Raw genomic sequence first — 91,130 nt, 5'->3', positions numbered from 1 at the left:
CCTTGTCCGCGGGCCTGCGTGCGACCGGGAGCCGGTTTTTCGTGTGTGCCAGCGCGCTGTTTGTCTGTTGGGCGCTGGCTGCCAGCATCCTGGCGATCGGCCCCAACGTGGCGGAAACGCTGTTGGGCATGCAAAACCGCAGCAGTTTCGGCTATGTGATTGCGGTCTACCTGCTGATTGCCGGGGTCAGCCAGATCCTGAGCCGCCAAATTAATGCGCGGCATTCGCTAATGTTTGGCTGCCTGGCACAGGCGTTAGCGGTGGTGGTATTTGCCGAAGCCATTCAGATCCATTCGCTGGGGCTGGCCGCTGCGGGGATGGTCATTGCCGGTTATGCTTACGGAGCCATCTTTGTCGGCAGTGCGACACTGGTTAACCTGATTTCACCCAAAGCCAGCCATGCACGCCTGATCTCACTGTTCTATGTGATTGCTTATGTTGCCAACTGGGTGCCCATTTTGCTTGGCAGTATCATCGACCATGCCAGTCTGCAACTGGCGGTTAACCTGCTATTCCTGCTCAGCGCCATGGTGTGTGTGGGGTTGGGGATATGGGTTACGCGAGTGGGCTTCCCGCGCCGATCCTGATTATTTTTTAACGTTGTTGGCCGGTGGTCGCTCGGTATTACCGCGTTAACTCAGTAATGAGGCTACAGGTATTCACGCATTGCATGATGAAAAAACACGCTATTTTTGTGATTAAAATCTCATTTTTGTGATTTTTATATATCAAATTACATTTTATTTGTGATTTTTATCACATATAGCGGTCTGGTTTCGCGTAAACTAAGCGGATTAATTTTAGCGGATCAGGATTATGAACGTCATTTTTGCCATTGCGGTAACTACCGGTATTCTCTCCGGCGTATGGGGCTGGGTTGCCATCAGCCTTGGGCTAATCAGTTGGGCGGGCTTTCTTGGCTGCACGGCCTATTTTGCCTGTCCGCAAGGTGGCCTCAAGGGCCTGGCAATCAGCACACTGACCTGTTTGAGCGGCGTGTTCTGGGCGATGGTCATTATTCACGGTAGCGCATTGGAGCCTGCCTGGAGCATTCTGGGCTACCTGCTGACCGGCGTTGTCGCTTTCCTGATGTGCATTCAGGCTAAACAGCAATGGCTTGGTTTTGTTCCCGGGACTTTTATCGGTGCCTGCGCCACCTTCGCCGGTGACGGTAACTGGCCATTGATTACAGCCTCACTGTTGGTCGGGTTACTGTTTGGCTACGCGATGAAAAACAGTGGCTTGTGGCTGGCCGCACGCCGTAAATCCCCCTCGGTAGCGCTGGCCGAACAGGCCTCCACCGACGCCTGAAAGGGCGTCCGTTTCTTGTCATGCCTCTTTTTTCATCAACATTCCGATGGCGTGTATCCAGGTCGTGTCCTACCATGGGACTACGACCAAGGGTTGTTGATGGCTAAGCAACGTTGAATTGACTACTAACGGAGAGCTTAAAGATGGCGAAAAACCGAGACGAGAACCAAACGACGCTGGATGACGATCTGAGAATGCTGAGTGACACGCTGCAAGACGTGTTGGATTACTCTGGCGATCGAGCCGATCAGGCCTATACGGATATCAAATCCCATGCCGAGCGGGCGCTAAAAGACATCAAGTCGCGTCTGGCAAATAGCTCAGAATGTTATTACGTGCGGGCGAAAGAGGTGGCATGTCGCGCCGATGACTATGTCCGTGACAAGCCTTGGCACAGTGTCGGCATTGGTGCCACGGTAGGTTTGGTGCTTGGGCTATTGCTGGCCCGTAAGTAAAACTAGTAAGGCAGTGGAAGCTGCCGAATAGTGTCACAGGAAGGAGTCATGCAGAACACCGACACGCCGTAAACCCGTCCTTGGGGCTTGCAATCGCGCATCCATGCGCTCAACGGTCGGCTAACCTGCAATGACTCCCTCCTGTCACAAACTTTGGGAGTTGCGGTAGTAAACGCAGTTACTTGGCTACCGCGCCTCTTAAGGTTAACGCCCCAGTATCACCTCCACCTGATAGATTTTGGCCTCATCAGCCAAGCTAATCACCGCTTCCTGTTGCAATACACCATCAATAATCACCTGCGTTTCCCCTTCCCCTTGGCGTAGGGTGAAGTGATATTCGCTTTCCCCTTCACGGTAGGTTAGGGTGACCGGCGGCCAATCTGCCGGTAAGCGGGTGTGGATGGAAAGCGTATTGCCGTGGCGTTTTAGCCCCAGCAACGACTCGACGATCAACCGATACATCCAGCCCGCCGAGCCGGTATACCAGCTCCATCCCCCACGCCCAACGTGTGGGGCGACCGCGTAAATATCTGCCGTGGCGACATAAGGTTCGACCTTGTAGCGCTCCGCTGCGGTACTATCCAGGCTGTGGTTGATGGGGTTAATCAGCGCCATCAGTTCCCAGGCGCGCTCGATATTGCCCATCTCGGCGAACGCCATCACCGCCCATACCGCCCCGTGAGTGTATTGACCGCCGTTTTCCCGCACGCCGGGCAGGTAACCCCGGATGTAGCCAGGATTCGGGCCGTTACCGTCAAAGGGCGGGGTCAGCAGTTTGATGATGCCGGCCTGGTCGTCCACCAGGTGCTTATCCAGAGATTGCATTGCCTGCGCGCTGCGGTCTTTGTCACCCGCACCGGAAAGGATCGACCAACTCTGGGCTATGGCATCAATGCGGCATTCTGCCGCTTGGTGTGAACCCAGGGGCTCTCCGCTATCGAAGTAACCACGGCGATACCATTCGCCATCCCAGGCGTTGTTGTGCAGGTTGGCGCGCAGTTTTTCTGCTTCCTCGCGGCACAGTTCTGCCAGCTCAAGATCGCCGCGATGGGTGGCCAGTTTGCCGTAACGTTGCAGAATATAGAACAGGAAGAAGCCCAGCCAAACGCTCTCACCCCGGCCTTCCAATCCCACCATGTTCATGCCGTCGTTCCAGTCACCGGCCCCCATTAGCGGCAAGCCATGCTCGCCAAAGGTCAGGCCATGCTTCAGCGCTCTGGCCCCGTGGAGATACAGGCTTTCCTGTTTCGGGCTGATGCCAGGCTGTTCATAGGAAGACTCCTCACCCGGTGCCAGTATACGGGCCTCCAGATAACCCACCTGTTCTTCGAGGATTGATGAGTCGACGGTCGTGTCGAGGTAGTGGCAAATCGCCAGCGGCAACCACAGGTAATCATCGGAGCAGCGGGTGCGCACCCCGTTGCCCTGTGGTGGATGCCACCAGTGCTGAACGTCGCCTTCAACAAACTGGCGCGAAGCACACAGCAGGATCTGCTCACGCATCCGCTCAGGCAAGGCATGCGTCAGGGCCAAGGTATCCTGGAGCTGATCGCGGAAGCCAAATGCGCCGCCGGACTGGTAATAACCGCTGCGTGCGTGAATGCGGCAGGAGAGGGTTTGATACAGTAACCAGCCGTTAGCCAGCAGGTTAACCGCTGGATGAGGCGTACCGATCTGCACCTTGTTGAGGATCTTGTCCCAATGAGCATCGACCTGCTGCAATTCGTGTTGCAAAGCCTCCTCGTTGAGGTACTGGCGCAGCAGGGATTCGGCTTCGTCGCCATCCTGTCCCAGGCCAAGCGCAAACACAAAGCTGCGCTGATCGCCATCGATCATGCTGATGGCCGATTGCACCGCGCCACAGGGATCTAACCCGGCACCGGTCTTGCCGGATAACCGCCGCAGCTTAAGCACGGCAGGAGCGGCCAACGAACCGTTACGGCCAATGAATTCCCGCCTATCGCCAGTGACCGAACAATGGACTCCGGTAACGCCGAAGAACGCAGTACGTGGCGATCCGCTGCTGGTGTAATGGTTGGTGGCGAGGATGCCACAGCCGCCAGGCGGTGTGGCCACACGGGTGACTACGTGCATCGCCGATTTCTGGCGCAAATCACCGAGGATTAGCTCGGCATAGCCGGTGGTCGAGAGCTTACGCGTCCGGCCAGAAGTGTTGGTGAGCGTCAACAGGAACAGTTTCACCGGGGCGTCTTTGGCAACCAGCATCGTCAACTGGCTATCGATACCGCCTTCCCGGTGTTCAAATACGCTGTAACCAAAGCCATGACGCGTCAGGTAATGACCGCGCCCACGGGCGGGCAGCGGCGTTGGTGACCAGATGTGACCACTCTCTTCATCGCGCAGATAGAAAGCCTCGCCGCTGCGATCGCTGACCGGATCGTTATCCCAAGGCGTCAGGCGGTATTCATGCGCATTCTCATACCAGGTGTAGGCTTGGCCGCTTTCAGAGATCACCGAACCGAACATCGGGTTGGCGATAACGTTTGACCACGGAGCCGGCGTCACCTTGCTTTCGTTCATGGCGATCACATATTCGCTGCCATCTTCCGAGAATCCGCCAAACCCGTTGTAGAACTGGAGCTTGTCGATGATCGGCAACTGCGGTGAATGCAGATTACGCGGCAAATTGGCCATGGTAGCCAGTTTGGAGGAGGCGGTCGGTGGCCCCAATGGCTGTTGCAGCGTTTGCGGCAGTTGCAACCTTTGGTTGAGTTGCTCCGTCAGGCCACCGCGGCGGTCATCCAGATAGATCCGCGCTACGCTCAGCAGCAAGGTGTGATCCTCCGGTGACATATGTTCACTGGAGCGTACGAAGATCCCTCCGGGTTTGTCCGTCAGGGAAGACTCCATCCCGGCGGCGATCAGCCCCATGATGCGATTTTGCAGATCTTGCCGGTAACCACCGGAATCCTCATTGAGGATCACCAGGTCGACCAATAATCCTTTCAGCCGCCAGTAGTTGTGTGCCTGAATGAGCTGTTGCACCAGCCCGATATTCTCAATGTCAGTGACGGACAGCAGCACGATCGGCAGATCGCCGGAAATCGAATAGCCCCACAGGCCGGACTGCCCGCGGCGGTTATTGATGATTTCATTGCTGGCGGCACGCATTTCCTGCGCCGGGAACACCACCGCGCTGGCCAGGCGGTTAAACAGATTGGCGTCTTCTTCGTTGGCGTTCAACTGGCGCAACACCACCTGGCTGTGCGACCAGGCGAGTTCGAAAATACGATCGGCCATATGGCGGTCGCGGTACTTCTCCAACATCGCCAGGCTGGTGGCTCGGTCTTCACACACGCCGTAGAAGATATCCAGCGTCAGCGGCACGTTGGGTTCCAGCCGGATCCGCTGACGGATGGCGATGATCGGATCGATCACCGGCCCGGCGCTATTGGTCAGGGGTTGATTCTGATATAGCGCCTGCGGGTTGGCTGCCGTGCGGCCACGGCCGATAAACTTGGCCCGGTCGGTTTCAAAGGACGTTTTGCTGCTGGAACCTTGGACCGACATCATATGCAGCAACCACGGCGATTTTTCTTTCGGCTCACGCGGACGGCGATGGCACAGAATGGCATCCTGTTCCTGCAACAGCTCGGTTTGTACAAACAGATTGCTGAACGCCGGGTGGGCCAAATCGTTGCTGGCCGGGGCCAGCACCACTTCGGCATAGCTGGTGATCTCAATGGTCCGCGGCTGTTTGCCCCGGTTCACCAAGGTTAAGCGCCGCAGTTCGATGTCGTCCTCAGGGGAAATCACTACCTGGGTTTTCACCGACAGCAGCCCCTGCTTGCGTTGGAATTCCGCCCCGGCATCGTTGAAGACGGCGCGATAGCCGCCTTTTTCGGTATCGCCGGTAGGGTGCCAGGTATTGCTCCACACCTCGCCGGTTTGCGGATCGCGCAGGTAGCAGAATGCGCCCCAATTATCGCAGGTGGCATCCTCACGCCAACGGGTCAGCGCCAGATTCTGCCAGCGGCTGTAGCTGCCGCCGGTTTGGGTGATCATCAGGTGGTAGTTGGCATTCGACAGCAACTGGACTTCCGGGATCGGTGTATCCACACGGGTGAACTCACGCGCGGCGAAGCTGGCCGGTGTAATCGCGCCTTCATGGGTTTCGAAGTGGCGGCGGGTGCTGTACAGCTCAACCGCATCAGGCACACGTTCCTGCAACAGCAAACGGGTTGACTGGAAGGCAGGGTAACTGGCAAAGCGTTTCACCATCGGCGCATCCAACAGCAGGTGTGACAGCGCCAGGAAACTCATACCCTGGTGGTGAGCCATATAGGAGCGAACAATGACATACAGTTGCCCCCGGCTGAGGCGCGACGTGGTGTAATCCAGCGCTTCATAGAAGCCATAACGACCCTTGGCACCGTTTTTTTCCAGTTCCACCAGGTTGCTACAGGCACTGTCCGGATCGACAATCAGCGCCATCATGGTGGCGTAAGGGGCGATCACCATGTCGTCACCCAGCCCACGCCGCAGCCCTAACCCCGGTACACCAAAGGCGTGATACTGGTAGTTTTGCAAAGCGTCAAAACCGAAGTAGCCGGACTCGGAAATCCCCCACGGTACACCGCGCTCCTTGCCCCAGGCAATTTGCCGCTCGACTGCAGAGCGGCACATTTGCACCAGTAACGTATCGGGATAGGCAGGCATCACCAGTTGCGGCATCAGGTATTCAAACATTGAGCCGCTCCAGGACATCAGCGCTGGCTCCTTGTCGATCACCGTAAACAGCCTGCCTAACGCAAACCAGCTACGCTGTGGAATTTGGTTGGTGGCAATCGCTACATAGTTGGTCAGGCGGATCTCCGAGGCCAGCAGATCGTATTTACCACTGTCGGCACGGTTTTGATCGCAGTTGAAACCGACGGTCAGTAAATGGGTGGCTTCGTCATACAGGAAGCTGAAGTCCATTTGCGCCATTGCTGTCAGGCGCCGTGCCAACTGCGCTAACTGTTCGAGGCGTTCTGCTGCCAGTTGTTGCACGGCATCCAACTGTGTTTGCTGTTCAGTCGACAGCGTCAACTGTTTAGGTGGGTTGGCCAGCCAATGCACGCTAGGGATTTGTTCCAGCTCCGGCATGCTGTCGCTCAGCCAGCTAAACCATAATGCCCATTCGGCACACAGATCGTTGAGCTGCTGGTGTAGGTTGCCTGCCCAGCGTTTGACCTCGTCACCCTGTTGCAGAGCGGGTTCCTGTAATCCATTACAGTGGTTACGCATTTCATTGAGTTCAGCCTGTAGTGCCGCCGGATGGGCGTTCTGCGCCTGTTCCCAGTGTTTGCGCAGTTTGGTTAATCCTTTCGGTGCGGCGTTACCCCAGTGCTGCTCCAGTATCAGCAACGTATCTTCCACTCCGGCCAGAATGCGGGCTGGCTCGATAACTGGCTGCATAGCCAACGCTGGCAGGCCTGAGCTCAGGGTCAGCATGTGGCCCGCGAAATTACCGCTGTCCACGCTAGAAACATAACGCGGATTCAAAGGCTCCAGGGTGCGCGTGTCGTACCAGTTGTACAGGTGACCGCGATAATGCTCCATGCGATCGAGCGTATTCAACGTCAGGGTAATACGCTGCAAGGCTGCACTGAGGGTGATATAGCCGAAATCATAGGCGGTGAGGTCGGCCAACAGCGCCAGCCCGATATTGGTGGGTGACGTGCGGTGCGCCACTACCGGCTCTGGAATTTCCTGGTAGTTATCCGGCGGTAGCCAGTTTTCCTGCTGGGTGACAAAGGTAGCGAAAAACTCCCAGGTTTCGCGGCTGCTCTGGCGTAGGAAACGGCGCTGACGATCGTCGATGGCCGTTTTGCTGCGCTGTGGCTCCAGGCTGAGCGAATAGAGCAGGTACGGTGACAGGATCCACAAGGCGGCTAGCGGGATCGCGGCTAACAGCGCTATCGGGCTGGAAAAGGCAGCCAATAGCAACAATGAAACGCCAGCAAACGGGTTGATCCACAGGTTGCGGTAAAAATTCGCCAGCGTGACGGTCAGATGGTGTTTGGATTGGTCGAAGCTGGTCCACTCTTGCAGATTACGTTTGCTGAACAGCAAACGCCACAGGGTGATGCCAATGGCCTTCAGGCTGTACCAGGCTTCATGAGGTAGCTCGGCCAGACGCAGACCAATCTGACACAGCCGGTGCAGTGAGCCCTTCAGCGCCAGCTGCAAGTGCTGAATAACAGGCCGACGCGGGGGCTTGCGCACCACATCCTGCAACAGCGCCAACAGCGTGGGCAGCAGCAGAATAATGGCGAACACCGCCAACCAGTATGGGATATCCGGTAGCCAGGTTAAGCCAAAGAACAGCAGCAACAGGAAGCAGGGGGCTACCAGGCTGCGGCGTAGGTTATCGAACAGTTTCCAGCGCGACAGGGTACTTAATGGGTTAGCTGCCCGTGAACCGTCTTCGGTGGTGACCCGGGGCAACAGCCAGTTCAATAGCTGCCAATCGCCGCGGATCCAGCGGGTGCGGCGGGCAACATCGACCAGATAGTTGCTTGGATACTGCTCATAGAGCAAGACGTCGCTCAATAAACCGGAACGGGCATAGCAACCTTCCAGCAGATCGTGGCTTAGCACCAGATTTTCCGGGCAGGTGCCCTTCAGGCTGTGGGAGAAGACGTCTACATCATAAATCCCTTTGCCGATAAACGAGCCTTCGCCAAACAGATCCTGATAGATATCTGACGCCATCTGGGTATAAGGATCGTTGCCCGGTGTGCTGCTGCACAAGGCAGCATAACGGCTCTGGCCATAAGCGGGGATCTCTTCGGCCATGCGGGGTTGCAGGATGGCATAACCCTCCACCACCCTCTGCAGTTTGGCATCATACTGGGGTTGATTCAGGGGATGGGCCATGGCGGCGATCAGCCGGTGTGCGGTTTCACGCGGTAGCACGGTATCGCTGTCCAGGGTGATCACGTATTTGACGTTTTTCAGCACCTCCAGCCCATGGCCAATCTGGGTGGTAAACGCATTGCCACGGTTGCGCAGCCAATCGTTCAGCGCGTTCAACTTGCCACGTTTACGCTCCAGCCCCATCCAGCTCTGCTGTTTTTCATTCCACTGGCGATCGCGATGGAACAGGAAAAAGTGGCTTGGCCCTTCGCAGGCATACTGTGCATTAAGCTCAGTTATCTTCTGGCTGGCATAGGCCAGCAGTTCGGCATCGTCTGGCTGCTGTTGCCGAGGTGAGTCATTAAAGTCGGTGAGCAGGGCAAAATGCAGGTGCTTAATGGCGTTGCCCAGATAACAAACTTCCAGCGTGTTGATCAACTGGTCAATGCCGGGCTTGCTGCTTATCAGCGTGGGAATGGCAACCAGCGAGCGGAACTCTGCCGGGATACCACAGGAAAAATCCAGCCTTGGCAGCGGCTGCGGAGAACGGCTGCGGGTGGTGATCTCACTGAGCAGGCTAATAACGAACTGAGCGAGCACCATCCCCAAGGGGAATAGCAAGATCAATAATCCCCAGGTGAGTCCGGTTTGGTGGGCATGGCGTAACAGCAAGGCCCAGCAGGCCGTCGTGAGCAGGCTGATGCTGCCCAGCCAGGAAAGCAGCGGGGATTGGCTGAGTGCCTGACGGATGTGCGTAATACGGCTAAGTCGGACGTCGAGCTGTTGCTCTAACTGCGTGCGGCCATGGTCAATCAGGTAATAGCCGATATGATGAGTGCGTGGATCGTTGCGGGGATCTTCAGCAGCGATCCTTGCCATATTCAGAGCGTGTTGTGCTACCTCTACCTCGTTGTGAGAACAGTGGCGAGCCAGTCGCTCGATCACATGACGATAGTTGTCACGGGTATCGAAATGCATTAGTGGATAAACCCCGGTAGGGTCTTCGCGCAGCGTCTGATCGACCTTGCTCATGGTCTCAACAAATTCCGCCCAATCCATTTCACTCAGTTGTCGCAGGCCAGCGATACTGTTGCTGACGGAAAGTTGGCTCACGGCCAGTTGTTGGTTGAAACGATGGATAAGCTCATCGGAGGTCAGGCTGACTTCGGCCAGGCGTTGTTCAACCCAGGTCAGCGGTAGCGCCAGCATGGTGCCGTGCCCCTGTAGACGACGCACCAGTTCCGCCACGAAGGCGCTGGTGCGGGGCGGGTTGGAGCGTGCCATATCGGCAATCACAATGATCAGGTTGGCCGGATCGTTTTCCGCCGACTCCAGCATTTTGGTCACCCAACTATCGGCCAGGCTGCGTTCTTCCTGTGCCTGGGCCACTTCTACCGCAACGCGGCGCAGGTTTTCAATGAGCGCCAGCCTCAGCATGCCTGGCAGTGCCCAAAGCTCGCCCAGGGTCAGATTGGCCTCTTTTTGGTAGGCAGCAATATAGCGCGTCAGGCTCTCGGCATCCCATCGCCCGTCGCCGTGAGCAATAGCTTCGGTGGCGATATCGAAAATTCGTGGGCAATTGTGCGGGGCGGCTAACTGTGGCAGCCCACGCCCGAAGGTTTTCGGCAGATGGTGCCTAACGACGCGGATCTGCTCCTCGATAAGATAAAAATTATCCAGCAGCCAGTCGCCCGCCGGGGTCATAGTGTTTTTCTTATCGTTGCTCAACCTGCGGCAACTGTCCGTCAATACCCGCTCGTTGTAATCGAGACGTTTGAGCAAATAGTAGGGCGTTTTATGGGTTGCCAGCTTATGGGAGCGTGCCAGGCGCTGGCCGTAGCGTTCCATTTGATCGACCGAAAACAGCTCTGCCTTGATGTTGCTGGCGGGAGGGGCTTCTGCAGTAGCCTGATTATGCCGTAAGGGCAACCGGGCCACTTTGGGACGGCGACGCTGCTTCTTTAACCAATTGATAAGTATTTCTTTCACGCAAAAAGCTCCTTACATCTGACCCAAAGGACAGCGGGTTAATACCGTTGGGAGGCTGTGAACATCTTGATTTAACTATCGATTTGATATGACAAGATTTCACTGCGGCAGGAACATGACTTCTAAGTATAGTTCCGTCGCGCGCGTGTGGTCGTTTTTTAATCTTAAACTTCAATTTTAATAAATAATTAGCGGCGGAAGGTATGGGTTAATAAGCGCTATTTTTCCGCCCGTGAGGGTTGATTTACCGTATAATTCCCCACATAGCGTTTGGTTAATGAGGTGGTAGTGGAACAACTTTCGGGATTGCTGCGGCGGCTACGTCAGCAGCTTGGGCACGGCTTTCCCCGTGAAGCCGGATTTCGGCAGCTAACGCTGGTGGTTCCCGGCCATCTGAGCGATTTGCTGCTGGAGTGGCTGGCGGCGCAGGTGCTGTTCCCTCAATTCTACTGGCGTCATCGCGAAGGGCGGCAGGAGGCGGCGGTGTGCGGCGCTTTGCGGCAGTTTCCAAACCCTTCAATGGCGCAGGCATTCGTGAATGCCTATCCTGCGGCCCGTTTATGGGGGCTTACTGCCTTTGACGGTGACGCCCAGCTGTTTTTGCCGCGCCTGGAAATTCTCAGCCGCCAAGGCAAGTGTGAACTGACGCTAAACCTGTTTTCTGAAGAGGCATTGAGTGATGACGCCCAAGCGGCGCTTGCCTGGCTTGAAAATCTGCTGGTGATCAAACCGATCGAGAATTTACAGGTGAAAGTGCTGTCGGTGCAGCATCAGCCGGAACGTTCCGGGTGGGAAATCATGCTGCGCGATGCGCTGAAGGCGATAAATCGGCAGCAGATGGATAAGGTGGTCTTGGCGCGCAGCTCAGTGTTGACGCTGGAGAGTCCGTTGTTTGCCCCTGCGATGATGGCCGCCAGCCGCAGGGTGAATCACCAATGCTACCACTTTATGCTGCGCTTTGATGCACATTCCGCATTTCTTGGCTCCAGCCCGGAAAGATTGTACCTGCGTGAAGGAAAACATTTGCTGACCGAAGCGTTGGCGGGCACGGTTGCCAACCATCCCGATGAGCGGCAAGCCCAGGCACTGGCTCAATGGTTGCTGCAAGACGGCAAGAACCAACAGGAAAACCTGCTGGTGGTTGATGATATCTGCCAGCGTTTGCAAGGCGGTGCCAGAGCGGTCGATGTGTTGCCACCAGAAGTGGTACGGTTGCGCAAGGTACAGCATCTGCGGCGGCGTATTGAAGGGCAACTGAACCAGTGTGATGATGCCGATTGCCTGCAACGATTGCAGCCGACGGCTGCGGTGGCCGGGTTGCCGCGCCAGGCCTCGCGTGAGTTTATCCGCCAGCATGAGCCTTTTTCCCGCGGTTGGTATGCTGGCTCTGCGGGTTATCTTTCTGCGGCACAGGCTGAGTTCTGTGTTGCGCTGCGTTCCTGCCAGATCGAGGATGCTCGGGTTGAACTGTATGCCGGGGCGGGGATTGTGGCCGGTTCCGATCCGGCGCAGGAGTGGCAAGAGATCGAAAACAAGGCAGCGGGATTACGCACTCTGTTGCAGTCAGAACATTCTGGGCAGGCGCATTGAGCAGGCCGATCTTCGTGTGTAAACTTGTTGTGTTTTATATGTTTCTTTTTTGTTCTCTTTCGGGGCGCTATTTGGCATGGGTGGGTCGAAATTGATTTATTGCAGGCCACCTGCCACAGGGAAATACGGCGTTTTTGCGCCAGCGCAAAAGCCGTAAAGATAATTACTTATATAATTCAGAGTTATGATCCCCGGTTCGCTACCTCCTTTGGGTAGGCTTCGGCGCGTAACCTCTGTTTACTACTGATGAGCGAAATATGTCGACAAGTGTTTTTAATCGCCGGTGGGCGGCGTTGCTGCTGGAAACGCTGGTCCGCCATGGAGTGCGGCATGTCTGTATCGCTCCGGGATCGCGCTCCACGCCTCTTACGTTGGCCGCTGCCGCGAACCGCGCTTTTGTCTGTCATACTCATTTCGATGAGCGGGGCCTGGGCCATTTAGCGCTCGGCCTGGCAAAGGCCACGCGTGAGCCAGTGGCGGTGATCGTCACCTCGGGTACCGCGGCAGCAAATCTTTATCCTGCCCTGATCGAAGCTGGGCTAACCGGGGAGCGGCTGGTGTTTCTCACCGCCGATCGTCCGCCGGAGTTGATTAACTGCGGAGCCAATCAGGCGATCCGCCAAAACGGCCTCTACTCGAGCCACCCCACCTTGAACATCGATTTGCCACGCCCAAGCCCGGATATTCCGGCTCGCTGGCTGGTATCTACCCTGGACAGTGCGATGGCGCGCCTACGGCAGGGTGCCCTGCATATCAACTGCCCGTTTGCGGAGCCGTTATATGGCGGAGATGAACAGCTGTATGAGCAGTGGTCGGCAGAGTTAGGGGACTGGTGGCAGGATACTCACCCTTGGCTGCGTGAAATGGATCCCCATCAGGTTATTAAGCAGCCGGACTGGTTTTTCTGGCGGCAGAAGCGCGGCGTGATTATCGCTGGCAGGATGGGGGCGGAAGAGGGCGTGCAACTGGCTGAATGGGCGGGCATGCTCGGTTGGCCGCTGATCGGCGATGCCCTTTCGCAAACGGGGCAACCGTTGCCCTGTGCCGACTTATGGCTGGCTAACCCCCAGGCTCGCGATCTGTTGGCAAGTGCGCAGTTGGTGGTGCAGTTTGGCAGCAGCCTGACGGGCAAACGCCTGCTGCAGTGGCAGGAGCGCTGCCAGCCGGAGGAGTTCTGGCTGATCGACGATCTGCCTGGGCGGCTCGATCCTGCGCATCATCGTGGCCGCCGTATTCGTTCTGCCGTTGGCGAGTGGCTCGATCTGCATCCGGCGCAACCTCGCTCACCTTGGGCTGGCGATCTGTCCGCGTTGGCGGATGATGCCCTCGATGCGACGTCGCAATACCTGGTTAACCGGTTTGGTGAGGCCCAACTGGCCCATCGCCTGCCTGAGCTGTTGCCAGAGAACGGCCAACTGTTTCTCGGTAACAGCCTGATTGTGCGCCTGATCGATGCCTTAACCCAGTTGCCTGCCGGTTATCCGGTGTTCAGCAACCGCGGGGCCAGCGGTATCGACGGCCTAATTTCCACCGCGGCTGGGGTCCAGCGCGCTACAGCCAAGCCGACGTTGGCTGTGGTAGGCGATCTCTCCGCGCTATACGATTTGAACGCCCTGGCACTGTTGCGCCAGTGTTCGGCACCCACGGTGCTGATCGTGGTGAATAACAATGGCGGGCAGATTTTCTCGCTGTTGCCAACGCCGGAACCTGAGCGCCAGCGGTTTTACTGTATGCCGCAGGATGTGGAGTTCAGCCAGGCGGCAGCCATGTTCCAGCTTGATTATGCCTGCCCGGAAAACTGGGGGCAGTTGCAGCAGGCAGTGGAAAAAGCCTGGCGTCACAGCGGAGCCACGCTGATTGAGTTGCAGGTGCCGCCGAGCGATGGCGCAGAAACCTTGCAACATCTGGTACAAAAAATGGGGGCAAACTGATGCTGGCTTCCCGCGTGTTACAACAGGGTGAAAGCCAACGCCCATGGTTGATCTGGCTGCATGGTCTGCTAGGGAACAACAATGAGTGGCGGGTGATCGCCTCACGTTGTGAACAGTGGCCCTCGCTGGCGATTGATTTACCCGGCCATGGCGACTCTGCCGATCAATCCTGCCTGGACTTTGCCGATGTCAGCAGGCAAATCACCGCCACGCTGCAGCAGCATAATATCGAGCGTTACTGGCTGGTGGGCTATTCACTCGGTGGGCGCATTGCCATGTACCATGCTTGCTGCGGAGAAGCGCAAGGGCTACAAGGTATTGTGATCGAAGGCGGTAATCCAGGGTTGGAGAACGAGGATTTACGTGCCCAGCGGCGTGCCCATGATGCCGCCTGGGCGAAGCGTTTTCGCACCGAACGGATCAAAACGGTATTGGCCGACTGGTATCTCCAACCGGTCTTTGCCAACCTCAGCCCGGTACACCGCGAGGCGTTGATCGCCGCCCGTGCCGACAACCACGGCCCTGCCATTGCCGATATGCTGGAGGCGACGTCTCTTGGGCGGCAACCTTGGCTGGTGCCACAATTACAACAGTTGGCACTGCCAGTGATGGTGTTATGCGGTGCTGACGATCACAAGTTTCAGGCGTTGGCGCGTGATGCCGGTTTGCCATTGCAAACCGTGCCAGAAGCGGGCCATAACGCTCATCTGGCCAATCCGGCAGATTTTGCCGCCGCGCTCGATGCATTTCTTGCAAAAAAAGGAACCAAACATGCTGTATCCCAATGAAGAACAACTGTACGCCGCGATCGACTGGCAGGACTGCTCGGGTGATTTCGAAGACATCCTGTATCACAAGTCCAGCGATGGCATTGCCAAAATCACTATCAATCGCCCGCAGGTGCGTAACGCCTTCCGCCCGCACACGGTGAAGGAAATGATCGAGGCGATGTCGAACGCGCGCTATGACGACGGCATCGGCACCATCATTCTTACCGGTGCCGGGGATAAAGCCTTTTGTTCCGGTGGCGATCAGAAAGTGCGCGGTGACTACGGCGGCTATCGTGATGACAGCGGCGTACACCACCTGAACGTGCTGGATTTCCAACGCCAGATCCGCACCTGCCCTAAACCGGTGGTGGCGATGGTGGCCGGATATTCTATCGGCGGCGGTCACGTGCTGCATATGATGTGCGATCTGACCATTGCGGCCGATAACGCTATCTTTGGCCAGACCGGGCCGAAAGTCGGTTCCTTTGACGGCGGCTGGGGCGCTTCCTACATGGCGCGTATCGTCGGCCAGAAGAAGGCCCGTGAGATCTGGTTCCTGTGCCGCCAATACGACGCTGCTGCGGCGCTGGATATGGGCTTGGTCAACACCGTGGTGCCGTTGGCCGATCTGGAAAAAGAGACCGTGCGCTGGTGCCGTGAAATGTTGCAGAACAGCCCTATGGCCCTACGCTGCCTGAAAGCCGCACTGAACGCCGACTGCGATGGTCAGGCCGGGCTGCAAGAGCTGGCGGGCAACGCCACCATGTTGTTCTATATGACCGATGAAGGTCAGGAAGGGCGCAACGCATTTATCGAAAAACGCCAGCCTGACTTCAGCAAATTCAAGCGTAACCCGTAATGACGGCACTAACCCGTGTTGCTGCGATCTATCGCTATAGCCTGCCGATGGAGGCGGGCGTAGTGCTGCGCAACCAGCGGCTGAAAACCCGAGATGGTTTGCTGATCCACCTGCAACAGGATGGGCAGCAAGGGTGGGGGGAAATAGCTCCCTTACCGGAGTTCAGCCAGGAGACACTCGACCAGGCGCAGCAGGCTACCTTGGCCTGGGTGCAGGCTTGGATTGCGGGTGAACTGCCTGCGCAGAGCGAATGGCCATCGGTGGCCTTCGGCACCAGCTGTGCCCTGGCGGAAATGGCCGGGGAATTGCCAACGCAGGCCGACTACCGCAAGGCACCTCTATGCACTGGCGATCCGGACGAGCTGTTCGATCTGTTGGCGGCACTGCCGGGGGAGAAAGTGGCCAAGGTCAAAGTGGGGCTGTATGAGGCGGTACGCGATGGCATGGTCGTCAACGTATTGCTGGAAGCCTTGCCCGATCTCAAGCTACGGCTCGATGCCAACCGCAGTTGGAGCCGGGCCAAAGCGGACGGTTTTGCCAAATACGTCAACCCGGCGTGGCGCGATCGCATTGCGTTTCTGGAAGAGCCCTGCAAAACCCGTGACGAATCCCGTGAGTTTGCCCAGGCAACCGGGATTGCCATCGCTTGGGATGAAAGCGTGCGTGAAGCCGATTTTGTCGTGCAGGCCGAGCCGGGCGTGGCAGCGATTGTGATCAAGCCGACCTTGGTGGGAAGCCTGGTCCGCTGCCGTGAACTGGTCATGCAGGCGCATCAGGCCGGATTGGTGGCAGTGATCAGTTCCAGTATTGAGTCCAGTCTGGGGTTGACGCAACTGGCGCGCATCGCGCATTGGCTGACGCCGCAAACGGTGCCAGGTTTGGATACGTTGAACCTGATGCAGGCCCAGTTGATACGCAGCTGGCCAGAGAGCACCTTGCCCTTATTGGGCATTGATTCCTTGGAGTGTGTATGGCGCAGTTGAGTGATTGGCCGTGGCGGCATTGGGCCAAACAGCGCCCGCAGGCGACCGCGGTGATCTTCGAACAACAGCCGGTCAGTTGGCTGATGTTACAGCGGCAGGTAGAAGTGCTGGCTGCCGACTTTCAGCGCCAGGGCGTGTTACCCGGTAGCGGTGTGCTGCTGTGTGGGAAAAACAGCTATCCACTGCTGCTGGCTTATCTGGCGCTCTTGCAGTGTGGTGCGCGGCTGCTGCCGCTCAATCCGACGCTGCCTGCGCCGATGCTGGCGGCCTTGCTGCCGGATCTGGATATCGACTTTGCTTTCAGCCCGGATGGCTTGCCTGAGTTGCCCCCTGGCGCGATCGTCTTGTCGCCGCCGGGCGTTGATGAGTGCCACTTGCAGTTGTTGCCATGGGATGAACAAAGACTGGCGACGTTGACGCTGACTTCCGGCTCCAGCGGCTTGCCAAAAGCCGCCGCCCATAGCTATGCCGGCCACCTTGCCAGTGCAGAGGGCGTGTTGCAACTGCTGGAATTTCAGCCGCAAGACAGCTGGCTGCTCTCGCTGCCACTGTTTCACGTGTCTGGTCAGGGCATTATCTGGCGCTGGCTGGCGGTGGGGGCACAGCTTGTGGTGCGTGAAATGCAACCCTTGGCCGATGCGTTGGCGGGATGTACCCATGCTTCGCTGGTGCCAACTCAACTTTGGCGCTTGCTGTCTGAACCGATGGCCAAGCATGCGCTAAAAGAAGTGCTGCTCGGCGGGGCGATGATCCCGGTGTCACTCACCCAGCAGGCCGAGGCGGTAGGGATCCACTGCTGGTGCGGCTATGGTTTGACGGAGCTGGCTTCAACGGTTTGCGCCAAGCGTGCCGACGAACTGCCCGGCGTTGGGGCACCTTTACCAGGCCGTGAAATACGCCTGGTGGATCAGGAGGTCTGGATCCGCTCCACCAGCCTGGCGCTGGGTTATTGGTTGCGGGGCGAGCTAGTGCCCATTACCGACGAGCAAGGATGGTTCCATACCCGCGATCGTGGCGCGATGGAGCAGGGTGAACTGCGTATTATTGGCCGGCTGGATAACCTGTTCTTCAGCGGCGGGGAAGGCGTTCAGCCGGAAGATGTGGAACGTGTGTTTGCCGCGCATCCACAGGTGTTGCAGGTGTTTATCGTGCCGATTGACGATGCAGAGTTTGGCCAACGGCCGGTAGCGGTGGTCGATCTGGAAGGCGAGTTGACGCTGGAGGGGTTAATGCTTTGGGCGCAGGACCGGCTGGCGAACTTCCAGCGGCCGATTGCCGCATTGGCGTTGCCCGACGAGCTAAAAAACGGCGGCATCAAGATTTCGCGCCGTCGTCTACAACAGTGGGCGAGTAGCCAACTGCAGGCATAATCTGTAGCGTTGCAAAAAAGGCCGCCCGAGGGCGGCCTTGCTATTGGTGTAACCGATTATTTCAGGCCCAGGGCCTTGGCAACACCGCTGCCGTAATCAGGATGTACCCTGGTGAACAGCTCAACCTGACGGCGTTGGATCTGTTCTGGCACCTGCGACAGCTCACCGGCGATACGGGTGAACATACGTTGGTGCTCCTCGGCACTCAGCAGATTGAACAGCGCGCGCGGTTGGCTGTAGTAATCGTCGTCTTCACGATGATTCCAGTGATCGGCGGCACCTTCGATGCTCAATGGCGGTTCGCTGAAATCTGGTTGCTCCTGGAACACCCCAAAGCTGTTTGGCTCATAGGTTGCGCCGTTGCCGCTGTTACCATCCACCCGCATCGCCCCGTCGCGGTGATAGTTATGGAACGGGCATTTGGCACCGTTGACCGGGATTTGGTGATGGTTGACGCCCAGGCGGTAGCGGTGCGCATCGCCATAGGAGAACAGACGGCCCTGCAACATTTTATCCGGTGAGAAGCTGACGCCAGGCACCACGTTAGCCGGGTTCATGGCCACTTGTTCTACTTCGGAGAAGTAGTTATCCGGGTTGCGGTTCAGCTCGAAGAAGCCGACATCGATCAGCGGGTAGTCGCCGTGCGGCCAGACTTTGGTCAGGTCAAACGGGTTATACGGGGTTTGTGACGCTTCATGTTCTGGCATGATCTGGATTTGCAGTTTCCAGCGTGGGAAGTCACCGTTCTTGATGGAGTCGAACAGATCGCGCTGCGAACTTTCACGATCTTTGGCGATGATGGCTTCTGCTTCATCGTCCATCAGGTTTTCGATGCCTTGCTCACAGCGGAAGTGGAACTTGACCCAGAAACGCTCGTTATTGGCATTGATAAAGCTGAAGGTGTGGCTGCCGAAACCGTGCATATGACGGTAGGATTTAGGCAGGCCACGGTCGCTGAAGTCGATGGTCAACTGGTGCAGTGATTCAGGCAGATGGGAGAAGAAGTCCCATTTATACACCGGATTGCGCAGGTTGGTGTGCGGATCGCGTTTTACCACGTGGTTCAGGTCAGGGAATTTCAGTGGATCGCGCAGGTAGAACACCGGGGTATCGTTACCGACCAGATCCCAGTTACCTTCTTCGGTATAGAACTTCATGGCAAAGCCGCGGATATCACGTTCGGCGTCGGCAGCCCCGCGCTCACCGGCAACGGTAGAGAAGCGGACGAACATCTCGGTTTGCTTACCAATCTCAGAGAAGATTTTTGCGCGGGTGTACTTGGTTATATCGTGGGTGACGGTAAAGGTGCCGTAAGCTCCTGACCCCTTGGCGTGCATACGACGCTCTGGGATCACTTCGCGGTCAAAGTGGGCCAGTTTTTCCAGGAACCAAACGTCTTGAAGTAGCATCGGGCCGCGCTTACCGGCGGTGATCACGTTATTATTATCAACAACGGGCGCGCCAGCCGCGGTAGTTAATCCTTTCTTGCTCATCAATTGCTCCTTACTGTGTTGCAGTTAAGTTGGTAGCTCAGTTTCGGGTGCTGCAGATCTTCATCATATTAACTAATGAAAAGGCCAGCCCTGCTGACCTTCATCAAAGGCACTTCTAGTTGTAGACTTATTCTCAGTCCTCGGCAAATAGGCAGCGCTTATCGTTGTAATTTTGGGGTAACTGATTGGCATTTGTTTACAGTTTATTGAAAAATTAACGGCTTATTGCTTTAAATTAGCCGGGGATTGATGACAATTCAGTTACACTTACCCGCGTATTTTTTCCGGTGCCAGACATCATCACTCCCTGATGATGAAGAATGAAAAGGATCAATAATGAACAAAACTTTAGTCGCGTGCGCAGCAGGTTTGCTGTTTGTGGCTGGCTCTGCCAATGCAATCAGCGTGAGCGGTGAGGCAGGGGAACATTACACCAACCTTGGTGTAGGCTTGGGGGGAACAACGGCGGGCTTAGGGATCAGCGGCAACTGGATCCGTAGCGATCATGATGGTGACATCGGGAGTCTGGGGTTGAGCTTCGGCCTGCCGGTTGGGCCTTTGACGGCCACCGTGGGCGGCAAGGCCATTTATCTTAGCCCGAGAGATGGCAAAGATGGTGGGGCATTGGCATTAGGGGGCGGTCTGCAATGGGATCTCAACCGCTATCTCAGCCTGTATGGCGAAGGCTATTTTGCGCCGGAGTCTTTGACCAGCGGGGCAAAAGCCTACAACGAAGCTAATGGCGGGCTGCGCTTAAACGTGCGTCCGTTCAATGTGGATGTCGGTTATCGTTACATCAACATCGAAGGTAAAGACGGTAACCGCGACAACGCGATCGCCGATGGCCCTTATATTGGTGTGGGCGTGGGCTTCTGATCCTGCCTGCTATTAAAGGGGCGCCATGCGGCGCCCCAATGTTTTCCGCTTTAGCCGATAGCCGGTAACAGGCCGCTCGCGATGCTGAGCTGAATGGCAATCACCGCCACCCCACAGACAAACACCAACGCCAACGCTGGCGTCCCGCCCCAGACTCGATAGCTGGCCTGATGCCGACGACGAGTTTTCCAGACCAGCAATGAAGGCAGCAACAAGGCGAGTACCGACAGCGCAATTGCCGCGAACCCGAGTGCCAGCACAAAACCGCGTGGATAGAACAGTGCGAATGCCAATGGCGGCAGGAAGGTGATGGCACCGGTCTGCAAGCGGCCTCGCACATTATCCCGGCGTTTGAACAGATCGGCCAGGAAGTCGAACAACCCGAGCGAAACCCCCAGGAACGAGGTTGCCAGTGCCAAATCGGCAAACAGGTGCACCGCCAGCTCGACATGAGGCGACGCGACCACGTCACGCACCGCTTGCAGTAAACCGTTCAGCCCGGCCTGTTGTGCCAGAATGCCGACAAAGGTGGTGGAACTGATGCTGCCCAGCGTCGCTAACTGCCAGAAGATATAAGCCACTAACGGGATGGCACTGCCGATGATAAAGATCCAACGCAGCTTGCGGATGTTACCGCCCATATAGTTGACGATGCTGGGTACGCTGCCGTGGAAACCAAACGAAGTGAAGATCACCGGGATGGCCGAGAGCGCCAGCCCTTGTTCCAGCGGGAGCGTCAGCAGGTTGGTTTGCTGGATGTGCGGCATCATCAGGCCAAGCATGACGATCAGGAAAATCGACTTGGCGGTAAACAGAATACGGTTGAACAGGTCCACCGAATGGGTGCCGATGCAGACGATCCCCCCGGCGACCAGGGTGAACAGCAGCACGCCGAGGTAAGTCGGGAAGTCCTGAGAAGTCCACTGGCTGATGCTGACAGCCAGCAGTTCGCCAGCGCCGCTGATATAGGCTGCGGTCAGCGCATACATCAAGAACATCATGCTGAAGCTGGTAAGCCACTGACCACCGCCGCCCAGATAACGTTTGGCCAGCGTTCCCAGGCCGGTGTCCGCCTGCTCATGCTGATAAACTTCGACCAGCAACAGCGCGGTATAGCACATCAATAACCACAGCCCCACCAGCAGTGCGAGCGTTACGCCAAAACCTACGCCCGCTGCCGCCAGGGGCATAGCCAGCATCCCTGCACCAATGGTGGTGCCTGCCACGATAAAAACACTGCCCAGCGTGCGATTCTTCACGTTTTTCTCTGCTATTGGATAATTTAGGGGCGTTTTCGGGGCCCTATTTTTAGTGCGGCAGAATAGTTGATTGCCGATTTTGTGTCAAACCGGCGTTACGTATGGTGTACATCTAAATTTACGGATATTGATCGGGTTGCGTCGGTAATAAAAAATGCCTTTAGACAGCAATATCGTTGGCTGTGTAGTGAAAAGTTGTTTACAGGCTTCTATAGTGGAGGGATCTGAACATAAAGGGAGAGGTCAATGTTAAGGGTGGAGATGCTCAGCACTGGTGATGAAGTGCTGCATGGGCAAATTATTGATACCAACGCTGCCTGGCTGGCAGATTACCTGTTCCAGCAAGGCTTACCGATGAGCGGACGCGAAACGGTGGGGGATAGCCTTTCTTCGCTGATCGAAATCCTGCAGGAGCGCAGCCATATTGCCGACGTGCTGATCGTCAACGGCGGTCTGGGGCCAACCAGCGACGATCTCAGTGCGTTGGCAGCGGCCAAGGCTTGTGATACCGAATTGGTCGAACATCCTGAATGGATCGCCCGTATGGAAGCCTATTTTGCGGAACGTGGCCGCCCAATGGCAGCTTCAAACCGTAAACAGGCGCAGATCCCGGCTAATGCGGAAATGCTGGATAACCGTGTAGGTACCGCTTGCGGCTTTGCCTTAACGCTGAATAAATGCCGGATGTTCTTTACGCCGGGCGTGCCTTCCGAATTTAAAGTGATGGTAGCAGAGCAGATCCTGCCACGTCTGCGCCAAGGCTTTACTCTGCCTGAGCCGCCGTTGTGTCTTCGCCTTACCACCTTTGGGACTTCGGAAAGCGACTTGGCTGCTGAACTGGACGGCATGCCTTTGCCGCCGGGTGTCGTACTGGGCTATCGCTCTTCCAGTCCAATTATTGAATTGAAGTTGACTGGCCCACAGGCTCAGCGTGCCGCGATGGAACAAGCCTGGCAGCGAGTGCGGCAGGTTGCGGGTGACAATACGATATTTGAAGGTACGGCTGGGCTACCGGCAGAGCTGACACAACGCTTACAGCAGCAGAACTTGACGCTGGCGCTGAGCGAGCAATTTACCGCCGGCCTGATCAACCTGCAGTTGCAGAGCGAAGCTGCCCCGCTAGCCGGTGGCGAACTGTTACCGGCGCATTGCTGCGAAACGTTGGCAACGGTGCTGGCGCGAGCCCAGTCTTTGGCGCAGCTCACCGGCGCACAGCTGGCGTTGGCGGTTAGCGCCATGGCAGGAGATCGTGTCAGCGTTGCCCTGCATACGCCCAAAGGCGGTATTGGCCAGACGGTAAGCTATCGCGCATCACGCCATGGCCTGCGTTTACGTCAGGAGTCGGTCGCGATGCTGGCGCTGGATATGCTGCGTCGTTGGCTGAATGGCGGCCAGGTTTGCGGCAAAAACGGCTGGCTGGAAATTGTGGAAATTATCGAGTAGAAACTCGTTCATGGCGGTGAGATATCCCTTATGGATCATAACAATATAAGGGGTATTCACTGTGGGATTGAGTTGTTACACGCTTTGCGGGTGTTTGAGACTCTTCGTCTTGGGCATTGATACCCGTCGCCTTTCAAGCTGCAGCGTTGTTGGCTGCAACTTGAATTTCTTAGGGTATTCAGTGTTCGATGATTATTTTATTGAGTTAGATTTCCAGCTCGATATCCATGGCGGGCATGCAGCAGCAGGGCAGGATCTCGCCATGATTGATAAATGCCAACGGCTGCTGGTGGTAAGCGACCTCACCCTTCAGTAATTTCACTCGGCAGGCACCGCAATAGCCGGAGCGGCATTGGTATTCCACCTCCACCTTATGCAGTTCCAGCACGTCGAGCAGGCATTTCTCACCTTCGGGGCAGGAGAGCTGCGTACCGGTGGCACGCAGCGTGATGGTTGGTGCAGCCACTTACAGCTCGAAATCACTCAGGTCGTCGGCGTTGACTTCAGAGTCAATCTGGCCGACCAGGTAAGAGCTGACTTCCACTTCCTGCGGAGCCACCTGCACGTTATCCGACACCAGCCAGGCGTTGATCCACGGGATTGGGTTGGAGCGGGTAGGGAACGGTGAGCCCAGGCCGACGGCCTGCATGCGGATATTGGTAATGTATTCCACATACTGGCACAGGATGTCTTTGTTCAAGCCAATCATGGAGCCGTCGCGGAACAGATATTCGGCCCACTCTTTCTCTTGCTGTGCCGCCAGGACGAACAGGTCATAGCACTGTTGCTGGCATTCCACGGCGATTTCGGCCATCTCTGGGTCATCGGCGCCTGAGCGCATCAGGTTCAGGATATGTTGCGTACCGGTCAGGTGCAGGGCTTCGTCGCGGGCGATCAGCTTGATGATTTTGGCGTTGCCTTCCATCAGCTCACGCTCGGCGAAAGCAAACGAACAGGCGAAGCTAACGTAGAAACGAATGGCCTCCAGCGCGTTGACGCTCATCAGGCACAGATACAGCTGCTTTTTGATGGCGCGCAGGTTAACGGTCACCGTTTTACCATTGACCTGATGCGTGCCTTCACCCAGCAGATGATAGTAGCTGGTCATTTCGATCAGATCGTCGTAGTAGCCGGAGATATCTTTTGCCCGCTTGAGGATCTCCTCGTTGGTGACGATATCGTCGAACACCACCGACGGATCGTTAACGATATTACGAATGATATGGGTGTAGGAACGCGAGTGAATGGTCTCTGAGAATGACCAGGTTTCGATCCAGGTTTCCAGCTCCGGAATGGAGATCAGCGGCAGAAATGCCACGTTAGGGCTACGGCCCTGAATGGAGTCCAGCAGCGTCTGATACTTCAGGTTGCTGATGAAGATGTGCTTCTCATGTTCCGGCAGCGCTTGATAGTCGATACGATCGCGCGCGACGTCAACCTCTTCCGGACGCCAGAAGAAGGAGAGCTGTTTTTCGATCAGCTTTTCGAAGATTTCATGCTTTTGCTGGTCGAAACGCGCCACGTTGACCGACTGGCCGAAGAACATCGGCTCAAGCAACTGGTTGTTTTTGTTTTGAGAAAAAGTAGTGTAAGCCATGAGCTTGGATCCATTAGTGCCGGGCTGAAAATTAAAGGGGCCGGAAGAGTTCCGGCCCGCTGTGTCAAACGTTAGATCTTGCAGGCGCCGCCTTCACAGTCGTCATCGCCGCCCTGAGCAGGCTGCATGTCTTCCTGGATATCATCTGCACCGTCGCGGGTGTTCTGATAATACAGCGTTTTGACACCGAACTTGTAGGTGGTGAGCAGATCTTTCAACAACTGCTTCATCGGCACCTTGCCACCCGGGAAACGGGTTGGGTCATAGTTGGTGTTCGCCGAGATCGACTGATCGATAAATTTCTGCATCAGGCCAACCAGTTGCAGGTAACCGTCGTTATTCGGTAATTCCCACAGCAGTTCGTAGTCATTTTTCAGACGTTCATACTCAGGAACGACCTGGCGCAGAATACCGTCTTTGGACGCTTTGATACTGATATGGCCGCGCGGTGGCTCAATGCCGTTGGTGGCATTGGAGATCTGCGACGAGGTTTCCGACGGCATCAAGGCAGACAGCGTTGAGTTGCGCAGGCCGGTCTCTTTGATCTCTTTACGCAGGCTTTCCCAGTCGTAATGCAGCGGTTCGTTACAGATCGCGTCTAAATCTTTCTTGTAAGTATCGATTGGCAAGATGCCTTGCGCATAGGTGGTTTCATTGAACCACGGGCAAGCCCCTTGCTCCTGAGCCAGACGGTTCGAGGCTTTCAGCAGGTAGTACTGGATCGCTTCGAAGGTTCTGTGGGTCAGGTTGTTGGCGCTGCCGTCGGAATAGCGTACGCCGTTCTTCGCCAGGTAATAGGCGAAGTTGATCACACCGATACCCAGGGTGCGGCGGCCCATCGCACCACGGTGAGCGGCTTTGATCGGGTAATCCTGATAATCCAGCAGGGCGTCGAGCGCACGTACGGCCAGCGTCGCCAGCTCTTCCAGATCGTCCAGGCTTTCAATCGCACCCAGGTTGAATGCGGACAGCGTACACAGCGCGATTTCGCCGTTTTCGTCGTTAACGTCATCCAGCGGTTTGGTCGGCAGAGCGATTTCCAGGCACAGGTTTGACTGGCGTACCGGGGCGATCTGCGGATCGAACGGGCTGTGGGTGTTGCAGTGATCGACGTTCTGGATGTAGATACGGCCAGTAGAAGCACGTTCCTGCATCATCAGTGAGAACAGCTCTACCGCTCTTACTCGCTGCTGACGAATGCTGCTGTCTTTCTCATACAGGGTATACAGGCGCTCGAACTCGTCCTGATCGGCGAAGAACGCGTCGTACAGCCCTGGAACGTCAGACGGGCTGAACAGGGTGATATCTTCATTCTTGATCAGGCGCTGATACATCAGGCGGTTGAGCTGCACGCCGTAGTCCATATGACGGACGCGGTTGCCTTCAACCCCACGGTTGTTTTTCAGCACCAGCAGGCTTTCCACTTCCAGATGCCACATTGGGTAGAACAGCGTTGCTGCACCACCACGTACGCCGCCCTGAGAGCAGGATTTCACCGCGGTCTGGAAGTGTTTGTAGAACGGGATACAGCCAGTGTGGAAGGCTTCACCGCCACGAATTGGGCTACCCAAGGCACGGATACGGCCAGCATTGATACCGATACCGGCGCGCTGTGAAACGTATTTCACAATGGCGCTGGAGGTGGCGTTGATGGAATCCAAGCTGTCACCACACTCGATCAGCACGCAAGAGCTGAATTGGCGGGTTGGGGTGCGCACGCCAGACATGATCGGCGTAGGCAGTGAAATCTTGAAGGTGGAGATCGCGTCATAGAAACGTTTTACGTAGTCCAGACGGGTGGCGCGCGGGTAGTTGGAGAACAGGCACGCGGCTACCAGGATATACAGGAACTGGGCGCTCTCGTAAATCTCGCCGCTGACGCGGTTCTGCACCAGATATTTACCTTCCAACTGCTTCACGGCAGCGTAAGAGAAGTTCATATCACGCCAGTGATCGATAAAGGAGTCCATCTGCTCGAACTCTTCAGTGGTGTAGTCTTCCAGCAGATGTTTATCGTATTTGCCCATCTCCACCATGCGTGCGACGTGGTCGAGCAGCTTCGGTGGCTCAAACTGGCCGTAAGCTTTTTTACGCAGATGGAAGATGGCGAGGCGAGCGGCCAGATACTGATAGTCCGGTGCGTCACGGGAGATCAGATCGGCTGCGGCCTTGATGATGGTTTCATGAATATCGGCGGTTTTGATGCCGTCATAAAACTGAATATGTGAACGTAACTCTACTTGAGAGACCGAGACGTTGTTTAAACCTTCCGCGGCCCAGTCGATGACTCGGTGGATTTTGTCGAGGTTGATGCGCTCTTTACTGCCATCGCGTTTAGTTACAAGTAGGCTTTGGTTCATTTTTACCTGTCCGTGAGATTCCCCTAAGCAGAAAGTGTAGTCGCTCTGCTCAGTATGTAAACACTATATATAGGGGGTGTATGTCGGTGAGGTAACAAGATAGTGATAAAACAGTGGGTTTGCAAGTGAACAAAACCTGCCGATCTTGTGGATAACTTGGGGGTGAAATGTTACCAATTGTTCCTAGTGCGCGCCCTATCTGGGGTGACAAGGTTGTCAATAAGCGCGATGAGATTTTGCTGATTTTGTGAAAACCCCGATCGTTTGCCGCTTTATTAAACGTTAGAAAAAAACCGCATATTGATCTGCTTTTATATTCTTAAAAGCGGTTTAGATCGGCTTTTTTGATCGAAAACGGATAAATAGGTATTTATCTTATACGCTTAGGCGCACCGGCGGCGCAAACATCGCCACCGGTACGTTATGGCAGTGTCAACCCTGGTGCTGGGTATGCACCATGTAGTTCACATCCACGTTGCGGCCCAGCTTGAAATGGTCGGTGATCGGGTTGTAATGCAGCCCGATGATATGTTTTTCACGCAGCTCGGTGCCGTCGACCCAACCGATCAGTTCAGAAGGGCGGATGAACTTCTTATGATCATGGGTGCCCTGTGGCACCATCTTGAGCACGTATTCAGCGCCGATGACCGCCATCAGCCAGGCTTTGGTATTGCGGTTGATGGTGGAGAAGAACACATGGCCGCCTGGTTTGACCAAATGCGCACAGGCGCGCACGACGGAGGCCGGATCCGGGACGTGCTCGAGCATCTCCATACAGGTGACGATGTCATACTGTTGCGGATGAGCCTGCGCATGGCTTTCTACCGTTTCTTGCACGTAGGTCACCTGCATACCGCTTTCCAGCGCATGCAGCCGCGCTACCTGGAGCGGTTCTGCCCCCATATCCAGCCCGGTCACCAACGCACCTTCACGCGCCATGCTTTCTGCCAGAATGCCGCCGCCACAGCCAACGTCGAGCACTTGTTTGTCAAAAATGCCTCCTGCGCGCTGCATGATATAATTCAGACGCAGCGGATTGATCCGATGCAACGGCTTGAACTCACCTTCCAAATCCCACCAGCGCGAGGCGACAGCTTCAAATTTGGCGATTTCCTGGTGATCAACGTTTGGCGCGTGACGGGATGATTCAGCATTCATGGGCGTTATTAGCTCCTGGTTCTCTTATGGTGCAGATTATACATGTTCCGGCACGCTTGGCGCAGCGCTGTTGTTACCGGGGCAATTTTCGCCCGCAGGGCAGCACATTTCAGCGAAACAGCGCCGGTAATTTCCCCGTAAAGCGCGCTTTGTGATATAGTTTTACACCTTTGGCACTACGCCAAGGCAGATGAATCATTCAGTATGAGGGATAGCAGCTCCATGAGCGACCTTGCCAGAGAAATCACACCGGTAAATATCGAAGAAGAGCTGAAAAGCTCGTATCTGGATTACGCGATGTCCGTTATTGTCGGCCGTGCGTTGCCAGATGTTCGTGATGGACTGAAGCCGGTGCACCGCCGCGTTCTGTACGCGATGAATGTACTGGGTAACGACTGGAATAAACCATACAAGAAATCGGCCCGTGTCGTTGGGGACGTGATCGGTAAGTATCACCCGCATGGTGACAGCGCGGTGTATGACACGATCGTCCGTATGGCCCAACCGTTTTCGTTGCGTTACATGTTGGTGGACGGCCAGGGTAACTTCGGTTCTGTGGACGGCGACTCCGCCGCAGCAATGCGTTATACCGAAGTGCGCATGTCGAAAATCGCCCACGAACTGCTGGCGGATCTGGAAAAAGAGACCGTCGACTTCGTGCCAAACTATGACGGTACCGAGCAGATCCCGGCCGTTATGCCAACCAAGATCCCGAACCTGCTGGTCAACGGCTCGTCCGGTATCGCCGTAGGTATGGCGACCAACATTCCGCCGCATAACCTGTCTGAAGTTATCAATGGCTGTCTGGCCTATATCGAGGATGAAAACATCAGCATTGAAGGGCTGATGGAACACATCCCAGGCCCGGACTTCCCGACGGCGGCAATCATCAATGGTCGTCGTGGTATTGAAGAAGCCTACCGTACTGGCCGTGGCAAAGTGTATCTCCGCGCCCGTGCCGAGGTAGAGGCGGACGCTAAAACCGGCCGCGAAACCATCATCGTGCATGAAATTCCTTATCAGGTGAACAAAGCGCGCCTGATCGAGAAAATTGCCGAGCTGGTGAAAGAGAAACGCGTTGAAGGCATCAGCGCGCTGCGTGACGAGTCTGATAAAGACGGTATGCGCATCGTGATTGAAGTCAAACGTGACGCCGTGGGTGAAGTGGTGCTGAATAACCTGTATTCGCTGACTCAGCTACAGGTCACCTTCGGTATCAACATGGTGGCACTGCATCAGGGCCAGCCAAAGTTGCTGAACCTGAAAGATATTCTGCGTGCATTTGTGCGCCACCGCCGTGAAGTGGTGACCCGCCGTACCATTTTCGAACTGCGTAAAGCCCGCGATCGCGCCCATATCCTGGAAGCGTTAGCCATTGCGTTGGCCAACATCGACCCGATTATCGAATTGATCCGCCGCGCGCCGACTCCGGCAGAAGCGAAGATTGCGTTAATCGCGCAACCTTGGGATCTGGGTAACGTCGGGGCGATGCTGGAACGCGCCGGTGACAACGCTGCACGCCCAGAGTGGCTGGAGCCAGAGTTCGGTATCCGTGACGGTAAATATTACCTGACCGAGCAACAGGCTCAGGCGATCCTGGATCTGCGCTTGCAGAAACTGACCGGCCTGGAGCACGAGAAGCTGCTGGACGAGTATAAAGAGCTGCTGAACATCATCGCTGAGCTGATCTTTATTCTGGAAAACCCAGACCGCTTGATGGAAGTGATCCGTGAAGAACTGGTGGCCATGCGCGATCAGTTCGGTGACGCACGCCGTACCGAAATTACCGCCAACACGTCTGATATCAACATCGAAGACCTGATCAACCAGGAAGATGTGGTCGTGACATTGTCGCATCAGGGCTACGTGAAGTATCAGCCTCTGACCGACTATGAAGCGCAGCGTCGCGGTGGTAAAGGCAAGTCAGCCGCCCGTATTAAAGAAGAAGACTTTATCGATCGTCTGCTGGTGGCCAACACCCACGACACGATCCTGTGCTTCTCCAGCCGTGGTCGCCTGTACTGGATGAAGGTGTATCAACTGCCGGAAGCCAGCCGTGGTGCTCGTGGCCGCCCGATCGTCAACCTGTTGCCGCTGGAAGCCAACGAACGTATCACCGCCATTCTGCCGGTGCGTGAATACGAAGAAGGGCGCCATGTGTTTATGGCTACCGCCAGCGGTACCGTGAAGAAAACCGCATTGACCGAGTTCAGCCGCCCACGCAGTGCTGGCATCATCGCCGTTAACCTCAACGAGGGAGACGAGCTGATTGGTGTTGACCTGACCGACGGCAGCAACGAAGTGATGCTGTTCTCCGCCAACGGTAAAGTGGTGCGCTTCCCAGAAGGGCAGGTGCGCTCGATGGGCCGTACCGCTACCGGCGTACGCGGTATCAACCTCGGTGAAGGCGATCGTGTAGTTTCGCTGATTGTTCCACGCGGTGAAGGCGATATCCTGACCGTGACGCAGAACGGCTACGGCAAGCGTACTGCGGTAACGGAATATCCGACCAAATCGCGTGCGACCCAAGGGGTTATCTCCATCAAGGTCAGCGAGCGTAATGGCCAGGTTGTTGGGGCTGTGCAGGTAGAAACTACCGACCAGATCATGATGATCACCGATGCAGGCACGCTGGTGCGTACCCGTGTCGCGGAAGTCAGCGTGGTTGGCCGTAACACCCAGGGTGTTACCCTGATCCGTACTGCGGAAGACGAGAACGTCGTCGGCCTGCAGCGCGTTGCTGAACCGGTTGAAGATGAAGAGCTTGATAGCCTTGAACCAGGAAGCGACGAAGCGGAAGAAGATACCACACCACTCGATGAGGGTGATGAGGATACCGGCGCCGTAGACGATATGGATGACGAGAACGCCTAAATAGCACGGCCTTGGCCGTATAATCTGGGTGGTTCAAAAAGGGCTTGGCAGCGATGCTAGGCCCTTTTTCAGTTGTATGGTTTAATTGCTGCAATCACTTGTCGATGCTGCACGGGATCGTTGTTTTGCTATGATTATGCTCGTCACCCCTTACTCTGGCATGGTACCTGCTTGAAATACTTAGCCTCTTTCCGTACCACGTTAAAAATTTCCCGCTATCTGTTTCGGGTGCTGGCGTTCATGCTGTGGTCGCTGGGTGCACTGCTGACCACGTTTTATATCCTGGATATCGTGCATGAGAAAGAATCCGATATCAGGCAGGAATATAATCTCAACTTTGACCAGGCTCAGGGTTACATTCGCCACTCGGCGGATATCATCCGCGACATCAAATACATGGCGGAAAACCGCCTCAACGGCACGGTAGGGAGCCTCGAGCTGTTCACCGGCATGATGAATGGCAAAGACAGCCAGCCGGAGATGAAGCCGCTGTACCCAGAATCCAACTGTGCGCTGAACTCTAACTACCGTGACTCGATCACGTCGTTAAACAGTCTGATCCAATACTGGAAAGAAAACTTTGTCGCGGCCTATGATCTGAACCGGGTATTTTTTATCGGCAGTGACAGCCTGTGCATGACGGAATTCGGTAGCAGCAACGGTATCACCGATCGGCAAAACGTGCTCAAGGCGCTGCATGAGCGCATCCTTAAATACCGTAACGCCGCCAACAGCGCGGAGAAAGACAATAACCTTTACTGGATCAGCCCCAGCCAGCAGCGGCCTGATGTAGGTTATCTGTATGTGATGACGCCGGTCTATGTCGGCAACAAGCTGGAAGCGCTGCTGGGGATTGAACAGACGATCCGCCTGGAGGACTTTGTCACCACCAGCAACCTGCCGGTGGGAGTTAATCTGCTGGATGAGAACAACGAATCGGTGCTGCGACTGGCCAATGGCGATCGCTACGCCTCTTCGCTCAATGTTTATCCGCAGGAACACACCTATTTTGGCTATGTCGACAGTTACCAGGATCTAATCATGAAGAAGGCGCTGCCGCCTTCGTCGCTCAGCATCGTGTATTCATTGCCGGTGAAGAGCGTGGTGGAGCGCTTCAAGGTACTGATCCTCAATGCGGTGTTGCTTAACCTGCTGTCGGCCGTGGTGCTGTTCAGCCTGGCGTGGTTGTTCGAACGCAAGATGTTCCTGCCTGCGGAAGAGAATGCCTTCCGGTTGGAGGAGCATGAACAGTTCAACCGCAAAATCGTGGCTTCGGCGCCGGTGGGCATCTGCATTCTGCGCATCAGTGATGGTACCAACATCCTGAGTAATGAACTGGCGCATAACTATATCAACCTGTTGACCAACGAGGATCGGGATCGTATTACACGCATTATCTGCGAACAGCAGGTCAACTTTGTAGATGTGATGACCAGTAATAACAACAATCTACAAATCAGCTTTGTGCATTCCCGTTACCGCAATGAGGACGTGGCTATCTGCGTGCTGGTTGACGTTAGTGCCCGCGTCAAAATGGAAGAGTCGCTGCAGGAAATGGCCGCGGCGGCGGAACAGGCCAGCCAGTCCAAATCGATGTTCCTGGCCACCGTCAGTCATGAGCTGCGCACGCCGCTCTACGGGATTATCGGCAACCTGGATCTGCTGCAGACCAAAGCGTTGCCGCAAGGGGTCGATCGCCTGGTCAATGCGATGAACAATTCCTCGGGGCTGTTGCTGAAGATCATCAGCGACATCCTGGACTTCTCCAAGATTGAGTCGGAGCAGTTGAAAATAGAACCTCGTGAGTTTTCTTGCCTGGAAGTCATTACCCACATTGCGGGCAACTACTTGCCGCTGGTGGTGAAAAAGCGGCTCGGTTTGTACTGTTTTATTGAACAAGGTGTGCCTGAGCGTATCAATGGCGATCCCGTGCGTTTGCAACAGGTATTGTCTAACCTGTTGAATAACGCCATCAAGTTTACCGACACCGGCTGTATTATCTTGCAGGTCTGCACCCGTGACAGCTATCTGGAGTTCAGCGTTCGCGATACCGGCGTCGGCATTCCAGAAAAAGAGGTCTTGCGCCTGTTTGATCCCTTCTTCCAGGTTGGCAGCGGGGTGCAGCGCCATTTCCAAGGCACCGGGCTTGGGCTGGCGATTTGTGAAAAACTGATCAACCTGATGGACGGTGATATCGCGGTGGAGTCCGAGCCTGGCCTCGGCAGCCTGTTTACCATTCGTATTCCGCTGTTTGGGGCGCAGTTCCCGGCGCTGCAGGCCAGCGATACCTGGCAGGGCAAAAACCTGTGGCTGCAAATTCGTAACCAGCGGTTGGAAAGCTATTTACAGGCGATCCTTGGCGGCTACGGTGCCACGGTATTACGTTATGAGGGGCAACAAACCGCGGCAGGGGACGTTCTGTTCAGCGATCATCCTTTGCAGGTGGACACTCCGCTGTTGGCACAGATCGAACTCTCCATTGCGCACATTGGGCCGTCATTGGAAACGCACCCAGGTTACTGGCTGCATAGTACCTCCACGCCAAGGGACGCTATCCAACTGTTGAACAGGCTATTTGGTGTGGTTACCGAAAGCGATAAGGCGTTGGCGCAGCTGCCGTTATCGGTTAAGGCCAATAGTGCCGATAACGGAGATATTCGCCTGCTGGTGGTGGACGATCACCCGATTAACCGGCGCTTGCTATCCGATCAGCTGGCATCGTTGGGCTATCAGGTGATTACCGCCAATGATGGTGTCGATGCGCTCAGCGTACTGGAACGCAATCCGGTGGATATCGTATTGACTGATGTCAATATGCCGAATATGGATGGTTATGAATTGACACGTTGCCTGCGTCGGTCCGATTTTACAGCCCCGGTGATAGGCGTGACGGCTAATGCGCTGGCAGAAGAGAAACAGCGCTGTCTTGAGGCCGGGATGGATAACTGCCTGTCGAAACCGGTCACGTTGGAGACGCTGGAGCAGTCACTGGGCTATTACAGTCAACGGGTACGGCGGTTTAGGGCTGAGTCGGAAGATGTATAAATACTAAAGGGCGCCTGAGAGCGCCCTTTAAATTGATCACAATGTTGGTTCAGGGGTGCTGCATGCTGCACCCGTTGAACTTTAGTCTTTATCCAACTGCGTCATACTGACGGAAGAGAGATAGTTGAGCAGTGCGATATCGTTATCAACACCCAGTTTCATCATGGCTGATTTCTTCTGGCTACTGATAGTCTTGATGCTACGGTTCAGTTTTTTGGCGATTTCGGTCACCAGGAAACCTTCGGCGAACAGACGCAACACTTCACTTTCTTTCGGGGAGAGGCGTTTGTCACCGTAACCGCTGGCGCTGATTTTCTCCAACAGCTTTGAAACGCTCTCTGGCGTGAATTTCTTTCCTTTCTGCAATGCGGCCAGCGCTTTTGGCAAATCGGTAGGCGCACCCTGTTTCAGGACGATGCCTTCGATGTCCAGATCCAACACCGCGCTGAGAATGGCCGGATTGTTGTTCATGGTCAGAACGATGATCGACAATTGCGGATAGTGGCGTTTGATATATTTTATCAGCGTAATGCCGTCGCCATATTTGTCACCCGGCATCGAAAGATCGGTGATCAGTACGTTGGCGTCCAGCTTGGACAGATTGTTGATCAGTGCTGTAGAGTCCTCGAACTCCCCAACGACATTCACCCACTCAATTTGCTCAAGTGACTTCCGGATGCCAAACAGTACGATAGGATGGTCATCGGCAATAATTACGTTCAGGTTATTCATGTTGTTGGCTACCTTGCTGCAGCAGTCTACTGACGAAAAAATCAATCTGACTGATGTTATTCTCGATCTTGAGCGCATCACCGTCCGCGATGTGCTGTTCTAACGATTCACACAGAAGCTTTCCGGGAAGCAGATTTAACATGGCAAACACGCCCTTCAGGCGGTGTGCGGTTTGAGACAGCGCTGCAAAATCACCGCTGCCCGCCTCAGTATACAGTTTTTTGATATCGTCGGGTACTGTATCAATAAACAAACCATAGTAATCACTTGATCTCAATTGTTTTTCATACACTTGGGCGCTTTCTGCCAGTGATCCTACAGGGGTTTCTTCCTGCTCTTGTGCCGCCATCTGGTGTTCTATCAAGATCAGCACAGCGTCGATCATGGCATTGTGCAGGTTATAGTTGACGCGAATATAGCCTTTATCAAGCTGTTGCCAGCCCGCTTCATCGCTGGTTAGCAGTAACGTATAGTCGTCGGCTTGCTGCGGGTTATCGGTCAGTAATACATCATAATCCCGGCTGTTTTGGTGCTCCTCGGCCACGATGCAGTTGGCCCCGTAGCCCGCCAGTAGCTGAGTCACGATAAGGCGGATCTCGTCGGAGGTGATATCCAGCAGCGCCGTTACCCCATCGAGTAATTTCTCCGTCGCCTGTTCCTCTGTTTTTTCCTGCTCCATAGTGACGCGAATGGTATAGCGGGTACCGATATCGATTTTGCTGCGGATATCCAACTGGCCATTGAGTTTTTTGCACAATTGATTACACAGGAAAAACGTCAACCCAGAACCATGGTCGAAGCGATCGACCAGCGTTTGGCTGAGGAACGGGTAGGTCAGGTTGCTGATTTCCTCACTGGAAATGCCGGTGCCGGTGTCATTGATATGAAATACCAGTTGTTCAGGGCGATCGGCTTCCTGTTCTACCACCAGTGTGATCTTGCCGTAGGCGGTGGTGATGATGGCGTAGCGCAGCAGCAATGAAAGGATTTTGCGCAGTGCGCCAGCATCGCCAATGTACTGTTGGTTGACGTCCAGATTAACGTGATTGAACAGCGCCAGCCCTTTCTGGTTGATGGCTGGCAGCATGTCCAGCAGCAGTTCATCCAGCAGTGCAGAGGGATTGAATGGTTGACGTACCGGCTGCCAATCCTGTGTTTCCAGCCGGGTGAGCAGGGTGATATTGTCGATCAGATCCAATACCGATGCAGAAGCCAGGTTGAGTTGTTTAAGCAATGTCTGTTGCTGCTCGGCATCTGATGGTTGGCACAGGCTCCCGGCCAGTTCGTGCATTTGCCGCACCGGCTGATTCAGCTCGATCCCCAGGTTGTGCAGCATCAACTTACGGGCCTGAACGTTTTTATCGTATTCGCGGCGGGCCTGTTGCAGCCGTTTGTTCACCATCACTTCTTTATCCTGATCGTTGAGCAGGAACAGATAGGTTTCCGCCGTTCGTTGGCTGCGGAAGATGCGGATCTCATAGACTTCGTTGTTGACCGTAGCCTGGATCACGCCGTGATGCTGCTCCGCCATATGGGCAATTTTGGACAGGCTGAGATGTGGCAACAGGTGCTCGGCGATCTTGTTGCTGGTAATCACGCTATTATCGGCAAAGTCATAGACCAGTAGCCCGCAAGGTAGGCTGGCGACAATTTCCTGGTTGAGCGAGCGTTGGAGATCCAGCTCGGCGGCGATATTTTCGCTGGGGCGGATGTATTGCTGGCGGAGGAAATAAATGCCCACCATCGATAGCGTCAGTAACAGCAGATTGACCGCCAGTAGCCAGATGTTATTGCGCAGCAGGTCAATCGCCAGATTGAAAGCTGAAACGCGGTAAATCAACTGCAGCGGCGAGTTGGGCAAGGAAACACTGAATTCAACCCAACTGCCTTTCAGGGCAGCCTGGGCGTTGATTGCCGTTTCGCTCGGCACCATGCTGTCGTCGATCTCTTCATTATCGGGCAGCAGCAGGAAGTTGGAGCGGGCCATGTTAAGCGGAATGATATCGTTAATCGGCAGGTCGAAGGCGATCACCGTGGCCAAATGTCCTGGCTGGTTAAAGGTGGTGCGGATGGAAAACGAGTAGGCATTCTGGAAGCGCTGTTTGCGCAGGCCGGAAAAACTTTCGCGTTCGTCCAGCATATTGGCCTGTTGCAGCATTTCGGTGCGGCGGTCTGACACTGACGTAGTCAGGTAGTTTTCTTTCAACCGCGAGGTCAGGTCTTTCAGCGATTGGGTCGTCACCAGGCTCAGGCTGTTATCTTGCCCGTTGAGAAAATACATCGCATAGTTTTCAGTCTCGGTTCCCCAGCGGTTATCGAGAAAGTCCGAGATATTGGCAACCGTAGCCAGCGTGGCGATGTCGTGGTTGCCAAAAATGACCGCATCGGTTTTGCTGCGTCGCTTCTCAACATAATAGACATCCGGACGCAGTCGGGTTTCCTGCAGGTTGGTCTCAACAGGAAGCGACGCGGTATTACCAAATTTGTCGTAGATTTGCTCGGTCAGAGAGCGGTAGCTGTCGATACGCTTTTGCAGCATGTTGGCGATGGTGTTGACGGCATGTTTTTTCTCCGTCAGATAGGCGTTGGTGTAGTTATAGCTGTACAACCCAATGGCCATGGCCAGCAGCACGACAAACAGCCAGAAGCTGCGGGTGATGTAGCGGGAGTTTATGGTCAGTTGTCTATCTTGCAACATGGCTACGCATTCCTGAAATTAGCGAGTGACCGCTTTGGCACTGGCAGTGACGATCAGCAGTAATGCCGCGACACAGGCCAGGGCAAACGTCAGGCTGGAGATCTGGGCGATTAGCCCGATCACTGCCGGGCCGGCCAGAATACCGGCATAGCCCACCGTGGTGACCGAAGCAATGGCCAGGTTGGCAGGCATGACGCGTTGGTTCCCAGCTGCGCTAAACAGAATAGGGACCACGTTGGATGCCCCGACGCCGACCAGCATAAAACCAATCAAAGAGGCTATGGCGCTGTCTATGGTAATGGCCAGCGCCAGGCCGATGGCCGCACACAGGCTACCCAGCAACAGCACCTGATATCTGCCCATGGCATTCACCACGCGATCGCCATTCAGCCTGCCGATTGTCATGGCAATGGAGAACAAGGCGTAACCCAAGCCTGCCTGGTTATGATCCATCCCGCGCATGGTGGTCAGGTACAGCGCGCTCCAGTCGAGCATTGAACCTTCCGCCAGGAACATGATGAAGCACAGTAGGCCAATAAACATGACCCAGCCACGTGGCAAAACGAACATCGGGCCTTCTTTATCTCCGCCACTTTCACGCAGCAGGTTTTTACTGGCAATCAGCAGCAGAGCCAGAATGGCGACGACGGCGATCAGCGTGGCTTGTAGCGGGCCTAGCCCCAGCCATAACAGGGCGCTGACTCCACCCGCACCGGCGATCCCGCCAACGCTGAAGAAACCGTGAAAACCGGACATCATGGCACGGCTGCTGGCGCGTTCGACCACTACGGCCTGAATGTTCATGGCCACGTCAATCATACCAATTGCTGCACCGAACAGCAGTAAGGCTAATGCCATCCCCAAGGTGGAGTCCATCAGCACCAGCAGCGGCAAATCGATGCATAGGGCGATACCCGCCAGCAGGATCACGCGGCGACAGCCAAATTTGCCGGTCAAAAGCCCAGTCAACGGCATTGCCATGATCGAGCCAACCCCGATGCACAGCAGCAGCAGGCCTAATGAGCCGTCATCTATATTGATACGCGTTTTGGCAAAAGGCACCAGCGGTGCCCAGGTGGCCATTGCCAGTCCGGCGATAAAAAAGGCCAGGCGGGTGGCATTCTGCTCGGGCACACCGGGCTTACTTTGTTCGTTGCAAGTGACTGTCATGTCGGTATCGGGATCGGCTCTGGATAGTGGCTTAAATGAACCCCTGTTTTTATCACAATCTGTGATCGGGGTCGAAAGGATTCGCGTTAACCGTGTAGCCCATCAGGAGGAAGGAGCTGTGTTAGATCACTCTCAGAAGAGGGTGAAATAGTTTCATAAGGGAACAAATCTATTATCGAGGGAATTGATGCAGGAGATATTGCTATTTTGTATGTAGTTGTGGGCTATTTAAACGATGAGCGGCGACAAATTATTCATTGGTTAATTTTTTGGCGGTTTTTTATGGTTAATTTAGCTATTAGTGCGGTGATTGATCATGTTTATGATATCTCTTTGTGATTAAATTTGTGCATAAAATGCTTTATTGGAACGATTTACGCACTGATTTTGGGTATAAAAAAACCGGCCAGAGGCCGGTCGTAACTACAAAAATTATCATACGGATAATGAAGGTAATAATGAAAATAATGATGATAGCGGGATGATTATAGCGCCAGGCGTTGAAACGGTTTTTGGCACAACGTGCTTATTGTTTGATACTTTTGTCCTGATATCTTTATTTTTATAAAGATTTGTATATTTTATTGTTTTGTAAGGTTTAATTTATTTTTTTATCTTTCGGTGCTTTATTTGTTTTGTCGGTAAGTTTTTGTTAAAGTTCGCCAGTATTTACATTTTGAAACCTTTAAATATTGGTATGAAACACTATTGGATACTTGGTATCATTTTCTTTCTGGATTAATATAGCCCTTGTTACCAGAATGGTGATTCACAGTCGCGCTAATAATGCTCAGAAGAGCAGTGGCCGTAGCTCGACATAATTAAGAGGATAATAACGATGAAACTTCGAGTACTCTCCCTGATCGTCCCAGCTCTGTTGATGGCAGGCACAGCAGGTGCAGCAGAAATCTACAACAAAGACGGCAATAAACTGGATTTGTTCGGTAAAATCGACGGTCTTCACTATTTTTCCGACAACGATAAAACCGACGGCGATCAGTCTTACATGCGTTTTGGCCTGCGTGGCGAAACTCAGATCAACGATCAGCTGACCGGTTATGGTGAGTGGGAATATCAGGTTCAGTTGAACAAAACTGAAGACGAAAATGACTCATTCACCCGTGTGGGCTTCGCTGGTCTGAAATTCGGCGATTACGGCTCATTGGATTACGGCCGTAACTACGGTGTGATGTATGACATCGGCGCATGGACCGACGTGTTGCCTGAGTTTGGTGGCGATACCTATGGCGCGGACAACTTCCTGTTCCAACGCACCAGCGGTGTTGTGACTTATCGTAACAACAACTTCTTTGGTCTGGTTGATGGCCTGAACTTTGCCCTGCAGTATCAAGGTAAAAACGGCAACGGTGAAGAAAGCAACAACGGCCGTGATGTCCTGAACCAGAACGGTGACGGCTACGGTATGTCCGTATCCTATGATCTGGGCTATGGCATCAGTGCAGCTGGTGCGTTCTTCAATTCTGACCGTACCAACGATCAGAACGGTGGCCCTAACGGCACCTCTTCTATTCTGGGTCGTGGTGACAAAGCCGAAGGCTATAGCGGTGGTCTGAAATACGACGCTAACAACGTCTATCTGGCTGCGATGTATACCCAGTCTTACAATGCTACCCGTTTCGGCAACAGCAATAGCTCTCTGTACGGTTACGCGAACAAGGCACAGAACTTCGAAGTGGTTGCACAGTACCAGTTCGACTTCGGCCTGCGTCCTTCCGTGGCCTACCTGCAGTCTAAAGGCAAGGACATTGGTGGCGGTTATGGCGACCAAGATCTGCTGAAATATGTTGATGTGGGCGCGACCTACTACTTCAACAAAAACATGTCCACCTACGTTGACTACAAAATCAACCTGCTGGACGACAACACATTTACCGACAAAGCCGGTATCAATACCGACGACGTGGTTGCTGTAGGTCTGGTTTACCAGTTCTAAGCAATACTGTGAATGTGACCACGCGGCCTTCGGGCCGCGTTTTTTTTGCCCGTTCGCCAGCCGCACAGATTGATCTTCGCGCGGCACTGATTGCTATTCTGTTGAGCCCGTACACACCTACCCTGTTTATAAATTGATAAATCAGGAGGTTGGTATGGAACTTAAGATTGAGCGTGTGATTGAGACGGTGTTGTATGTTAACGATATCGAACGTGCCGCAGCCTTCTATCAGCAGGTGTTGCAACTGCCAGCGATGGTAGCAAATGATCGTTTCCGGGCCTATAACATCTCCGATCAAAGCGTGTTGCTGCTGTTTGTTGCCGGGGATTCGCTGAATGATGCTCACTATCCGGGAGGCTACATTCCCCCTCATGATGGCAGCGGTCCACAACATCTTGGTTTGGCCGTGAGCAAGGCCCAGTTGCCCCTATGGGAGCAGCAGTTGGCCGAACACGGTGTTGAGATAGAAGGGCGTATGCTTTGGGAACAGGGTGCGGAGAGTATTTATTTCCGCGATCCAGATGGCCACCTGTTGGAACTGGTGACGCCGGGTATCTGGGCCAACTATTAATAGCGGCAACGCATTATTGGCATAAAAGCCTTTTAGCTTCTACACTTAGATAACAATAAGCATGCTAAGGAGATAAGCGATGACAAAGAAACTGGTTTTGGCCGTATGTACTGCGGCGCTATTTACCGTACTGACTGGGTGTACCACTTACGACAGGGCCGCGAGCTATGTGAACGAGCCTGTGGTAAGCGATGTAAAAGTCGGAATGACGAAACAGCAAGTGCGCGCAATTGCCGGGCCGCCATCAACCTCTGCTAGCCTGATCCATGCACAGGGTACTTGTGATACTTATGCCGTGGCACCACGGGATGGTAAAGCACAGACCTATTTTGTCAGCTTCAACGATACGGGGCACGTGATGAACAAGGGTTATCAGAGCTGTTCAGAGTACGATACCCAACCTAAATAACTGCCTGCATATTGTCCGAAAAGAGCCTCGCTGATGCGGGGTTCTGGTTTTTTTTACCACAATCGGCCTGAAATTTAAGCGAACGAGCGTTTTGACGCATTTTTTTACGTGAAAACGATAGACATTTCATAACGGTACCGTTAATATCTGCGCCCATTGGAAGGATGGCCGAGTGGTTTAAGGCAACGGTCTTGAAAACCGTCGAGTGTAACAGCTCCCAGAGTTCGAATCTCTGTCCTTCCGCCAAATACAGACCCCAAGCTCGTAAGAGCTTGGGGTTTTTCGTTTTCATACGTCCGTCAGGTTTTTACTTTCTAGGCGCTTGCATCACTTCGTCAGGTGATTTTCCGCGCGTTCACATCGCCATCAGGATCTCGGTAAAATCGTTAGTTATAGACGATGTCATGGGCTCGTCACGTTTAATAATATAAAAGCATGCGCTGATATTGATATCTTCAGCAGATTTTTTCTTGAGGTTCAGCTGTGGGCTGTAATGTGCCACGATACGATCGCTTAAAAGCGCGAGATAACCCTGTTGTTTCACTAGACACCAGGTGGCGAGGAAAGAATCAGTTTCCACGACATTACCCTGCTGCGTGCACGGGAAAGAGGAGTCTTGCATCGCTAAGCGACCGGCAGTACAGGAATGTGGGACTACCCACTTTGTTTCGTCCAGCGGCAACTCATCAGAGGCTTGATTGTTCCCTTGATAAAGGGAGAACGTTTCACATTTGAAGTCTTGTGTTACCAGATCGACACAGTTAATCCCCTCGCTGAGGTTACAGACCACCAGATCCAATTCGTTATTTCTCAACTTGGCAACCAACCCCTCGGGGCAATCCTCAATCACGATAATACGGGTGTGTGGATAACGCTGATTAAAGATCTCAAGTGCGTCGGGGAGGTAGCACAGCAGTGGATAGGTGCTCATGCCTAGGCGCAAGAATTTCTCTCCGGTTTCTTTCAGCCCACGGAATTCATAAATGGTATTTCTTAACTCATTGGTGATAGCGTCAATGCGTTGAAAAAATGCTTCACCTACCGCAGTGAGTCGGACACCACGGTTGCTGCGTTCCAATAGACGCGAGCCAATATTTTCTTCAAGTTCTTTTATAATACGGCTGAGTGTCGGCTGTGAAATAGCCAGTTTTTTTGATGTTTCATGTAAACTACCGCAGTAAACAATTTCTTTAAAAGTAGTCAGGTGAGATAATTTCGGCATACTTTTCATAATAAAGCTCTTCATTCATATTTTAATTGGTGGTGCAAAAGGGCCCTGCATGACGTTTTTAACCGGAGCCACAAATTCGGCTATAATAGGCCTGTTTCATCATGCTATCGCCAAGTAAAGTATTGACGGTTTTATCAAGTACCGTAGTAGTGACAGAGGCGGGCATGAGAGTTGCGGTGATCTCTACGTCATCATCGCCAAAAGGCTCGATATCCAGGTGCGAGATAAAGCAGTTTTCGGCTTGCATCACCTTTTTGAATTTGGCTAATGCTTCACGTTGCTCGTGTTCAAATGCAATAACGCAGATCTGGTAGGTGGATTCACCGTTAACATCGCTGAAGGGTTGTTTGTTGACCATATTGACGATCGGGCGCAGCAGTGTGTTGGCAGCCAGCACGTATAAGGTAGCGGCCAGTGCATCTCCATATAATGCACAACCTGCACAGGTACCAACGGCTGCCGATCCCCAAAGCGTAGCCGCTGTGTTCAGGCCGCGGATATTCATTCCTTCTTTCATGATTGCCCCGGCGCCAAGAAAACCGACGCCAGAAACCACATAAGAAATCACTCTTACCGCACCCCCACTGCCATCAATGGTCATAGCCAGATGTACAAAAATAGCTGCGCTGGTGGCAACAAGCGTATTGGTGCGTAACCCGGCGGTGCGTTGCCGGAACTGTCTTTCATAGCCAATAATTGCGCCAAGTAACGATGCCGTTGATAGCGTTATTAATGTTTGAATAAAATGCATAATAAAAACCAACATGTTATCTGCTTATCATGAAACACCGAAAAAAGGTAACTCTTGATAAACAGGTAGTTAAAATGGCAGACTTTTCATCTGCCAGACAGCGATTAGAAATTGATATTATTCCTTGGCAAACGCGCGGCAGCTGCGTTTGCATAGGTTTGCCTTTAATAGGCCGAAGTAGCAATTTGCTGGCTTAGCTCAGCGCTGATTTCTTCGATCAGGCTTTGCATTGAGCGTTTGTTCCGCTCCTCACGCCGCGTGGTGATTTCATAATTGCCGGTAACGGTACCGGGTTCTGAACCTAGCAAAATAATCCGATCTGACATCATTACGGCTTCTGTTATGCTGTGGGTTACTAAAATCATGGAGCGAGTTTTTATTTTTCGCGTCGACCAGATCTGCATTAGGTCTCTGCGCAAATTTTCTCCGGTATAAATATCCAGGGAAGAGAAAGGTTCATCCAGTAACAACAATTCAGGTTCGACGACGAGCGCACGGGCAAACCCCACCCGTTGGCGCATACCACCGGAAAGTTCTCGTGGGAAAGCATTGCGGTACTTTTCCAGACCAATCAGGTTCAGCATTTTTATCACCTGTTTGTCGATGGTGTCTTGGGAATAATGCTGTGCCTGCAATCCAAAGGCGATATTTTGATAGACGGTTAACCAAGGGAAAATAGCAAAGTTCTGGAAAACCATATTGATTTGTGGGTTAGGGCCTGAGACTTTGACTTCACCCAGCATGACATCCCCAAAATCAGGCGATATCAAACCTGATATGATCCTCAGTAGGGTGGATTTTCCCGAGCCGGATTTCCCTAATACGCTGATCACTTCATTGTCATAGACTGTGAGGTCGATATCACTAAGGACCAAATGTGATTTTTGGGCCGTAGGTTGGAAGCTCTTACTAACGTTGCTGACAGTAAGTAATACTTTTTTCTTGGCCATCATGTTTCCTTGGTTATGTTTTAAAAAAAATAGTCGAATAGGATATTCCGCTGAGTTTTTCACAGGAAAATTCAGACGTGAAAATTTACACGGGAGAATGCCTGTGGCCATATTGGTCTGATTAATAAGTTGAATTCGGGTTATTGAGAGATGCTGTCAGCTTGGGATCGCCTAGTATAGGGCACTGAAGGAGGTAAGAATATAGTGCAGTTGTGACGTGATGACGTCACATACGAATACTTTTCAGGGCGCAGTAAAATGACTATTGCGCCTAAGCCTCCAGCAGGCTCAATAAACCAATGAATAACGAACCGTCGGTGTCCATAATTTTATCCTGTATCAAATCGGAGTCTCATAGTACCCACAAGGGTCAGGAAGCTCAATAACTGAGTGGTGTTTTAGAACTGCAAAATGTAATGTAATATTAATGGGTGTCGCAAGGGTTGTTTAAACTAAACATAGCGTCAACGAGGTTGTAGTTTAAATGAGTGGTTGGCTATAAATTCCGGAACAATAGAAGTGAAACTAAACCGTTAAATGATTGTAACGCAGTCAATGTGGAATGGAGAAAGAAGCGGCCAACATGATTGTATTCACTGTTTTTGACTTTCATACATCTGTCTTGCTTGCTGCCTTTTATCCATTCAAAAACGATAAAAAAGCCCGATGAGGCCAAACCTCATCAGGCATGTGTTTCACGCTTAACTTCTCAGAACTGGTACATAATCCCCGTCTCGACGACATCATCAGCACTTAAACCGGCTGCATTCTGTTTATCCAACAGATTCAGTTTGTACTCTACATAGGTCGACATATTGGCATTGAAGCTATAACTCAGCGCCATATCTATATACTTGACCAGATCGGTATCACCGATGCCAGGCAGGTCACGCCCACGTGACTGCAAATAGGCAAGAGAAGGGGTGATGCCAGAATCAAAGTGATACTGCGCCACGGCTTCGACGGCATCGGCCTTTGGTGCAAAGCCGGTGTAGTTGCCACCATCCACGTAGGTCATGTTCTGAGTGCGGGTATAGTTTGCTGCCAGATAGAGGTTATCCCGATCGTACTTCAGGCCTAGAGTCCAGGCTCTGGCACGATCGCCATTGGCCAGACCAAAGCTACGCTGTGCCTGTGTACGATCCGAATTGGCGTAGGCACCGCCAGCGCTTAGCCCCCAACCCATGTCGTAGGTCGTGGAGAAGGAATATCCATCGCCGTTTTGTGTCTGTAGGTCTTGCGTGTGATGAGCGTCGTCTCCCCGATTCTTTCCCTGATATTGCATGCCGATATCCAGGCCATCAATAATCCCCCCCAAACCCTGATTATGATAGGTCAACATACCGTTGCCCCGACTGGTCATAAAGTTATCGGCAGCTTCATAACTGTCATTACCAAACTCGGGTAATACATCGGTCCAACTGCCAACATCATAGAGTAAACCGTAGTTGCGCCCATAGCTGATGCTGCCAAACGGGCCGAATTTCACCCCGGCAAAACCCAACCGCGTATAGTTACCATTTTGCTCGCCGTTTTCCGCTCCGTTCAGCCCAATCTGATATTCCCACTGGCCGTATCCTATGATGTCATCATTAATTTGTGTTTCACCTTTAAAGCCAAAGCGAGTGTAGGACTGATCGCCGCTGCTGCCAGCATTATTACTGAAATAATGAACGCCATTAATCTGCCCATATAAATCCAATTTATTGCCGTCTTTATTTACGATTTCTGCAGCCAACGTGGTGCTGGCTACTGGCAATAGTAACCCCAGTACAGCCAAGTACATTTTATTTTTCATATCAATAACCTGATGTTAATAAATGCGTTGAAAGTTATGATGCTTTTTGTGATATCGCAATTTTCTTATACAAACGATCGCTGGTGTCATCAATAATAGAGGCCATATTCTGTCTGCCCCGTGATCCTCGTGGCCTGTCGATAACGATCTCATCGGTGATCTGCCGGCTATTGGCATCCATAATGACGACTCGGTCAGACATCATGACTGCTTCTTCTATGTCATGGCTCACCATGACGATGGCGCTGGTATTATTTTTTTTATTCGTCCAGATATTCATTAAATCCGTCCGCAGTTTCTGCGCAGTGAAGATATCAAGAGAAGAAAAGGGTTCATCCAACAGTAAAACTTTGGGTTCCACGGCTAATGCTCGGGCAAAACCTACGCGCTGGCGCATACCACCGGAAAGTTCACGGGGCCAGGCTTTCTCATACCCATTCAAGCCAACCAGCATGAGTAATGCTTTCAGCTTTTTGTCGATCAATTGCGGTGGCAAGTCTTGTGCGAGCAGGCCAAAGGCGATGTTGTCATACACCGTGAGCCACGGATAAAGAGCATAAGACTGGAATACCATGCTGATATCGGCATCGGGTCCTTCGATAGGTTTTCCAGCCAGCGATACCGTACCGGTATCAGGGAAAATCAGGCCGGCAAATATGTGCATCAACGTTGATTTACCTGAACCTGACTGCCCAAGGATGGTAACGAATTCACCCTTGTGAATATTCAGATTCACGTCGCGCAGAACTTCCTTGGGGAGCTTGTTCTCTCCAAGGAAGGCTTTGTTTACCTGCTTGGCACTGAGCACCACTTCTTGAATAGTCATTTAATTTTCCCACGTTAATCATATTTGAATTTGGTTTCTGCTACGCGATACAGCGGCTGCCAGATAAAGATTACGCATAACGCCACCAGTGAGCACATGGCAGCGCAGCCCAGCGCGGACTCCGGGTTTTTACCGGCATCGGTCACGACTGAAATAAAAGCGCCCAGCCCGGTAGTACTGATCGTGGTTGCTCCCCATTGAATGACCTCTGCTGCAATGGCGCTATTCCAGGCACCGCCTGCTGCAGAAATAATGCCGGTAACGATGTAGGGGAAAATCGCGGGCAGCATATAGTAACGCCACCATTTGAAACCCCGTAAACCGAAGGTTTCGCTGACTTCGGTGATATGGGATGGGATTGCCGTGACGCCAGCAATGACGTTAAACAACACATACCACTGTGTGCCGAGCATGATCATTGGAATCGCCCACCAGCCAAGGTCCTGATGATAAACAGCGATAAAAGCGGCGATCAGAGGATAGAAAATATTTGGTGGGATAGCAGCCAGGATTTGAATGATCGGTTGGAAGAATTTCACCAGGCGTGGATTCATACCTATCCAGACGCCGAGTGGGGTGAAAATCACGATACTGAGCACCATTGCAGCCACTACACGCGCAGTAGTCAGCAGCATCCATTCAGGCATCATGGCGAAGTATTGTTTTGGGAAATACTCCCACAGTTGATACCCGAACCAGGCACAGGCCATGACCACCGCGAGATACCAAGTACTGCGCCACAGCCAGTTGGCTTTTGCGGTGATACGAAACAGCTTGTGCAACCCAAGGCCGTACCAGATCTGCGGCAGCTTAAACAGCCATAAATCAGCCAGCATGCGCAGGGCTGCTGACAACATTGATCCTATATGGGAATCGCTCAGGCAGTTATAAAACCATGAGCTGCCCTCAGTTTTATTGGCGGTAACATCTTCGTATTTGAAACGGGAGGTATAGCGAACCAACGGGCGGAAAACCAATTGGTCGAGCACGATAATATTGGCTGCCAATGTGATCACAGCAAACAGAATAGCGTGCAGGTTTTGCTGCGCCAGCGCTTCGGCAATATAGGAACCTACTCCAGGCAACGCCACCGATTTATCGTTGACCGGGATGGCCTCCGACGCTACCAGAGCGAACCATGCTGCCGATTGTGACACCATGGCATTCCATAATAACCCGGGCACGGAATAGATAAACTCTAACCGCCAGAAGCGTTGCCATGGATTGTAGTTGAAACTGCGTGCGGCTTCGTCCAGTTCACTTGGAACAATGCGCAGCGTTTGGTACAACGTTAGCATCATGTTCCATGCCTGGCCGGTAAATACCGCAAAGATAGCGGTACACTCCAGCCCCATCACGCTGTGTGGGTACAGGCCAAGAAAATACACCGTGGTGAAGGTTAAAAAGCCCACCAAGGGTACTGACTCCATAAAGTTGACGAAAGGTAATATCACCCTGCGTAACGGCACGTAGCGAGCCGCTAAGACGGCAAAGACGATGGAGAATAGCAGTGACCAAATCATGCCGATTGCAAACCGCATTGTCGTTCTTAGTGAGTAATAGAAAAGATTCCAGGTGTCCAGACTAATGGTGCTCACGCTGTGTTCATCGAACGAACCGTGCATGTCTCCCCAGGCACGGATAAGAAAGACGATGACCAATGATGCTATTACAAAAACAATAAGGTCATTTAGATAGTACTTTCTAGAAATAGATGTACTTCTGCTTTTTTGCATAATGCCAATCCCATAAATTTCTCAAAAAACCGGCGGTAACGTCAGCTTAATAAAGCCGATCGCCTCCGTTTTAAACGAACATATATAGCTTGAGATAAATTAATTTGCTGATTGTTACGCTGATGGTGAACGATGAATACTACAGGAACAGGCATGACAAGCCGGTATTATCAGATGCCAAGGCACATCGACAGTGCCAGGCCGTTGCTGATAAGCCGTTGATTGATTGTCTACATTCTGTTTATTTCAGAATGTAGCATGAACTACATTACTGAAATTTATCCAGTAGTACTAAGCTAAAACTAAAACTTCCATCGTCCATAAGGCCCCCGTGGTGAGAATAAAGCGGTGAGATAGTAATGCTTGAACATAATGAATAGCAAGTAGATGTGATGGTTTTCATTATTGTATATGTAACAGGATGAAAATTGAGTTTTTAAATGATATATCCAGAAATTAAAAAGGGGAGGTGATATCGTCAGATAGACAAGACATCAGAAAATTGAAGCCTATATAGTTAATTTGAATGTATTTTTAAAATTGAGTAAATATAATTACTTTTCTTTGAGTTAGGCTTCTTCTTGGTGGGCTGTTACTTCGCAACATTATGAATGACCCCGAGCTTCCAGAAAGCTCGGGGGCGGGGGCAGGGCTACTTATCAGCCCAAATTGATTTCAGCGGCCATATGGTCATCGTAGCAATCGTCGCTGAGTTGCCTTGGCTGTAAACTTCAATGCCGGTGCTGGAAGGGTCTGGAAATATCAGATCGGTCAGAACTACTTCACCTTTACCGGAAAAAACGGTGACTGAGGATGTATCAACAATAATGCGTAATTTCAGTATGCCGTCATCTGAAAGTGGCAGCGGGGCGCGGTGTTTGGCAGCAAAGCCTGAAAAGAATGTGCTTTCACCCGATTTTGTCCGATCCAGATAGAGTTCTCCTGCCACTGCATCATAACCGATGAGGGTTTCTTCACCCTGTGCACCTTTACGGATCTTGAAACCGACTTCTTCAGCATGCTCCGGCTTCAATTGAGCCTCTATTTCATACACTTGTCCTTGCACACCTGCATCTGCCAACAGAGTGTCTCCTGCCGAGAGCACAGTTTCTTCTTTTAACTGGTAGAGCGGTTTACCACGCAGGCCGGTCATGCTTTCAACCGGGGCCTGGGTGAGTTTGATGTGGTCCCCCACCGTTTGCAGCTTCAACTCTCTGACCAAGGTCTGTCCACCGCGCCAAGGGGTGGTGGGTACACTACCGGCGTAATCCCAATTGCTCATCCAACCGATCCAATAACGTTTACCATCAGGAACGCCGTTCCAGGAAACGGCAGCATAGAAATCAGAGCCAAAATCTGCCCAGTTGGCGGTTTGTTTCGGTTGATCAGATAAGAGGATTTGGTCAACCAATATGTGCCCCCAACTCCCGGTATTATTATCAATAACCTGGATTTGAGCATTCTCCCCTTTGAGTGAAGCGACGTTCCAAGAACGCCAGTCAAGGGCTTCAGAATTTGAGCCGGTCGCGCTATAGATGATTTTGTCATTAACCAGCAGATTGACCGTGGTTTCGGATGAAATCGGTTTGGCTGGTAGATCTGAGGCAATAAAGTGGTCGGCCAAAATATGGCCCCAGCCGCCGCTGTTGTCATCAATAATGGCGATCCTGGCCTGCTGCCCTTGATATTCGGCGACATCCCAATTGACCCAGTTCAGGGCTTCGCTGCTATTTCCGGTTGCGCTCCGTGTGACCTCTCCATTTACCAACAGTACCACCGCCGTAGCCCCACTTTTGCCATAGGGATTATTGCCGCCGCCGATCAGGAAGTTGATATAGGGTTTTTCAAGGGTAAACGCGGGAGAGGTCAATGTTCCTATTGCCGAATCTCCACCTTCTTTATTGATTAATTTGCCAAAAAAGCTGTTTACCAGATGTGAACCCAGGAAACCGGTGACTTGCTGCTGATCGCCAATGGTGCCAGTGGCAACCTGCTGATTGGTAAAATCACCTTCAGCTGTCCATCCGAGTTGACTATAGGTCACCTTTTCATCACCTTCAGAATCTGCACCTGAGAACAATAGATCACCCGTTGGCAATTCGGTTTTCAGGGTACTGTCAGCAACGTGGGGATGGTTGCCTCCGCCAACCATAAGGTTGATATAGTTATCGGTAATTTTAAACGAGGGGGACGTTACGGTGCCGATTGCCGCGTCGCCATTGACGAAGGTATTCAGCAACTTCTCACCTTGATACAGGCTTACCCCATTCTGACCTGAATTATTACCTTGCGATACATAGCTATCAACCAGATCTCCCGTTGCGGTCCATCCCAGTGAGTTATAGTCACCTTCGAAGTTCTCAACAACGGCGCCCTCTGGAGGCGTACTGTCAAAGACATTGTTGTCGTCAGCCTCAAAGGTGGTACCGTTAAAATTACCGACAAAATACTGCGAGCCCGAACCGCCAACCGGCCCACCAGGGTTAAGGTTGATGACCATCACCCATTTCCTGTTTGCGGGATCACCATTGACGGGGAGCTCGAATAAATCAGGGCATTCCCACACGCCAGCAGTGGCATTTATTGGCCCGAATTCACTCATAAACTCCCATTCGCGTAGATTTTTAGACGAATACAGGACTGCTTTATGCTGGGTGGCGAGTACTGCGACCATTACCCATTTTTTTTCCGGTTCGAACCAGAACAGTTTAGGATCGCGGAACTCTCGGAATTGTTCTTCATAGCCGGTTGGTGGCAAAGGCAATACTGGATTATTAGCATACAACTGCCAAGTACGGCCTTTATCCAGGCTATAAGCGAGAGATTGCGCCTGAGTGCCTTCCTCAACGGTTTTACCGTTTGCCAATGTCATGCTTGCCGGATAATAGCTGGTATACATCGCTATCATGGCGGGTTTGCCTGGCTCACCCAAGCCGCTGGTATTATCGATATCGACGACGGCACTACCCGAGAAAAACATCTGAGTTGCCTTTCCTTCAGCATCTTTCTCAACGGCTAAAGCGACGGGTAACTCTTCCCAATGTAACAGATCGGTGCTAAAGGCATGGCCCCAGGACATGTCGCCCCAGCCATTGCCGTTAGGGTTGTACTGATAAAAAAGATGATATTCACCTTCGTAATAAACTAATCCGTTAGGATCGTTTTGCCAGTTTTTAGCTGCGGTATATTGTAATTGAGGTCGATACTTTTCCAGGTAAGAGGATTGAACATGCTTATCATCGTTTGGGAGATTACTGTTACTTGAGTTATCGCAACCGTAAAGCAGTGTGGCACTGACTGCGATGATTAACCCAGGGGAAAGTTTTTTTTTCATAGGATGACCGTAAGACATTACGTTCCTTGTAGTAATTTTGTTAAAAATGGACAAGGGAGAACAATATATTCACCCGCTCATTGCATTTAACTTCTGTTATATAAATATTATATCTAACGCGTTTTCTGCTTTAAAGTTGAAACGATTCAGCTTTTTATGAATAAGACCGATAAAAATTTATGCATTACTGAATCTTATGGATTGAAACTGCAATAAAACCGCTAACCAAGCAAGATGGTATTTTTTGTTTGTGACGTAAATCAAAATTAATTTAATTATTATCGTTTCATTGCTTTTTTATTGTGATTTAAATTGAATAATTGGTTGAGTTTGCTGCATGATTAATGTATCGATTCAGCTTTCAATCCTTTTATGATAGAAAAGGGTGGCCATTAGGCTTCAATCTTGTCATGTAGTGATGTAGTACCTTGAATGAAAAGGGGCTGAAGCCATTTTCTCTGTGTCAGCTATTGACGCCGTGGATTAATAACCGCTCAATCATAGATATCGTTAGCCTTGTCGCGCAGCGCTCTACTTGTGTGGCTACGAGGTAAAATGCAAAGCACTGAAAATGAATCTGCAAGCGGGATCGCAATAAGGAAAACTTTTCTCTCTAGCAAGTGACAGTGCTGGGGGATTTGTTAAAATAGAACCACTTAATCAAGATAAGATTATTATTATCATGCAGTTAACTCATATTTTTCGTCTTGCCCTCGTGTTGCTTTTGCTGGTAACAGCGGGTTGTCAGCAACCACGTTCTTCTGTGCAAAAGGGTCCGATCACCCTTAATGAACAGGTAGAACAGCTGGCGTCGGTGGTTGCTGGTACCAAATATTTAAAATATAAGTGCAATCGTAGTGATTTACCCAGCGATGCGGTCATTGACAAGGTTGCCTACAAAGTCGCCAAGCAACGGGGCTGGAATAGCTCTAGCTACGGGGCTTTGCCGCAGCGTAGTGAGGAAATTTATCAAAGCCTGATGAGAGACAACACGCCGGAACAAACCAAGTGCAGCAGCTTTAACAGCCTGTTGGCACCTTTTACCGACGAACTGCGTGCAGAAAGAAGCAGTTAGTGACACCAACTTGGTGTCCTGCTCCAGTGTACGGGCTAGCGGTAAGATTTATTCTGATCCTTCGGCGGCGCTTTCTCTCTCTACCTTGCCGCCCGGCCAATCTTCTAACGCGTCAAGTGTGAATACATCGCCATTGAAGTTAAAGATAGTCACGTCCTGTTGTATTTGCTCAATCGTAAGGTTGGGGGCAGGGCTGTCTCCTTCCTGATAACGCTGCCCGTTCAGCGTGATGCTGCGTTTGTCATCTTCCGATGCGTAAACGTGCGCGCTGTATCTTAACGGGGCTAATTCATCACTGGCTAAGGAGGGGAGGACTTTTTTATCTGATCCCACTTGCTGCGCCGGTTTATTTTCATCATGCGCAGTTCCTATATCAGCGTTGGTGACCGTATGCCTGGGCATCTCCGTTTTTATCGCGGCAGAGGGGGCAATTTGAGTCAACGCGGGGGCTGCGAAAGCTTGGTTGTTACGCCAGTGCTGTCCGGAAAACCAACCTATCGCTATTAACAACAATGCATACACTGGCAGCAGATAGCGGGGAATAAACAGCCCCTTGGCTGGTTGAACGCTGACTTCTGGCTCTACTATCGATTTATTGTCCACATCCCTGAACCTTTCATTGACGCTGATTTCTACAGCCAGAGGTTTTTTATTGGCGTGTCGCCAACGCTGGGGCAACGCCAAAGTATGAAGGGTATATCCTGCCAGAAAACTCGGGTCAATAGCATTGAACTTATATTCGGGGTTGATGTGACTCAGTTGGTTTAACCTCTCGTTTCGGGCCACCTGATGGTGACCCGAAACGGACCGTTTTATTTACTGCTTACAGGCAAACCTGTGCCTTGGGCAGAGACTTGTTGTTTGACCAACAAGGCTACCGACCAAGCGGGAACGGTAACGCTGCCCTCTGCGGTAATGTTGACACCGGAGGCGAGTGAGCGGTCTCCCAGGTTTTGTTGGATTGGGCTCAGGGTGAGGTTTTCACCGGTAAAGTCATTAAGCGTTCTTGCTTCCGGCGCTGCGTTGATGATAACGACTAACGCATCGGCTTGTGGATCAAGATCGTTGCCCGCCTGAATGCCGTCATCAATGGTCATCACCAGTAAGCCCAGTTGCTGTTCTGCACCTGTGTTACGGAAATCGACACGCTTCATCACTTCATGGCCGCTACCCAAGGCAATCAGAGGCGAAGATTGGCGCAGTTGGGTGAGTTCCTGATAGAACGAGGTCATCTGCGCGATCTCTGTTTGGCCAGGTGTGGCAACAGCATCTTTTACGCTGGCGATCAGCGAATAGTTGTCACCATCATCGCTGATGCGTGGCATACCAACATTGAAGTTGTTGTCTTGATAGCTGTAATCCACACGGTTGTACCAGTCCCCGGCATCATATGAGTCACGGGTAAATGACTTGGAACGCAAGAGTTCTGAACCTTGTTGATCGAATGCCAGCCCTTGACCCAACAACGTCGTGGCCAGTGACACCGCCTGCATGCGGACGCGAGTGGTGAGATCGGCTTCACGTGCGGCTTTGTAACTGATCATATCCCATAAGGTTTGGTTGTCGTGTTTGGAAACATAGTTGACCACTTCGGTCGGATCGTTGGCATAACCCCCAATCGCCCCGTTATAGTCAATTTCGCTGCCTTTCTTGACGGAGCCGTCTTTATCGATCAACAGGAATTCAGCCAGGTTGCCGGCCATGCCCAGACGGGTCAGATCGGCCAGATGGTGCACGGTATCCTCATTTTGCTGGGTTAACTCGTTAGCCAATACTCCAGCGCCGTTACCCACCCCCTGGTTTTGACGCAAGGCATCACCAGAGTCAAACGGGCCGCCTCCGCGAACAGCATCACGCAGGCGATCGGAGAAGGTGCCAATGCCGGTGCCTTTTAACGTGATCTGCGAAGCGATTTCGAAGCGATCGTCCTGACCAGAATTCCAACCTTCACCAAAGAAATAAACGCTGGGGTTCACCGATTTTACTTTCTCCCGGGCAGCCAGGATTTGTGCTTTCGGATGATAGCCCATCAGGTCAAAGCGGAATGCATCAATCTTGTAGTCTCGGCTCCAGACCACCAGAGAATCTTCAATCAGTTTGGCAAACATCCGGTGTTCGGGGGCTGAGTCGGAACAGCAGGTGGCCGACTCTACACTGCCCGTAGTTTCGTTCAAGCGTTGATAATACCAGGGCACGATTTTATCCAGCACCGAGGTACGATCCGTTGGGCCAGCCGCATTGGTATGGTTATAAACCACGTCCATGATGATGTTCATGCCCAGTTGCTGCTTGATGGTCTGCACCATGGTACGAAACTCTTTGATGCGGGCAGTGCCTTCGGGATTGGTAGCGTAAGAGCCTTCAGGCACCGTGTAGTGGAACGGATCATAACCCCAGTTGTAGGAGTCAGTCTGAGCCACATAGCCATTCAATTCCTGCACCTGCGGGTTGTCCTGGCTGTCATTCTGTTGCAGTTCTTCTAGTACATCACCGATGGAGGTTGAACTTCCACAGTAGCCGGCAAAACGGCTTTGCTTGACGGCGCTGTTCAGTTCACAAAGCCGACTGAATGGATGGGTGAGATCCGCCACTTTGTCGTTGAACTCATTGACGGTTGCCAGATCGAACACCGGTAGTAATTCAATGTGGGTTACGCCAGCTTGCCCAAGCTGTCTGAGATGCTGCACCATATTGCTGTCGGTGGCAGTCAACGCCAGATATTTGCCCCGTACCTGTTCAGGAACGGTCTGATCCCAGGCGGAAAGATCGCGGATATGTGACTCATGGATGACCATCTTGGCAATATCAGCCTGGCTGGTCTGCGGGTGGGGCATTGTCAGGCCGTCCCAGCCTTCTGGTTTCAACGCGCTGTCATTGAGATCCACGACCTGGCTGTATTCGGAGTTGGTGGAGAGGCTATGGGAGTAAGGGTCGGTGACTTCATACTGCTCCACTTTGCGCGTTTGCGGATGATAAACGGTCAGGGCGTAACGATAAAAAGCGTCTTTAAGGTCGTGACTTCCTTGATATGACCAAGCACCGGAATCGTTATCTCTAGTCATCGGATGGCTGCCAATGACTTTTTTATCCGCACTGTAGATCACCAGTTCTGCCTGCTGGGCCGTTGGTGCCCAGACACGGAAAGTGACGCCAGAATCGGTCAGCAGAGCACCATATTCCAGGTTTTCCGCAGCGGCGGAGAAGCGATCATCGAGAACACCAGCGGTCTGTACCTGAGTGGCTGAAATAAGGATGCCGTCCTGATTGGCGGCCAGGGCGACGGTCTCGCCGCTAAGCAGTTCGTCGACTTTTGCATTATCCGGCAACTTGAAGGCGGCATACCCCGAAAGGTGAGGGAAGCGCGAACCCAGTTCCTGGCTGATGCTGGTCGGTGTCAGAGAAAGATAGCGATCGGTAAATTTCCCTTCGCTGTTGGCAGCCACTTTGCCACTGTGGTTGTAGTACAGACGCACGATAGGTTTCCCTTCCGCGGCAGGCCACAGCAGGGTGTGTTTATCTACCCAATGGGCTTCAGCCAGAGCAACCCCGAAGGCCGCACGGAAAGCTTCGGCACGGGTATCATAAAGCGTGCTGCTACCTGCAAGGGTAGAAACGGTCCTGTCCGGAAAGTCACTGAACGATAAACGCATATCCGCATCAATCAGCTTATTGGTGCCATCACGCAAAATGAAGTTGATACATCCAGTCGTTTTGGTCAGTGGGAGCACCCAATACGGGCCATAACTGTCGCTGCCTGTCGGTGTTGTACTGGTGTCATTCCAGTCCCCAGAGGGGTTATCCAGGGCGTCACAGGTGTCGTTATTCCATAAAAACAGGTTCTTGGTACTGTAATCAGCGGCGGAGCCGCTGGTGATACCAGCAATATCGACCAGATGAATTACCGCCTGGTTTTCACCTGCCATGACGGCTTCGCCAGGCATCGCTATGTCAGGTAGGCGTGCAATCGGCTCTTGGTTGTTGGTGTCAGGGCTAACGTCTGAAGAATTATTATTATCACAGCCGCTTAATATGACAAGCGAGCCGAAAAGTAGGGCATTACAGGTATTTTTCAGCATTCTAAATTCCCTATCAGGCTTACATTATAGAAAGTAAAAAATGGTATCAATGTGTAAAGCAGTGGTATTAGATATTGCATGATGAGGAGGAGCATCCTCCTGCTTTAGGAGGAGAAGGGGCGTAGGTGGAAGGAGGAACCGAAGTTTAGAGGAGGGAGATAAAACAGGTTAAAGCGCTTTTATGCTAGCGAGATTAAGAAATAAATAGCTATAAAAACAGAAAGATAAATTATTTCGATAAGCAAAAATAATGATTTATTATTTAGGGGAGTATGTATAAAGTAACCACTTCTGAGAGGATGTATTCAGAAACGTAAGGGCTGACAGCGGTACTGAGTTGTAAGGTTTTAGTCATAATCTTACATATTCTCAAACGACAATGCCCCCAACGATATGCCCACCGATTGACTGATATCGGTGAACTTCTAGCTGGCGTAAACAGAGAAGCAGGCAAAGGAAGGCAAGATGCGATTTTCTGTAATGTTATCGGTGTGCAGAGAGGCTACTTTCAGGCTGTTAACGCCGCGATGGGCTTTATGCGTGCTGTCACTGTTGATTTGCAATCAACTCGCCTTGCTCACCTGGCATGGGCTCCTGCCCTCTGAAATATCCCCCGTACGCTTATCCAAAGCAGACTTCGCACCAGTAACAACGGGCGGTGGGGGTGAGCCTGAACGTTACCGCTTCACCCTCTTTGGTACTTCGCTACCCTCATCTTCCGCCACTAAGCATTCGGTCTCTGACCAAACCCTGCGTAACGCACCGCCTTCTTCTCTCAAGCTAAACCTGACCGGCATTGTCGCCAGCCCCAATTCAGAGCGTTCCATCGCCATTATCGCCAAAGACAGCAAGCAGTTCAGCCTTGGCGTGGGGGAGTTGGTGCCTGGTTATGACGCCCGAATTGCGTCAATTTTTGCCGATCGTATCGTGATCTCCTATCAGGGGAATTATGAGTCGTTGTTGTTGTTCAGCGAGCAACCCGAGGCCGCTAAGAGTGACAAAAAAACTTCAGCGTCGCAGCTCAAGGCACAGCTGCAAAAGCAGCCGCAAAGCATTCTCAATTACCTGAATATCTCACCGGTGATGGTGGAGGACAAACTCATCGGCTATCGACTCAATCCGGGCAAACAAGGGGAGTTATTCCGCAAGGTCGGGCTGCATGAAAACGATCTTGCCGTAGCGCTTAATGGCCTGGATCTGCGCGATGCACAGCAGGCTCAACAGGCATTGAAACAGCTTTCAGAACTCAGTGAACTGAATCTTACCGTTGAGCGTGGCGGTCAGTTACAGGATATCTATTTGGCTCTTGGAGATGACTAATTGTTGAATACAAAAATAATCAGGAGCTTACGCATTGTGCTACTGGCGGTGATGCTGCTTGGTACTCGGCAGGGCTGGAGTGCCGAGTTTTCTGCCAGCTTCAAGGGCACGGATATTCAGGAGTTTATCAACACGGTCAGCAAGAACCTGAATAAAACGGTGATTATCGATCCTGCCGTGCGCGGCACTATCACCGTACGCAGTTATGACATGCTCAATGAGGAGCAGTATTACCAGTTCTTCCTCAGCGTGCTGGACGTTTATGGCTTTGCCGTGGTGGATATGCGTAACGGCGTGTTGAAAGTGGTGCGTTCCAAGGATGCGAAAACCGCTGCGGTGCCGGTAGCCAGCGATGCCCAGCCGGGCGAGGGTGATGAAGTGGTGACACGTGTCGTGCCGGTCAATAACGTGGCGGCACGCGATCTTGCCCCGTTACTCCGTCAATTGAACGATAACGCCGGGGCTGGCAGTGTTGTGCATTATGAGCCTTCCAACGTGTTGTTGATGACCGGGCGTGCAGCGGTCATCAAACGCTTGATGGCGATTGTTGAACGCGTTGACAAGGTCGGCGACCGTAGTGTGGTCACGGTACCGCTGGCCTATGCGTCTGCTGCTGAAGTCGTCAAACTGGTCACCGAATTGACCAAGGATGCCAGCAAATCAGCGATGCCAAGCCTGATGGTAGCCAATCTTGTTGCGGATGAGCGAACCAACTCGGTCTTGGTCAGCGGAGAACCCAACTCCCGCCAGCGGATTATCGCCATGATCAAGCAGCTGGATCGTGAGCAGGCCGTGCAAGGTAATACCAAAGTGATTTACCTGAAGTATGCCAAAGCCACCGATCTGGTTGAGGTGTTGACTGGCGTCAGTACCAGTATTCAAAGTGAGCAACAGAATGCCAAGCCGGCGGAAGCACTGCGTAAAGACATCACCATCAAAGCCCATGAGCAAACCAATTCACTGATACTGACGGCGGCTCCGGATGTCATGCGAGATCTGGAGAAGGTGATAGCTCAGTTGGATATTCGCCGTGCACAGGTACTGGTAGAGGCGATTATCGCAGAGGTACAAGATGCCGATGGCTTGAACCTGGGGATCCAGTGGGCTAACAAGAATGCCGGAGTGACGCAGTTCACCAATACCGGTTTGCCTATCACCACGGCGATTGCCGGAGCCAATCAATACAATCAGGACGGGACGGTTAATAGTACCCTGGCCAGCGCTCTCAGCAGTTTTAACGGTATTGCTGCCGGTTTTTATCAGGGCAATTGGGCCATGCTGCTGACCGCGCTTTCCAGCAGTAGCAAGAATGACATTCTGGCGACACCGAGCATTGTCACGCTTGATAACATGGAGGCGACGTTCAATGTCGGCCAGGAAGTTCCCGTCCTCTCCGGCTCGCAAACGACATCCGGCGATAATATCTTCAACACGGTGGAGCGTAAAACCGTCGGCATCAAGCTGAAGGTCAAACCGCAGATCAACGAAGGGGATTCCGTGCTGCTGGAGATCGAGCAGGAGGTTTCCAGTGTGGCTGATGCGGCTTCCAGCAGCAGCGCTAATCTGGGGGCGACCTTTAATACCCGCACGGTCAATAACGCGGTGCTGGTAGGCAGCGGCGAAACCGTGGTGGTGGGTGGCTTGCTGGATAAAACCGTTCGCGACAGCAGCGACAAGGTTCCGGTGCTGGGGGATATCCCGGTGCTGGGCTATCTGTTCCGCTCCAACAGCAAACAGGTTTCCAAGCGCAACCTGATGCTGTTCATCCGCCCGTCGATCATCCGGGATCGTGACCAGTATCGCCATGCCTCCTCAGAAAAGTATCAGGCTTTTAATCAGGAACAAGACCAACAGCGTGGCAAACAAGGGAGTGCAGCCACGCTGAATAACGAGGTACTGAAGTTGCCACCCGATCAAAACGGTGCCACTTTCCGCCAGGTTAATGCCGCGATCAGCGCATTCTATTCAACGGGGGGGCGATGAATACCCTCCCCGAGGACCTGAGTGAATTACGCCCGCAGTTGCCATTTGCCTATGCGCGCGAGCAACGCATATTGCTGTTGCGGGATCATGCGGGGTGCCGTGTGCTCCGTCTGGCGGAAACCACCGCCACAGCATTGCTTGAGGCGCGTAGGGTTGCCGGGTGTGGGCTGACTATCAGCACGGTATCGGGTGAAGAGTTTGAGAAACAACTGGTGATCAGCTACCAGCGCGATTCGAAAGAGGCGCGACGCATGATGACCGATATCGGCAATGAAATGGATTTTTATACCCTGGCAGAAGAGCTACCCGACAGCGACGACTTGCTGGATGCCGATGATGATGCCCCTATTATCCGCCTGATCAATGCGATGCTGACTGAAGCCATCAAGGATAAAGCATCGGATATCCACATCGAAACCTATGAACGTCATTTGCAGATCCGTTTCCGGGTCGATGGCGTGTTGCGTGAAATTCTGCGCCCTCAGCGGCGGTTGGCCTCTTTATTGATATCGCGCATCAAGGTCATGGCGCGGCTGGATATTGCCGAAAAGCGGATCCCGCAGGATGGGCGCATGGCACTGCGAATCGGTGGCCGAGCCATTGATGTGCGCGTTTCGACCTTACCGTCTAATTATGGTGAACGAATTGTTCTGCGTTTACTGGATAAAAACAGCGTCAGTCTGGATCTCGCCGCGCTTGGCATGTCTTCACCTAATCGGCGGCAGATCGATGAACTGATCCAGCGGCCACATGGCATTATCCTTGTCACCGGTCCGACAGGTTCCGGTAAGAGCACCACCCTCTATGCAGCATTGAGCCGCCTCAATGCCAGCGAACGCAATATCATGACGGTCGAAGACCCCATCGAGTATGAACTCGAGGGTATCGGCCAGACGCAGGTAAACCCCAAGGTAGATATGACATTTGCTCGCGGTTTGCGAGCCATTCTGCGTCAGGATCCTGATGTGGTGCTGGTTGGGGAGATCCGCGACAGCGAAACCGCTCAGATTGCGGTTCAGGCATCACTGACTGGGCACCTGGTACTCTCCACGCTGCACACCAACAGCGCGCTGGGGGCCTTATCGCGGCTGCAGGATATGGGCATCGAGCCTTTTTTGCTTTCCACTTCATTACTGGCCGTATTGGCACAGCGCCTGGTTCGTACACTCTGCCCCGATTGTCGTCAAGCTTATGCAGCCGATCCGGTCCTGGCCGATCAGATGGGGATTTTACCCGGAACCCCATTATGGCAACCGAAGGGATGCTCGCAGTGTAATTTTACCGGTTACCGTGGGCGTACTGGTATTCATGAACTGTTGCTGATTGATGACCGAGTGCGTACGGCTATCCATCAGGGAGAGAGTGAATTCACGATTGCTCGTCAATTACGTAATGAATACAAAACATTGCGCCAGGGGGGATTGGAAAAAGTATTGGCGGGCGAGACCAGTTGGGAAGAGGTGATCCGCGTGACCGAAAGCCAGTCTCAGGAAGAGGGATGACATGGCCCTCTTTCATTATCAGGCGTTAGACGAGCGCGGCAAAAAACGGCGGGGAGTGCAGGAAGCGGATTCAGCCCGCCACGCCCGTCAACTTTTACGCGAGCAGGGGTTGGTCCCTGTAAGCCTGGACGAAGGGCAGGATGAACGCCAGCAGGCCCAAAGCGGGCGGCGCCTTTCATGGGGGCGGGGGATTAGCAGTGCCGATCTGGCGCTGTTGACTCGTCAGCTTGCGACCTTGGTTGCCGCTTCCTTACCCTTGGAGGAGGCGCTTGATGCCGTGGCAAAACAGAGTGAAAAGCCCCGGCAGCGCAGCCTGATGGCCGCAGTGCGCACCAAAGTACTGGAGGGACATTCCTTGGCTGAGGCCATGAGCGGTTATCCCACCAGTTTTGAGCGGCTGTACTGTGCGATGGTGGCGGCGGGTGAGGCTTCTGGTCATCTGGATCTGGTTCTGAACCGGTTGGCGGATTACACCGAGCAGCGCCAGCAAATGCGAGCTCGTATCCTGCAGGCGATGATTTACCCCTGCGTGCTGACGGTGGTAGCCATCAGCGTGATCGCCATTTTACTTTCCGCCGTCGTGCCCAAGGTGGTGGAACAGTTTATTCACATGAAGCAGGCACTTCCGCTATCAACGCGTGTGCTGATGGGGCTGAGTGACGGAGTTCGAGCTTTTGGCCCTTGGGTGCTGTTGTTGCTGTTATTGGCGCCGATGCTGATGCGTCTGTGGCTGCGCCAAGAAGCGCGGCGCATTGCTTTCCATCGGCAGTTGCTGCGCCTCCCGGTGATCGGACGCATCGCACGAGGGCTCAATACTGCCCGTTACGCCAGAACGCTGAGCATCCTCAATGCCAGCGCGGTGCCATTGCTGCAAGCGATGCGTATCAGCGGAGAGGTATTAACCAATGAATATGCGCGCCGCCAGTTGTCATTGGCTACGGAATCAGTGCGTGAGGGGGTGAGCCTGCATCGGGCTCTGGAAATCACTGCGCTGTTTCCCCCGATGATGCGGCACATGATCGCCAGCGGTGAACGCAGTGGGGAACTGGACAGCATGTTGGAACGCGCGGCAGACAATCAGGATCGGGAGTTTACTGCCCAAATGCAGTTGGCATTGGGGCTTTTTGAGCCTTTGTTGGTGGTGAGTATGGCGGGTGTGGTGCTGTTTATCGTTTTGGCGATCCTGCAGCCAATCCTGCAATTAAATACCTTGATGAGTATGTAAATTCAATCTGCAAATAACGGAGAGAAAAATGCGGCAACAGCGTCAGCGAGGTTTTACCCTGCTGGAAATTATGGTGGTGATTGTGATCCTGGGCATCCTGGCGAGTCTGGTCGTGCCTAACCTGATGGGAAACAAAGAGAAGGCGGACCATCAGAAGGTCGTCAGCGATATTGTCGCGCTGGAGAGCGCGTTGGATATGTACAAGCTGGATAACAGCCGATATCCCACCACCGAACAAGGGTTGCAGGCACTGGTGACCAAGCCCTCGGCACAACCGGAACCGCGCAGTTATCCCCAAGGTGGCTATATTCGCCGTTTGCCGCAGGATCCCTGGGGGGCAGACTATCAGTTGCTTAGCCCGGGCCAACACGGTCAGTTAGACGTTTTCTCTTATGGCCCAGATGGCATACCGGACACCGAGGATGATATCGGTAACTGGACTATTGGTAAGAAGTAGTGCGCCAACGCGGCTTTACGTTGTTGGAAATGATGCTGGTTGTGCTGCTGATCGGGAGTGCAGCCAGTTTGGTGATCATGTCATTTCCAGCCATGCAACAAAATAACCCGCAGCTACAGCTGAAACGCTTTCAGGCTCAGTTGGCGTTTGCCATGGATGCCTCGGTGCAAAATGATCAGTTGCTGGGGATCCAGGTTCGACCAGATGGCTGGCAATTCCAAATGCTACAGCGTCAGGCCGCTGAAAAACGCGGGGCAGTATCTGGCTCGGATAGGTGGCAAGGTTACGTTTGGCAGAATTGGCAACCCCGTCAGGCGGCGTTAGGGAGCCAAATGCCTGATGATATCCGGCTCAAGCTGCATTTCCCCGATCGGCAGGAGTGGCCGCGTGCTGTGGAATCGGCACCGGAACCCGATATTCTGCTGTTACCCGGCGGGGAGGTTACACCGTTTGAGCTGGTTTTCAGTGAGGCCGGTAGCCAACCCTTGGTTTGGCTTCGTGTAGACGCAGCAGGCGCGATCGATTCGTCAGCAAACGGAGCAACACAATGAACACCCAAAGAGGGATGACGTTGCTCGAAGTGCTGGTGGCACTGATCGTTTTCGCTTTGGCGGGGTTAGCCGTGCTGCAAACCACGGCACAACAGGCTGGCAGCATTGGCCGTATGGAGGAAAAAATACTGGCAAGCTGGTTGGCGGATAATCAACAGGTCAGATTACATCTTGAGAAAACCTGGCCGGAAAAACGCTGGATCGGCACCACGGTGACCTATGCGGGCGAGGAGTGGTCTCTACGCTGGCAGGGGGTTGATACTGAACTGGGGCAATTACGGGCAATGGATGTTGAGGTGAGGCGTCATAAAGAAGACGCTGCGCCAGTGGTTTCTTTACGCAGCTACGTGGTGCGGGAATGAGTTGTCGTCGCCAGCGGGGCTTCACGCTGCTTGAGATGCTGTTGGCATTGGCGATTTTTGCTGCGTTGAGCATCAGTGCCTTCCAGGTGTTGCAGGGGGTGATGCGCAATGATGAGATTTCGCAGCGCAAGGCGCAGCGGTTGGCCGAGCTTCAACGTGCCTTTATACAGTTGGAAGGGGATTTCGGTCAGATCATCCCTCGCCATCACAGAGGGGATGAACGCGTGTTTTCTGCGGCGCGCTATCAATTACAAAGTGACGACTGGGGCGTCTCTTTCATGCGCAACGGTTGGCAAAACCCGATGGGGATGTTGCCCCGTGCCGAGTTACAACCGGTGGGATATCGTCTGCGCCATCAGCAGTTAGAGCGGTTGAGCTATGCCCATGCGGATCCGCTCGTTGGGGAAGAGCCGGTGGTCAAGGTTTTGCTCGATGAGGTTAGTGTCTTTCGCCTGCGCTTTTTTGCTGAGGGTACGTGGCGGGAGAGTTGGAACAACGCGTCGGTTTTGCCGCAGGGGATTGAAGTGACATTAGTGGTTGCTGGCGTGGGTGAATTGACCCGCCTCTTTTTGATCACGGCGGTGGGGCAAGAATGAGGGCGCGGCAAAAGGGCGTTGCCCTGCTGGTGGTGTTGCTGATCCTGGCGCTGATGGTGACGATTGCTGCGACCATTGCCGAGCGAAACGGGCGCACTTATCTGCGTACCGCAGCTCATTTGGATCGCCAGCAGGCAAAATGGTATGCCCGCTCGGCAGAAGCACTGGCGGTGAAAATTTTGCAACGAGATGCGCTGGACTCACCTAATAAAACACATTTGGCGCAAAACTGGGCGCAAGAACAGCGCCGTTTCCCCGTTGAAGGCGGGGAGGTGTTTGGGCAGATTGTTGATGGCCAGGCCTGCTTTAATCTCAATGCTATTAACCAAGGGGCTGCTACTGAAGGTATGCAGCCGACATTGCCTTATGCTACCCAGGTTTTTAGAGAGCTGTTAATCAACCTGGGTGAAGATCCCCTGCATGCGACGCAGATAGCCGCTGCTCTGCGTGACTGGATAGACAGTGACAGCGAGACAGGCATTGATGGGGCTGAAGATGAGGTCTATATGGCCCAGGCGGTGGCTTACTTGCCCGCCAATCAACCCATGCAGGATGTCAGCGAGTTGCGGACCGTCTCAGGGGTTGATGCCAGCCTTTATCGGCGTCTTTTACCTTACGTTTGTGCGCTGCCAACACAGACGCTGTTGGTAAACGTTAATACCCTGAGTGAGTCTCAAGGGCCATTACTGGCGTCGCTATTTCTCAAGGAGCTTGATTCAGCCATGGCGACTCGATTGTTACAACAGCGTCCACGTGAAGGGTGGAGCAGTACGACGGCATTTTTGGCACAGGTTGCCCTTAAGGACATCGACACCTCAACGGTCAGATCGCTGTTGACGATAAAGAGTGAGCTGTTTTTAGCCAGTTTTACCGTGCTGATGGGGGAGACTCACTATAGCCAGCGCAGCCTGTTGCGCAAAGCCGGTAACAGTTTCCTGGTGGTACAGCGGCAATATGGATTAAGCATGATGGTGGAGCCTTGATGCCTAACAGAAAGCCCCGTGAGCAAGCCAGGTTGATCCTGCGCTTACCCAGCGATGAAACGCAGCCAGTGTTGTGGTATTTCGCTTCAGCAGACGGTCATCAGCAAGGTAGTTTGGCTATGGAGGAGAACGATGACCAATTGGTGAACCTGCTTGCCAGATACCCTGCCTGGGTATTGGTGCCTGCGAGCGAGTTGGTTTTCCATCGTGTGACGCTGCCTCGTCGTGCCAGGCGTCAGCGTTTGCAAGTGCTGCCGTTTATGCTGGAGGAGCAACTGGCAACGGAGGTTGAACGGCTACATTTTGCCATTTTGCAGCAAAGTGGTGATGAGTGTGACGTTGCGGTAGTTGATAAAAGCCTTATGCATCAGTGGATAGCCCGTTGTGAACGTCTGGGGGGACAGGTGCAGGCAATGTTGCCAGATGTGCTGGCGTTACCCTTGGCCGCCGACGGTTGGAGTGCGGTCAGTCTCAATGATCAATGGCTGTTTCGCCGGGAAAAGCATGCCGGGATGATTGTTGAATCCTCCTGGCTATCGGAGTTTTTGGCCGTGTGGGCACCGCCGGTCATTGAAAGTTACTCCGCACCACCAGCATCCACTACTAGCCCTCCGGAATGGCGTGTTCAACCACCGCGGCATTTACTGCAGTTGGCGGCAGAAGGCGTGCACGATAGCGGAGCCGATCTGCGCCAAGGCGAATTCACCCGCTCGAGTCCTTGGCGTGCACGATTACGCCCCTGGCGAACCGTGATGATGGCATTAACAGTGTATTTACTGCTGTTGTGTGTGAGCGCCGGGCTATCTCATTACCGGCTTTGGCAACAGGCTGAACATTGGCGGCAGGAAAGTGTGCGGGTCTACCAACAGCTGTTTCCGGCTGATAAAAAGGTGGTTAATCCACGCGTGCAGATGCAGCAGCACTTGCAGCAATTACAGCCTATCGAGCAAGCCGGTGTGGTCGCACAGATGCACCAATTGCAACAGCTGATGGCGGAGAACTCGGCAATCCGGTTCCAGGCGCTGTCTTATGACGCTGGCCGTAAAGAGCTGAAAGTCGATGTACAGGCGGCCTCTTTTCAGGCGTTGGAACAGTTTCAGGTTGCTGCCGGGCAGCGTTACCAGGTGCAACCTGGCGAAATCAAGCAGAATCCAACTGGGGTAGAGGGCCGACTGACTCTGGGGATAAAGGATGAATGAACTCAAGCACCGCTGGCTACAGCTCAGCCTTCGGGAACGAGGTTTGGTACTGGGCTGTGGTGTATTGGTTATCGTGAGCTTGTGCTACTACGCACTATGGCTGCCCTGGCAACAACAGGCTAGCCAATGGCAACGTACTATCGCCCGTGAAAAAAACACGGTGGAATGGATGTTGCAACAGGCTCCGCGCTTGCGCCAACAGGGGGCACAACCCATACAGGAGACCTCCCTAAGCTTGTCGGCCAGGGTGGCACAGAGTGCTGCAGCTCAAAACATGAACATTACCCGCATGCAGCCTCAGGGAGAGCGGCTGGCGGTCACGTTGGAACCTGGCGATTTTAATGTCCTGATGCTTTGGCTCACACAGTTGGAAAAGCGCTATAGCGTTCGCATTGTGGCGCTTGAGGTGGCGATGCGTCCCGATAAACCAGGATGGGTGACGGTAAACAAACTGATGCTGGAGCGCAGCGATGGGCGCTAAAGCCAAAAAGGCCGTGCTTTTGTTGGCTTGTTATATCCTATTGCTGGGAGGCCACGCGCCGGCACGGGTATTACAAGCTTTTATACCCGCAGATATGAAGGTCGGTGGCTTTTCTGGTTCCCTGTGGCAGGGCAGTTTGCACCAGTTAAGCTGGCGTAACATTATGCTGGCGAAACTGAACTGGCAGTTCACTTTCTCCTCTTGGATGCCAGCCTTAGAGATTGAGCTAAGGGATCCGCAAGGCTTGCAGGGAGCCGGTATTCTGCGTGGTTGGCTGGATCTTCAACTGCATGAGTGGCAACTCTCTGTTCCTGCAGATGTTGTGCGCCAACAGTTGTCATTGCCTTTGCCGATCACCGCCCAGGGAGAGCTGCAACTGCGGTTGCAACAAGGAGAGTTCAGTTCCGCTGGTTGCCGGAGTCTTGGCGGTGGTGTCGTCAACTGGCAGCGCGCACAGTTGGCGACTCCGTTGGGGGCGTTGGAGTTGGCCAACGTGCAAGGCCAATTGAGCTGTGATGGAAAAGGGGCTCTGGTGTTGGTGTTGAAACAAGACTCCTCTCATCTGAGCCTGACGGGGCGTGGCACCGTCGGATTTGACGGGCGCTATCAGTTCAACGGTCAGGTGCGCCGAGGGCCGGTATTACCGGAGGCGATGAGGCCACTGATAAATCAGTTAGGCAGGGCCAACGATCAGGGGCAGATAGCCTGGCAGGTTCAGGGGCGGTTGCTTTAAAACGGACTGGCTGTCTTAAAAGGTTGGGTAGGTATTTGCCTGACTGCGGGGAGGCTTTTTGAGTTTATTACTGGATTTTACTGTTGCATTTCCGCTCCTCTGGCTGTGTGTCGTGGGTATGTTTGGGGCCATAGTGGGTAGCTTTCTGAACGTGGTGATTTATCGATTACCGGTGATGCTGGAGAAGCAATGGCAGCGTGAGGCGCTCGTGCAACTGGCGCTGCCCTTACCTGAATCCATACCGCGCTTTGATCTGCTATTACCGCACTCCTGTTGCCCGCATTGCCAGCATCGTATTGCGGCCAGGGACAATATACCCCTGCTGAGTTTTCTGTTGTTAAAGGGGAAGGCTCGTTGCTGTGGTGAGCGGATCCCAAGGCGCTACCCGCTGGTTGAAGTGGCAACGGCTATGATGTTTGTGCTGACGGCGCTTATATTCCCGCTAGGTTTCCCCTTGCTGGGCGCCTGGATATTGCTCTCTTTTTTGCTGACGCTGGCAGTTATTGATCATCAGACACAACTCTTGCCAGATGTGCTGACGTTGCCACTGCTGTGGATCGGACTTTTATTCAATATTCAGGGGCATTTTGCCTCGTTGGAACAGGCGACGATTGGCGCAGTGGCAGGTTATGTCTGCCTATGGAGCGTGTTCTGGCTATTCAAGCTGGCAACCGGTAAAGAGGCTCTCGGCTATGGTGATTTTAAATTACTTGCGGCGTTAGGGGCCTGGTTAGGTTGGCAAGCGTTGCCACAGGTGATTTTGGTGGCGGCGGCCAGTGGGCTGCTGGTTACGCTGATACAGCGCGGGTTGGCGAAACAAGATTTTAATCAACCGTTAGCCTTTGGTCCATGGCTCGCTGTGTCGGGCGCGGTCAATATGTTTATACCCTGGAGCCTTTAAGCTGAAAATAGCGCCTATGTCTTGATTAGAGGCGCCAGTAAGCTCACCCAGTCTTGTTCCTGAAGTACGAATTTTGCTAGTCGGTTGGCCAATGATCCAGATTTTTTATGTGTTACTTACTGATACTAAAGGGAATAATTATGCATAAGGTTACGATGTTGGCGGTGTTGCTTACGGGGATGCTTAATGCTCAGGCGGCAACGGTTTATACCGGAGATAAAATTGAGGGTAATCCGGTTATCAGCAAGTTGGATGTAGACGATCTGGAGGCAGGAAAGGTTTATCGCTTCATGTTCCAGGGAACCAGCAATGGGATCGGTCAACATTGGTATGTTCCCGTTATGGTGGCCAAAGGCGCACAGCCTGGTCCTAAGCTGGGCCTGCAAGCGGCGGTCCATGGTGATGAACTAAATGGCACCCGGGTGATACAGCAGGTGTTTGAAAAGCTGGATCCCGCAGAGTTGAAAGGCAGTGTGATCGGTGCCGTGGGCGCGAATCCTTCTGGCATGTTGGCCAATAACCGAAACTGGCAGTTGGCCAATGACGGGGGGGATATGGTCGATTTCAACCGGGTTTGGCCGGGCAAAGAAAAAGGTAACGCTGCCGAACAACAGGCTTGGCTGTTATGGAATAATTTGTGGGCGGGCAATGCCACCCTGTTCGTTGATATGCACACACAGAGCCGGGGTACCGAATATCCCTTGTTCATCTATGCGGATTACCGTAACCCGCAGGTGAAGCAGATGGCTGAATTGTTCCCGGCGGACCAGATTAAAGCCGATCCTGGTGAGAAAGGCTCTGTCGAAACCACTTTCGTTGAAAACAAGATCCCTGCCATTACACTAGAAATTGGCAAGCCCAAGCTTTATCAACCTGAACTTATCGCGCGTAGCTTGACAGGGGTGCGTAACCTGATGGTTCAACAAGGCATGACAGCCGGAACATTAGGGGCAACGGCTAAAGAGCAAAAAACCTTTATCGGTAATGAAATGAGCTCGATTCGAGCTGAGGTTGGTGGATTTACCGAGATTCTGGTTAACGTCGGCGATTCGGTGGTCAAAGGGCAGAAAGTGGCCGTTCAGCGTAATGCTTTTGGCGACACCATTCGGGAATATACCGCGACCCATGATGGTCGAGTGTTAGCTATCGGCAATGATCCATTGCGCGAACCGAGGGCTTTGCTGGTTCGTATCCTGTTCAACAATCCTGAGCCTCAGTGTGCCAATGGTTGCTAATTGACGTGAGGCATCTGTAAATGTCGGGATCACGGGGTGGTCTGCTGCAACAATCTGCTTGAAGCCCAGTGGATCTATCCCGTTGGTGAGTTGATCACACATGGCATGAGCTTGCTTGCTCAGGCGAGTGCCAATCGGCTGGCAACGCCTGCCGATTGGCGGTTTCCTGGTGATTAGAGATGGTTATGCCCAGCGTTTGATAACAATCGAGGTGTTGATACCACCAAAGGCAAAGTTATTGGTTTGCAGAAACTCGCAGTCGATATGACGGGCTTCTCCCATGATGTAATCAAGTGCGCCGCATTGTTCATCAGGGGTATGCAGATTTAGCGTTGGTGCGAACCAGCCTTCACGCATCATCTGCAGGCTCAGCCAGGCTTCCAGTGCTCCACAAGCCCCCAAGGTGTGGCCGAAGTAACTTTTCAACGACGAGATCGGCACGCTGTCACCGTAGATCGCGGCGGTTGCCTGACTTTCGGCAATATCACCCCGATCGGTGGCGGTACCGTGGGCAGAAATATAGCCGATATCACTTGCTTGCAGACCGGCCATCCTCAACGACTGCTCCATGCAGATCTGCATGGTTTCACGTTGCGGCTGTGTGATGTGTGCCGCATCACAATTGGTGGCAAAGCTGACGATTTCGCCGTAGATGGTTGCGCCGCGTGCTTGCGCATGCTCCAGCTCTTCGAGGATCAGCGTACAAGCACCTTCACCAATCACCAAACCATCGCGGTTCTGATCAAATGGGGAAGGGGTGGCATGCGGTTCATCATTACGTTGGCTGGTGGCAAATAACGTGTCGAATACGGCGGCCTCGGAAGGACACAGTTCTTCTGCCCCACCGGCAACCATCAGGGTCTGATAACCGTGGCGAATAGCCTCCCAGGCATAGCCAATGGCCTGGCTGCCTGAGGTACAGGCGCTGGACGTCGGGATCACACGTCCGCGCAGGCCGAAGAATAACCCGGTATTGACCGCGGTAGTATGAGGCATCATCTGCACATAAGTGGTGCCCGTGATGTTATTGGTGTGCTTCTCGGTCAGCATGGTGGCGAATTCGCTCACCGGGCCAGTACTGCCGGTGGATGAGCCATAAGCGATACCGGTCTGGCCGTTGGTTAGCACCGGGTTACCAAGAAGCCCGGCCTGCTCCAGAGCCAATTCCGTTGCGCGGGTCGACATAAGCGACACCCGCCCCATTGAGCGTATGCGTTTACGGGTATAGTGTTCCGGCAGCACGAAGTCATCGATTGGGGCGCCCAGCAGAGTGTGCAGGCCGTCATAGACTTGCCATTCAGGCATGTGGCGTACGGCGTTTTTATAGGCCAACAATTTAGCGGATACTGCCTGCCAGTTTTCACCGAAGGCGGTAATACCGCCCATACCTGTAATAACTACCCGACGAATCATTGCATCCCTCCGTTGATAGAAATGACCTGACGAGTCACGTAACCGGCTATATCTGACATCAAATAGCTGGCAAGCCCGGCGACTTCCTCCGCCAGGCCCATCCGTTTCATCGGGATCATCGACATGGCTTCCTTTAACGCTGCCTCTTCCATTTTTATCATGCCGGTATCGATCAGCCCCGGGGCAATGCAGTTGACGGTGATCTTGCGTTTTGCCAGTTCGATCGCCAACGCTTTGGTTGCGCCAATAATGCCTGCTTTAGCCGCACTGTAGTTCACCTGGCCCCGATTCCCCATGATGCCAGAAACGGAAGAGAGCGTAAGGATGCGGCCACCTTGACGTTGGGCAATCATTGGCATGATGCAGGGCTGGATCACGTTGTAGAAACTGTCCAGATTGGTGTGGATCACCTCATCCCAATCATCATCGCTCAATGCAGGGAAGGCGGCGTCGCGAGCGATCCCGGCATTGCTGACGATGCCGTACCATGCCCCATTCTCTGCCAGATCTTGCTCGAGGACCTCCCGGCACTGCTGACGATTGCTAATGTCGAAACAGAGTAGGCGGCCTTGTCCTCCGGCAGCGGTAATTGCGGCCAGCGTTTGTTGTGCGCCAGATTCATCCTGGTGATAGTGTATCCCAACGATGAAACCGTCAGCGGCTAACTGGCTGGCAATAGCGCGTCCGATACCTTTGCTGGCTCCGGTGATGAGAATTGAACGACTCATGCAGTAGATCCCTGATTAAAAAGCATTGTTGATTCTTCTGGTGTGGGTTGGAAGGTATTGACGCGACCGGTGGCCAGCGTGTCACCTTGCGCGCCAATAACACAGTCAAAACTCCCGAAACGGTCATCATGTATCAGCAGCTTGATTTGGATGTCTAGCATTGTATCTGCTGGTAGGTAACCCGCGGCACAGACCAATTCCCTGGCTCCAAGCACCATACCGAGGGCGATCCGCTGTTCTCCTCGCTGATGACGATGCCACCCGGACCAAACGCCGATGGTTTGTGCCATCAATTCCAGTGCGTACCAACCAGGCAGCTCGCCTTGCGCATTGAGGAACGGCGCCAGCACGCTGTCGCTCCTGACCTCAACCCGGCAATGTGCGCTGTCTTCCGTCACGCTGATAACCTCTGCCAACAGCAGCATTGGGGCGTCGTGGGGCAGATATTCCGCCGGTGATAAGTAATGGCTCATGCCATCCTCCCCAGCAGGATGCTGGCGTTATTACCGCCAAAAGCGAAAGAGTTAGACAGAATGACCGGGCGCATCAGCGGTTCAGCCGCATGCAGTAAACCACAGGGCGGTAATGTCGGATCCGCCGGAGAACGGCTGAAGTCTTGCGCTGGCAGTGGCAAGTCATAGAGCAGAATAAGCGCGCTAAGAGCCGCCTCGGTGATGCCCGCAGCCCCCAGGGTATGCCCGGTTAAATGTTTGGTGGAGCTGCAGGGCACGCTTTCACCGAACAGATCGTGAACCACTTTGGATTCGATCTGATCGTTGAGCAAGGTGGCAGTTCCATGCAGGTTGATATAACCCACCTCTTCGGGGTTAAGCCCCGCGTCTTGCAATGCCTGTTCGATGGCTCGCAAGGCACCGGCACCCTGCGGATGGGGTGCCGAAATATGGTATGCATCGCTTGACTCACCTACCCCCAGCAGCGCGATGGGGTTCGGCTCGCGGGTAAGTACCATCAGGGCCGCTCCTTCACCAATTGTGATCCCACAGCGATCGCGGCCAAACGGCTGGCAAAGCGTAGTGGAAAGAGACTCCAGGCTATTAAAACCGTTGATAGGCATGCGGCTTAAGGTATCTGCGCCGCCAACAATCGCGATATCTGCCAGGCCAGCTTCAATAAGACGGCGCCCGCTGATGATCGCGCGGGCACTGGAAGAACACGCGGTGGAAAGAGTAAACGCAGGGCCATTCAGGCCCAACCAAGCGGCGAGGAAGCGTGACGGATCGCCCAGCTCTTGTTGTGGATATTGCCAGCTCGGGCTCTCTTCATGGTTGGCAACATGGCTAACATGTCGATCGCCTTCATCCAGCCCAGAGGTGCTAGTACCTAACACTACGGCGATACGGTCGGCGCCAAAGCGAAGCAGCGCGTCATCTACCACGGGCTGAATTTGCGCCAGAACGGCCAATAATAATTGGTTATTGCGGCTGCGATGTGCGGCAAGACTGTCTGGAATAGCGGGTAATTCTCCGTCGACGCCGCCTAATACCGCGTCCTGTTGGTTCTGTAACCAATGCTCACGCTTGCGCATGCCGGGCGCTATTCCTTGGGTCAGGTTGGCTGCAATCTCTTCTGTCGAGTGGCCCAAAGCGTTAATCATGCCGATAGCAGAAATGTAAATCATATCAGTCATCCAGATATTGAATGGTGATGTGGTATTTAAACGCGTGTTGCTCAATGCTGATAGGTTCACGACGATCTTTACGTTGCAGGTACGTGATCTCCGTTATCAGTTTGCCGCGCGCGTTGCGTAATTCTCGTTTATCGCCCTTATCGATTAACGTCCAGCCCTGTGGCAACCGATCTTGCCAGGCGGTAATCGGCCAGTGGCCGAGCATCACATCGGCCAAGACCTGACTGGCTGGCGGCAGTTGTGGCACCACGATCGACTGCTCGGTATGAATGCCGTTATCGTCATAGGTAACGAGAAATAAGCGGATACCTAACGAAGACAGCCCGGCCAAGGTGAGTGCATTGCTATCTGCATTTAGAATGACCAACAACGACTGGGTTTTGCCGTTAAAGCTGCCAGTCAATAATTGCTGGGACTGGATATGCTCAGTGATACCAGGAGCCGGTAGCGTGACGCGTACGCCGGGTTCAAGCCAGGCTTGCGGGCGGGAGCCATTCTCATTATGCGATGAGTGGCTACAGCCGGTAATCAATAGCACGGCCAACAGGGGAACCGCGCGCCAGAAGTCGCAATTTGTCATTTTTTTCTCTGCTTACGGTCAGGCATGGCGAGTGGGGATAGCAAGAAAGCGGTAAAGATCCCGCTGACCAGGACAATTCCAAAACTGCTGATAGCTTGAGTGCTGCTAAAGACCAGCATGCCCAGGGTTAACAACGTTGTCATCATTGCCAGCGCGATCGCCAACAACGATGTCAGTGGTGTGCCGCGTGGATTGCTGAAGAACAGCGTATAGTTAATGCCGATCCCCAGCACCAGTACCAGCGCCAGTAGCGAAAACAGGTTCACGGCATGTCCGCTAAAGGATAGGGTGGCCAGTCCGATGCTCAGCGACAGCAGCGAAGGCACCAGGCTGATTAATCCCTTACGCCAACCGAGGCGGAACACCGCACTGCAAGCGATCACCGCCAGTGCTACCAGCAGCAGGCCGGTAAGTATGGTGCGATAGAGGGCGAATAATTCGTTGAACGTATTCTTGCGATCTACCCACACTACGCCCGGTTGTTTTTCCGCCAGTGAGCTCAGAGCCGTGCTGTCGTTAACGCCTTCTACCGGTACCAGCACACCGCTTTTGCCATTGGGCAATGTCAACCACATCAAGCGCCAACCTTCGCTGGCTGGACTGTTGAGCCAATCCTCCAACGTTGCAGGTGCGGTTTGCAGATCGGGCGTGACGTCCGTTAACCCTGTATTTTGCAATGCGCGGATGACTGTAGGAGCGGCGCTCTGCAACAGGGCGAGATCCTGTTTCTGGCGTGCGAGAGAATTTAACGGGATCGTTCGAAAAGCGCTGATAACCCCCGTCTGACGTGCCTGTTCCAGTGCCGGTGTGAAGCCTTCAAGCCGTTCCAGGGTTTGCTGAGGAGTGTTGCCGTAGACCACAAACCATTTTTGATCGACGCTTTGCCCGGTGAGCTGCGTAATGGCTTTTTCCTGCGCCAGGATATCCTTCGGCAGCGCTTGCAACTGGGCAATATCATCATCGACGCGTAATGTCGCTATCCCCGCAAGAGAAACCAAAGCCAATACGACAGGTAGCCCCAGCGACAGTTTGCGGTTATGCCTCCAGGCTGCAAGCCAGCGCAGCAGGGAGATCGCGGCAGGAATAGGGCGAACTGGTAAATTGCGACATAACCACGGATGCCAAAAGATCACCGTAAGGCATGAGGCGCTCAGGCCCACAGCGGCAAACACCGCCATTTGTCGTATCCCAGGGAAGGGAGCGAGCATCATGATCAGATAGGCCGCGACGGTAGTCAGCAATGCCAATAACAGGGCATTACGCACTTTGAGCAGACTCTGCCATGGCGATATCTCGTTACCGTGCACCATGCGTTCGGTGAGGTAGTAAAGCGTATAGTCGGCAGAGATCCCAATGATGCTCATGCTCATCACTAGCGTCATCAGGTGAAGCTCACCGAAGAGCAACAACGTAGCTGCTGTTCCTGCCAGTGCACCGATGCCAACGGAAATCAGGCACAGCAGCAGCGGGCGCAGCGAGCGGAAAACTACCACGATCAACAGTATTACGCCCAGTATGGTGGCGACCCCCAGCGTAGATATGTCCTGTTTTGCCTGTTGGCTGGCATAATCACTGTAAAACAGCGTCCCACGTGAGAGGAGCTTGGCCTGGGGGTAGCGTGATGTGAGTTGATCCTCCAGCGCAGCGAGCGAAGTGACGACTCGGTGGGTTTGTTGCATATCAAATGACGATCCCGTCAATTCGCCATGCAGAAAATACCAGTAGTTCCCCAGTTCATCTTGAGTAACCAACCAGCCGTCCATCAACCGCAAACGCTGGCTGTTCTGGGCCAGAGCCAGCTGTGAGCCTCGCATCAGCATTAGCGGATCGTTGCGTAACTCTTTGCCGCTGACGCCAGAGAATGCCGAATAGAGCTGAGAAAGGACCCACTGTGCCTGGGCTTCGCCACCGTTTTGCAGGCGCTCACGCGTTGCGTTGTCGATCAGCCCATTACGATGCTGCCAGAAAAAATCGCCCCAGGCTTGTTGGTCTGCAGCACCCATCGGGCCTTTCACCGTTTCTGCTATCCCGGACTTTTGCAACTGGGTGAGCCAGTATTGCGCTACCTGCGGGTCTGCCTGTTTTCCGGGGCTGACCAGCCAGACCAACTGCTTGTCCAGGCGCTGCATAAAACCGTCGTTCAGCGCGGGAGGAATGGCACCCAATGCCTGCTTGGGCAACATCGCCAATACGCTGCTATTGATCCGGGCCTGTGGCAATAGGGCAAGCAGCACGCCAGCTAATATCAGGCATGCGGCTCCCCATAACAGCGCGAGGCGCTTGGCATTAGTAGGCGGCAAAACGTTGTCGCTCTTCATCGGTCAAAACTGCGGGTAGCAGCCGGTGTTGAGAGAAGGTGATTTCAGTCACATCGCCCTGTTTATCGTTTAAATGGATGGTTTCCAGATAGGTTTGTCCACTCAGCACTATAGTGGCAAAAATTCGGTCCAGAGGGGTGGTCAGTGGGGTTAAGGATAGCGTCCAGCGACCCTCACCTTGCTCCTGGAAATCAATGCGGAAATTTTTCTCCAGCACCTGACGATCGGCCTGGAATAGCGCGCGCAGCAGATGATTGAACTGAAACATCTGCGGGTTGTTTTGTGCGGTAATAACCTGCGGTTGCTGGTTATTGATGATTTGCACCATCCGTGAGTCGTTGAGCATCAATGTCATGGCAAAGGGGGTTTGCTGTTGCCACAGCAAACCCTGATCGCGGGCGATCACCATTTCGCCTTGAGAACGCAGTGGCTGTGGCAGATTTTTGATGGTTCGAGCCTGAGCAAAATGGGCTCGCACTACTGGTTGTTCGGTAAAACGCTGCTGTAATTCATCCAGCGTGATGGCATTGACCCATGGACTGATCAGCAGGAATAGCAGAGGCCAGGCTTTCATGGCTGCACCCCCAGACGTTCGAACAGTATGTCCGGGCAGACAAAGCACATCTCACGGCTTTTTTCCTCTACTGCTACCTGGATGGTGTAACCGGTTGTGGTGCGTTTGCCGCTGTCGGCGTCAAAAATCTGGTAGGCAATGCGCAGGCGATTTTCGTATTCCTCCAGCGTGGCACGGACGCGAATACGTTGTTCAAAGGTCAGCGTATCGCGGTATTTCACGCGGGTATCCACCACTGGCCAAACATATCCTGACTCTTTCATCTGCCGATAGCCGTAGTTGAATTGGTTCAGCAGGGCTTCACGGGCAATTTCAAAGTAACGGAAATAATTGCCGTGCCACACGACTCCCATCATATCAATATCATGAAAGGGAACGGTCAGTTCTATCTCGCTGGTGAAACAGGGATCGTTTAGCACCCTTTGCTCCTGTCTGTGGTATTGGCCTGTTGGTCAGGCAGTTGCCAAAAATTGAAAAAATTGAACCAATCGAGCGGTGCCTGCAACGCGTAGTGTTCAAGACGCTCAGCATACTGATCAACCGCCTGTTGCAAGGCGACTTGACGATCGGCCCGCGGTAACAGCAGAGGGTCGGCAAACGGCTCGCAGTGCAAATGTAGTTTTCCCTGCTGGCGCAGGGCATAGATCAGCAACACAGGGCAACGCAATATCGAAGCCAGAATAAACGGCCCTTGAGGGAATGGGGCAGGATGGCCCATAAAGCGGCTCCAGATAACCCGGCAACTATCTCCTCGCTGCGGTTTGACCGCGATGCGATCGCCAACGATCGCCACCCATTCGCCACGATCCAGTTTGTCTTTGAGCAATATGGCGGTATCTGGGCCGATATCGGTCACTGGCAACAGGTTGAGCCCTGCCTGGGGCGCTATCTCTGCCATAATCTGTTTGAAACGCTGGGCGTTGTCGTTGAACACCAGCGCATTGATGGTTTTGCTCACTTGCAGTTGTGCCAACGCCCGGCAAGCTTCGATATCTCCCAAATGGGAGGCCAGCAGCAATTTGCCTTGCGGGGAGCCAATATCCAGCGTGGCTTCGGCATTGGGGGCGAAGACAACATCCTGCCCTAGCCGCATTTCCCCACGCCAACTGGCGATTTTATCCAGCATGGCATCTGCAAAACGTAAAAAATGGTGGTAGCTGTTTAGATGCGCAGGAATGGGGAGCGAACGCGAAGTCAACTCGTTGCGTACCCGCTTCAGCCAGGCTTGTGAAGCCTGACGGGCCTGATGTGCGCCAAGCCAGTAAACCGCCACCACCGGATAGAGCAGTGGAGCAATGGCCTTTCTACCCAGTAAGCGCCAGATAGCAAGCATGATGCGCATTCCCCACAACCCCTTGATTTCTTTCTGACGTGCCCAGTGTGGGTTGGATCGACGAAAAAGCAGGGTAGGGATGCGCGGTAACATGCCGAAGAAAAGGCGGGTATGCATCAGTGAAATACGCACGTTATCCTTCAAGGCATCAAAGTGCGACAACCCATCCTGGGGGTAGGTGACGCGCGTCGGCACAAAGTAACTGGTGTTCCCCTGCCAGTAGAGGCGAACCATTACTTCCGTATCGAAGTCCATGCGTTTGCCTAGCGCCGTTTTATGCGCCAACTCCAAGGTGGGGGTAATTGGGTAAACCCGGAAGCCGCACATGCTGTCTTTGAGCTGGAGAGAGAGCGTCTCAATCCACACCCAGAAGTGAGTTACCCAGCGGCCGTAGCGCCGCGACGCTGGTATGGATTCGTCGTAAACCGGTTGTCCGGAAATTAAATCCTGGGGATGGAGCTGTGCCAGGGCAATCAGCTTGGGAATATCTTCAATGGCGTGCTGGCCGTCCGCATCGACCTGTATCGCATGGCTAAATCCTCTGCGTTGAGCCTCTTCCAATCCGCGAATCACCGCCGTGCCTTTTCCTGAATTGTGTGCAAGGCGTACTAAGGTGACATCCGCGTGAATGGTGGCCAGGCGCTCAAGTTCCTGCTGGGTGGCCTGGTCGCTGCCATCGTCCACAACCAGACAGGCCAAGCCGAAGGGTTGCAGGCGCGCTAGCACGCTTGCCATCATGGCTCCGTGGTTATAACAGGGGATCACCACACAAGGGTTAAACGTGGCACTATTCAGCGACATAATCGGATCTTCCCGCTGCTGGCTGTGCTACGAGCCTCACCATCATGGCGTTGATAGCGGAAAACCATGATTTGCCGTTCTTCCTGCCAGTCAAGCGTCAGCGTGACGATGTTATCCGGCAATAAGGGCTGTTGGAATTTGACACTTTGAATACTGTGAAAGCGAAAATCGGGTACCAGCAGTGAGGTGGCATAGTGCATCACCCAGTCTAGTTGTGTCACGCCGGGTAGCAGAGGCTGCACTGCGAAGTGGCCTTTAAACCAGAATGAAGCCGCATCCAGCCGTAACACGATCTCGGCCTGCTGTTGCGTCTGATGGCGAGCCATCTCATGGGGTCTCATGAAACAATTCCTGTAATTGCGCATAGACGCGCTTGTTCATGCTGTTGACGGGAATCTCGTCAACGATACGCCAGTAACGAGGGATAGTGACAGGTTCCAGCCACGGGCGCAGCGCACGACGCCATGATATTTCCAGTGCTTTGCCGCCCATTTTTTGCCACTGTTGCCGAGCGTGGTCTTCAAGCACCAACAATGCGCCAATGCCTTGGCGCCCTCCGCGTGTTACCGGTAGCGCTGCGGCTTCGCGAATGCCTTCGAGTTCCAGTAGCCGTTGCTCGATCTCGCAAAGTGAAATGCGTTTCTCTTCAATTTTCACCACCCGATCGCGGCGGCCTGTTATCTGGAAGCGTCCGCTATCGTCAAATTGCAAAATATCGTCGAGGAGCAGGCCGTGCCTATCGCTGATAAGCGGAGAGATAGCGCGGATCTCGTCGGCGTCAACCATGATACGTACGCCTGGGAAGGGCTGCCAGGTTACATCAGGCTGCTGATGGTGACGCCAGGCGAGGATCCCGGTCTCGGTACTACCGTAGATTTCATCTGGCCAGACCCCTAACCAACTGGCGGTCTGAGCTACGTTTTCCCAAGGCAATACTCCCCCTGCGGAGATGACCATATTCACTGGCGGTGGCGCGAGCTGGTGGTCCAGGCGTTTCAGAAAAGCCGGGCTGCTGATAAAGGCATATTGGTGGTGATTAGCCAGAGTTGCCAACTGCTCGGTGTAATGAAGCATTGCTGCATGCAGCGGTAATCCTAGCGCCATGGGTAAAAAGATACGGAAGGTGAGGCCGTAAAGGTGCAACGGAGGCACCGAGGCCACAATATGGCAGCCGGTGAGCCTGTCGGCAAAACGTTCAGCCAGTAAGGAGGCTTCGCGATCGAGGCTGGCAATGGGCTTTATGATGCGGCGTGGTCGCCCTGTCGAGCCGGAGGTAAATAGTTCGATATGGCTGGCCGGATCGAGAGTGGGTAGCGGCGGCGGGTTCTCGCTACTTTGATAGGCAGATTGGACCTGGATCAGCGAACCGCTCCAGGTCAGTGCCTGGTCGGTGAGTACGCCGTTAAACAGCGCCCGTTGTTCTTCCAGCAGCGAAACACGACTATGTCCGGGCACCACGGGCGTTTTGCCCGCATGCAATGTTGCCAATAGTCCGACGATAAACAGATAGCTGTTTTCAAAACACAGCGCCCAGCGGTCGCCTTCATGTTGTTGCAGAATGCTCACCTGTGCCGCTACGTCATGGCGTAACTGCCCCAGCGTCCAGATATGCTCATCAAGCCAGGCAATCGGGGTTTCATTGGCACGCGAAGCACTCAGCCACTGAGCCAGAGGGAGTGTCTGATTCATGCCGCGTCTCGCAATATCCGCCTGCGACGCACCAGCCATTCGCCAGCCATCAGTGCACCCATCAACAGATAGGCAATCATGCCGTTCCACAACGTCCATAACCGAATATCACCGAGCAGAACGGTAAAAAGTGCCATCGAACCGTTCAGAATGAAAAACGCACACCATATCTGGGTGACCTTGCGGGTGTAACGCACGCCTGACGGGGGGAGCTCCGGATCCTGCAAACGGGCAAGGCGCTCCACCATTGGCATTGAACTCCACAGTGAACTACCAAATACGCCGAGCATGACCAGATTGACTACCACTGGGTAAAATAGCAGCAGCTGATGCGTTTTTAGCACATAGCTCATTAGGCATAATGTGAGACCCACGAGTGCCACGGCTTGCAGTACATAACGCATCGGGCCGCGCTGACTTTTGACCTGATAGAGGCGAAAGGCCAGCAACAAGGCGATGATCGGCAGCAGCCAGTGAAGGCTGTTGCGTGTCAGGCCAAACCAGACAAGAAATGGCCAAGCCAGTAGCGCCAGTAGAGCCACCAGTTGTATCCCTTTCAGGGACCGAGCGCCGCGCATAAACGGTTATGCTTCTTGCAATAGCTGTTCTACCGCATCGACGACATCTTGCACGGTACGCACCTGCTTAAAGGTTTCCGGCTTGATTTTCTTCCCGGTCTTCTTCTGCAGGTGCACGATCATGTCGACGGCATCGATACTGTCTAACTCAAGCTCTTCATACAAGCGGGCCTCAGGTTTGATGTCCTGTGGATCGATATCGAACAGTTTGGTCAGCAGCGCGGACACTTCCTGATAAATGGTTTGTTGTTCTGTCATAGCGGGCTTTTCTCAGGCACGTTGAGCTTGGATAAAGGATGCCAGTGTTGCCACTGAATAGAAATGTTGACGCATCTCTTCATTTTCGGCGGAAAGCGCGACACCATACTGGTTTTTAACCATCAGCCCTAACTCTAAAGCATCGATGGAGTCCAGCCCCAGTCCTTCACCAAACAGCGCCGCATTGGTGTCGATATCGTCCGCAGACAGTTCATCCAAATTCAGTGTATTTATTATGAGATTTTTAATTTCAAGGTGGAGCGCTTGCATCATTAATTCCTGACAAAGGTATAAGGCCTGGTGATAACTGATGCAAAAGATGCCGGTTTAGCTGCCTTGCGGCTAATGCTGGCTGTTGCGATTCTGCATCAAAAAAATGTTCTATCTGTACCCGCTCACGCACTTCTACCTGGAACAGGGGTTTCCTGGGCGGAACGTCATACCATCTGCTCTGTTTATCAAGCAGATGCTCGCTACAATGGATCACTGCTATGCGCACGTCACGGCGGCATCGTACGGCAATATTGGCGGCACCGCGCTGCAGTGTCATATTTTCACCAGGGCGTGTGCGTGTTCCCTCTGGAAAAATAAGTATGGTGTCGCCCTGTGCCAGGCGTTGCTGACAGGCTGGAAGCAGCGTGTCCGCCTGGCTATTGACCAGATAATCCGCAGCCCGGATCACTCCGCTCACAAAGGGGTTATGTAGCAGAGCGCTTTTTACCAGGCAGTCTGTCTCGGGCATCACGGATGCCAAAAGCACGTAATCAATCAGTGTCGGATGGTTAGCGACCACCAAACAACCGCGCTCCTGGCGTAATATATCAATCCCCTTGATGCGATAATCCAACACACCCAACGTTTTTGCTATCGATAAGAACAGCCGGAAACTGGCGGCAATGCTGCGCCGGGCTACCCGGCGGCGCTTGGCAATATCGCGCTGGAGTACCAGCAGCAGATTAAACCAGACAAGCGATAGCAGCAGGCCACCGACGCCAAACAGCACAAAGCAAAAGCCGGTCATCATCAGACGCCAAGCCCAGTTTAAACGTGCGAATAGGCCGCTCATGTACGGCTCCAGTACCACTTCAGTCTTTCACCCGCGATGGTGAACGTTGGCTCTTCGGCCAGGTAGTGTTGTAAAAACTGTAAACTTTGCGGTAGCAGGGGCTCTTCCCCTGTACCTTCTGGCTTGCTCTCACACCGTAACGTATTCCCGCGTTCAAACACCAGCGCCACCGCATAGGCCCAGGTCGGCATCTGCTCTGGCAGGTAGGTGTGGTAAAACTCGGGCAGCAAGCCATCAAAATCGACCATTAATACTCTCTGGTAACCCGCTTGGAGTAAACACACGACCTCACATAACGCTTGCTGAAAGGTATCTAGGCCAGCAGAAAGTGAAGATGATACCAGAGGATTTTGTGCCGTGATGGTCAAGTGACCCACGGCTGAGTTATGTACCGACATGGTGAAATCAGTTGGGGAAACCGCTTGCTGGGTGGCTATGGCCTGCAAAATTCGGTAATTACGCTCCAACTCACCGTGACGACTGGTATAAAGGACCGCATCCACCGGTTGACGACGTAGCATGGCTAAACCGCATTCCACGGCCAGCCTGCTGCCTGAACTCAGGCGGCGTGCTGTCATCATGGGAAGTTCGGTCAGCTTCGATTGCGGCGCTGAGGGTATGATCCCATAGGGCTCCTGCGACCATTGACGCCACTGCGATGCGTCGCTTAGTCCGGGGGCCATAGCCTGCCAATCAACGATGTTCAATGCAAAATTCATCAACGTGCTTCCGCGGTTACTCGGTTTGGACTGTGTCATCTCCAAGATAGCATGAGCGCTGCCCTATCATTATTGCTTTCGGCATACTAACAAGGTATGTCCAATACCGAGGTTATCGAGACGTTTTTCTACTCGGAAACCTGCCGTTTCGAGGAAACTGTAAAACTTACCGGCGCTGTAAAAGCGACTGTTGCCGTTAGCCATGCAGGTAAAATAGAGTGAGGAGGCGTTGAGGCTGAACGAAGCCGCTTCAAATTTTTGTGCATCCCAGAACAACTCCATAATGCATAGCTGAGCGTCAGGCTTCATCACCCGCTTGATTTTTTTCAGAATAGTAATAATTTGTTCCGGTGAAAAACAGTCAAGAAATTGGCTCATCCACCAGATATCTGCGCCACTGGGCAATGGTGCATCGCTTAGCATATCTACCGCATGGAAATCTATGCGATGAGATAACCCGGCTTTTTCGACATTCTCACGCGCCAGGCTAATTTGCTGCGGCAGATCCAGTAAGGTAATGCTGACGTTATCATCGTACTGGCAACAACGTAGCGCCCATTTTCCAGTATTGCCGCCCACATCATAAAGCGTTGTTGGTTTATTGTTAAATATATGGGGTAGTGCGGCATTAAATGCGGCATCTGAATAGTAGTGATCAAAAGCAAACCAGCTTTCACGTGCAGCCTTGGGCAATTGCGATAAGGCAGGGTAGATGGTCGGCCATTCACCAAACACTTTTAAACCAGCGGGTTTCTCTTCCTTAAGCGCATGTTCTAAAGAAAACAGCCCCTGATAACAAACATCTTGAGTGAAATCCATATTCACACGGGTCATGGCATCGTGGAGTAGGAAGTGCCCCACTTTGGCAATGAAGTAATAGCCGTTTTGATGAGTCACAATACGGCCACTTAACCCCATATCCAACAGCACACTAACGGCATATTCATTAACGCTGCTATTGGCAGCGATGTCCTCAAGGAGGGCGCCGTGTTTTCCTTGTTCATCCAGATAAGCTAATACACCCGTATTGCGCAGACAAAGGGCGGTTTGAAACAGCATTGGAGCAAAGGAAATCCGTTGCGCCTCAGTGATAGCATCAAGTGCACTGAGAGTGTCCTGTTGATACATTTGTTGTACAGCCTCTTTAACCGGATACAAAATAGTGACGCCAGCTTGTATCCGGCGATAATCTAATCAATATTGGAAATTACAGCGCGGCACCAGCCGACAAATTTAACTGGATATCTTTATCTAGGTTGTGTATCCAGCGGTTGTAGCTTTTATGAATTTTCCCACCCGAGGCTAGCAGGTTGAGGCTACTGGCGTAGTCGATGGAATAATTCGTTGCGGAATAGGTGATGCGGATTTCAGCAACATGATCGCGAGCCTGGAGGCGGCCATTAATGACACCAGGGCCAGCCTGTGTCATAACCCATTCGCGTTGTACACCTGCTTTCAGGATTGCAGTTCTGACTTGCGCTTCGGTATGACCAGTGCTGACCGTGCTGTTGATTTGTTGTATTGGGGCAGTACGCACACAACCGGTCAGAGTGGCTATGACGGCAAGAGCAGCACACCATTTAACGATGTTTTTCATAAAACAATTTCCTTTTGTTAGCGGGTTACAACCTAGGGGAAACTGAGCGGTTTAATTTTTTAATTAACGCCCACTGTTTTTAGCCGTGAAATTTATCAACGCATAATACTGATATCAATTAAATTGCACAAGATGGATTGGGGGAAATTACTTAGGAAAAGTCTAATTTTAAGCCTGCTTTTCCTAGAGGATTAAACCAAAATTTTCAGCATTAATGCCTATAGATAGTGGTTCGTTTGGCATGTTTTTTTGTTAGGAAAAAACCAGGGTGACATAGGAATGTGCTTATTTTTTGAGGCGCATCTCCCTTTATCCGATAATGGAACACCAACTGTGCTAGTGGGCAGCCAGACCACTCCCTCATTGCTGGCGCTAAATGAGAGGCCATCATTTGATGGCCTCATAGAGAGTTTAAAGTGGAGCCGAACGCAAATGCTTTCTGCTACCTAACAGTGCCCAGCCGCTCAGCAGTGCCATCATCATCAGATAATAGCTTGGTGCCAGGCTGGTCCCGGTTGCGGTGATCAGCAGGGTGCAGATCAGCGGCGCAAAGCCACCAAATACCGTCACCGCCACGTTGTAGCTGATCGCCATCCCGCTGGCCCGTGTTGCCATCGGGAACAAATCGGCCATCACCGAAGGCACCGTCGAGAAGTAGATGGACTTCAGCAAGGCCAGCCAGCCAACCATCAACATCAGCATCATTGGCGAAGTATGGTTCACCACCAGCAGGAATGCCGGGTAAATAGTCAGCAGCAGCAGGATCAGCGACCCCCACATTAACGGCAGGCGGCCGACTTTTTCCGCCCATAATCCCATTATCGGGGTGACTACCGTTAAAATCACGCCGGCTAACAGGGTCGCACTAAAGGCGGCGGAACCGGACAGATTCAGGTTTTTGGTGGCATAGGTGGGTACATAATTCAGCATGTAGTTGATGGCGGTGGAAATCACCATCAGTCCAATGGCCAACAACAGCAGATTTTTTTGATTACCGACCAGCATCTTTAACGGTGCTTTGGGTTTCTGCTGCTGTACGAAGCTGGCTGGCTCATGTACATGGCGGCGGATATAGAGCCCCACCGGGCCGATCAGCAACCCAAAAGCAAAGGGAATACGCCAGCCCCAGTCCTGGATTTGGCTTTCTGTCAGCCAGTGGGTCATACCTAACCCGAAGGCGGAAGCCATCAGCGTACTGGCGCCTTGCGTGGCAAACTGCCAACTGGCGATAAACGCCTTGCGCTCCGGGAAGTGTTCGACCAGAAAGGCGGTTGAACTGCCAAACTCCCCACCGGCGGAAAAACCCTGAATCAATCGGGCAATCAGGATCATCAGCGGAGCCGCCAGCCCAATGGTGGCATAAGAAGGCATAAAGGTGATGATCGCACCGCCAAGCAGCATCAGGCTGATGGACATCAAAAGTGCCTTCTTGCGGCCAACCCGATCGGCGTAGGCTCCGAGCACCACAGCACCCAGTGGGCGGATCAGGAATGAGACACCAAAGCTGCCGAAAGTCAGCAACAATGAAACGGCCGGATCCTCCGTAGGGAAAAAGGCGTGGGCGATATAGCTGGCGAAAAAGCCATAAACCGCGATATCGAACCATTCCAACGCGTTGCCGATGCAGGTGGCAAACAGCGTTTTATACAAATTGGGCTTGGCCGCTACGCTATCCTGTTGGGCTATCGCGCTCATGAGGACTCTCCTGCCAGGCGTTGTGCCAGGATCGTGCTGCCATTTTCGCCCAACTCCCAGAACAGGCGAGTCATGATCTGCAATCCTTCACGAGCGATGGATTTCAACATATGCTCATTAACCCCGTGTTGACCACAGGCCGGATAGGAGTGGGGGATCCACAGCGTGGGCAGTCCCAACGTATCGGCAAATACATCATTAGGCAGCGAGCCGCCCAGATTGGGGAGCAATGCGGGTTTTTTGCCGCTGGTTTGTTGCAGGATCTCGAGTACCCAAGGAACGAGTGGGTCTTGTGGATTGAGCCTGGTGGCTGGTGAACCCTGCAGCCATTCCACCTCTACATTGCCAAAACCGTGTAATTGCAGATGTTGCTGGACATGGTTGACCAGATTTTGCCAGTCGGTTCCGACCACGAAGCGCAGTTGGCATACCGCCGTAGCGCTGCCGGGAATGGCGTTCATTGGCCGAGCCGGGTTGCCCGTTTGATAGGCCAGCACTTCAAGCGTGTTCCAACCATACAGGCGTTCGCTTGGGGTCATGCCAGCTTCACCCCAGTTCTCGTCGATCGCCGGATCGCCAGCTTGGCTGCCAACGCTGAGATCGCGCAAAATGGCGCGTAGGTTGTCATCCAGAGGGGCGGGTTTCAGCGCTGCAACCTGTAACTGGCCGTGTTGATTAACCAGAGAGGCGATGGCATTAGCCAGTTGTGTTCCGGGATTGCTGAGTAATCCACCCCAGTTGCCAGAGTGATAGGCGTTATCCCTGGCGTGGATGCTGAGGTGGAAATTGATGCAGCCGCGTGAGCCAAGGAACAACGTGGGCTGTGTGGCGTTCAGCCGTGGGCCATCGGAGGCGATAAACAGATCGGCTTGCAGCAATTCACGTTGCTGCTGGCAAATGGTTGCAAGCCCTGGGGAACTGATTTCTTCACCCATTTCGAAAATCAGCTTGCAGTTGAACCCTAGTTTACCCCCACGTGCATGGAAAACCTGCTCCAGCGCCGCCAGGTTAATACTGTGTTGCCCTTTGTTATCTGCGCTGCCACGGCCGTACCAACGGTCGCCTTCTTCACTCAATTCCCAAGGCGAAAGGCCTGCGCGCCAGTTTTCGTCGTCGCCGAAAACCACATCGCCGTGGCCATAGCTCAGCAGGGTGGGTAATGAAGGATCTTCAATGCGTACGGCGATCAGAAACGGGCGGTTGACCGCTTCCGGGTTATCGAACAGTTGCAACTCAAAACCCAGTGCCCGTAACGGCGGCATGATTTCCTGTTCGAGATAGAGCAAAATGCCGGCATCGTCGTCATGCCGCTGGCTTTCGGTGGCCAGCGCGATGCGCCGCGCCAATATGCGGCGGAATTCACCACTGTCAAAATACGCTGTCGCCAAAGCGACGGCCTGTTCACCCGTCATGATTATTTCCCCGTTGTGTTTGCGTTGTGTTGTTTTACTTGTTGTGTTTGTTATCTAAGCTAAAATCGGGGTTTGCCACAATTATCCATTTAACAAACAAGCTTTGCTTTAAAGGCAACGGTCGTTTGCTCGTTGGCAAGCTTTGCACCATGGAGAGGGACGGCATGTTGAGTAGCGAGGTTCGCTTTTTTCTGGTAGTCGCCAACTGTGGTTCACTCAGTGCGGCCAGTGAACAGCTGTTTGTGGCGGTATCGGCGATCAGCAGGCAGATCCAGCGCCTGGAAGTACAGGTTGGCACGCCATTGTTCGAACGCCACGCGCGGGGGATGGTGCTGACCGAGGCCGGGCAGATTTTTGAAAACCATATTCGTAAAAGCCTGTTGAATATTGAGCAGGCGGTGGCAGAAATCAAAGGGTTGAAAGCCGAACGGCGTACTGCGCTACGCGTGGCCTGTAGTAATGGAGTGGCCTTTATGCTGATGCCACAACTGATGGCGCGTTTTCGTGCAGAATACCCGGCTGTCAGCTTCGTGCTGACGGTGGCAGACACTAAAACGTTGGCGCGGCTGGTACGCAATGGCGAGTGTGACATGGTGCTGCAGTTTAGTTTGCACCCAGAGCGGGGCGTTGAGGTAGCGGCTTCGTGGCCTGCCCCGGTCTTGTTGTTGATGAGAAAGGATCATCCTTTAGCGGACAGACAGGTGGTTCTGGCGGATCTCTGCCAGTATCCGGTGTGTCTGCCAGAGCCGGGCTCCACCGTACGTCAGCTGTTTGATATCTCTTGCCAGATGAATGGCACCTTCATTGAACCAGTGCTAACTTGTGATAACTTCTCAACGCTGTACTATTTTTTACAAGGCTCCCCGCTGGCGGTGACCATCTGTAGCCAGTTTACCGCGATGCCGTTGTTGCAGCCGCAAGGATTGATCCTGAAATCTTTTGCAGTCGAGCAGCAAAGCCCGCGGACCTTGCAGCTGCAATTACCACTGGGGAGGCAGCGGAGCACGGCTTTGGAGCTGTTTGTGGACTATATTAATCAGACATTAAGTCGCGAAGAACGGGCCATCGGTGAGAAATTCGGCATATAAGCCGTTTTTTAATCGACAAGATAAATAATCTGTTGATTACGCTTGATTGTTCCAGTCTGGCTGTATTATATTGCGCTCCACGGAAACAGTACCCCTTCCGACAGATTTCGCCGGCTTAGCTCAGTAGGTAGAGCAACTGACTTGTAATCAGTAGGTCACCAGTTCGATTCCGGTAGCCGGCACCATATAAGAAACCCCAGCAGAAATGCTGGGGTTTTTTGTATTTGGGCATCCATACTCCGGCGCAGTCAATGACCGCGCCCTATGACCTTTTAAATGTCGGTGGCCAGCCATTGGTCAGACTCTTCGAACATCTCTTCCAGCATACGGTTTAACTTCTCGCGGTCACTTTTGCTGGCGTCCGAGTTAAGGCCGTTGGCCTGCATGGGTTTTACCTTCACCTCTGCATCCGGGAAGATGCGATGTACCCGTTTCGTCAGCTCGGCCTTGATGATTTCATCGGCACCGGGGATCCCTGCGACATTACGCTTATCAAACACCAATTCAACGAACATAGCCCAACCCTAACGTTACTGTTTATGTATACAGTTATTCTGACCGAAGGGG

General features: G+C 53.2%; 71 protein-coding genes, 2 tRNA genes and 1 pseudogene. 34 read left to right on the top strand and 40 right to left on the bottom strand.

Annotated features, from left to right (window positions below; all coding sequences use genetic code 11):
* From IMQ33_RS09940 to elaB, 3 genes and pseudogenes are all read left to right on the top strand, one after another.
* Window positions 1-587, top strand: a pseudogene (locus tag IMQ33_RS09940) (MFS transporter); the annotation flags it as partial.
* 229 nt (window positions 588-816) lie between these two features.
* Window positions 817-1,311, top strand: a complete 495-nt coding sequence (locus IMQ33_RS09935; protein WP_024485129.1) for a DUF1097 domain-containing protein — start codon at window positions 817-819, stop codon at window positions 1,309-1,311.
* 143 nt (window positions 1,312-1,454) lie between these two features.
* Entirely contained in the window at window positions 1,455-1,766 is a 312-nt protein-coding gene (gene elaB / locus IMQ33_RS09930) for a stress response protein ElaB (RefSeq protein WP_065683106.1), read from the top strand.
* Between the two features lie 204 nt (window positions 1,767-1,970).
* Here the strand turns inward: elaB and IMQ33_RS09925 are convergent, their stop codons facing one another.
* Window positions 1,971-10,619, bottom strand: a complete 8,649-nt coding sequence (locus IMQ33_RS09925; RefSeq protein WP_196062684.1) for a glycoside hydrolase family 94 protein — start codon at window positions 10,617-10,619, stop codon at window positions 1,971-1,973.
* Window positions 10,620-10,907: 288 nt separating this feature from the next.
* Between IMQ33_RS09925 and menF the strand changes: the two genes are divergently transcribed.
* The 6 genes from menF to menE all read left to right on the top strand — a co-directional run bounded on the left by menF (window position 10,908) and on the right by menE (window position 18,122).
* Window positions 10,908-12,209 (top strand): isochorismate synthase MenF, encoded by a 1,302-nt coding sequence (gene menF / locus IMQ33_RS09920; RefSeq protein ID WP_065683108.1) that lies wholly within the window; start codon window positions 10,908-10,910, stop codon window positions 12,207-12,209.
* A 257-nt stretch (window positions 12,210-12,466) separates the two neighbouring features.
* Window positions 12,467-14,140, top strand: a complete 1,674-nt coding sequence (gene menD / locus IMQ33_RS09915) for a 2-succinyl-5-enolpyruvyl-6-hydroxy-3-cyclohexene-1-carboxylic-acid synthase (RefSeq protein WP_074028096.1) — start codon at window positions 12,467-12,469, stop codon at window positions 14,138-14,140.
* A complete protein-coding gene (gene menH / locus IMQ33_RS09910) occupies window positions 14,140-14,928 on the top strand; it encodes a 2-succinyl-6-hydroxy-2,4-cyclohexadiene-1-carboxylate synthase (protein ID WP_065683110.1) in 789 nt (262 codons plus the stop codon). Before menD ends, menH begins: the two co-directional genes overlap by 1 nt.
* Window positions 14,912-15,769: a 1,4-dihydroxy-2-naphthoyl-CoA synthase gene (gene menB / locus IMQ33_RS09905; RefSeq protein WP_021805976.1), complete on the top strand. Its 858-nt coding sequence runs from the start codon at window positions 14,912-14,914 to the stop codon at window positions 15,767-15,769. Before menH ends, menB begins: the two co-directional genes overlap by 17 nt.
* A complete protein-coding gene (menC, locus tag IMQ33_RS09900) occupies window positions 15,769-16,752 on the top strand; it encodes an o-succinylbenzoate synthase (protein WP_196062683.1) in 984 nt (327 codons plus the stop codon). Before menB ends, menC begins: the two co-directional genes overlap by 1 nt.
* Window positions 16,740-18,122, top strand: a complete 1,383-nt coding sequence (gene menE, locus IMQ33_RS09895) for an o-succinylbenzoate--CoA ligase (protein ID WP_065683112.1) — start codon at window positions 16,740-16,742, stop codon at window positions 18,120-18,122. Before menC ends, menE begins: the two co-directional genes overlap by 13 nt.
* Before the next feature lie 56 nt (window positions 18,123-18,178).
* Here menE and katA read toward each other — a convergent pair whose 3' ends face one another.
* Window positions 18,179-19,615 carry a catalase gene (katA, locus tag IMQ33_RS09890; RefSeq protein WP_196062682.1) on the bottom strand — a complete coding sequence of 479 codons (1,437 nt, stop codon included), beginning with the start codon at window positions 19,613-19,615 and terminating at the stop codon, window positions 18,179-18,181.
* Between the two features lie 336 nt (window positions 19,616-19,951).
* Here katA and IMQ33_RS09885 point away from each other — a divergent pair, with 336 nt between their 5' ends.
* Window positions 19,952-20,491 carry a YfaZ family outer membrane protein gene (locus IMQ33_RS09885; protein WP_065683113.1) on the top strand — a complete coding sequence of 180 codons (540 nt, stop codon included), beginning with the start codon at window positions 19,952-19,954 and terminating at the stop codon, window positions 20,489-20,491.
* A 50-nt stretch (window positions 20,492-20,541) separates the two neighbouring features.
* On the opposite strand, the gene tyrP is transcribed toward IMQ33_RS09885, so the two are convergent.
* Window positions 20,542-21,750, bottom strand: coding sequence for a tyrosine transporter TyrP (gene tyrP / locus IMQ33_RS09880; RefSeq protein ID WP_024529612.1), 1,209 nt, complete (start codon window positions 21,748-21,750; stop codon window positions 20,542-20,544).
* 246 nt (window positions 21,751-21,996) lie between these two features.
* Here tyrP and IMQ33_RS09875 point away from each other — a divergent pair, with 246 nt between their 5' ends.
* On the top strand, window positions 21,997-23,193 hold the full coding sequence (locus IMQ33_RS09875; RefSeq protein WP_196062681.1) for a nicotinamide mononucleotide deamidase-related protein YfaY: 1,197 nt from the start codon (window positions 21,997-21,999) through the stop codon (window positions 23,191-23,193).
* A gap of 205 nt (window positions 23,194-23,398) precedes the next feature.
* On the opposite strand, the gene yfaE is transcribed toward IMQ33_RS09875, so the two are convergent.
* From yfaE to ubiG, 4 genes are all read right to left on the bottom strand, one after another.
* Window positions 23,399-23,659 carry a class I ribonucleotide reductase maintenance protein YfaE gene (yfaE, locus tag IMQ33_RS09870; protein WP_065683115.1) on the bottom strand — a complete coding sequence of 87 codons (261 nt, stop codon included), beginning with the start codon at window positions 23,657-23,659 and terminating at the stop codon, window positions 23,399-23,401.
* Complete coding sequence (gene nrdB / locus IMQ33_RS09865) at window positions 23,660-24,790, bottom strand: class Ia ribonucleoside-diphosphate reductase subunit beta (RefSeq protein ID WP_024485993.1); 1,131 nt, start codon at window positions 24,788-24,790, stop codon at window positions 23,660-23,662.
* A gap of 71 nt (window positions 24,791-24,861) precedes the next feature.
* On the bottom strand, window positions 24,862-27,150 hold the full coding sequence (gene nrdA, locus IMQ33_RS09860; protein ID WP_065683116.1) for a class 1a ribonucleoside-diphosphate reductase subunit alpha: 2,289 nt from the start codon (window positions 27,148-27,150) through the stop codon (window positions 24,862-24,864).
* 432 nt (window positions 27,151-27,582) lie between these two features.
* The gene (gene ubiG / locus IMQ33_RS09855; protein WP_021178493.1) at window positions 27,583-28,308 is read right to left on the bottom strand and encodes a bifunctional 2-polyprenyl-6-hydroxyphenol methylase/3-demethylubiquinol 3-O-methyltransferase UbiG; all 726 of its coding nucleotides are present in this window, start codon (window positions 28,306-28,308) and stop codon (window positions 27,583-27,585) included.
* 222 nt (window positions 28,309-28,530) lie between these two features.
* Here ubiG and gyrA point away from each other — a divergent pair, with 222 nt between their 5' ends.
* Both gyrA and rcsC read left to right on the top strand, forming a co-directional pair.
* Entirely contained in the window at window positions 28,531-31,182 is a 2,652-nt protein-coding gene (gene gyrA / locus IMQ33_RS09850; RefSeq protein ID WP_065683117.1) for a DNA topoisomerase (ATP-hydrolyzing) subunit A, read from the top strand.
* A gap of 171 nt (window positions 31,183-31,353) precedes the next feature.
* Complete coding sequence (gene rcsC, locus IMQ33_RS09845) at window positions 31,354-34,227, top strand: two-component system sensor histidine kinase RcsC (RefSeq protein WP_196062680.1); 2,874 nt, start codon at window positions 31,354-31,356, stop codon at window positions 34,225-34,227.
* Window positions 34,228-34,308: 81 nt separating this feature from the next.
* Here the strand turns inward: rcsC and rcsB are convergent, their stop codons facing one another.
* From rcsB to IMQ33_RS09830, 3 genes are read right to left on the bottom strand one after another with little or no spacing between them, the layout of a single operon-like run.
* A complete protein-coding gene (gene rcsB, locus IMQ33_RS09840) occupies window positions 34,309-34,959 on the bottom strand; it encodes a response regulator transcription factor RcsB (protein ID WP_021178490.1) in 651 nt (216 codons plus the stop codon).
* The gene (gene rcsD / locus IMQ33_RS09835; RefSeq protein WP_186579470.1) at window positions 34,952-37,654 is read right to left on the bottom strand and encodes a phosphotransferase RcsD; all 2,703 of its coding nucleotides are present in this window, start codon (window positions 37,652-37,654) and stop codon (window positions 34,952-34,954) included. The genes rcsB and rcsD overlap by 8 nt, the downstream gene beginning before the upstream one ends.
* 21 nt (window positions 37,655-37,675) lie before the next feature.
* Window positions 37,676-38,827, bottom strand: a complete 1,152-nt coding sequence (locus IMQ33_RS09830) for an MFS transporter (protein ID WP_098930400.1) — start codon at window positions 38,825-38,827, stop codon at window positions 37,676-37,678.
* 838 nt (window positions 38,828-39,665) lie between these two features.
* Between IMQ33_RS09830 and ompC the strand changes: the two genes are divergently transcribed.
* The 4 genes from ompC to IMQ33_RS09810 all read left to right on the top strand — a co-directional run bounded on the left by ompC (window position 39,666) and on the right by IMQ33_RS09810 (window position 42,007).
* Window positions 39,666-40,781 (top strand): porin OmpC, encoded by a 1,116-nt coding sequence (gene ompC / locus IMQ33_RS09825; RefSeq protein ID WP_065683120.1) that lies wholly within the window; start codon window positions 39,666-39,668, stop codon window positions 40,779-40,781.
* Window positions 40,782-40,935: 154 nt separating this feature from the next.
* Complete coding sequence (locus IMQ33_RS09820; RefSeq protein WP_196062679.1) at window positions 40,936-41,352, top strand: VOC family protein; 417 nt, start codon at window positions 40,936-40,938, stop codon at window positions 41,350-41,352.
* 79 nt (window positions 41,353-41,431) lie between these two features.
* Window positions 41,432-41,761, top strand: a complete 330-nt coding sequence (gene osmE / locus IMQ33_RS09815) for an osmotically-inducible lipoprotein OsmE (protein ID WP_065683122.1) — start codon at window positions 41,432-41,434, stop codon at window positions 41,759-41,761.
* Window positions 41,762-41,919: 158 nt separating this feature from the next.
* A tRNA-Ser gene (locus IMQ33_RS09810) sits at window positions 41,920-42,007 on the top strand.
* Window positions 42,008-42,116: 109 nt separating this feature from the next.
* Here the strand turns inward: IMQ33_RS09810 and IMQ33_RS09805 are convergent.
* The 7 genes from IMQ33_RS09805 to IMQ33_RS09775 form a co-directional block, all read right to left on the bottom strand.
* Complete coding sequence (locus tag IMQ33_RS09805) at window positions 42,117-42,992, bottom strand: LysR family transcriptional regulator (RefSeq protein ID WP_065683123.1); 876 nt, start codon at window positions 42,990-42,992, stop codon at window positions 42,117-42,119.
* A 58-nt stretch (window positions 42,993-43,050) separates the two neighbouring features.
* The gene (locus IMQ33_RS09800; protein WP_065683124.1) at window positions 43,051-43,758 is read right to left on the bottom strand and encodes an MgtC/SapB family protein; all 708 of its coding nucleotides are present in this window, start codon (window positions 43,756-43,758) and stop codon (window positions 43,051-43,053) included.
* A 149-nt stretch (window positions 43,759-43,907) separates the two neighbouring features.
* Window positions 43,908-44,693, bottom strand: a complete 786-nt coding sequence (locus IMQ33_RS09795; protein ID WP_230326810.1) for an ABC transporter ATP-binding protein — start codon at window positions 44,691-44,693, stop codon at window positions 43,908-43,910.
* 709 nt (window positions 44,694-45,402) lie between these two features.
* Window positions 45,403-46,479, bottom strand: coding sequence for a porin (locus tag IMQ33_RS09790; RefSeq protein WP_230326814.1), 1,077 nt, complete (start codon window positions 46,477-46,479; stop codon window positions 45,403-45,405).
* 46 nt (window positions 46,480-46,525) lie between these two features.
* A complete protein-coding gene (locus IMQ33_RS09785) occupies window positions 46,526-47,317 on the bottom strand; it encodes an ABC transporter ATP-binding protein (protein ID WP_196062678.1) in 792 nt (263 codons plus the stop codon).
* Window positions 47,318-47,331: 14 nt separating this feature from the next.
* Window positions 47,332-48,858, bottom strand: a complete 1,527-nt coding sequence (locus IMQ33_RS09780) for an ABC transporter permease subunit (protein ID WP_230326809.1) — start codon at window positions 48,856-48,858, stop codon at window positions 47,332-47,334.
* An 847-nt stretch (window positions 48,859-49,705) separates the two neighbouring features.
* The gene (locus IMQ33_RS09775) at window positions 49,706-52,405 is read right to left on the bottom strand and encodes a glycoside hydrolase family 32 protein (RefSeq protein WP_230326808.1); all 2,700 of its coding nucleotides are present in this window, start codon (window positions 52,403-52,405) and stop codon (window positions 49,706-49,708) included.
* Window positions 52,406-53,069: 664 nt separating this feature from the next.
* Here IMQ33_RS09775 and gspS point away from each other — a divergent pair.
* Window positions 53,070-53,462, top strand: a complete 393-nt coding sequence (gene gspS, locus IMQ33_RS09770; RefSeq protein ID WP_196062676.1) for a type II secretion system pilot lipoprotein GspS — start codon at window positions 53,070-53,072, stop codon at window positions 53,460-53,462.
* A gap of 48 nt (window positions 53,463-53,510) precedes the next feature.
* On the opposite strand, the gene gspB is transcribed toward gspS, so the two are convergent.
* Both gspB and pulA read right to left on the bottom strand, forming a co-directional pair.
* A complete protein-coding gene (gene gspB, locus IMQ33_RS09765) occupies window positions 53,511-54,248 on the bottom strand; it encodes a type II secretion system assembly factor GspB (protein ID WP_370572874.1) in 738 nt (245 codons plus the stop codon).
* Window positions 54,249-54,274: 26 nt separating this feature from the next.
* Complete coding sequence (gene pulA, locus IMQ33_RS09760; RefSeq protein ID WP_196062675.1) at window positions 54,275-57,538, bottom strand: pullulanase-type alpha-1,6-glucosidase; 3,264 nt, start codon at window positions 57,536-57,538, stop codon at window positions 54,275-54,277.
* 540 nt (window positions 57,539-58,078) lie between these two features.
* On the opposite strand from pulA, the gene gspC reads away from it, so the two are divergent.
* From gspC to IMQ33_RS09690, 14 genes are all read left to right on the top strand, one after another.
* Window positions 58,079-58,858 carry a type II secretion system protein GspC gene (gspC, locus tag IMQ33_RS09755; RefSeq protein ID WP_253082672.1) on the top strand — a complete coding sequence of 260 codons (780 nt, stop codon included), beginning with the start codon at window positions 58,079-58,081 and terminating at the stop codon, window positions 58,856-58,858.
* Between the two features lie 18 nt (window positions 58,859-58,876).
* Complete coding sequence (gspD, locus tag IMQ33_RS09750; RefSeq protein WP_161712422.1) at window positions 58,877-60,841, top strand: type II secretion system secretin GspD; 1,965 nt, start codon at window positions 58,877-58,879, stop codon at window positions 60,839-60,841.
* On the top strand, window positions 60,838-62,343 hold the full coding sequence (gspE, locus tag IMQ33_RS09745) for a type II secretion system ATPase GspE (RefSeq protein WP_098930410.1): 1,506 nt from the start codon (window positions 60,838-60,840) through the stop codon (window positions 62,341-62,343). Before gspD ends, gspE begins: the two co-directional genes overlap by 4 nt.
* Before the next feature lies 1 nt (window position 62,344).
* The gene (gspF, locus tag IMQ33_RS09740) at window positions 62,345-63,568 is read left to right on the top strand and encodes a type II secretion system inner membrane protein GspF (RefSeq protein WP_065683133.1); all 1,224 of its coding nucleotides are present in this window, start codon (window positions 62,345-62,347) and stop codon (window positions 63,566-63,568) included.
* A 28-nt stretch (window positions 63,569-63,596) separates the two neighbouring features.
* Complete coding sequence (gspG, locus tag IMQ33_RS09735; protein WP_024530061.1) at window positions 63,597-64,025, top strand: type II secretion system major pseudopilin GspG; 429 nt, start codon at window positions 63,597-63,599, stop codon at window positions 64,023-64,025.
* The gene (gspH, locus tag IMQ33_RS09730) at window positions 64,025-64,576 is read left to right on the top strand and encodes a type II secretion system minor pseudopilin GspH (protein WP_196062674.1); all 552 of its coding nucleotides are present in this window, start codon (window positions 64,025-64,027) and stop codon (window positions 64,574-64,576) included. The genes gspG and gspH overlap by 1 nt, the downstream gene beginning before the upstream one ends.
* Window positions 64,573-64,938, top strand: a complete 366-nt coding sequence (gspI, locus tag IMQ33_RS09725; RefSeq protein ID WP_065683135.1) for a type II secretion system minor pseudopilin GspI — start codon at window positions 64,573-64,575, stop codon at window positions 64,936-64,938. The genes gspH and gspI overlap by 4 nt, the downstream gene beginning before the upstream one ends.
* Window positions 64,935-65,534 (top strand): type II secretion system minor pseudopilin GspJ, encoded by a 600-nt coding sequence (gene gspJ, locus IMQ33_RS09720; RefSeq protein ID WP_161739434.1) that lies wholly within the window; start codon window positions 64,935-64,937, stop codon window positions 65,532-65,534. Before gspI ends, gspJ begins: the two co-directional genes overlap by 4 nt.
* A complete protein-coding gene (gene gspK / locus IMQ33_RS09715) occupies window positions 65,531-66,517 on the top strand; it encodes a type II secretion system minor pseudopilin GspK (RefSeq protein ID WP_196062673.1) in 987 nt (328 codons plus the stop codon). Before gspJ ends, gspK begins: the two co-directional genes overlap by 4 nt.
* Window positions 66,517-67,716: a type II secretion system protein GspL gene (gene gspL, locus IMQ33_RS09710; protein WP_196062672.1), complete on the top strand. Its 1,200-nt coding sequence runs from the start codon at window positions 66,517-66,519 to the stop codon at window positions 67,714-67,716. Before gspK ends, gspL begins: the two co-directional genes overlap by 1 nt.
* Entirely contained in the window at window positions 67,709-68,197 is a 489-nt protein-coding gene (gene gspM, locus IMQ33_RS09705) for a type II secretion system protein GspM (protein WP_196062671.1), read from the top strand. Before gspL ends, gspM begins: the two co-directional genes overlap by 8 nt.
* The gene (locus tag IMQ33_RS09700) at window positions 68,187-68,930 is read left to right on the top strand and encodes a type II secretion system protein N (protein WP_196062670.1); all 744 of its coding nucleotides are present in this window, start codon (window positions 68,187-68,189) and stop codon (window positions 68,928-68,930) included. Before gspM ends, IMQ33_RS09700 begins: the two co-directional genes overlap by 11 nt.
* Window positions 68,931-68,988: 58 nt before the next feature.
* A complete protein-coding gene (locus IMQ33_RS09695) occupies window positions 68,989-69,831 on the top strand; it encodes an A24 family peptidase (protein ID WP_196062669.1) in 843 nt (280 codons plus the stop codon).
* Between the two features lie 140 nt (window positions 69,832-69,971).
* A complete protein-coding gene (locus IMQ33_RS09690; RefSeq protein WP_083196284.1) occupies window positions 69,972-71,066 on the top strand; it encodes a succinylglutamate desuccinylase/aspartoacylase family protein in 1,095 nt (364 codons plus the stop codon).
* 183 nt (window positions 71,067-71,249) lie between these two features.
* Here the strand turns inward: IMQ33_RS09690 and IMQ33_RS09685 are convergent, their stop codons facing one another.
* The 20 genes from IMQ33_RS09685 to IMQ33_RS09590 all read right to left on the bottom strand — a co-directional run bounded on the left by IMQ33_RS09685 (window position 71,250) and on the right by IMQ33_RS09590 (window position 89,475).
* A complete protein-coding gene (locus tag IMQ33_RS09685) occupies window positions 71,250-72,479 on the bottom strand; it encodes a beta-ketoacyl-ACP synthase (protein ID WP_098930421.1) in 1,230 nt (409 codons plus the stop codon).
* Complete coding sequence (locus tag IMQ33_RS09680; protein WP_065683142.1) at window positions 72,476-73,207, bottom strand: 3-ketoacyl-ACP reductase FabG2; 732 nt, start codon at window positions 73,205-73,207, stop codon at window positions 72,476-72,478. The genes IMQ33_RS09685 and IMQ33_RS09680 overlap by 4 nt, the downstream gene beginning before the upstream one ends.
* Window positions 73,204-73,680: a 3-hydroxy-fatty acyl-ACP dehydratase gene (locus IMQ33_RS09675; RefSeq protein WP_065683143.1), complete on the bottom strand. Its 477-nt coding sequence runs from the start codon at window positions 73,678-73,680 to the stop codon at window positions 73,204-73,206. Before IMQ33_RS09675 ends, IMQ33_RS09680 begins: the two co-directional genes overlap by 4 nt.
* Window positions 73,677-74,846 (bottom strand): beta-ketoacyl-[acyl-carrier-protein] synthase family protein, encoded by a 1,170-nt coding sequence (locus IMQ33_RS09670; protein ID WP_065683144.1) that lies wholly within the window; start codon window positions 74,844-74,846, stop codon window positions 73,677-73,679. Before IMQ33_RS09670 ends, IMQ33_RS09675 begins: the two co-directional genes overlap by 4 nt.
* 1 nt (window position 74,847) lies before the next feature.
* On the bottom strand, window positions 74,848-75,435 hold the full coding sequence (locus tag IMQ33_RS09665) for a DUF3261 domain-containing protein (protein WP_065683145.1): 588 nt from the start codon (window positions 75,433-75,435) through the stop codon (window positions 74,848-74,850).
* Window positions 75,432-77,753 (bottom strand): MMPL family transporter, encoded by a 2,322-nt coding sequence (locus IMQ33_RS09660; RefSeq protein ID WP_065683146.1) that lies wholly within the window; start codon window positions 77,751-77,753, stop codon window positions 75,432-75,434. The genes IMQ33_RS09665 and IMQ33_RS09660 overlap by 4 nt, the downstream gene beginning before the upstream one ends.
* Entirely contained in the window at window positions 77,722-78,327 is a 606-nt protein-coding gene (locus tag IMQ33_RS09655; RefSeq protein WP_196062668.1) for an outer membrane lipoprotein carrier protein LolA, read from the bottom strand. The genes IMQ33_RS09660 and IMQ33_RS09655 overlap by 32 nt, the downstream gene beginning before the upstream one ends.
* The gene (locus IMQ33_RS09650; protein ID WP_059201243.1) at window positions 78,324-78,746 is read right to left on the bottom strand and encodes a thioesterase family protein; all 423 of its coding nucleotides are present in this window, start codon (window positions 78,744-78,746) and stop codon (window positions 78,324-78,326) included. The genes IMQ33_RS09655 and IMQ33_RS09650 overlap by 4 nt, the downstream gene beginning before the upstream one ends.
* A complete protein-coding gene (locus tag IMQ33_RS09645; RefSeq protein WP_065683148.1) occupies window positions 78,740-80,461 on the bottom strand; it encodes a glycosyltransferase in 1,722 nt (573 codons plus the stop codon). Before IMQ33_RS09645 ends, IMQ33_RS09650 begins: the two co-directional genes overlap by 7 nt.
* On the bottom strand, window positions 80,452-80,802 hold the full coding sequence (locus IMQ33_RS09640) for a hydroxymyristoyl-ACP dehydratase (protein WP_059201241.1): 351 nt from the start codon (window positions 80,800-80,802) through the stop codon (window positions 80,452-80,454). Before IMQ33_RS09640 ends, IMQ33_RS09645 begins: the two co-directional genes overlap by 10 nt.
* A complete protein-coding gene (locus IMQ33_RS09635; protein ID WP_196062667.1) occupies window positions 80,789-82,150 on the bottom strand; it encodes an AMP-binding protein in 1,362 nt (453 codons plus the stop codon). Before IMQ33_RS09635 ends, IMQ33_RS09640 begins: the two co-directional genes overlap by 14 nt.
* A complete protein-coding gene (locus IMQ33_RS09630; RefSeq protein ID WP_065683151.1) occupies window positions 82,147-82,728 on the bottom strand; it encodes a hypothetical protein in 582 nt (193 codons plus the stop codon). The genes IMQ33_RS09635 and IMQ33_RS09630 overlap by 4 nt, the downstream gene beginning before the upstream one ends.
* A gap of 6 nt (window positions 82,729-82,734) precedes the next feature.
* Window positions 82,735-82,986, bottom strand: coding sequence for an acyl carrier protein (locus tag IMQ33_RS09625; protein WP_059201238.1), 252 nt, complete (start codon window positions 82,984-82,986; stop codon window positions 82,735-82,737).
* Between the two features lie 12 nt (window positions 82,987-82,998).
* The gene (locus tag IMQ33_RS09620; RefSeq protein WP_059201237.1) at window positions 82,999-83,256 is read right to left on the bottom strand and encodes a phosphopantetheine-binding protein; all 258 of its coding nucleotides are present in this window, start codon (window positions 83,254-83,256) and stop codon (window positions 82,999-83,001) included.
* On the bottom strand, window positions 83,237-84,052 hold the full coding sequence (locus IMQ33_RS09615; protein ID WP_065683152.1) for a 1-acyl-sn-glycerol-3-phosphate acyltransferase: 816 nt from the start codon (window positions 84,050-84,052) through the stop codon (window positions 83,237-83,239). The genes IMQ33_RS09620 and IMQ33_RS09615 overlap by 20 nt, the downstream gene beginning before the upstream one ends.
* Window positions 84,049-84,771 carry a beta-ketoacyl synthase chain length factor gene (locus IMQ33_RS09610; protein WP_161712377.1) on the bottom strand — a complete coding sequence of 241 codons (723 nt, stop codon included), beginning with the start codon at window positions 84,769-84,771 and terminating at the stop codon, window positions 84,049-84,051. The genes IMQ33_RS09615 and IMQ33_RS09610 overlap by 4 nt, the downstream gene beginning before the upstream one ends.
* Window positions 84,772-84,840: 69 nt before the next feature.
* On the bottom strand, window positions 84,841-85,899 hold the full coding sequence (locus tag IMQ33_RS09605) for a methyltransferase (RefSeq protein ID WP_196062666.1): 1,059 nt from the start codon (window positions 85,897-85,899) through the stop codon (window positions 84,841-84,843).
* A 79-nt stretch (window positions 85,900-85,978) separates the two neighbouring features.
* Complete coding sequence (locus IMQ33_RS09600; protein WP_065683155.1) at window positions 85,979-86,368, bottom strand: hypothetical protein; 390 nt, start codon at window positions 86,366-86,368, stop codon at window positions 85,979-85,981.
* Between the two features lie 411 nt (window positions 86,369-86,779).
* Window positions 86,780-88,063, bottom strand: a complete 1,284-nt coding sequence (locus IMQ33_RS09595) for an MFS transporter (protein WP_196062665.1) — start codon at window positions 88,061-88,063, stop codon at window positions 86,780-86,782.
* Window positions 88,060-89,475 (bottom strand): M20 family metallopeptidase, encoded by a 1,416-nt coding sequence (locus IMQ33_RS09590; protein WP_196062664.1) that lies wholly within the window; start codon window positions 89,473-89,475, stop codon window positions 88,060-88,062. The genes IMQ33_RS09595 and IMQ33_RS09590 overlap by 4 nt, the downstream gene beginning before the upstream one ends.
* Before the next feature lie 164 nt (window positions 89,476-89,639).
* Between IMQ33_RS09590 and IMQ33_RS09585 the strand changes: the two genes are divergently transcribed.
* Together IMQ33_RS09585 and IMQ33_RS09580 are read left to right on the top strand one after the other, a co-directional pair.
* Window positions 89,640-90,563 carry a LysR family transcriptional regulator gene (locus IMQ33_RS09585; protein WP_098930443.1) on the top strand — a complete coding sequence of 308 codons (924 nt, stop codon included), beginning with the start codon at window positions 89,640-89,642 and terminating at the stop codon, window positions 90,561-90,563.
* Between the two features lie 109 nt (window positions 90,564-90,672).
* Window positions 90,673-90,748 (top strand) — tRNA-Thr (locus IMQ33_RS09580).
* 87 nt (window positions 90,749-90,835) lie between these two features.
* Here the strand turns inward: IMQ33_RS09580 and IMQ33_RS09575 are convergent.
* On the bottom strand, window positions 90,836-91,078 hold the full coding sequence (locus tag IMQ33_RS09575; protein ID WP_021178442.1) for a DinI family protein: 243 nt from the start codon (window positions 91,076-91,078) through the stop codon (window positions 90,836-90,838).
* Window positions 91,079-91,130: the final 52 nt, after the last annotated feature.

The organism is Serratia sp. Res13-Sevr-LER1-36-b, from assembly GCF_015673035.1.
GTDB lineage: Bacteria > Pseudomonadota > Gammaproteobacteria > Enterobacterales > Enterobacteriaceae > Chania > Chania fonticola_C.
This window is presented reverse-complemented; position numbering and strand designations above follow the sequence as displayed.

Bases quoted from the DNA above. Each gene is read 5' to 3' on its own strand.
- IMQ33_RS09935 (WP_024485129.1), top strand. From the start codon at position 817: ATGAACGTCATTTTTGCCATTGCGGTAACTACCGGTATTCTCTCCGGC.
- elaB (WP_065683106.1), top strand. From the start codon at position 1,455: ATGGCGAAAAACCGAGACGAGAACCAAACGACGCTGGATGACGATCTG.
- menD (WP_074028096.1), top strand. From the start codon at position 12,467: ATGTCGACAAGTGTTTTTAATCGCCGGTGGGCGGCGTTGCTGCTGGAA.
- menH (WP_065683110.1), top strand. From the start codon at position 14,140: ATGCTGGCTTCCCGCGTGTTACAACAGGGTGAAAGCCAACGCCCATGG.
- menB (WP_021805976.1), top strand. From the start codon at position 14,912: ATGCTGTATCCCAATGAAGAACAACTGTACGCCGCGATCGACTGGCAG.
- menC (WP_196062683.1), top strand. From the start codon at position 15,769: ATGACGGCACTAACCCGTGTTGCTGCGATCTATCGCTATAGCCTGCCG.
- menE (WP_065683112.1), top strand. From the start codon at position 16,740: ATGGCGCAGTTGAGTGATTGGCCGTGGCGGCATTGGGCCAAACAGCGC.
- katA (WP_196062682.1), bottom strand. From the start codon at position 19,615: ATGAGCAAGAAAGGATTAACTACCGCGGCTGGCGCGCCCGTTGTTGAT.
- IMQ33_RS09885 (WP_065683113.1), top strand. From the start codon at position 19,952: ATGAACAAAACTTTAGTCGCGTGCGCAGCAGGTTTGCTGTTTGTGGCT.
- IMQ33_RS09875 (WP_196062681.1), top strand. From the start codon at position 21,997: ATGTTAAGGGTGGAGATGCTCAGCACTGGTGATGAAGTGCTGCATGGG.
- nrdB (WP_024485993.1), bottom strand. From the start codon at position 24,790: ATGGCTTACACTACTTTTTCTCAAAACAAAAACAACCAGTTGCTTGAG.
- nrdA (WP_065683116.1), bottom strand. From the start codon at position 27,150: ATGAACCAAAGCCTACTTGTAACTAAACGCGATGGCAGTAAAGAGCGC.
- ubiG (WP_021178493.1), bottom strand. From the start codon at position 28,308: ATGAATGCTGAATCATCCCGTCACGCGCCAAACGTTGATCACCAGGAA.
- gyrA (WP_065683117.1), top strand. From the start codon at position 28,531: ATGAGCGACCTTGCCAGAGAAATCACACCGGTAAATATCGAAGAAGAG.
- rcsB (WP_021178490.1), bottom strand. From the start codon at position 34,959: ATGAATAACCTGAACGTAATTATTGCCGATGACCATCCTATCGTACTG.
- IMQ33_RS09830 (WP_098930400.1), bottom strand. From the start codon at position 38,827: ATGACAGTCACTTGCAACGAACAAAGTAAGCCCGGTGTGCCCGAGCAG.
- ompC (WP_065683120.1), top strand. From the start codon at position 39,666: ATGAAACTTCGAGTACTCTCCCTGATCGTCCCAGCTCTGTTGATGGCA.
- IMQ33_RS09820 (WP_196062679.1), top strand. From the start codon at position 40,936: ATGGAACTTAAGATTGAGCGTGTGATTGAGACGGTGTTGTATGTTAAC.
- osmE (WP_065683122.1), top strand. From the start codon at position 41,432: ATGACAAAGAAACTGGTTTTGGCCGTATGTACTGCGGCGCTATTTACC.
- IMQ33_RS09805 (WP_065683123.1), bottom strand. From the start codon at position 42,992: ATGAAAAGTATGCCGAAATTATCTCACCTGACTACTTTTAAAGAAATT.
- IMQ33_RS09800 (WP_065683124.1), bottom strand. From the start codon at position 43,758: ATGTTGGTTTTTATTATGCATTTTATTCAAACATTAATAACGCTATCA.
- IMQ33_RS09795 (WP_230326810.1), bottom strand. From the start codon at position 44,693: ATGGCCAAGAAAAAAGTATTACTTACTGTCAGCAACGTTAGTAAGAGC.
- IMQ33_RS09790 (WP_230326814.1), bottom strand. From the start codon at position 46,479: ATGTACTTGGCTGTACTGGGGTTACTATTGCCAGTAGCCAGCACCACG.
- IMQ33_RS09785 (WP_196062678.1), bottom strand. From the start codon at position 47,317: ATGACTATTCAAGAAGTGGTGCTCAGTGCCAAGCAGGTAAACAAAGCC.
- IMQ33_RS09780 (WP_230326809.1), bottom strand. From the start codon at position 48,858: ATGCGGTTTGCAATCGGCATGATTTGGTCACTGCTATTCTCCATCGTC.
- IMQ33_RS09775 (WP_230326808.1), bottom strand. From the start codon at position 52,405: ATGTCTTACGGTCATCCTATGAAAAAAAAACTTTCCCCTGGGTTAATC.
- gspS (WP_196062676.1), top strand. From the start codon at position 53,070: ATGCAGTTAACTCATATTTTTCGTCTTGCCCTCGTGTTGCTTTTGCTG.
- pulA (WP_196062675.1), bottom strand. From the start codon at position 57,538: ATGCTGAAAAATACCTGTAATGCCCTACTTTTCGGCTCGCTTGTCATA.
- gspE (WP_098930410.1), top strand. From the start codon at position 60,838: ATGAATACCCTCCCCGAGGACCTGAGTGAATTACGCCCGCAGTTGCCA.
- gspF (WP_065683133.1), top strand. From the start codon at position 62,345: ATGGCCCTCTTTCATTATCAGGCGTTAGACGAGCGCGGCAAAAAACGG.
- gspG (WP_024530061.1), top strand. From the start codon at position 63,597: ATGCGGCAACAGCGTCAGCGAGGTTTTACCCTGCTGGAAATTATGGTG.
- gspI (WP_065683135.1), top strand. From the start codon at position 64,573: ATGAACACCCAAAGAGGGATGACGTTGCTCGAAGTGCTGGTGGCACTG.
- gspJ (WP_161739434.1), top strand. From the start codon at position 64,935: ATGAGTTGTCGTCGCCAGCGGGGCTTCACGCTGCTTGAGATGCTGTTG.
- gspK (WP_196062673.1), top strand. From the start codon at position 65,531: ATGAGGGCGCGGCAAAAGGGCGTTGCCCTGCTGGTGGTGTTGCTGATC.
- gspL (WP_196062672.1), top strand. From the start codon at position 66,517: ATGCCTAACAGAAAGCCCCGTGAGCAAGCCAGGTTGATCCTGCGCTTA.
- gspM (WP_196062671.1), top strand. From the start codon at position 67,709: ATGAATGAACTCAAGCACCGCTGGCTACAGCTCAGCCTTCGGGAACGA.
- IMQ33_RS09700 (WP_196062670.1), top strand. From the start codon at position 68,187: ATGGGCGCTAAAGCCAAAAAGGCCGTGCTTTTGTTGGCTTGTTATATC.
- IMQ33_RS09690 (WP_083196284.1), top strand. From the start codon at position 69,972: ATGCATAAGGTTACGATGTTGGCGGTGTTGCTTACGGGGATGCTTAAT.
- IMQ33_RS09685 (WP_098930421.1), bottom strand. From the start codon at position 72,479: ATGATTCGTCGGGTAGTTATTACAGGTATGGGCGGTATTACCGCCTTC.
- IMQ33_RS09680 (WP_065683142.1), bottom strand. From the start codon at position 73,207: ATGAGTCGTTCAATTCTCATCACCGGAGCCAGCAAAGGTATCGGACGC.
- IMQ33_RS09675 (WP_065683143.1), bottom strand. From the start codon at position 73,680: ATGAGCCATTACTTATCACCGGCGGAATATCTGCCCCACGACGCCCCA.
- IMQ33_RS09670 (WP_065683144.1), bottom strand. From the start codon at position 74,846: ATGATTTACATTTCTGCTATCGGCATGATTAACGCTTTGGGCCACTCG.
- IMQ33_RS09665 (WP_065683145.1), bottom strand. From the start codon at position 75,435: ATGACAAATTGCGACTTCTGGCGCGCGGTTCCCCTGTTGGCCGTGCTA.
- IMQ33_RS09660 (WP_065683146.1), bottom strand. From the start codon at position 77,753: ATGAAGAGCGACAACGTTTTGCCGCCTACTAATGCCAAGCGCCTCGCG.
- IMQ33_RS09655 (WP_196062668.1), bottom strand. From the start codon at position 78,327: ATGAAAGCCTGGCCTCTGCTATTCCTGCTGATCAGTCCATGGGTCAAT.
- IMQ33_RS09645 (WP_065683148.1), bottom strand. From the start codon at position 80,461: ATGTCGCTGAATAGTGCCACGTTTAACCCTTGTGTGGTGATCCCCTGT.
- IMQ33_RS09640 (WP_059201241.1), bottom strand. From the start codon at position 80,802: ATGAGACCCCATGAGATGGCTCGCCATCAGACGCAACAGCAGGCCGAG.
- IMQ33_RS09635 (WP_196062667.1), bottom strand. From the start codon at position 82,150: ATGAATCAGACACTCCCTCTGGCTCAGTGGCTGAGTGCTTCGCGTGCC.
- IMQ33_RS09630 (WP_065683151.1), bottom strand. From the start codon at position 82,728: ATGCGCGGCGCTCGGTCCCTGAAAGGGATACAACTGGTGGCTCTACTG.
- IMQ33_RS09625 (WP_059201238.1), bottom strand. From the start codon at position 82,986: ATGACAGAACAACAAACCATTTATCAGGAAGTGTCCGCGCTGCTGACC.
- IMQ33_RS09620 (WP_059201237.1), bottom strand. From the start codon at position 83,256: ATGCAAGCGCTCCACCTTGAAATTAAAAATCTCATAATAAATACACTG.
- IMQ33_RS09615 (WP_065683152.1), bottom strand. From the start codon at position 84,052: ATGAGCGGCCTATTCGCACGTTTAAACTGGGCTTGGCGTCTGATGATG.
- IMQ33_RS09610 (WP_161712377.1), bottom strand. From the start codon at position 84,771: ATGAATTTTGCATTGAACATCGTTGATTGGCAGGCTATGGCCCCCGGA.
- IMQ33_RS09605 (WP_196062666.1), bottom strand. From the start codon at position 85,899: ATGTATCAACAGGACACTCTCAGTGCACTTGATGCTATCACTGAGGCG.
- IMQ33_RS09600 (WP_065683155.1), bottom strand. From the start codon at position 86,368: ATGAAAAACATCGTTAAATGGTGTGCTGCTCTTGCCGTCATAGCCACT.
- IMQ33_RS09595 (WP_196062665.1), bottom strand. From the start codon at position 88,063: ATGAGCGCGATAGCCCAACAGGATAGCGTAGCGGCCAAGCCCAATTTG.
- IMQ33_RS09590 (WP_196062664.1), bottom strand. From the start codon at position 89,475: ATGACGGGTGAACAGGCCGTCGCTTTGGCGACAGCGTATTTTGACAGT.
- IMQ33_RS09585 (WP_098930443.1), top strand. From the start codon at position 89,640: ATGTTGAGTAGCGAGGTTCGCTTTTTTCTGGTAGTCGCCAACTGTGGT.
- IMQ33_RS09575 (WP_021178442.1), bottom strand. From the start codon at position 91,078: ATGTTCGTTGAATTGGTGTTTGATAAGCGTAATGTCGCAGGGATCCCC.